This window comes from Duganella sp. Leaf126 (assembly GCF_001423125.1).
In the GTDB taxonomy this organism is placed as follows: domain Bacteria; phylum Pseudomonadota; class Gammaproteobacteria; order Burkholderiales; family Burkholderiaceae_D; genus Rugamonas.
In genome coordinates this window covers 115,344-230,686 of the sequence record NZ_LMNW01000036.1, presented here as the reverse complement: position 1 = coordinate 230,686, position 115,343 = coordinate 115,344, and the positions used below count along the sequence as shown (strand labels likewise).

General features: G+C 65.4%; 87 protein-coding genes, 2 tRNA genes and 2 pseudogenes (2 of these 91 cut by a window edge). 40 read left to right on the top strand and 51 right to left on the bottom strand.

The window, feature by feature from the left end; translation table 11 throughout:
• Together ASF61_RS22365 and ASF61_RS23070 are read left to right on the top strand one after the other, a co-directional pair.
• Window positions 1-66: the 3' end of an addiction module protein gene (locus ASF61_RS22365; RefSeq protein WP_056161066.1), read on the top strand. 165 nt of this gene lie to the left of the window's left edge; 66 of the gene's 231 nt are visible here — the last part of the coding sequence; its start codon lies beyond the left edge, outside the window; it ends in the stop codon at window positions 64-66.
• On the top strand, window positions 63-359 hold the full coding sequence (locus ASF61_RS23070; RefSeq protein ID WP_162242018.1) for a type II toxin-antitoxin system RelE/ParE family toxin: 297 nt from the start codon (window positions 63-65) through the stop codon (window positions 357-359). Before ASF61_RS22365 ends, ASF61_RS23070 begins: the two co-directional genes overlap by 4 nt.
• Window positions 360-375: 16 nt before the next feature.
• On the opposite strand, the gene mnmE is transcribed toward ASF61_RS23070, so the two are convergent.
• The 5 genes from mnmE to rpmH all read right to left on the bottom strand — a co-directional run bounded on the left by mnmE (window position 376) and on the right by rpmH (window position 4,507).
• Complete coding sequence (gene mnmE / locus ASF61_RS22360) at window positions 376-1,755, bottom strand: tRNA uridine-5-carboxymethylaminomethyl(34) synthesis GTPase MnmE (protein WP_056161064.1); 1,380 nt, start codon at window positions 1,753-1,755, stop codon at window positions 376-378.
• Between the two features lie 63 nt (window positions 1,756-1,818).
• A complete protein-coding gene (yidC, locus tag ASF61_RS22355; protein WP_056161062.1) occupies window positions 1,819-3,579 on the bottom strand; it encodes a membrane protein insertase YidC in 1,761 nt (586 codons plus the stop codon).
• Window positions 3,580-3,589: 10 nt separating this feature from the next.
• Window positions 3,590-3,853, bottom strand: a complete 264-nt coding sequence (gene yidD, locus ASF61_RS23065) for a membrane protein insertion efficiency factor YidD (RefSeq protein WP_082491888.1) — start codon at window positions 3,851-3,853, stop codon at window positions 3,590-3,592.
• A gap of 6 nt (window positions 3,854-3,859) precedes the next feature.
• Window positions 3,860-4,336 (bottom strand): ribonuclease P protein component, encoded by a 477-nt coding sequence (rnpA, locus tag ASF61_RS22350; RefSeq protein ID WP_082491900.1) that lies wholly within the window; start codon window positions 4,334-4,336, stop codon window positions 3,860-3,862.
• Window positions 4,337-4,372: 36 nt separating this feature from the next.
• Window positions 4,373-4,507: a 50S ribosomal protein L34 gene (gene rpmH / locus ASF61_RS23060; protein ID WP_040378179.1), complete on the bottom strand. Its 135-nt coding sequence runs from the start codon at window positions 4,505-4,507 to the stop codon at window positions 4,373-4,375.
• Window positions 4,508-4,906: 399 nt separating this feature from the next.
• Between rpmH and dnaA the strand changes: the two genes are divergently transcribed.
• From dnaA to gyrB, 3 genes are all read left to right on the top strand, one after another.
• Complete coding sequence (gene dnaA / locus ASF61_RS22345; protein WP_056161058.1) at window positions 4,907-6,319, top strand: chromosomal replication initiator protein DnaA; 1,413 nt, start codon at window positions 4,907-4,909, stop codon at window positions 6,317-6,319.
• Between the two features lie 112 nt (window positions 6,320-6,431).
• On the top strand, window positions 6,432-7,538 hold the full coding sequence (gene dnaN / locus ASF61_RS22340; protein ID WP_056161057.1) for a DNA polymerase III subunit beta: 1,107 nt from the start codon (window positions 6,432-6,434) through the stop codon (window positions 7,536-7,538).
• A gap of 151 nt (window positions 7,539-7,689) precedes the next feature.
• Complete coding sequence (gene gyrB, locus ASF61_RS22335) at window positions 7,690-10,194, top strand: DNA topoisomerase (ATP-hydrolyzing) subunit B (protein WP_056161054.1); 2,505 nt, start codon at window positions 7,690-7,692, stop codon at window positions 10,192-10,194.
• Between the two features lie 203 nt (window positions 10,195-10,397).
• On the opposite strand, the gene ASF61_RS22330 is transcribed toward gyrB, so the two are convergent.
• Together ASF61_RS22330 and ASF61_RS22325 are read right to left on the bottom strand one after the other, a co-directional pair.
• On the bottom strand, window positions 10,398-11,327 hold the full coding sequence (locus tag ASF61_RS22330) for a hypothetical protein (protein ID WP_056161052.1): 930 nt from the start codon (window positions 11,325-11,327) through the stop codon (window positions 10,398-10,400).
• Window positions 11,328-11,478: 151 nt separating this feature from the next.
• The gene (locus tag ASF61_RS22325) at window positions 11,479-12,039 is read right to left on the bottom strand and encodes a type 1 glutamine amidotransferase domain-containing protein (protein WP_056161050.1); all 561 of its coding nucleotides are present in this window, start codon (window positions 12,037-12,039) and stop codon (window positions 11,479-11,481) included.
• Between the two features lie 187 nt (window positions 12,040-12,226).
• Between ASF61_RS22325 and ASF61_RS22320 the strand changes: the two genes are divergently transcribed.
• Window positions 12,227-12,688: a hypothetical protein gene (locus tag ASF61_RS22320; protein WP_056161048.1), complete on the top strand. Its 462-nt coding sequence runs from the start codon at window positions 12,227-12,229 to the stop codon at window positions 12,686-12,688.
• A 78-nt stretch (window positions 12,689-12,766) separates the two neighbouring features.
• Window positions 12,767-14,392, top strand: a complete 1,626-nt coding sequence (locus tag ASF61_RS22315) for a M20/M25/M40 family metallo-hydrolase (protein ID WP_056161047.1) — start codon at window positions 12,767-12,769, stop codon at window positions 14,390-14,392.
• A 10-nt stretch (window positions 14,393-14,402) separates the two neighbouring features.
• Here the strand turns inward: ASF61_RS22315 and nudC are convergent, their stop codons facing one another.
• Window positions 14,403-15,221: an NAD(+) diphosphatase gene (nudC, locus tag ASF61_RS22310; RefSeq protein WP_082491887.1), complete on the bottom strand. Its 819-nt coding sequence runs from the start codon at window positions 15,219-15,221 to the stop codon at window positions 14,403-14,405.
• Between the two features lie 195 nt (window positions 15,222-15,416).
• Here nudC and ASF61_RS22305 point away from each other — a divergent pair, with 195 nt between their 5' ends.
• The 11 genes from ASF61_RS22305 to ASF61_RS22255 all read left to right on the top strand — a co-directional run bounded on the left by ASF61_RS22305 (window position 15,417) and on the right by ASF61_RS22255 (window position 27,158).
• Window positions 15,417-18,593: a methyltransferase domain-containing protein gene (locus tag ASF61_RS22305; protein WP_056161044.1), complete on the top strand. Its 3,177-nt coding sequence runs from the start codon at window positions 15,417-15,419 to the stop codon at window positions 18,591-18,593.
• A 181-nt stretch (window positions 18,594-18,774) separates the two neighbouring features.
• The gene (locus tag ASF61_RS22300) at window positions 18,775-19,656 is read left to right on the top strand and encodes a glycosyltransferase family A protein (RefSeq protein WP_056161042.1); all 882 of its coding nucleotides are present in this window, start codon (window positions 18,775-18,777) and stop codon (window positions 19,654-19,656) included.
• A 21-nt stretch (window positions 19,657-19,677) separates the two neighbouring features.
• On the top strand, window positions 19,678-20,097 hold the full coding sequence (locus ASF61_RS22295; RefSeq protein ID WP_056161040.1) for an FdtA/QdtA family cupin domain-containing protein: 420 nt from the start codon (window positions 19,678-19,680) through the stop codon (window positions 20,095-20,097).
• Window positions 20,098-20,110: 13 nt separating this feature from the next.
• Complete coding sequence (locus ASF61_RS22290; RefSeq protein WP_056161038.1) at window positions 20,111-21,232, top strand: DegT/DnrJ/EryC1/StrS aminotransferase family protein; 1,122 nt, start codon at window positions 20,111-20,113, stop codon at window positions 21,230-21,232.
• Window positions 21,229-21,789, top strand: a complete 561-nt coding sequence (locus tag ASF61_RS22285) for a GNAT family N-acetyltransferase (protein WP_056161036.1) — start codon at window positions 21,229-21,231, stop codon at window positions 21,787-21,789. The genes ASF61_RS22290 and ASF61_RS22285 overlap by 4 nt, the downstream gene beginning before the upstream one ends.
• Window positions 21,790-21,820: 31 nt before the next feature.
• Window positions 21,821-22,594 (top strand): glucose-1-phosphate cytidylyltransferase, encoded by a 774-nt coding sequence (gene rfbF, locus ASF61_RS22280; protein WP_056161035.1) that lies wholly within the window; start codon window positions 21,821-21,823, stop codon window positions 22,592-22,594.
• Complete coding sequence (gene rfbG, locus ASF61_RS22275) at window positions 22,591-23,694, top strand: CDP-glucose 4,6-dehydratase (protein WP_229205972.1); 1,104 nt, start codon at window positions 22,591-22,593, stop codon at window positions 23,692-23,694. The genes rfbF and rfbG overlap by 4 nt, the downstream gene beginning before the upstream one ends.
• Window positions 23,682-24,146: a hypothetical protein gene (locus ASF61_RS22270; protein WP_082491886.1), complete on the top strand. Its 465-nt coding sequence runs from the start codon at window positions 23,682-23,684 to the stop codon at window positions 24,144-24,146. Before rfbG ends, ASF61_RS22270 begins: the two co-directional genes overlap by 13 nt.
• Window positions 24,143-25,039: a sugar nucleotide-binding protein gene (locus tag ASF61_RS22265; protein ID WP_056161031.1), complete on the top strand. Its 897-nt coding sequence runs from the start codon at window positions 24,143-24,145 to the stop codon at window positions 25,037-25,039. The genes ASF61_RS22270 and ASF61_RS22265 overlap by 4 nt, the downstream gene beginning before the upstream one ends.
• Before the next feature lie 16 nt (window positions 25,040-25,055).
• Window positions 25,056-26,354 carry an NAD(P)/FAD-dependent oxidoreductase gene (locus ASF61_RS22260; RefSeq protein WP_056161029.1) on the top strand — a complete coding sequence of 433 codons (1,299 nt, stop codon included), beginning with the start codon at window positions 25,056-25,058 and terminating at the stop codon, window positions 26,352-26,354.
• A 42-nt stretch (window positions 26,355-26,396) separates the two neighbouring features.
• A complete protein-coding gene (locus ASF61_RS22255; RefSeq protein WP_056161026.1) occupies window positions 26,397-27,158 on the top strand; it encodes a hypothetical protein in 762 nt (253 codons plus the stop codon).
• A gap of 54 nt (window positions 27,159-27,212) precedes the next feature.
• Here ASF61_RS22255 and ASF61_RS22250 read toward each other — a convergent pair whose 3' ends face one another.
• From ASF61_RS22250 to ASF61_RS22215, 10 genes and pseudogenes are all read right to left on the bottom strand, one after another.
• Window positions 27,213-28,616, bottom strand: a complete 1,404-nt coding sequence (locus ASF61_RS22250) for an HlyD family type I secretion periplasmic adaptor subunit (protein WP_056161024.1) — start codon at window positions 28,614-28,616, stop codon at window positions 27,213-27,215.
• Window positions 28,589-30,739 (bottom strand): peptidase domain-containing ABC transporter, encoded by a 2,151-nt coding sequence (locus ASF61_RS22245; protein WP_056161022.1) that lies wholly within the window; start codon window positions 30,737-30,739, stop codon window positions 28,589-28,591. Before ASF61_RS22245 ends, ASF61_RS22250 begins: the two co-directional genes overlap by 28 nt.
• A 198-nt stretch (window positions 30,740-30,937) precedes the next feature.
• Window positions 30,938-32,512, bottom strand: coding sequence for a hypothetical protein (locus ASF61_RS24290; protein ID WP_229205971.1), 1,575 nt, complete (start codon window positions 32,510-32,512; stop codon window positions 30,938-30,940).
• Window positions 32,513-32,596: 84 nt separating this feature from the next.
• A pseudogene (locus tag ASF61_RS24285) lies at window positions 32,597-33,379 on the bottom strand (heme utilization protein); the annotation flags it as partial.
• Window positions 33,380-33,575: 196 nt separating this feature from the next.
• Window positions 33,576-36,653, bottom strand: a pseudogene (locus ASF61_RS22240) (beta strand repeat-containing protein); the annotation flags it as partial.
• Window positions 36,654-37,541: 888 nt separating this feature from the next.
• On the bottom strand, window positions 37,542-37,958 hold the full coding sequence (locus ASF61_RS22235) for a hypothetical protein (protein ID WP_056161020.1): 417 nt from the start codon (window positions 37,956-37,958) through the stop codon (window positions 37,542-37,544).
• A 95-nt stretch (window positions 37,959-38,053) separates the two neighbouring features.
• Window positions 38,054-41,302 carry an efflux RND transporter permease subunit gene (locus ASF61_RS22230; RefSeq protein ID WP_056161018.1) on the bottom strand — a complete coding sequence of 1,083 codons (3,249 nt, stop codon included), beginning with the start codon at window positions 41,300-41,302 and terminating at the stop codon, window positions 38,054-38,056.
• 13 nt (window positions 41,303-41,315) lie between these two features.
• Entirely contained in the window at window positions 41,316-42,599 is a 1,284-nt protein-coding gene (locus tag ASF61_RS22225; RefSeq protein WP_056161017.1) for an efflux RND transporter periplasmic adaptor subunit, read from the bottom strand.
• Entirely contained in the window at window positions 42,596-43,819 is a 1,224-nt protein-coding gene (locus ASF61_RS22220; protein WP_056161015.1) for a TolC family protein, read from the bottom strand. Before ASF61_RS22220 ends, ASF61_RS22225 begins: the two co-directional genes overlap by 4 nt.
• Window positions 43,820-43,951: 132 nt before the next feature.
• Window positions 43,952-44,317 carry a DUF2946 family protein gene (locus ASF61_RS22215; protein WP_056161013.1) on the bottom strand — a complete coding sequence of 122 codons (366 nt, stop codon included), beginning with the start codon at window positions 44,315-44,317 and terminating at the stop codon, window positions 43,952-43,954.
• Window positions 44,318-44,436: 119 nt separating this feature from the next.
• Between ASF61_RS22215 and ASF61_RS22210 the strand changes: the two genes are divergently transcribed.
• The 3 genes from ASF61_RS22210 (at window position 44,437) to ASF61_RS22200 (ending at window position 48,235) form a co-directional block, all read left to right on the top strand.
• Window positions 44,437-46,377 (top strand): phosphatase PAP2 family protein, encoded by a 1,941-nt coding sequence (locus ASF61_RS22210; RefSeq protein WP_056161011.1) that lies wholly within the window; start codon window positions 44,437-44,439, stop codon window positions 46,375-46,377.
• A 96-nt stretch (window positions 46,378-46,473) separates the two neighbouring features.
• Window positions 46,474-47,034, top strand: a complete 561-nt coding sequence (locus ASF61_RS22205) for a hypothetical protein (protein WP_056161009.1) — start codon at window positions 46,474-46,476, stop codon at window positions 47,032-47,034.
• 196 nt (window positions 47,035-47,230) lie between these two features.
• Window positions 47,231-48,235: a lipid A deacylase LpxR family protein gene (locus ASF61_RS22200; RefSeq protein ID WP_082491885.1), complete on the top strand. Its 1,005-nt coding sequence runs from the start codon at window positions 47,231-47,233 to the stop codon at window positions 48,233-48,235.
• Window positions 48,236-48,328: 93 nt separating this feature from the next.
• On the opposite strand, the gene ASF61_RS22195 is transcribed toward ASF61_RS22200, so the two are convergent.
• Both ASF61_RS22195 and ASF61_RS22190 read right to left on the bottom strand, forming a co-directional pair.
• Entirely contained in the window at window positions 48,329-48,841 is a 513-nt protein-coding gene (locus ASF61_RS22195) for a hypothetical protein (RefSeq protein ID WP_056161004.1), read from the bottom strand.
• 93 nt (window positions 48,842-48,934) lie between these two features.
• Window positions 48,935-50,197, bottom strand: coding sequence for an alginate export family protein (locus ASF61_RS22190; protein ID WP_082491884.1), 1,263 nt, complete (start codon window positions 50,195-50,197; stop codon window positions 48,935-48,937).
• An 86-nt stretch (window positions 50,198-50,283) separates the two neighbouring features.
• On the opposite strand from ASF61_RS22190, the gene ASF61_RS22185 reads away from it, so the two are divergent.
• Window positions 50,284-50,715: a hypothetical protein gene (locus ASF61_RS22185; protein WP_082491883.1), complete on the top strand. Its 432-nt coding sequence runs from the start codon at window positions 50,284-50,286 to the stop codon at window positions 50,713-50,715.
• A 164-nt stretch (window positions 50,716-50,879) separates the two neighbouring features.
• Here the strand turns inward: ASF61_RS22185 and ASF61_RS22180 are convergent, their stop codons facing one another.
• Window positions 50,880-51,737, bottom strand: a complete 858-nt coding sequence (locus tag ASF61_RS22180) for a glyoxalase (protein WP_156369694.1) — start codon at window positions 51,735-51,737, stop codon at window positions 50,880-50,882.
• Between the two features lie 201 nt (window positions 51,738-51,938).
• Between ASF61_RS22180 and ASF61_RS22175 the strand changes: the two genes are divergently transcribed.
• Window positions 51,939-52,490, top strand: a complete 552-nt coding sequence (locus ASF61_RS22175; RefSeq protein ID WP_056160999.1) for a hypothetical protein — start codon at window positions 51,939-51,941, stop codon at window positions 52,488-52,490.
• A gap of 28 nt (window positions 52,491-52,518) precedes the next feature.
• Here ASF61_RS22175 and ASF61_RS22170 read toward each other — a convergent pair whose 3' ends face one another.
• From ASF61_RS22170 to ssb, 6 genes are all read right to left on the bottom strand, one after another.
• Window positions 52,519-55,623: a glycosyl hydrolase family 28-related protein gene (locus tag ASF61_RS22170; protein WP_200919924.1), complete on the bottom strand. Its 3,105-nt coding sequence runs from the start codon at window positions 55,621-55,623 to the stop codon at window positions 52,519-52,521.
• 41 nt (window positions 55,624-55,664) lie between these two features.
• Window positions 55,665-56,480 (bottom strand): FadR/GntR family transcriptional regulator, encoded by an 816-nt coding sequence (locus ASF61_RS22165; RefSeq protein WP_082491898.1) that lies wholly within the window; start codon window positions 56,478-56,480, stop codon window positions 55,665-55,667.
• 28 nt (window positions 56,481-56,508) lie between these two features.
• Entirely contained in the window at window positions 56,509-57,855 is a 1,347-nt protein-coding gene (locus tag ASF61_RS22160; RefSeq protein ID WP_056160997.1) for a GntP family permease, read from the bottom strand.
• Window positions 57,856-58,020: 165 nt separating this feature from the next.
• A complete protein-coding gene (locus ASF61_RS22155) occupies window positions 58,021-59,706 on the bottom strand; it encodes an FAD-dependent monooxygenase (protein ID WP_056160996.1) in 1,686 nt (561 codons plus the stop codon).
• 14 nt (window positions 59,707-59,720) lie between these two features.
• Window positions 59,721-60,200: a MarR family winged helix-turn-helix transcriptional regulator gene (locus tag ASF61_RS22150; protein ID WP_056160994.1), complete on the bottom strand. Its 480-nt coding sequence runs from the start codon at window positions 60,198-60,200 to the stop codon at window positions 59,721-59,723.
• A gap of 143 nt (window positions 60,201-60,343) precedes the next feature.
• Complete coding sequence (gene ssb, locus ASF61_RS22145) at window positions 60,344-60,883, bottom strand: single-stranded DNA-binding protein (RefSeq protein WP_056160993.1); 540 nt, start codon at window positions 60,881-60,883, stop codon at window positions 60,344-60,346.
• Between the two features lie 289 nt (window positions 60,884-61,172).
• Between ssb and uvrA the strand changes: the two genes are divergently transcribed.
• Window positions 61,173-64,019, top strand: a complete 2,847-nt coding sequence (gene uvrA, locus ASF61_RS22140) for an excinuclease ABC subunit UvrA (RefSeq protein ID WP_056160991.1) — start codon at window positions 61,173-61,175, stop codon at window positions 64,017-64,019.
• A gap of 140 nt (window positions 64,020-64,159) precedes the next feature.
• Here the strand turns inward: uvrA and ASF61_RS22135 are convergent, their stop codons facing one another.
• The 3 genes from ASF61_RS22135 to ASF61_RS22125 all read right to left on the bottom strand — a co-directional run bounded on the left by ASF61_RS22135 (window position 64,160) and on the right by ASF61_RS22125 (window position 68,782).
• A complete protein-coding gene (locus tag ASF61_RS22135; RefSeq protein WP_056160988.1) occupies window positions 64,160-66,016 on the bottom strand; it encodes a DUF885 family protein in 1,857 nt (618 codons plus the stop codon).
• 174 nt (window positions 66,017-66,190) lie between these two features.
• The gene (locus tag ASF61_RS22130; RefSeq protein ID WP_229205970.1) at window positions 66,191-66,808 is read right to left on the bottom strand and encodes an HAD hydrolase-like protein; all 618 of its coding nucleotides are present in this window, start codon (window positions 66,806-66,808) and stop codon (window positions 66,191-66,193) included.
• 108 nt (window positions 66,809-66,916) lie between these two features.
• The gene (locus ASF61_RS22125; protein WP_056160983.1) at window positions 66,917-68,782 is read right to left on the bottom strand and encodes a phosphoenolpyruvate carboxykinase (GTP); all 1,866 of its coding nucleotides are present in this window, start codon (window positions 68,780-68,782) and stop codon (window positions 66,917-66,919) included.
• Window positions 68,783-69,117: 335 nt separating this feature from the next.
• Between ASF61_RS22125 and ASF61_RS22120 the strand changes: the two genes are divergently transcribed.
• Window positions 69,118-70,131: a D-2-hydroxyacid dehydrogenase family protein gene (locus ASF61_RS22120; RefSeq protein ID WP_056160981.1), complete on the top strand. Its 1,014-nt coding sequence runs from the start codon at window positions 69,118-69,120 to the stop codon at window positions 70,129-70,131.
• Between the two features lie 292 nt (window positions 70,132-70,423).
• On the opposite strand, the gene ASF61_RS22115 is transcribed toward ASF61_RS22120, so the two are convergent.
• Window positions 70,424-71,182 (bottom strand): hypothetical protein, encoded by a 759-nt coding sequence (locus tag ASF61_RS22115; protein WP_056160979.1) that lies wholly within the window; start codon window positions 71,180-71,182, stop codon window positions 70,424-70,426.
• 159 nt (window positions 71,183-71,341) lie between these two features.
• Here ASF61_RS22115 and ASF61_RS22110 point away from each other — a divergent pair, with 159 nt between their 5' ends.
• Entirely contained in the window at window positions 71,342-71,827 is a 486-nt protein-coding gene (locus tag ASF61_RS22110; protein WP_056160978.1) for an asparaginase domain-containing protein, read from the top strand.
• A gap of 104 nt (window positions 71,828-71,931) precedes the next feature.
• Here the strand turns inward: ASF61_RS22110 and ASF61_RS22105 are convergent, their stop codons facing one another.
• From ASF61_RS22105 to ASF61_RS22095, 3 genes are all read right to left on the bottom strand, one after another.
• Complete coding sequence (locus ASF61_RS22105) at window positions 71,932-72,828, bottom strand: recombination-associated protein RdgC (protein WP_056160975.1); 897 nt, start codon at window positions 72,826-72,828, stop codon at window positions 71,932-71,934.
• Window positions 72,829-72,925: 97 nt separating this feature from the next.
• A complete protein-coding gene (gene dinB / locus ASF61_RS22100) occupies window positions 72,926-74,074 on the bottom strand; it encodes a DNA polymerase IV (RefSeq protein WP_056160973.1) in 1,149 nt (382 codons plus the stop codon).
• A gap of 71 nt (window positions 74,075-74,145) precedes the next feature.
• The gene (locus ASF61_RS22095; RefSeq protein ID WP_056160972.1) at window positions 74,146-75,423 is read right to left on the bottom strand and encodes an MFS transporter; all 1,278 of its coding nucleotides are present in this window, start codon (window positions 75,421-75,423) and stop codon (window positions 74,146-74,148) included.
• Between the two features lie 153 nt (window positions 75,424-75,576).
• Here ASF61_RS22095 and ASF61_RS22090 point away from each other — a divergent pair.
• The 6 genes from ASF61_RS22090 to ASF61_RS22065 all read left to right on the top strand — a co-directional run bounded on the left by ASF61_RS22090 (window position 75,577) and on the right by ASF61_RS22065 (window position 79,379).
• Window positions 75,577-75,652 (top strand) — tRNA-Val (locus tag ASF61_RS22090).
• Between the two features lie 18 nt (window positions 75,653-75,670).
• Window positions 75,671-75,747: transfer RNA gene (locus ASF61_RS22085), tRNA-Asp, on the top strand.
• A gap of 82 nt (window positions 75,748-75,829) precedes the next feature.
• Window positions 75,830-77,020 (top strand): hypothetical protein, encoded by a 1,191-nt coding sequence (locus tag ASF61_RS22080; RefSeq protein ID WP_056160970.1) that lies wholly within the window; start codon window positions 75,830-75,832, stop codon window positions 77,018-77,020.
• Window positions 77,011-77,628 (top strand): ATP-binding cassette domain-containing protein, encoded by a 618-nt coding sequence (locus ASF61_RS22075; RefSeq protein ID WP_056160968.1) that lies wholly within the window; start codon window positions 77,011-77,013, stop codon window positions 77,626-77,628. The genes ASF61_RS22080 and ASF61_RS22075 overlap by 10 nt, the downstream gene beginning before the upstream one ends.
• Before the next feature lie 147 nt (window positions 77,629-77,775).
• Entirely contained in the window at window positions 77,776-78,255 is a 480-nt protein-coding gene (locus tag ASF61_RS22070; protein ID WP_056160966.1) for a cyclic nucleotide-binding domain-containing protein, read from the top strand.
• The gene (locus ASF61_RS22065) at window positions 78,252-79,379 is read left to right on the top strand and encodes an AI-2E family transporter (RefSeq protein ID WP_056160964.1); all 1,128 of its coding nucleotides are present in this window, start codon (window positions 78,252-78,254) and stop codon (window positions 79,377-79,379) included. The genes ASF61_RS22070 and ASF61_RS22065 overlap by 4 nt, the downstream gene beginning before the upstream one ends.
• Window positions 79,380-79,452: 73 nt before the next feature.
• Here the strand turns inward: ASF61_RS22065 and ASF61_RS22060 are convergent, their stop codons facing one another.
• The 10 genes from ASF61_RS22060 to ASF61_RS22015 all read right to left on the bottom strand — a co-directional run bounded on the left by ASF61_RS22060 (window position 79,453) and on the right by ASF61_RS22015 (window position 95,467).
• Window positions 79,453-80,508, bottom strand: coding sequence for a YhcG family protein (locus tag ASF61_RS22060; RefSeq protein WP_056160962.1), 1,056 nt, complete (start codon window positions 80,506-80,508; stop codon window positions 79,453-79,455).
• Window positions 80,509-80,647: 139 nt separating this feature from the next.
• Window positions 80,648-82,243: an alkyl hydroperoxide reductase subunit F gene (gene ahpF, locus ASF61_RS22055; RefSeq protein WP_056160961.1), complete on the bottom strand. Its 1,596-nt coding sequence runs from the start codon at window positions 82,241-82,243 to the stop codon at window positions 80,648-80,650.
• Window positions 82,244-82,343: 100 nt separating this feature from the next.
• On the bottom strand, window positions 82,344-82,907 hold the full coding sequence (gene ahpC / locus ASF61_RS22050; protein ID WP_056160958.1) for an alkyl hydroperoxide reductase subunit C: 564 nt from the start codon (window positions 82,905-82,907) through the stop codon (window positions 82,344-82,346).
• A gap of 128 nt (window positions 82,908-83,035) precedes the next feature.
• The gene (locus tag ASF61_RS22045; RefSeq protein ID WP_229205969.1) at window positions 83,036-86,185 is read right to left on the bottom strand and encodes an EAL domain-containing protein; all 3,150 of its coding nucleotides are present in this window, start codon (window positions 86,183-86,185) and stop codon (window positions 83,036-83,038) included.
• Between the two features lie 42 nt (window positions 86,186-86,227).
• On the bottom strand, window positions 86,228-87,721 hold the full coding sequence (locus ASF61_RS22040) for a hypothetical protein (protein ID WP_056160956.1): 1,494 nt from the start codon (window positions 87,719-87,721) through the stop codon (window positions 86,228-86,230).
• 180 nt (window positions 87,722-87,901) lie between these two features.
• Window positions 87,902-90,307: a YgiQ family radical SAM protein gene (locus ASF61_RS22035; RefSeq protein WP_056161121.1), complete on the bottom strand. Its 2,406-nt coding sequence runs from the start codon at window positions 90,305-90,307 to the stop codon at window positions 87,902-87,904.
• A gap of 181 nt (window positions 90,308-90,488) precedes the next feature.
• A complete protein-coding gene (locus ASF61_RS22030; protein ID WP_056160954.1) occupies window positions 90,489-90,827 on the bottom strand; it encodes a DUF4404 family protein in 339 nt (112 codons plus the stop codon).
• 14 nt (window positions 90,828-90,841) lie between these two features.
• Window positions 90,842-91,051: a VF530 family DNA-binding protein gene (locus ASF61_RS22025; protein WP_056160952.1), complete on the bottom strand. Its 210-nt coding sequence runs from the start codon at window positions 91,049-91,051 to the stop codon at window positions 90,842-90,844.
• Window positions 91,052-91,129: 78 nt separating this feature from the next.
• A complete protein-coding gene (locus ASF61_RS22020) occupies window positions 91,130-93,265 on the bottom strand; it encodes a M3 family metallopeptidase (RefSeq protein ID WP_056160950.1) in 2,136 nt (711 codons plus the stop codon).
• A 66-nt stretch (window positions 93,266-93,331) separates the two neighbouring features.
• Window positions 93,332-95,467 (bottom strand): M3 family metallopeptidase, encoded by a 2,136-nt coding sequence (locus ASF61_RS22015; protein WP_056161119.1) that lies wholly within the window; start codon window positions 95,465-95,467, stop codon window positions 93,332-93,334.
• A gap of 512 nt (window positions 95,468-95,979) precedes the next feature.
• Between ASF61_RS22015 and ASF61_RS23550 the strand changes: the two genes are divergently transcribed.
• Both ASF61_RS23550 and ASF61_RS23545 read left to right on the top strand, forming a co-directional pair.
• Window positions 95,980-96,195, top strand: coding sequence for a hypothetical protein (locus tag ASF61_RS23550; protein WP_156369690.1), 216 nt, complete (start codon window positions 95,980-95,982; stop codon window positions 96,193-96,195).
• A gap of 203 nt (window positions 96,196-96,398) precedes the next feature.
• Window positions 96,399-96,827, top strand: a complete 429-nt coding sequence (locus ASF61_RS23545) for a hypothetical protein (RefSeq protein WP_156369689.1) — start codon at window positions 96,399-96,401, stop codon at window positions 96,825-96,827.
• 531 nt (window positions 96,828-97,358) lie between these two features.
• On the opposite strand, the gene ASF61_RS22010 is transcribed toward ASF61_RS23545, so the two are convergent.
• Entirely contained in the window at window positions 97,359-97,934 is a 576-nt protein-coding gene (locus ASF61_RS22010) for a TMEM175 family protein (RefSeq protein WP_056160948.1), read from the bottom strand.
• Window positions 97,935-98,025: 91 nt separating this feature from the next.
• Window positions 98,026-99,159: a GGDEF domain-containing protein gene (locus tag ASF61_RS22005; protein ID WP_056160946.1), complete on the bottom strand. Its 1,134-nt coding sequence runs from the start codon at window positions 99,157-99,159 to the stop codon at window positions 98,026-98,028.
• Between the two features lie 179 nt (window positions 99,160-99,338).
• Here ASF61_RS22005 and ASF61_RS22000 point away from each other — a divergent pair, with 179 nt between their 5' ends.
• Window positions 99,339-99,806 (top strand): heme-degrading domain-containing protein, encoded by a 468-nt coding sequence (locus ASF61_RS22000; RefSeq protein WP_056160944.1) that lies wholly within the window; start codon window positions 99,339-99,341, stop codon window positions 99,804-99,806.
• On the opposite strand, the gene ASF61_RS21995 is transcribed toward ASF61_RS22000, so the two are convergent.
• Both ASF61_RS21995 and ASF61_RS21990 read right to left on the bottom strand, forming a co-directional pair.
• Entirely contained in the window at window positions 99,803-100,012 is a 210-nt protein-coding gene (locus tag ASF61_RS21995; protein ID WP_056160942.1) for a SlyX family protein, read from the bottom strand. The two genes, ASF61_RS22000 and ASF61_RS21995, sit on opposite strands and share 4 nt — an antisense overlap.
• Window positions 100,013-100,053: 41 nt before the next feature.
• Window positions 100,054-102,123, bottom strand: coding sequence for a UvrD-helicase domain-containing protein (locus tag ASF61_RS21990; protein WP_056160940.1), 2,070 nt, complete (start codon window positions 102,121-102,123; stop codon window positions 100,054-100,056).
• A gap of 175 nt (window positions 102,124-102,298) precedes the next feature.
• On the opposite strand from ASF61_RS21990, the gene ASF61_RS21985 reads away from it, so the two are divergent.
• Window positions 102,299-102,781, top strand: coding sequence for an SRPBCC family protein (locus ASF61_RS21985; RefSeq protein WP_056160937.1), 483 nt, complete (start codon window positions 102,299-102,301; stop codon window positions 102,779-102,781).
• Between the two features lie 18 nt (window positions 102,782-102,799).
• Here ASF61_RS21985 and ASF61_RS21980 read toward each other — a convergent pair whose 3' ends face one another.
• Window positions 102,800-104,239, bottom strand: a complete 1,440-nt coding sequence (locus ASF61_RS21980) for a dihydrolipoyl dehydrogenase (RefSeq protein ID WP_056160936.1) — start codon at window positions 104,237-104,239, stop codon at window positions 102,800-102,802.
• Between the two features lie 104 nt (window positions 104,240-104,343).
• On the opposite strand from ASF61_RS21980, the gene ASF61_RS21975 reads away from it, so the two are divergent.
• Window positions 104,344-105,243 carry an ArgP/LysG family DNA-binding transcriptional regulator gene (locus tag ASF61_RS21975; protein ID WP_056160934.1) on the top strand — a complete coding sequence of 300 codons (900 nt, stop codon included), beginning with the start codon at window positions 104,344-104,346 and terminating at the stop codon, window positions 105,241-105,243.
• Between the two features lie 33 nt (window positions 105,244-105,276).
• On the opposite strand, the gene ASF61_RS21970 is transcribed toward ASF61_RS21975, so the two are convergent.
• The gene (locus ASF61_RS21970; protein ID WP_056160932.1) at window positions 105,277-107,313 is read right to left on the bottom strand and encodes a primosomal protein N'; all 2,037 of its coding nucleotides are present in this window, start codon (window positions 107,311-107,313) and stop codon (window positions 105,277-105,279) included.
• 574 nt (window positions 107,314-107,887) lie between these two features.
• Window positions 107,888-108,970: a uroporphyrinogen decarboxylase gene (gene hemE, locus ASF61_RS21965; protein WP_056161117.1), complete on the bottom strand. Its 1,083-nt coding sequence runs from the start codon at window positions 108,968-108,970 to the stop codon at window positions 107,888-107,890.
• A 96-nt stretch (window positions 108,971-109,066) separates the two neighbouring features.
• On the opposite strand from hemE, the gene ASF61_RS21960 reads away from it, so the two are divergent.
• The 3 genes from ASF61_RS21960 to ASF61_RS21950 form a co-directional block, all read left to right on the top strand.
• Window positions 109,067-111,031 carry a S9 family peptidase gene (locus ASF61_RS21960; protein WP_056160931.1) on the top strand — a complete coding sequence of 655 codons (1,965 nt, stop codon included), beginning with the start codon at window positions 109,067-109,069 and terminating at the stop codon, window positions 111,029-111,031.
• Between the two features lie 22 nt (window positions 111,032-111,053).
• The gene (locus tag ASF61_RS21955) at window positions 111,054-115,232 is read left to right on the top strand and encodes a DEAD/DEAH box helicase (RefSeq protein ID WP_056160929.1); all 4,179 of its coding nucleotides are present in this window, start codon (window positions 111,054-111,056) and stop codon (window positions 115,230-115,232) included.
• Window positions 115,233-115,315: 83 nt separating this feature from the next.
• Window positions 115,316-115,343, top strand: the beginning of a protein-coding gene (locus ASF61_RS21950) for a CBS domain-containing protein (RefSeq protein WP_056160927.1). Its footprint extends 431 nt past the window's final position; only the first 28 of its 459 coding nucleotides appear in the window; the start codon lies at window positions 115,316-115,318; its stop codon lies beyond the right edge, outside the window.

The following is a 115,343-nucleotide window of genomic DNA, read 5'->3' as shown; positions in this document are numbered from 1 at the left end:
TCCCGAGCGGCACAGACCACATCTGCGGCCGACGTTTTCGCAAAACTGGACCGCCGCTTTCCGTGAACAGCGTACGCTTCCATGTCGAAGCGGAAGCCGAGCTCGATGAGACGGCCTCATTTTATGAAGCACTCGCTAGCGGCTTGGGCAAGTCATTCACCGCCGAGGTCAAAAAGACGGTTCGCCTTATTCAAGCCCATCCTGCGGCAGGTCAAAATATCAGCCCCAGGCTCAAGAAAAGCCTGGTGCACCGTTTTCCGTATTCACTGATCTACAGCATCGACGCACAAGCGATTTTGATTCTGGCGATAGCCCATCATCGTCGAAGACCGGGCTACTGGCATCAACGTCAAACGTAAGCAGATTTTCCAGGCACTATTTACCGATACAGAACCGCCCGAAAATCACCCCCAGCAAATCGTCCGATGAAAACGCGCCGGTGATGCTCGAGAGCTGCGCCTGCGCCAGGCGCAGTTCTTCGGCGAACAGGTCGAGCGACTGGTCGTTCTGCGCAGCGTGCTCGCCGGCGCGCGCCAGGTGGGTGCCGGCGTTTTTCAGGGCGATCAGGTGGCGCTCGCGCGCCAGGTACAGCGATTCGCCGGTCTGCTGCCAGCCGGCGATGCGCAGCAGTTCGGTGCGCAGCAGGTCGATGCCGACTTTTTCGTTGGCCGACAAATACACATGGGTGGCGTCGGGCATCGCGTCCGCGCTGGGCTTGTGGCCCGACAGGTCGATCTTGTTCCAGATGCGCAGCACCGGCACGCCGCCCGGGAAGGCGGCCACGATGTCCTCGTCGGCGCGGGTGGGACCGTGGCTGGCGTCGAGCAGGTGCAGGATCACGTCGGCCTTGCCGACCTCGCCCCAGGTGCGCTCGATGCCGATGCGCTCGACCACGTCCACCGCCTCGTCGTCGTTGCGGATGCCGGCCGTGTCGATGATGTTGAGCGGGATGCCCTCGATCTGGATGGTTTCGGTCACCTTGTCGCGCGTGGTGCCGGCGATCGGCGTGACGATGGCGACGTCGTTGCCGGCCAGCGCGTTGAGCAGCGACGACTTGCCGACATTGGGCTGGCCGACCAGCACCACGTTCAAGCCCTCACGCAGCAGCGCGCCTTGCGCGGCCTGGCGGAACACCGTTTCCAGCGCGGTGACGATGCCGGCCAGCTGGCCGCGCGCGTCCGATTTTTCGAGGAAATCGATCTCCTCTTCCGGGAAGTCCAGCGTCGCTTCCACCAGCATGCGCAGGTTGGTCACGCCGTCCACCAGTTCATTGACGGTGCGCGAGAAGGCGCCCGACAGCGATTGCGACGCCGACTTCGCTGCCGCCTCGGTCGAGGCGTCGATCAGGTCGGCCACGGCCTCGGCCTGGGCCAGGTCGAGCTTGTCGTTGAGGTAGGCCCGGCGCGTGAATTCGCCCGGTTCGGCCAGGCGCAGGCCGAGCGCGGCGCCCGCCTCGAGCACGCGCGCCAGCAGCAACTGCAGCACCACCGGCCCGCCGTGACCCTGCAGTTCCAGCACGTCTTCGCCGGTGTACGAGTGCGGGCCCGGGAACCAGATGGCGATGCCCTGGTCGATGATGGCGCCGTCGGCCTGCCTGAACGGCAGGTAGCTGGCATGGCGCGGCTGCAGGGTGGCCGCGCCGAACAGCGCGCCGATCAGCGGCTGCAGCTGCTTGCCGGAGGCGCGCACCACGCCGATGCCGCCGCGTCCCGGTGCGGTGGCGATGGCGGCGATGGGGGAAGAGTCGAGGTTCATGGTGTCAATTGTAGAGGATTGAAAAAAACCCGCGATCGACGCGGGTTTTTCGTGTTACGGGGCTCAAGCCTTGGCAGGTTCCGGGGCCGCGTATTTCTTGGCGATGACCCATTGCTGGGCGATCGACAGCACGTTGTTGACGACCCAGTACAGCACCAGGCCGGACGGGAAGACGAAGAACATCACCGAGAATACCAGCGGCATGAACAGCATGATCTTGGCCTGCATCGGATCGGCCGGGGCCGGGTTCAGCCTGGTGGTGATGAACATCGAGATCGCGTACAGCACCGGCAGGATGCCGAACGGGTCGTGTTGCGACAGGTCGGTGATCCAGCCGATCCACGGCGCGCCGCGCACTTCCACGGCAGCCTGCAGCACGTAGTACAGCGAGATGAACACCGGCATCTGGATCAGGATCGGCAGGCAGCCGCCCAGCGGGTTGATCTTCTCGGTCTTGTACAGCTCCATGGTGGCCTGGTTCATCTTGGCGGGGTCACCCTTGTAGCGCTCGCGGATGGCCTGGATCTTCGGCGTGGCCAGCTTGATCTTGGCCATGCTCTTGTAACCGGCAGCCGACAGCGGGAAGAACAGCAGCTTGATCAGGATGGTAAACACGATGATGGTCCAGCCCCAGTTGCCGATCATGGCGTGCAGGTGTTCCATGACCCAGAACATCGGCTTGGCGATGATGGCCAGCCAGCCGTAATCCTTGACCAGTTCCAGGCCCGGCGAGACCGGTTCGAGCAGCTTCGACACTTGCGGACCGGAGAACAGGCGCGCCGTGTTGCTGACCGTGGCGCCCGGCGCCAGCGTGCCGAGCGGCTGCTTGACGCCGATGCCGTACAGATTGGTATCGATCTTTTCCGTCACGATTTCGTGCATCAGCTTGTCTTGCGGAATAAAGGCCGAGACGAAGAAGTGCTGCGAAATGGCGATCCAGCCGTTGTCGGCGTGGGTCACGTGGTCTTGCACCATCGGCTTGCCGGTCTTCTGGGCTTCCTTGGCTTCTTTTTCCAGCGTGTCGAATTTCAGCTTCTCGTACTTGTTCTCGGCCGTGTACATGGTCGGGCCGGTGTAGCTGCTGCTGAAGAACGAGTCGGTGGCCGGCTTGTTGCCGTCGTGGACCAGGCGCAGGTACAGGGTCGGGTTGACAGGGGCGCTACCGGTGTTGGTGACGTCGTGTCGCACGTCGACGACGTAATCGCCGCGCTTGAACGTGAACGTCTTGGTCAGCTTGACGCCGCCCGACTCCGATTCGAGCACCAGTTGCACCTGGTTGGCGCCGTTGAGCATGCGCGCGCCGGGACGGGCAACGAACGGGCTGGTGTGGTTGGGCGCACCGGGCGCGTTGATCAGGCCGGTCTGGCCCAGGTAGGTCTTGTTGGTATTGGCATCGACGTCGAACAGCACCACGTTCTTGCCGTTGTCACCGGGCTGGCACCATTTGAACCAGCCGAAGCAGCCGTTGAACCAGCCTGGATGGCTGTTTTCCTTGTAGTTCAGCAGTTCCAGGCGGCGGATCACGCCGCCCTGGGTGTCGATGTCGGCGCGCACGACGTCGGTGGTAATGGTGATGCGCTCGCTCTTGAACGGCGCGGCGCCTTCGCCCACAGCTGCGCTGCCAGCGCCGGGGACGGCGTCAGCGGACGTGGCGGCGGTTGCAGCTGCCCCGGTGTTCTTCGCATCGGCCACCGGTGCGGTCTTGGCCGGCGGTTGCGGTGCGAACATGGACGGGTGGCCGGTCGAGACCATCCAGTTGTTCCACAGAACGACCAGAGAGACGGCGAAGACGATCCACAAAATGGTACGTTTATTGATATCCATTAGGTACTTATCAGGAGTGGTTGCAACCGCAAGCGGTCGATGAAGAAGAGGTCGGGTCGGTCGCGGGCGGCACCGGATCGAAGCCACCGTCGTTCCAGGGATGACAGCGGCACACGCGCCGGGCGGCCAGCAGGCTGCCCCGCCCGGCGCCATGGACCTGCAGCGCTTCCAACGCGTAATTCGAGCAACTCGGGTAAAAGCGGCAACGCGGTCCCAGCAGTGGACTGATGGTCAACTGGTAAGCGCGCAGCAGGAAGCGAAGCAGGCGGGTCATGGCGAGCTAAGGTGGGGGCGGCGCCGCCGAAGGCAAGCCCGCTGCCGCTGCCGGCCGGGCCGCAGGCGAGTCTGACGGCTTGCCTGCCTTGGGCCGGCCGAGGCGGGCCTGGGCCGAAAACAGGCGCGTCAGTTCCGCCCGCAGCTCGGCCTTGAGCCTGGCCGTGGTGGCCGGGCCGTCCTTGCTGTTGACCGGGCGCGACAGGCGCACCACGCAGTCGATGGCAGGCAGCCCGGTGGTACGAAACAGCTCGCGTGTGACGCGCTTGATGGTGTTGCGGGTAACGGCGCGCGGTGCAAAGCGCTTGGCCGCGACGACGCCCAGCCGCGCATGCGGCAGGTTGTTCGGACAGGTATACAGCACGAAGTGGGCGCTTTTTTGCGTAGGGCGCAAACGAAAAACGGATGAAAATTCATCCGTTTTAACGATACGCCGAACGCGCGCGAAGTCGTGTGAACCTTCGCCTGTCGAGCCGCTTGAAATACAGCTTTCCACGCGATCAGCTGACAAGCAGGTGGCTTATACAGCCAGACGCTTGCGGCCTTTGGCGCGACGTGCGTTCAGCACTTGACGGCCACCACGGGTAGCCATGCGTGCGCGGAAGCCGTGGGTGCGCTTACGGCGCACAACGGAAGGTTGGTAAGTACGTTTCATGTTGGTCTCGCTTAAAGCAGAAAAAAATGCAAAATCGGGTATGACAGCCCGTCAGTTTTTGGTGCCAATGACACTTCGCGCACCCATGCCAACGCTACGGCACAAGCTGGGTCCATCTCATCGCCCGCAATAATCCACGCTTACTCCATATTGACGTTCAAGTGAATAAACACGGAATACGGGCGGGGAACCCTGAATTATCAGCATTTTGGTCCCCCTTGTCAACAACAGCGGGCCGACTTTGGCCCCGCCGGCGACCGCGCGGACGCGAAAAAACGCGCCGCGCCTGTGGATAACTTGTGCGGACGAGAGTAGAATAGCGCGTTACGTGTGAAAAACTTCGAAGTTGCCCACACCTTTATCCGCAGAATTAAGTAGTAAGAAACGACAGTCGATTTCATGGAAAATTTCTGGCAGACCTGCTCCGCCCAGCTAGAGCTGGAGCTGACGCCGCAACAATTCAGTGCCTGGATCAAGCCGCTCATCCCCATCGATTACGAAGAGGGCAAGCTGCGCGTGGCCGCGCCGAACCGGTTCAAGCTCGACTGGGTAAAAACCCAGTTCGCCAGCCGCATCACGGCGCTGGCCAGCCAGTACTGGGAGCGCCCGATCGAAGTGCAGTTCATGCTCGATCCGCGCCTGTCCGCCCCGAAGAAGGCCGCCACCACCGTCGCGCCCGTGCCCGACCACAACGGCGGCGTGCCGACCGGCGGCTCGCGCATGGCTGTCGCACCAGCCGATCCGGTGCCGTCGGTGCCGGAGCTGCCGGCCAGCGCCCCGCCGCGCCGCGAACAGAGCCGCATCAACACCGACCTCACCTTCGACAGCTTTGTCACCGGTAAGGCCAACCAGCTGGCGCGCGCCGCCGCCATCCAGGTTGCCAACAACCCGGGCGTGTCGTACAACCCGCTGTTCTTCTACGGCGGCGTGGGCCTCGGTAAAACCCACCTGATCCACGCCATCGGCAACCAGGTGATGGCCGACCAGCCCGGTGCCAAGATCCGCTACATCCACGCAGAACAGTATGTGCGCGACGTCGTGACCGCCTACCAGCGCAAGGGTTTCGACGACTTCAAGCATTACTACCATTCGCTCGACATGCTGCTGATCGACGATATTCAATTCTTTGGCGGCAAAAGCCGCACCCAGGAAGAATTCTTCTATGCGTTCGAAGCGCTGATCGCGGCCAAGAAGCAGATCATCATCACGTCCGACACCTACCCGAAAGAAATCACGGGCATGGACGACCGCCTGATTTCGCGCTTCGACTCGGGCCTGACGGTGGCGATCGAACCGCCCGAGCTGGAAATGCGGGTGGCGATCCTGCTCAAGAAAGCCAAGCAGGAAGGCGTGACCTTCTCCGACGACGTGGCGTTCTTCGTGGCCAAGCACCTGCGCTCGAACGTGCGCGAGCTGGAAGGCGCGCTGCGCAAGATCCTCGCGTACTCGCGTTTCCACGGCAAGGACATCACGATCGACGTGGTCAAGGAAGCGCTGAAAGACTTGCTGTCGGTGCAGAACCGGCAGATTTCGGTGGAAAACATCCAGAAGACCGTGGCCGACTTCTTCAACATCAAGGTCGCGGACATGTATTCCAAGCGGCGCCCGGCCAATATCGCGCGGCCGCGCCAGATCGCCATGTACCTGGCCAAGGAACTGACGCAAAAAAGCTTGCCGGAAATTGGCGAACTGTTCGGCGGCCGCGACCACACCACCGTGCTGCACGCGGTGCGGAAAATCGCGCTCGACCGCACCAAGAATCCGGAATGCAATCACGAGTTACACGTGCTCGAGCAGACCCTGAAAGGGTAGCCGCGCAGCAGTGGCGGTGCAGCCGGTTTGCCATTATGATTCCAGCAACCGGCGCACGCCAACATTATTAAAAGTACATCTTTATAACTGAGCTTAATACTGAGGATAATCTATGCAATTGGTCAAAACCACCCGAGACACGCTACTCCGGCCACTGCAGATCGTGAGCGGTATTGTCGAGCGTCGGCACACTATGCCGATTCTGGCCAATATCCTCATCCGCAAGGACGGCGAGAGTGTTTCCTTCCTGTCCACCGATACGGAAGTACAGATCACCACCAACGCCGCCATCGGCGCCGGCGCTGAAGTGGCCGGCACCACCGTGGCCGCGCGCAAGCTGCTCGACATCCTGCGCGCCCTGCCCGAGTCGGGCGATGTCACGATGACGCTGCTGAACAAGCGCCTGACCGTGCAAAGCGGCAAGTCGCGCTTCGCCCTGCAAACGCTGGCTGCCGAAGAATTCCCGACCGTGCAGGAAGCCGACAGCTACAGCGCCAACGTCACGCTGCCGCAAAAAACCCTGAAGCACCTGTTCAACATGGTGCATTTCTCGATGGCCCAGCAGGACATCCGTTACTACCTGAACGGCCTGCTGCTGGTCCTGGACGGCAACAACGTGATCGCGGTCGCCACCGACGGTCACCGCCTGGCCTTCTGCCAGGTCGCCACCGAACAGAGCTTTGCGCGCCAGGAAGTGATCATCCCGCGCAAGACCATCATCGAACTGCAGCGCCTGCTCGAAGAAAACGACGAAACCGTCCAGCTCGACATCGCCGGCAACCAGGTCAAGCTGAACTTTGCCGACATCGAGCTGATTTCCAAGCTGGTAGAAGGCAAGTTCCCCGACTACACGCGCGTGATCCCCAAGGGCTACACCAACGAATTCACGATCGGCCGCGATGAGCTGCTGCGCTCGCTGCAGCGCGCCGCCATCATGACCAGCGATAAATTCAAGGGCGTGCGCTGCATCATCAGCCCCGGCGTGATGAAGATCAGCTCGACCAATGCCGACCAGGAAGAGGCGGTGGAAGAACTGGAAATCGACTACGGCGGCGACAGCGTGGACATCGGTTTCAACGTCACCTACCTGCTCGACGTGCTCAACAACCTGAAGTGCGACCAGATCAACGTCGCGCTCGGCGACTCGAACTCGTCGGCCCTGATCTCGATCCCCGACAATCCCGATTTCAAATACGTCGTCATGCCGATGCGTATTTAAGCTCCAGCGCAATCAAGGTCGGTGCGCGGCCAACACCCGCGCCATCACCAACGTCATTCCCGCGCAGGCGGGAATCCAGTTTCCCGGATTTCCGCCCAGCCCAGAACGACATCGTAGCCCCCAGCAACAAGTCACATAGAGAAAGCAGTCCATGTCCGCTATTCCAGAAGAGATCCCAGCACCAGTACCGGTCAAAACCGAAGAATACGGCGCCGCCTCCATCCAGATCCTCGAAGGCCTGGAAGCGGTGCGCAAGCGTCCCGGCATGTACATCGGCGATACCTCGGACGGCACCGGCCTGCACCACCTGGTGTTCGAAGTGCTGGACAACTCGATCGACGAATCGCTGGCCGGCTACTGCACCGAGATCCACGTCACGATCCACTCGGACAACTCGATCTCGATCACCGACAACGGCCGCGGCGTACCGACCGGCCTGAAAATGGACGACAAGCACGATCCGAAACGCTCGGCCGCCGAAATCGTCATGACCGAGCTGCACGCCGGCGGCAAGTTCGACCAGAACTCGTACAAGGTGTCGGGCGGCCTGCACGGCGTGGGCGTGTCGTGCGTGAACGCGCTGTCGAAAACCCTGAAACTCACCATCCGCCGCGACGGCAAGGTGCACTTCATGGAGTTTGCCCGCGGCGTGCCGGTGGACCGCGAACTGGAAATGCGCGACGGCGTGGCCGTCTCGCCGATCAAGGTCATCGGCGAAACCGACAAGCGCGGCACCGACGTCCACTTCTGGGCCGACGAAACCATTTTCGGCACCGTGGAATTCCACTACGAAATCCTGGCCAAGCGTATCCGCGAATTGTCGTTCCTGAATAACGGCGTCAACATCAAGCTGACCGACCAGCGCACCGGCAAGGAAGACATTTTCGCCTTCGAAGGCGGCACGCGCGGCTTTGTCGAATACATCAACAAGGCCAAGACCGTGCTGCACCCGACCGTGTTCCAAGCCACCGGCGAGCGCGTCTCCGACCAGGGCACGACCATCTCGGTCGATGTGTCGATGCAGTGGAACGATGCCTACAATGAACAGGTACTGTGCTTCACCAATAACATTCCGCAGCGCGACGGCGGCACCCACCTGACCGGCCTGCGCGCGGCGATGACCCGCGTCATCAACAAGTACATCGAAGAGCAGGAATTCGCCAAGAAGGCCAAGGTCGAAATTTCCGGCGACGACATGCGCGAAGGCCTGACCTGCGTGCTGTCGGTCAAGGTGCCGGAACCGAAATTCTCGTCGCAGACCAAGGACAAGCTGGTCTCGTCCGAAGTGCGCGGCCCGGTCGAGGAAATCGTCGCCAAGACGCTGGCCGACTACCTGCAGGAAAAACCGAACGACGCCAAGATCATCTGCGGCAAGATCGTGGAAGCGGCGCGCGCGCGCGAAGCGGCCCGCAAGGCGCGCGACCTGACCCGCCGCAAGGGCGTGATGGACGGCCTGGGCCTGTCGGCCAAGCTGGCCGACTGCCAGGAAAAAGACCCGGCCCTGTCCGAACTGTACATCGTCGAGGGTGACTCCGCAGGCGGCTCGGCCAAGCAAGGCCGCGACCGCAAGTTCCAGGCCATCCTGCCGCTGCGCGGCAAGGTGCTGAACGTGGAAAAGGCGCGCTTCGAAAAGATGCTGTCGTCCGAGCAGATCACCACGCTGATCGCCACGCTGGGCACCTCGATCGGCCCCGACGAATTCAACGTCGACAAGCTGCGCTACCACCGCATCATCATCATGACCGATGCGGACGTCGACGGCGCCCACATCCGCACCCTGCTGCTGACGTTGTTCTACCGCCAGATGCCGGAACTGGTCGAGCGCGGCCACATCTACATCGCCCAGCCGCCGCTGTACAAGGTCAAGGCCGGCCGCGACGAGCGCTACCTGAAGGACGACGCCGAAGAAGCCGGCTACATGATGAACGTGGCCCTCAACACGGCCGCCCTCACCCCGCGCGAAGGCGCCAACCCGATCGTCGGCGAACCGCTGGCCGAACTGGTGCGTCAGTTCAACCTGGCCAACGTCATCATGACCCGCTTGACGCGCGTGATCGACCGCGCCGCCCTGACCGCCATCATGACCGGTGTCACGCTCAACCTCGGCACCGTGGAACTGGCCGAAGCCTCGGCGCGCGCGCTGACCGCCAACATCAACGACATCGCTGTCAAGGTCACGGTGCGCTCGGACGAACTGTCCGAAAAACACCTGCTGTGGATCGAACGCATGCACCACGGTAACGTCAAAGTCAGCACCATCGACGCCGACTTCGTCGACAGCGCCGACTACCGCGTGCTGGCCGAAGCCGCCGCCACCTTCACCGGCCTGCTCGGCGAAGGCGCCTACGTGCGCCGCGGCGAAGGCGAACGCACCAAGGAAGCCGCCGTGGTGGACTTCCACCAGGCCATGAGCTGGCTGCGCGACGAAGCCGAACGCGTAGTCACCAAGCAGCGCTACAAGGGTCTGGGCGAAATGAATCCGGACCAGCTGTGGGAAACCACGATGGACCCGACCGTGCGCCGCCTGCTGAAGGTGCAGATCGAGGATGCGATTGCTGCGGACCAGATCTTCACCACGCTGATGGGCGACGATGTGGAACCGCGCCGGGCGTTTATCGAAAATAACGCGCTGCGGGCGGGGAATATTGACGTGTAATCGCGGTCACACCGTGCAGCAAAGGCGCTCTGTTGAGCGCCTTTTTTATATGGCGCGCCATCGGCAACGTTTTAACTTCATCTAGATGTTAGATGCTGTGACCAACCCCGCTGTGTGGGCATACAAGCGCTCTACCTGTCTTCAGGCAAAAAAAGCCAGCCCGATCACCAGGCTGGCCTTCTCGCTAGGCATCAACCGACGACTTACTTCGTCATCCGGTCCCAGCCCTCCTTCACCGCATCCTTGAACTTTTCCCAGCTCGATTGCGGATGCTTGGCTTCCCAGCTGCTGCGCAGTTCGGGTTCGGCGCTTTCCCATGGCTGGTCGCGGTAGCCGGGGTTGCCGGCCAGCGACTGGGCGTGGCGGTAGGCCGGGTCGTAATCCTGGAACGTGCCACCCGTGTACGCATACGTTTTTTCCCAGTGCGAGCGGAAATAGGCGGGGTCGTCGGAGCTGTCGTCGCCGCGCAGGATGTTCAGGCTGTCCTGGTTCGGGGTGGCGACGTCGCGCGGGTAGATCCGCATGCCGCTGCGTTGCACGGTCGGTTCGACCGAGATCGGCGGCGCCATGCCGTCGATCACCGGTGGCAGCGCGTCGCCGCGTTGCAGCGAGCCGGTGGTGGCCAGCTGCTCGGTGCGGGCGAAATCGACGGCTTCCTCGCGCGGGCGGATGCCGTGGTACTCGGGCACGGCAGTCTGCTGCGAGTTGAGCGTGCTCTGCTGCATGCCGGTGCCGCTGCGGCTGATCATGGCTGCTTCGGCGCCGGTCCAGCCGCTGGCACGCCACATGGTTTCGTGCTCGTCGATATCGATCGGGTTGAACGCGTCGATGATGTCGGCGGCCCGCTCGGCGGTTTCCTGGCTGGTGGTGTCGATGGTCAGCACCACGTGGCCGCGGTTGAGCGCTTCCGCGTATATGCTGCGGTCCGCATGGTCGTTGCCCAGCAGCTCGCTGAACATCGATTTGACGTTGCCCAGGATCGATTCGTCGTCGTTGATGCGATGGGTGCCGGCAACGCCGAGCGAGTCGCTGAGGCGGATGGTGTCGCGGTCATAGCCGCTCTGGATCAGTTCGTCCCTGGCGCGGCTGGCCTCGGCACTGGTTTCAAAAACAGCTGCAAGTACGTGTGTCATGATGGTCTCCGTGGGTTAGGACGCATGAGGTCGGTTGCAAGCCCAGTTTACGTGTTACGGCTTCAGTTTAGCGCTCGTTTGCCAATAAGAAAGCCCTCAACGGCTGCTGGCTTGCACAAGCTCACCCTTGCTGCAGCAAGGGCGTCTCGGCTTACGCTGCCAGCAACTGCTGCTGCAGGGCGCGGTTGAAGGCCGGAATGTCGTCCGGCTTGCGGCTGGTGACCAGGCCCTTGTCGACCACCACTTCGGCGTCTTCCCATGCCGCGCCGGCGTTGCGCAGGTCGCCTTTCAGGCTGGGCCAGCTGGTCATCTTGCGGCCATCGACCAGGCCGGCGTCGATCAGCGTCCACGGGCCGTGGCAGATGGCGGCGATCGGTTTGCCGCTGGCGCCGAAATCGCGGATGAAGCCGATCGACGGTTCGGACAGGCGCAACGCGTCCGGGTTGGCCACGCCGCCTGGCAGCACCAGCGCGTCGTAGTCGCCTGGCTGGGCATCTTTCACGTCGAGTTCCACCGTGAATTCGTGGGACGCGGTCAGGTGTTCGAAGCCCTGGACTTTGTCGCCCTTGGCCTTGGGCGACATCAGCGTCACCTGCGCGCCATGCTGCTCGAGGTAGGCGCGCGGCTGTTCGTATTCGACCTGCTCGACGCCATCGGTCATCAGGATGGCGATGCGCTTGCCGGACAAGCTGTCGTGATTGGACGTGTTCATAAATCCTCCGTGGGTGGAATAGGGTTGCTCACGATGCCATGCCGGCGTGCCTGCACGTGTGCGCGCACGAACACTGGGCGCGCCTTGGCCTGTACGGCAGCGGTTTCCATTTCCTGAGTGCATGGACGCCAGGTGATGGGCGTTATAATGGGCGCTCCCGATGGCCATCCAGGATGGAACCCCGCCCATGCGCAAGACACTCATATTGCTGATGCCGCTGCTGCTGACGGCCTGCGTCGACGATTCGGCCTCCTACTTTGTCGATGGCAAGGCCGGCAGCCATGCCTTGACCGTGCACCGCGCGCAAAAATATGTCTGGAGCAACGTCACCACCGTCGAACTGATCATGCAGCGCCTGCCCGACTGCATGCGCCGGTTCGAACTGACCGATCTGCCTGCCGACGAAGTGGAAATCGAGCTGCTGTCCGGCGGCGACAACGTCTGGACCCTGCGCTCGGGCAGCGAGGCGTGGCAGGTCGAATCGCAGACCTGTACCATGTATCCCGATGTCAAGGGTGATGGCGGCGAACTGATCGGCGTGTTCCGCGACGACGGCGGCAAGTTCGTCTTCGAGGAAGCCGTGCTGGAACCGGTGCCGGCCGCGCCGACAGCACCGGCAGCACCGGCCAACCGGGCGCCGGCGCAGTAAGACAGCCAGACAAAATTTGCACACAAGAAACGAAATCTGTCAGAATGACGGTAATCCATCTTAACAATTGTGCTTTTTATGAAACTTGTCCTGTCGGCGGCGCTGCTGGCGTCGTGCATCGCCTCCAGCCTTGCCGCCACGCCTGCACAGCCGTCGCCGGCGGCAGGCCGCGCCATCGACAGCGCCAGCTGGCTGGCCCATGTCACCACCCTGTCCTCCGACCAGTTCGAGGGCCGCGCGCCGGGCACGCCCGGCGAGAAACGGACCACCGACTACCTGCAGCAACAGTTCAGGCAGCTGGGACTGGCGCCCGGCAACCCTGACGGCAGCTATCTGCAGGCGGTGTCGTTGGCTGCCATCTCCAGCTATCCCACGCTCAGCTACACCGTGCGCGGCAAGCCTACCCAGCTCAAGTTCGGCGACGACTACGTGGCCTGGTCGGCGCGTGCGCAGAAGGAGGTCGATCTGCATGGCTCGGAGCTGGTGTTCGTCGGCTATGGCGTGCAGGCGCCGGAGCTGCACCGCGACGATTACCAGGGCATGGACCTCAAGGGCAAGACGCTGGTCATGCTGGCCGGCGAACCGCCGCCACCCGCGACCGGCCACCCGGGCGCCCATCCTTACGGGCGCTGGGCGTACAAGTTCGCGCTGGCGGCGCGGCTGGGCGCGGCCGGGGCGCTGATCATCCACGATCCGAAGACGGCCGGCGCCGCGTATGACGTGGTGCGCAACACCTGGACCAATGAAAACTTTTTCCTCGATGGCCAGGAAGCCAACCCGGACTTTCCGCTGGTGCCGGGCTGGCTGCAGCACGAACGCGCGCGCGACCTGCTCAAGGCTGCCGGCTTCGATCTCGAGCAGCTGACGCGCCAGGCCGGCAAGCGCGAATTCCACCCGGTACCGCTGGGCGCCACGCTCAATTTCACGGAAGTCAATGCCTGGCGCACGGTCGCCACCCACAACGTGGTGGCGCGCATCGAAGGTTCGGACCCGCAGCTCAAGCACGAAGTGGTGCTGTACAGCGCCCACTGGGACCATTTCGGCATCGACGAGACCCTGCCCGGCCCGCGCACGCAGCAGATCTTCCACGGCGCGCGCGACAACGCGGCCGGCGTGGCGGCGCTGCTCGAAATCGCCAAAGCCTACCAGGCGCTGCCGGTGGCGCCGAAGCGCACCATCGTGTTCCTGGCCACCACCGCCGAGGAGCGCGGCCAGCTGGGCGCCCGCCATTACGTGCACCAGCCGCTGTACCCGTTGCAGCAGACGCTGGTCAACCTCAACCTGCATGGCGTCAATGTCTGGGGCCGCACCCGCTCGGTGGAACTGCGCGGCATGGGCAAGTCCAGCGTCGATGACGTGGTGGCTGCCGTGGCGCGCCGCCAGGGCCGCACGCTGCGCCCGGAAAGCCCGCTCGATGCCGGCAATTTCTACCGCGGCGACCAGTACGAATTCGCCCGCGCCGGGGTGCCGGTGGTCGTCCTCGGCAACAGCCTCGACTACATCGGCCACCCGCCTGCCTGGGGCAGGAACCAGCTGCTCAGCTACCAGGCGCGGGTGTACCACACGGTGCACGACGTGGTGGACCCGAAATGGGACCTGCGCGGCGCGGTCCAGGACATGAACCTGCTGTTTGAAACCGGCTACCAGATCGCGCAGGGCAAGGCAGGTCCCGTGTGGCGCGAGCAGGTGGAGTTCAGGCGGTAATCGGCAGCTTCTACGCTGCAGGCCGGTGCGCCGCCACCAATCGCGCTGCCACCGACACCTGCACCGGCAACTCGGGCCATTCGTCGCCAGGGCCGAACCAGCGCGCTTCGGCGATCTCGTTGGGGTCGAGACGGATCTCGCCGTCCAGGTAATCGGCGGTGAACGCCACCATCAGCGAGTGCGGGAACGGCCATGACTGGCTGGCAAAATATTGCAGGTTGTGCACGCGCAGGCCCACTTCCTCGTACACCTCGCGGTGCACCGCTTCTTCGATCGATTCGCCGGCCTCCACGAAGCCGGCCAGCGCCGTGTAGCGCTTGAACGGCGACTTGGTGTGCAGCGCCAGCAGCACCGCGTCGCCCTTGCGGATCAGCACCATCATGGCCGGCGAAATACGCGGATACGCCAGCATGCCACACTGCGGGCAGCGCATGCAGCGCTCGCCCGTCAGCAGCGCCATCGGCGTGGCACACACGCCGCAGTAGCGGTGCGTGCGCGCCCATTCGGCCAGCTGGAACGCCCGTCCCGCCAGTCCCAGGAAGCCGTCGTCGACGATGCCGAACAATGCGCGCAGGCCGTGGTAGCCGTGCTGCGCGTCGGGCGCTACCGGCGCGTCCAGCCAGGCCAGCTGGTAATACACGCCCTCCCACCGGCCCAGCGCGTGGATGCGCTCGGGGGCAATCGACAGCGCGGCAACGACAGCAGGCGCCGGCAAGCCCAGCGTGGCGTTGTTTAGCAACAACTCTCCGCGATGAAAAACAAAGGTGCGCGGATGGTCGTCCGCTTGCGGCAGGATCAGGGGTTCGAACGTGGCGGGCGTAGACAGCATGGGGCGGGCTCGATGGTCAGGGGGCGTCCATCTTACCGCCTTTCGGATTTTCCCATCGCCATCACGCGATCAGGCACGGTTTTACATTGTTGCTCTACGGCCAAATTTTGACCATGGGCACGCCTCTAACCGGTATCATAGGGACAGATCCACGCTGCGTATTTGTTACTTTTACGTCACTCTTATTGCTCTTTCATGACCACTCCCGCTCCTGCCGCCGCCCCTGCCGTGACCGACAACCCCTCCAGCGCGCTGGACAATGTGATGGCGCTGGCCGCGCAAGGGCAGCTCGGGATCGCCGACCTGTTTGCCGCAGCGGCGGTGCTGACCGAGGGCGGCCAGCCGCAGGTGGCCATCGCCCTGTACCGCACCTGGATCGCCCACGGCGATCCCCGGCTGCTGTACGCGGCCTGTTTCAACCTGGCGGTGGCGCTGACCAACACCGGCGACGATGCCGGCGCCGAGACAGCCTTGCGCCAGGCGATGGCCAACAATCCCAATTTCGTCGAAGCGCGCCTGAACCTGGGCAGCCTGCTCGAGCGCACCGGCCGTCCCGACGAGGCGCTGGCCACCTGGCAGGCGATCCTCGATGGCGGCGTGACGCCGGACGTCACCACCACCCCGGCGCTGCATATCCAGACACTGAACAACCTCGGGCGCCTGCTGGAAATCCGCAAGCGCTATCCGGAAGCGGAAGCGATGCTGGCGCGCAGCCTGCACGTCGATCCGCAGCAGCCCAATGTGATGACGCACTGGGTGCACCTGCGCCAGAAACAATGCGCCTGGCCCGTGTACAGCGGCCTCGACCACATCTCGCAGGAGGCCATGCTGGAAGGCACGTCGGCACTGGCCATGCTCAGCGCCTCCGACGACCCGGCCCAGCAGCTGGCCGCCGCGCGCCGCTTCGTGGCCGAGAAGGTCAACGCCGCCGTCGCCCCGCTGACCGGTGACTACGGTTATGGCCATGCGCGGCTGCGCATCGGCTACCTGTCGTCGGACTTCTGCTCGCACGCGGTGTCCATCCTGACCGCCGAACTGTACGAGCTGCACGACCGCAGCAAGGTCGAGGTTTATGCCTTCAGCTGGAGCCGCGAGGACGGTTCGCCGCTGCGCGCGCGCGTGGTCAAGGCCATGGACCATTACATCCGCATCGACCACCTGAGCGACGAGCAGGCGGCGCGCACCATCCGCGCCCACGAAATCGACATCCTGGTGGACCTGCACGGACTGACGCTCGGCGCGCGGCCCAACATCCTGGCGTGGCGCCCGGCGCCGGTGCAGATGACCTACCTCGGTTTCCCCGGCAGCACCGGCCTGCCCGGCATCGACTACGTGGTGGCCGACGAATTTTTGATCACGCCCGCGATGGCCGCGCACTTCAGCGAAACCCCGCTGTACCTGCCGGACACGTTCCAGATCAACGACCGCCAGCGCCCGATCGCGCCCACGCCCACGCGCGCCAGCGTCAACCTGCCCGACGACGCCTTCGTGTTCTGCTCGTTCAACAACAACTTCAAGTTCACCGAGGAGATGTTCGCCAGCTGGATGAACATCCTGCGCCGCGTGCCCGACAGCGTGCTGTGGCTGGTGGCCGACTACCCCGAGGTGCGCGACAACCTGTGGCGCTATGCCGAGCAGGCCGGCATCGACCGCCAGCGCCTGATCTTCAACGGCCGCGCCGTACCGGCCGAATACCTGGCGCGCTACCAGCTGGCCGACCTGTTCCTCGACACCTACCCGTTCAACGCCGGCACCACCGCCAGCGACGCCCTGTGGGCCGGCCTGCCCTTGATCACGCGCACCGGCCAGACCTTCTCGTCGCGCATGGCCGGCAGCCTGCTGCGCGCGGTGGACCTGCCCGAGCTGATCACCGACAACCTGGCCGACTACGAGGACCTGGCGGTGGCGCTGGCAAACGACCGGCCCCGCGTCGCGGCGATGAAGCGCCAGCTGGCCGCCAACCGCCTGCACTGCGCGCTGTTCGACAGCCCGCGCTTCGTGCGCAACTTCGAGGCGGCGCTGCAGCGCGTGGCCAAGCCGGCCGCGCCGCGCCTGCCGGCGCCGGGGCGCGCCACCACCGTCGAGCAGATTCCGGTGGTGACCGTTTCGTACAATGCGCCCGACCTGATCGAGGCGCTGCTGCGCACGCTGCGCCAGTTCTACGCCAACCGCGTGTACATCATCGACGGCTCCAACCCCGACATCGCCGAGCAGATCCGCGCCATCGCCGCCAGTCACGACAATGTCGAATTCATCCCCTTCGGCTACAACATCCACCACGGCCCCGGCCTGACCTGGGCCATCGAGCACCTCGGCCTGTCGGGCCAGGTCCTGTTCCTCGACTCGGACGTCGAAATCGTCAACCCCGGCTTCCTCGAAGCGCTGCACGCGGAGCTCGCGCCGGACATGTACGGCGTGGGCAGCACCCAGCCGGTCAACGAGGACGGTTACGACCGCCCGGACGGCGCGATCAACTACCTGCACCCGGCCTGCATGCTGACCAATATCGACGTGGTGCGCCAGTGGCCGCTGCCGATCAAGCACGGCGCCCCGATGATCGCCACCATGCTGGCCCTGAACCACAGCGGCAATACCCGGCTGTTCAAGCACATCGATTGGGTGCGCGACGACTTCGAGGGCGGCAAGACGCCCCATTACATCAAGCACCCGTGGCAGGGCACGGTGCGCCGCACCGGCGGCTACCACTACGAACTGCCCAGCGCCACCACCGTCATCGATACCGACCTGCTGCAGTTCGTGCCGCTGGCGGCGCGCAAGCTGGTCGAGGTAGGATGCGGCGACGGCGCGTTCGCCAAGGCCTACCGCCAGCGCAACCCGATCTGCCACTACACCGGCACCGAAGCCGATCCCGCGCGCGCCAACGCTGCGCGGCCGCACTGCGATTTCGTCTTCAACGCGCCGGTCGAACATGCCGGCGCCGAATTCTGGGACCACGTGCGCGGCGCCGCGTGCTGGATCCTCGACCAGTCGCTCGAACAGATGGACGATCCCTGGCGCGTGCTGCAAAAAATTCGTTCCAGCATTGCGCCCGGCGGCACGCTGGTGGCCACGGTCAATAACTTCCAGCACTGGAGCATCCAGGCGCGCCTCAATGCGGGCGACCTGCGCTACGGTGCCGATGGCATCGCCGTGGCGCGCAAGCGCGTGTTTACCCGCGGCGCCCTGCTGGCCATGCTGCAACAGGCGGGCTTCCAGGTCAGCGGCGGCAGCGCCCGCATCGGCGACGAGCCGGCCCGAGACAAATACCTGGACGCGATCCGCCAAATGGCAGACGCTTCCGGTATCGATCCGGCGCAGGCGGTAGCCGATGCATTGCCTTGGCAATATATCGTCACGGCAGTGGCCAGCTAGTCGGCACCTGTGCCGTGCTGTACTTGCAATGCAGAATTTATTCTGTCATGATCAAAGATTGATTTCGGATTAACTTCGAAATACGTCGGAATACCAGTCGGAACCCCTACGCCATGCCTCGTCCCTGGCGCGCGCTACCGCCAGGAAGGCTGATTACCGCCGTCATCCTTACTCAGCCATCATGTCCCTGCCCAAAGTCAGCATTGTCATCCCATCGTACAAGGTCGCCCACTTCGAGGCGTGTCTGCGGACGGCAATCGGGCAGACGTACCTGAACACGGAAATCCTGGTCAGCGATAACTGTCCCGGCGAGGACATCAAGGATATCTGCGCCCGCTTTCCCGGTGTGATCTATCAGCGCAACACGGTCACGCGCGAGGACAATGTGCTCTCCGCGCTGTTCTCGGCCAAGGGCCAGTACATCAAGCCGCTATTCGACGACGACCTGCTTCATCCTTTTTGTATCGAGCGCATGGTGGCGGCGATGGAGATGTCGCCCGAGCACCAGTTGGTATTTTCCGCTTCGCAAGTCATCGATTCCGACAACCAGCGCACCGATGCGCGCCGGCCGTACCAGGCCAGCGGCAGTCTAGCGGGACGCGACCTGCAGCGCTCGATGGCCCTGGGCATGCGTAATTTCGTCGGCGAGTTTTCCAGCATCATGTTTCGCCGCGACAAATTGTGGGCGGTCGGCTACAAGGACCTGTTCCGCATCGGCCGTCACGATTTCACGCGCGGCCTGGCGGACGTGGCCGCCTACATCAACCTCGCGCGCGACGGCCTGGCGTTCTATCTCGACGAGGAACTCAGCTATTTCCGCCACGACCCCAGGCTCGCATCGAATTCCAACATCAATGCCAACCCGCATTTCGGCAATTGTTTTTCGGACTATATCGACCTGCTGGTCGTCAGCCACGAAACCGGCGCCATCAACACCGAAGAGCTGCTCGCGCTGGACGGCCAGGTCGCCGACGTCAGCGCCCGTCTGCACGACGTCTTCGCGCAGATGGCGCCGGCGCACCAGCGCTATCGCAACTATGCGGCCACTCTACAGCAAGCCTGACCTGTCATTTCGAAAGAATTTATGTCTCATATCGACCAATGCCGCATCATCGACCTGCCCAAGCACTCCGATCCGCGCGGTAACCTGTCCGTGATCGAGAGCGGCATCCACGTGCCGTTCGACCTCAAACGCGTGTATTACCTGTACGACGTGCCGGGTGGTTCCTCGCGCGCCGGCCACGGCCACATCGAACTGCAACAGCTGTTCGTCGCCATGTCGGGCAGTTTCGACGTCATCGTCGACGATGGCGAGCGCCGCAAGAAATTCTCGCTGAACCGCTCCTACTACGGCCTGTACGTGCCGGGCATGATGTGGCGCGAAGTGGAAAACTTCTCGTCCGGCGGTGTCTGCCTGGTCATGGCATCGACCCTGTACGACCCCAAAGACTACTATCACGACTACGACGAATTCGTCGCAGCTACCCGCCAACCACAGAAGTAATCAAGAAAATACCATGAGCGTTCCTTTCCTCGATCTCAAAGCAATCAATCTGGCACACGCGGCAGAACTCGAAGCTGCGTTCAAGCGCGTGCTGCATTCGGGCTGGTACGTACTGGGCAGCGAAACCGCCGCCTTCGAAAAAAACTTCGCCGCCTATTGCGATAGCAAGCACGGCATCGGCGTAGCCAATGGCCTCGACGCCATCTTCCTGATCCTCAAGGCGTACGGCATCGGCCCCGGCGATGAAGTCATCGTTCCGAGCAATACCTTCATCGCCACCTGGCTGGCAGTAAGCCATTGCGGCGCCCGTCCGGTGCCGGTGGAACCGGTGGAAGCGACCTACAACCTCGATCCGTCGCTGGTCGAAGCGGCCATCACCCCGCGCACGCGCGCCATCCTGGCCGTGCACCTGTACGGCCAGCCGGCCGACATGGCGCCGCTGCGCGAGATCGCCAGCCGCCATGGCCTGAAGCTGATCGAAGACGCCGCCCAGGCACACGGTGCACGCAACAACGGCAGCGTGGTCGGCCAGCTCGGCGACGCGGCAGCCTTCAGCTTCTATCCGGGCAAGAACCTGGGCGCCCTTGGCGACGGCGGCGCCGTCACCACCAATGACGATGCTCTGGCCGAACGCATCCGCACATTCCGCAACTACGGTTCCAAGGTCAAGTATTACAACGAAGTGCCCGGCTACAATTCGCGCCTGGACGAGCTGCAGGCAGCGCTGCTCGACGTCAAGCTGCCCCACCTGGACCAGGGTAACGCCCAGCGCCGCGCCATCGCCGCGTATTACCAGCAACACCTGGCGGGCGTGCCTGGCCTGACCCTGCCGTTCGTGCCCGAGTGGGCCGAGCCGGTCTGGCACCTGTACGTGGTACGCCACGCGCAGCGCGACCGCCTGGCGCAACTGCTGGCCGAGCGCAAGGTCGGCACCATCGTCCACTACCCGGTGGCGCCGCACCTGCAACCTGCCTACGCAGAACTCGGCTTCCGCGAAGGCGATTTCCCGCTGGCCGAAGCGATCCACCGCGAGGTACTGAGCCTGCCGGTATCGCCGACCATGACGCTCGACGACGCTGCCGAGGTGGTCGCTGCCGTGCGCGCGGCACTGACCGACATCGGGCCGGCAGTTTGAGCGGCTGCCTGACCTTTCGTAAGCCGCAGCTGGTTCGCGGCAAACAGTTGCAGTTCCGCGATGCGACGGTCGCTGATGCCGCGTTCATCCTGGGCTTGCGCACCGATGAGAAAAAGGGCCGTTATCTATCGAGCACAACGGCCGATGTCGAAGCGCAGCGCGCCTGGTTGACGCGTTACGCCAACGACGACAGCCAGGTGTATTTCATCATCTGCACGCTCGACGGTACCCCGGTGGGCACGGTGCGCCTGTATGACCTGCAAGGCGATTCGTTCTGCTGGGGGTCGTGGATCAAGAGCGATACCGCGCCGCGCGGCTTCGGCGTGGAGTCGGCGCTGATGGTCTATGACTTCGCGCTGCAGCTGGGTTTGCGACGCTCGCACTTCGACGTGCGCCAGCAAAACGTCGGCGTGATCGGGTTCCACGAACGCCTGGGCGCCGTGCGCACCGGCGAAACCGAACTCGATTACCTGTTCGAAATGAGCAACGAGGCGATCCGGGCCGCACTCAAAAAATTCCGTACCTACCTGCCGGACGGCGCTATCATCACCGCCTGACTGCGCCGTTCATTTAATTGATGAGGATGCTATGAAAGCCGTGATACTCGCAGGTGGCCTGGGCAGCAGGATCAGCGAAGAAACCAATCTCAAACCCAAACCGATGGTCGAGATCGGTGGCAAACCGATCCTCTGGCACATCATGAAGATGTATTCGCACCACGGCATCAACGAATTCGTGATCTGCTGCGGCTACAAGGGTTATGTCATCAAGGAATATTTTGCCAACTATTTCCTACACATGTCCGATGTGACGTTCGACATGCGCAACAATGAAATGCATGTGCACCAGCGCTACGCCGAACCGTGGAAGGTGACGCTGGTCGATACCGGCGAAGACTCGATGACGGGCGGGCGCCTGCGCCGCGTGCGCGACTATGTCAAGGATGAAGAGGATTTCTGCTTCACCTACGGCGACGGCGTGTCCGACGTCGACATCGCCAGGGTCATCGCCTTCCACCGGGCAGCCGGCGTGGATGCCACCCTGACTGCCACCTTCCCGCCCGGCCGCTTCGGCGCGCTCGACATCCAGGATGGCCGCGTCGGCTCGTTCAGGGAAAAACCGAAAGGTGACGGCGGCATGATCAACGGCGGCTTTTTCGTGCTCAAGCCGAAGGTGATCGACCTGATCGCCGGCGACGACACGACCTGGGAACGCGAGCCGCTCGAAGCGCTGGCCACCAGCGGCCAGCTGGCCGCCTACCAGCACGAAGGTTTCTGGCAGCCGATGGACACGCTGCGCGACAAGACGCTGCTGGAACAGCTGTGGCAATCGGGCCAGGCGCCGTGGAAGGTGTGGAAATGATGTTCGAACAAGCGTATGCCGGCAAACGCGTGCTGGTCACCGGCCACACCGGCTTCAAGGGTTCCTGGCTCACCACCTGGCTGCTCAAGCTGGGCGCCACGGTGGCCGGCTTTTCCGACTGCGTGCCCACCGAACCGTCGATGTTCGACCTGACCGGGCTGGCCGCCAATATCGAACACCACCTGGGCGACGTGCGCGACCTGGCTGCCATCACCAAGGTGATCGCCGACTTCGAGCCGGACTTCGTGTTCCACCTGGCTGCCCAGGCCATCGTCTCGACGTCGTACAGCGACCCGGTCGGCACCATCACCACCAACGTGGTGGGTACCGCCAATGTGCTCGAAGCGCTGCGCCTGCTCAATCCGCACTGCGTGGCAGTGATGATCACGTCCGACAAGTGCTACGAGAACGTCGAGTGGGTCTGGGGCTACAAGGAAACCGACCACCTGGGCGGGCGCGATATCTACAGCGGCTCCAAGGGCGCGGCCGAAGTGATCATCCACTCGTATGTGGAATCGTTCATGCGCAAGCCTGGCTGCAACGTGCGCGTGGCCACCGGCCGCGCCGGCAACGTGATCGGCGGCGGCGACTGGGCGCGCGACCGCATCGTGGTCGACTGCATGCGCGGCTGGTCCGAGGGCCGGCCCGTGGAAATCCGCAGCCCGTCTGCCACCCGGCCCTGGCAGCACGTGCTCGAGCCGCTGAGCGGCTACCTGACCCTGGGCGCAGCGCTGGCGCGCGACGCCGGCCTGCACGGCGAATCGTTCAACTTCGGTCCGCGTGCGGAACAGAACCGCACCGTGCTGGACCTGCTCAAGGACCTGAGCGCCGCCTGGAACTTCGCCGACACCGGCGACGCCTACCAGGTCACCGCCAACATCCCGTTCCACGAGGCCGGCCTGCTCAAGCTCAATTGCGACAAGGCGCTGTTCCACCTCAAGTGGGAAGCCAACCTGCAGTATGCGGAGCTGGTCGGCTTCGTCAGCGACTGGTACTACCGCTACTCCCGCGAAGCGGCCGACATGTACGCCCTCACCCAGGCCCAGATCGGCGCCTACGAGGCACGCGCGCGCGAGCGGGGTCTGGTATGGACGCGCTGAGCGGTCAGCCGGCTACCCTGCCGCAGCTGCTGCAGTTACCACTGCTGACGCCGCTGCGCCGGATCGCCCATCCGCTCGGCGACATCTACCACGCGGTGAAGGCCACCGACGACGGCTACGCCGGCTTCGGCGAAGCCTATTTCACCACCGTCCACCAGGGCGCCGTGAAAGGCTGGAAACAGCACAGCCGCATGCAGCTGAACCTGGTGGTGCCGGAGGGCGCCGTCTGCTTCTACGTGCGCGACGACAGCGGTCGCCGTTTCCGCCACGTGCTGGGCACGACCGACGGCGCCGCGTATGCGCGCCTGACCGTGCCGCCCGGTTACTGGGTGGCGTTTCGCGGCGTCGGCACGGGCCTGAACCTGGTGCTCAATGTCGCCAGCATCGCCCACGATCCGCTCGAATCGGCCAATGCGCCGCTGGAAAGCCACGCACTGTGGGGTGACGCATGAAGCTGCGGCTGACGGGCGCCGGCGGCCTGCTCGGCAGCGCCGTGATGGCAGCGGCAGCGCAGCGCGGCGACCGCTGCGACGCGCTGGCGCGGCCCGTGCTCGGACAGTTCGCAGGATCCGGAGCTGGCCAGCCGGCCATCACGGCAGCGCAGCTGGCGCCTGCGCTGGCCGGCTACGATGTGCTGGTCCATGCGGCCGCCAACACCAACGTCGAGGCCTGCGAAACCGCGCCCGACGACTGCTACCGCGACAACTTCCTGCTCACCGAGCTGCTGGCCGAAGCGGCCGCGCTGGCCGGCGTGCGCATGGTGTTCGTCTCGAGCACGGGCGTGTACGGCACCGGCAGCGATGCGCCCTACCGCGAGTACCAGGAGGCCGTGCCCACCACGCACCACCACCGCAGCAAGCTGCTCGGCGAACAGCGCGTGCTGGCGCTGGACGCGCGCAACCTGGTGGTGCGCACGGGCTGGCTGTTTGGCGGCAGCGCCGCCAACCCGAAGAATTTCGTGGCGCGCCGGATCGACGAAGCGCGCGCCGCGCTGGCGGCCGGAGGTCACCTCGCATCGAATGCGCAGCAGCGCGGGGTGCCGTGCTGGAACCACGATGTGGCGGCGCGCCTGCTCGACCTGGCGCAGGCCGGCGTATCCGGCGTGGTCAACTGCGTCAACAGCGGCAACGCCTCGCGCTGCGAGTACGTGGCGGCCGTGGTGCAGCTGGCCGGCATCGCGGTGGACGTGCAACCGTCGACTGCGGCCAGCTTCGCCCGCAAGGCGCGCGTCTCGCACAACGAGATGGCGGACAACTGGAAAATGGCCACGCTCGGCTGGCCCGACATGCCGGACTGGCGCGCCAGCCTGGCAGCCTACCTGCACGGCGACCTGGCCGGCTATTGATCACGACAAGCACAGCATGACGACTGAACACACCGCTAACAGCGCCGGCGAGGCGATCGAAGAACTCGACGTGGTGATCCTCGGAGCCGGCGTGGCCGGCCTGGGCGCCGCGCTCAAGGCGCGCGAAACGGGCCGCAGCGCCGTGATTTTCGAGGCGCGCGAGACCGCCGGCGGTTTGCTCGACAACTTCACCATCGACGGCTTCCGCTTCGACCACGCGGTGCACCTGAGCTTTGCCACCGAAGACAAGGTGCGCGCCATTTTCGACAGCACGCCCTACCTCACCCACCCGTCGGACTCGTACTGCTTCGAGGGCGACCGCTGGCTCAAGCACCCGGTGCAGAACAACCTGGCTCCGCTCGACGCGGCCGACAAGGTGGACCTGATCAAGTCCTTCCTGGCCCGTCCTGCGGCGCAGGCCGGCGACGACTACGAAAGCTGGCTGCGCCACCAGTACGGCGACGGCATCGCCGAACGCTACCCGATCCGCTACACGCAGAAATACTGGGCCACGCCGGCCAGTGCGCTGTCGACCAACTGGATCGGCCAGCGCATGCGCCGCGCGGAACTCGACGAGATCCTGTTCGGCGCCATGACCACGCACACCCCGAACACCTACTACACCAAGGAAATGCGGTATCCGAAGGCGGGCGGCTACAAGGCCTTCATCGCGCCGCTGATCGCCGACGCCGACATCCGCACCGGCCACGCGGCCACCGCGATCGATACGGCTGCACGCACGGTGCACTTTGCCAACGGCGCCCAGGTGCGCTACCGCACGCTGGTCAGCACCCTGCCGCTGCCGGTGCTGGCGCGCATCGCGCAGGACGCGCCGGCGGCCGTCAGGCAGGCGGGCGAGCAGCTCAAGGCCACCTCGATCGACCTGGTGTCGGTGGGCTTCAACAAGCCGCTGGTCAAGGACTTGTGGTTCTACATCTATGACGACGACATCCTGGCCAGCCGCGCCTACTCGCCATCGGTCAAGTCGCCCGAGAACGCTCCGGATGGCTGCAGCTCGCTGCAGTTCGAGATCTACAGCCGCGGCGAACAATCCAGCTACGACGGCGCCGCGCTCAAGCAGAACACGGTGGCGGCGCTGGAAAAGATGGGCATCGCCACCGCGCAGGACATCGTCGTGCTCGACCACCGCGTGCTGCGTTTCGGTAACGTGATCTTCGACCGCGGCATGGAACAGCATCGCCAGTGCGTGCTGGACTGGGCGCGCGGCGCCGGCATCGCCAGCTGCGGGCGCTTCGGCGAGTGGGATTATCTTTGGTCCAACCAGAGCCTGCTGAGCGGCTACAATGCCCTGTAACCGATTGCAGCATCCGATTGGCGTCTAGCCTGGAGTCCAGCCATGTCCGAGCCCCTGTTTTTCTGCATCACCCACCAGCAGCCGGAATGGCCGCTGCCCGACTTCCTCACCATGGTGGGAACCGGCGGCTATGTGCCGCCCACCGGCATCGCGCTCAGCGAGCGCTATCCGGACCTGGCGTTCCGGAACGAGCACCTCGGCGAATTTGCCGCGCTGTTCGCGCTGCGCCGGCTGCTGGCCGACCAACCGGCCGAGCGCATGGTGGGCGTGTGCCACTACCGCCGCTTTGCACTGACCGTGCCGCTGGGCGAGATGCGCGGCTTTAACAGCTATGCCCACCCCGAGCTGCTGCAGCGGGCGCTGCCCGAGCACTTCTTCGGCGATGGCCGTACCGTGATCGTGCCGTCGCTGGTGCACTTTGCCGGCAGCGTGCTGCGCCAGTACGCGGCAGTGGCCGAAGCGCGTGACCTGCTGATGTACTTCGGTGCGGCGGTGGACGCCGGCGCCGTGGACCAGAACCAGGCCGCCGACTTCCTCAGCCAGAACGCCTTCATCCCGGCCTGCACCGCGGCCTTCATTCCGGTGGGCTGGTTGCGCGACATCGTCGCCCGCGTGGAACTGGCCACCGACCACTTCATGCGCACCACCCACATCGAGCGCGCAGGCCAGCAAAAGCGCAACGCCGGCTTTTGCGCCGAGCGCTTCCACTCGCTGCTGCTGCAGCAGCATCTGGACCAGCTGGGCTGGGACAAGGCGATCACCACGCCGATGACCATGCTGGCCGACTTCGGCGCACGCGCCTGATGCAGCCGGGCCGGCCGGGCCGGCGCGGACGGCGCGGCAGGCGCGGCAGGCGCCTTACGGCTCCCTGATCGATTCGTCGAGCGCCCGCGTGAGCGGGTACAGCAGGTAGGACATCACGGTGCGCTGACCGACCACGATTTCTGCCGACACCGTCATGCCGGGCATTAGCTGCGTGCCCGGCGCCACCTTTTTCAAGGTGCCCGTGTACGGAATCCGGCTCAGGTAGTAGGCATCCATGCCGCCGCCGTTCTTGTCGGCAGTATCGCGCTTGAACGAATCCTGGCTCACGGTGCGCACCTTGCCCTCCAACATGCCGTGCTTCATGAAGGTGAACGCATCGACCTTGATGTGGGCCGGCATGCCGGTCTTGATGAAGCCGACGTCGACCGAATCGATCTGCACCTCGGCTTCGAGCGCGCTTCCCAGCGGCACCAGGGTAAACAGCTGCTCGGCCTCGCGGATCACCGAGCCCACCGAGAACTTGCCGATTTCCAGCACCACGCCGTCGGCCGGGGCCACCAGCTGCACCATCTTGAGGCGCTTGTCCGCCTTCGACAGCTGCTCGTTGATGCCGTCGCGGTCGCGCGTGGCCGACAGCAGATCTTCCATCGTCTTTTGCCGCCAGCTGCGCTCGAACGCGGCGCGCTCGGCCTGCACCGACGCCAGCTCGCTGGTCATTTCCACCGCCTTGTTGCGCTGCAGGTCCATGTCGCGCTCCACTTCCAGCCGGCGGTCGCGCGCTTCGAGCAGGTGCATCTTGGCGCCGAAGTTCTCGGCCACCAGCTGCTCCTGCATCGCTTCCACTTCGCGCAGCGATTTGACGCGCTGGGCCAGCACGGCCTGGTCATGCTTGTTGGTCTCCAGGCCGGCGCGCAGGCGCGCGATGTTCTGGTCCATTTTCGCCTTTTGCGCGTCGTAATTGGCGCGCCGTTCCAGCGACAGCTGCTGCTGCAGGCGGGCGTCGTCGCTGCCGGCCTCGGTCGATCCGGCCTTGCCACCGAGTTCCGCCTTCAGCCCGGCGGCCTGGGTGTTCAGGCTGTCGAGACGGATGCGCAGCTGGGTTTCGTCGGCCGCGCTGAAGGTGGGGTCGAGCGTGGCCAGCAACTGGCCCTTTTTGACGACCTGGCCCACGCGCACGTCGATGCTCTGGATGATCGACGTGTCGAGCGGCTGCACCACGATATTGGGCAGCGGGTTGACCAGGCGGCCGTGGGCGATCACCACCTTGTCGATCGGCGAGACGCTGGCCCAGACGATGAAGCCGACCAGGGTCAGCACCAGCAGGTGCAGGGTCAGCTGCACGAAGCGCGGCAGCGGACCGCGCTCGATGGCGTCGGCGTCGGGTAAAAAGGCGATCTCGGTCTGGTCCTTCTGCCGGCGCAGCAGGCGCGCGAATGGACGCTCTTTCGCAGGCGCCTTCACCGGAGGCGTTACAGGTGGCTGGTTTGCTGGTTCCATAAGTGCTGGTAAGTGTCGCTACGGGTAAGCAGTTCTTCATGCCGGCCGGCGTCCACCAGGGAGCCCTGCTGCATGACCATGATTTTGTCGGCGTTGACCAGCGTCGACAGGCGGTGCGAAATCATCACCACCGTGCGGCCCACGGCGATTTTCGACAGGTTGCTGATGAAGATCGCTTCCGACTCCGGGTCCAGCGCGGACGCGGCCTCGTCGAGGATCAGGATGCGCGGGCGCGCCACCAGCGTGCGGGCGATCGACAGCCGCTGCTTCTGGCCGCCGGACAGGTTGGACGCATTTTCCTCGAGCACCGTGTCATAGCCCTGCGGCAGGCGCTCGATGAATTCGTCGGCGCCGGCCGCCACGGCTGCCGCCACCAGTTCCTCGAACGGGGCGTCCGGCTTGGTCACGGCCAGGTTTTCGCGCACCGTGCCGCGGAACAGGAAATTCTCCTGCAATACCACGCCGATCTGGCGCCGCAGGTGCGACAGCTCGATCTCGCGCGCGTCGATGCCGTCGAAGCGCACGATGCCTTCCTGCAGCGGGTACAGGCCCTGGATCAACTTGGTCAGGGTGGTCTTGCCCGAGCCGGAGCGGCCGACGATGCCGACCACCGTGCCCTGCTCGATGGTGAAGCTGGCCTTGTTCAGGGCCAGGTTCTGCGCCCCCGGATAGCGGAAGATCACGTTGTCGAAACGGATTTCGCCGTTTAGCTGCGGGCGCAGGCCGGTGGCGCCGGCGCGGCCTTCGGGCGCGCGGTTCATCACCTCGCCCAGCATGCGCACCGACAGCGCGGTTTCCTGGTATTCGTTGATCAGGCCCACCAGCGAAATCAGCGGCTGCGTCACGCGGCCCGACAACATCTGGAACGCGATCAGCGCACCGACCGACAAGGTATTGTCGAACACGTCGCCGGCGCCGACCACGATCAGCGTCACCGGCAGCATCTTGCCGAGGAAATCGGTGACCGCATTGCCGGTGATCGAGATCTGGCCGACGCGGAAGTGCATATTGATCGCTTCGGCCGAGCGCTGGTCCCAGGTGCGGCGCTGCGACGGCTCGATCGCCAGCGCTTTCACCGTGCGCATGCCGTGGATGGTTTCCACCAGCATGCCCTGGCGCTGGCCTTCGGCCGTGTACAGCGCATTCAGGCGGCGCTGGAAGGTCGGCACCATGGCCAGCACCACGCCGCCGATCATGGCAGCGAACAGCAGCACGATCAGGGTCAGCTTGAACGAATAGCTGAACAAAATCGGGATGAACACCAGCAGCGAGATCACGTCGAGCGCCGTGAAGAACATGCGGCCGGTCAGGAAGCTGCGGATTTTTTCCAGCTGCTGCATGTGGCGCGTGATCACGCCGGCGCTGGTGGTCTCGAAAAAGTCGATCGGCAGCGACAGCAGGTGGGCGAACACGCGGCGCGTCAGGCGCATGTCGATCTTGTTGCTGGCGGCCAGCGTCAGCGTCTGGCGCAAGAAGCCGAACAGCGCGTCGAACACCAGCGCCATGGTGATGCCCACGGCCAGCACCTGCAAGGTGGTCACGCTCTGGTGAGTGAGCACCTTGTCGATCACCAGTTGGAAGAAGATCGGCGAGGACAGCGCCAGGATCTGCATGGCGATGGCGGCGATGAAGATGTCGCGGAAGGCCGCCTTCTGGCGCAGGATCTCGGGGATGAACCAGCGCAGGCCGAACGGCTGGTGCGGATCGGTGAACTTGTGCTCGCGCTTGACGAACACCACGTCGCCCTGCCAGCGCTGCTCGAAATCGGCACGGCCGACCATGATCACGGTGGCGTCGGCCAGCGCCGGGTTCAGTACCGCCACCTGGTCGGCAGCGCCGTCCTGGCCCGGCTTGACGCCGACGATGATGACCATGTTGCCGCCGACCAGGCGCGCCATCAGCGGGAACACCCCGCCTTGGGCCAGCAGGCGGTTCCAGGTGAGCTTGTCGGCCTTGGCTTTCAGGCCGATCTCGGCCGCCATGCGCAGCAGCAGGCCGTTGCCCGGTTCTTCCGCGCGCAGCGCGTACTCGTCGACCAGGCGTTCGGGGTTGATCTGCAGGCCATGATGCTGTGCGATGGCCGTCAGGCACTGGACCGCGGTATGGGGAAATTTATCTTGCATAAGGCCTGAAGGGAATGGGGAACCGGACGGGTGTCACCATTAGAATTTTACCCCGCGAAAGTGTTGCCCCGGGGCTTTTGTTGTTTAGAAGCACAACCGATTTTACATTGCTATTCGCCTGATCGAACTGCCCTGCAGTCCGAAAAAAAACGGCAAGACCCGCAGGTCTTGCCGCTTTCAGGGAACGACTAGCTCGGCTTACTTGGCTGCCAGGATGCCCTGGGCATGGCCGCCTTGCAGTGCCTTCAGGCGCAGCGAGTCTTCGGTGGCCGCCTGGTGGGTCGAGGCGGTCAGCTTGTTCTCGTAGTTGCCGATGGCGCTGGCCATGGCGGCAGTTGCTGCGTTCACGCCCGACGGCAGTTCCAGCTTGGCCGTGTTGGCGGTGCCGGTCGCTGCCGCGTCAAAGCTCGACATCGCGTTCGACAGGCTGCTGACCGACGACGTCAGGCTGCCGGCCGACTTGCCGCTGTCCTGGAACCAGACGTCCGCTGCCTGGTGGACGGCGCCGTCGGTGGTCTCGAAGGTCGAGACCATGCCGATCAGGTTGCCGTTGTTGACGACACTGGTTTTCTGCACATCGAGGTTCAGCTTGGCGATGTGGAGGTCGGCCAGCGACTTCAGTTCGTCGGCCTGGCTGATGCCATCGGCATTGCCGTCGACCCACACGCGCAGGTTGTTGAACTGGGTGTCCTTGGCATCGATCACGCCGTCGCCGTTGGAGTCCAGTTCCGCCAGCGCCTGGTAGCCGTTGGTGGCTTTCTGGCCGTTGGCCAGGGTCGTGCCTTCGCCGAACAGTTCGCTACCGTCGTTGATCACGCCATCGCCGTTACGGTCCAGCACCAGCAGGCCATCGCCGCCACCGACCCAACCGACGTTGGACTTGGTGCCGGTCGCCCGCAGGTCGAACTGCACGCCGGCCGACAGGTTCAGGGTGTCGATGCCGTTGCCGTTCAGGTCCAGTACCAGTGGGCTCGACAGCGGCATTGCTGCCTGCTGGGCCGGGGTGATTGCCGCTTTCAGGGCCGGCGTGGCGTACAGCGCATCGACCTGGCCCATCGTCAGCGCCTTGATCTGGTCGGTCGACAACGCGGCGAACTGGGCCGTGGTCAGCTTGACGAACTGCTGCGTGCTCAGGGCTGCCAGCGACGCCGTTTTCAGCGCCCCGATGTCGGCCGTTTCCAGCGCTGCAATGCTGCTGGTGGACAGCGCGCGCAGCTGGGTGCTGCTCAGTGCGTTGATCTGGTCGCTCGACAGGGCCACGGCCTGGGCCGTGGTCAGTCCGCTGGCCAAGGCTGCGGTGCTCAGGCTGGCCACCTGGGTGGTGGTCAGTGCGCCCAGCTGGGTCGTGGTCAGCGCAGCGAGCTGGTTGGTGCGCAGCGCGGCGACTGCGTCCGTGCGCAAGGCCACCAGGTCACGCGTCTCGAGCGCCACCAGGCTGCCGGAGGTCAGCGCGGTCACCTGGTTGGTGCTCAGGGCGGCCACCTGGTTGGTGCCCAGCGCAACGATCTGGTCGGTCGTCAGGCCGTTGGCCACTTGTGCCGTGGTCAGCGCACCGATCGATGCAGTGCTCAGGCTGCCGATCTGGTTGGTGGTCAGCGCACGCAGCTGGGTGGTGGTCAGCGCGGCGATCGCGCTCGATTTGAGCGCATTCAGGTCGGCCGTTTCCAGCGCGGCAACCGCTTCGGTACCGAGCGCCGCCACTTGCAGCGTGCCGAGCGCGCCAGCCTGGGCGGTCGTCAGCGCCACCACCTGGTTGGTGGTCAGGGCGCGCACGCCGGCGGTCGTGAATGCCGACAGCTGGGTGCTCGACAGCGCCGCCACCTGGTTGGTGGTCAGCGCGGCAATCTGCGCCGATTTCAGGGCCGCGATCCCGCCGGTGGTGATGCCAGCGAGGTCGGCCACTTCGATGGCGACGATGCCGTTGGTCGACAGTGCAGCCACTTGCGCGGTGGTCAGCGCAGCCACCTGGTTCGACGACAGCGCCACGATCTGGTTGGTGGTCAGGCCGTTGGCGATGTTGGCCGTCGAGATGGCCGACAGCGTCGCCGCGTTCAGGCTCTGTACCTGGGCCGTGGTGATGGCCGCCACTTGCGTCGAGGTCAGCGCGCCGATGGCCGCCGATTTCAGCGCTGCCAGGTCGGCCGTTTCCAGCGCCACGATGGCGTCGGTGGTCAGCGCCGCGACCTGCTGCGTGGACAGCGCATTGGCGCCGGCCGTGGTCAGGGCCACGACCTGGTTGGTGGTCAGCGCACGGATCTGGCCGGTGGTCAGCGCAGCCAGGCTGGCGGTCTTCAGTGCTGCGAAGTCGGCCGTTTCCAGCGCTGCAATGGCGCCGGTGGACAGGCCTGCCAGCTGCTGGCTGGTCAGGGCGCCGGCCTGGGTGGTGGTCAGGGCCACGATCTGGTTGGTGGTCAGCGCCGCAGCATCGGCCGTGGTCAATGCACCGATCTGGTTGGTGGACAGGGCCACCAGTTGCGCGGTGGTCAAGGCAGCGACCTGCGCCGTTTTCAGGGCAGCCACGCCGGCCGTGGTCAAACCGGCCAGGTCGGCTACTTCGATGGCGACGATGCCGTTGGTCGACAGTGCGGCGATCTGGGCCGTGGTCAGGCCGGCGATCTGGCTCGACGACAGGGCGACGATCTGGTTGGTGGTCAGGCCGTTGGCGATGTTGGCGGTGGAGATGGCTGCCAGCGCCGGCGATCTGGCTCGACGACAGGGCGACGATCTGGTTGGTGGTCAGGCCGTTGGCGATGTTGGCGGTGGAGATGGCTGCCAGCGACGCCGTGTTCAGACTCTGCACCTGGTTAGTGGTCAGCGCACCGACCTGGGCCGACGTCAGGGCGGCGTACGAGGCCGTGTCGAGGCCGCGCAGGTCGGCCGTTTCCAGGGCAACGATCTGGTCGGTGGTGAACGCTGCCACCTGCTGCGTGGTCAACGCGCCGGCGCCGGCGGTGGTCAGGGCCACGATCTGGTTGGTGGTCAGGGCACGGATCTGGCCCGTGGTCAGCGCAGCCAGGCTGGCGGTCTTCAGTGCAGCGAAGTCAGCCGTTTCCATGGCGGCAATCGCGCCGCTGGATAGGCCGGCCACCTGCTGGCTGGTCAGTGCGCCAGACTGGGTGGTGGTCAGGGCCACGATCTGGTTGGTCGTCAGCGCAGCAGCGTCAGCCGTGGTCAGCGCGGCGATCTGGTTGGTGGACAGGGCCACCAGCTGCGCGGTGGTCAGGGCAGCGACCTGCGCCGTTTTGAGGGCAGCCACGCCGGCCGTGGTCAAGCCGGCCAGGTCGGCCACTTCGATGGCGACGATGCCGTTGGTCGACAGCGCGGCCACTTGCGCGGTGGTCAGCGCGGCGATCTGGTTCGACGACAGGGCGACGATCTGGTTGGTGGTCAGGCCGTTGGCGATGTTGGCGGTGGAAATGGCAGCCAGCGACGCGGTCGTCATTGCCTGCACCTGGGCCGTGGTAATGGCAGCCACCTGGGTCGAGGTCAGCGCGCCGATGGCGGCCGATTTCAGTGCTGCCAGGTCGGCCGTTTCCAGCGCCACGATGGCGTCGGTGGTCAGCGCTGCGACTTGCTGGGTGGTCAGGGCATTGGCGGCGGCCGTGCTCAGGGCCACGATCTGGTTGGTGGTCAGGGCGCGGATCTGGCCGGTGGTCAGCGCAGCCAGGCTCGACGTTTTCAGCGCGGCAAAGTCAGCCGTTTCCAGCGCGGCGATCGCGGCGTTGGACAGGTTGGCCACCTGCTGGCTGGTCAGCGCGCCGGCCTGGGTGGTGGTCAGGGCCACGATCTGGTTGGTGGTCAGCGCGGCAGCGCCGGCCGTGGTCAATGCACCGATCTGGCTGGTGGACAGGGCGGCCAGCTGCGCGGTGGTCAAGGCGGCGACCTGCGCCGTTTTCAGGGCAGCGACGCCGGCCGTGGTCAAACCGGCCAGGTCGGCCACCTCGATGGCGACGATGCCGTTGGTCGACAGCGCGCCGATCTGGGCCGTGGTCAGGCCGGCGATCTGGCTCGACGACAGGGCGACGATCTGGTTGGTGGTCAGGCCGTTGGCGATGTTGGCGGTGGAGATGGCYGTGGTCAGGCCGGCGATCTGGCTCGACGACAGGGCGACGATCTGGTTGGTGGTCAGGCCGTTGGCGATGTTGGCGGTGGAGATGGCTGCCAGCGACGCCGTGTTCAGGCTCTGCACCTGGGCGGTGGTCAGCGCGCCAACTTGCGCCGAGGTCAGGGCGGCGTACGAGGCGGTGTCGAGGCCGCGCAGGTCGGCCGTTTCCAGCGCCACGATCTGGTCGGTGGTGAACGCGGCCACCTGCTGCGTGGTCAAGGCGCCGGCACCGGCGGTGGTCAGGGCGACGATCTGGTTGGTGGTCAGGGCGCGGATCTGGCCCGTGGTCAGGGCAGCCAGGCTCGACGTTTTCAGGGCAGCAAAGTCAGCCGTTTCCAGCGCCGCAATCGCGGCGTTGGACAGGCCGGCCACCTGCTGGCTGGTCAGTACGCCAGCCTGGGCGGTGGTCAGGGCGACGATCTGGTTGGTCGTCAGCGCAGCAGCGTTGGCACTGGTCAGCGCGACGATCTGGTTGCTGGACAGGGCCACCAGTTGTGCGGTGGTCAGGGCAGCAGCCTGCGCCGTTTTCAGGGCGGCCACGCCGGCCGTGGTCAAGCCGGCCAGGTCGGCCACTTCGATGGCGACGATGCCGTTGGTCGACAGTGCCGACACTTGGGCGGTGGTCAGCGCAGCAACCTGGTTCGAGCTCAACGCGACGATCTGGTTGGTGGTCAGGCCGTTGGCGATGTTGGCGGTGGAGATGGCAGCGAGCGACGCGGTCGTCATCGCCTGTACCTGGGCCGTGGTAATGGCGGCGACCTGCGACGAGGTCAGGCCGGCAATGGCGGCGGTTTTCAGGGCAGCCAGGTCGGCCGTTTCCAGCGCCACGATGGCGTCGGTGGTCAGTGCCGCGACTTGCTGGGTGGTCAGCGCATTGGCGCCGGCCGTGGTCAGCGCCACGACCTGGTTGGTGGTCAGGGCACGGATCTGGTTGGTGGTCATCCCGGCCAGGGTGGCCGTTTTCAGGGCGGCGAAATCGGCCGTTTCGATGGCGGCGACCGCACCGTTGGACAGGCCGGCCACCTGCTGGCTGGTCAGCGCACCGGCCTGGGTGGTGGTCAGGGCCACGATCTGGTTGGTGGTCAGCGCGGCAGCGTCAGCCGTGGTCAGCGCAACGACCTGGTTGGTGGACAGGGCTGCCAGCTGCGTCGTGGTCAGCGCGGCAACCTGTGCCGTTTTCAGGGCAGCAATGCCAGCGGTGCTCAAGCCGGCCAGGTCGGCCACTTCGATCGCGGCGATGCTGTTGGTCGACAGGGCAGCGACTTGGGCGGTGGTCAGGCCGGCGATCTGGTTCGAGCTCAGCGCGACGATCTGGTTGGTGGTCAGGCCGGTGGCAATGCTGGCCGTCGAAATGGCCGACAGCGACGCGGTGGACAGGGCCTGCACCTGGGCAGTGGTCAGGGCTGCCACCTGCGACGAGGTCAGGGCAGCGATCGACGACGATTTCATGGCGGCCAGGTCGGCCGATTCGAGGGCGACGATGGCCTCGGTATTGAGCGCGGCAACTTGTTGCGACGTCAGCGCATTGGCGCTGGCGGTGGTCAGGGCAACGATCTGGTTGGTGGTCAGCGCCTTGATCTGGGCAGTGGTCAGGGCTGCGACCGAAGCGGTCTTGAAGGCGGCGAAATCAGCGGTTTCCAGCGCAGCGATGCTGTCGGTACCGAAGGCGGCAACCTGCGCGGTCGTCAGTGCACCGGCCTGGCCGGTGGTCAGCGCAACGATCTGGTTGGACGACAGCGCACGCACTTGCGCGGTGGTCAGGCCCGTCAGGGTGCTGGTGGTCAGCGCGGCGAAATCCTCGGTCGCCATGCGCGAGATGGTGGCGGTGGAGATGGCGGCGACTTGCTGCGAACGCAGTGCTACGACCTGGTCCGTGGTCAGCGCCACGATCTGATCCGACGTCAGGTCCGTGAAGTTCGAGGTGCCCAGCGCAGCGATCTGCGTCGTGGAAATTGCCGCAACGTTTTGCGTGCTTAAACCGGTGAAATAGCCCATGTGTGTTTCTCCTAAAAGAAGGCGCTGATTCGATGTCTGTCCAAAGTGAACGACGGCCCTGTCCGTCGTCGTTGGCCTTCGTCGTGGCAATATGCCGTTTTATTAATATGTATTTACAACCAACCCAGTACTACCGTCGCAACGAGGCGCTCGTATCGTTCTTTACGTCAACAAAAATGTTAACTTTAGCAAACAATGCGAGCTTTTTTCGTTACGTAATATGCAACGACTATTTCTTGTTTAATACACCACAAGTGCCATGCGCAGGGCGCGTGCCGGAACAGGCAGACGGCGGCAACATGACAGGGCGACCGCCGCGAATGTTCCACTAAGTAAACTTGTTCCTGCGGGGAAAAATATTTGTTCGACGCGGACTCCATCCGAAGCGATCAAGCCAACCCTTTGAAATTCAACGCATTTTTTCAAACGCTGGGGAGCTGACCAGCTACCCGGGACGTCCGAAATAGTGGCGAGTATAACGCAAGGAATTGCCGCAGAGAATTTAATTGAATGCATGTCTCGTTGCCGCAACCAAATTTTTGACAACATTTAACCGCCGACAACGCCCGCAAACGGCGTGATTACTCTATCTTCACAGCATTAAACTTGATTAATGGCAAATAATCACCGGCGTTGAAACAGTCTTCCCGTGGTGTAACTTTGCAAAATGACAGCAGAGATGGTCGAGACGGTAAGCTGGTGTCAGCGCGTCGGCTGCGCCGGGGAGGATGCGGGGTGGCGCGCACGCAGGCGCCAGGCCAGGACCGCCGCCGTGGCAGCCAGCAGGGCCAGTGCCACCAGATTGAGCACGAAGACGCCGTGGCTCAGACGCGCCACCAGGCCCAGGCTCACGCCGGCCTTGACGCTGAATTGCCAGCTGCCGTCGTAAGGGAAATAACTGACCGACTGCGGCAGGTAATACAGGATGCCGCCTGCCAGACCGGAGACCATGCGCTTGAGCGAGAGCACGGCCGCCAGGAAGCCCAGCATGGCCACGCTGAACAGCACTGCCAGCGCAGCGCCGTACTGCGGCTCGCCGAGCAGGCCGAGACTGACGGCCAGCGCCAGCGCGCTATTGAGCAGCAGGACCCGCGCCAGCCATTTTTCGAATTCCTGCATCTGCTGCTCTCTTGTCGGGCGCACCCGGTGCGCGGTACGTTGTACGTCGTCGGTTGCCGATTGTACCGTGCGCCGTGGCGCGCCGCCAGGCGCGGTCAGGCAGACGGCGGACGCCGCCCGTGCAGCAGCCGGTACAACAGCGGCAGCACCAGCAAGGTCAACGCCGTCGAGGACAGGATGCCGCCGATGACCACCGTGGCCAGCGGGCGCTGGACCTCGGCGCCGGTGCCGGTGGCCAGCGCCATCGGGATGAAGCCGAGCGAAGCCACCAGCGCTGTCATCAGCACCGGCCGCAGCCGGCCCAGCGCACCCGCGCGGATCGCCTGCTCCACCGTCAGGCCGTCGTCGCGCAGCTTGCGGATGAACGACACCAGCACCAGGCCGTTGAGCACGGCCACGCCCGACAGCGCGATGAAGCCGACCGCCGCCGACATCGACAGCGGAATGCCGCGCGCCGCCAGGGCCGCGACACCGCCGGTGAGCGCGAACGGAATGCCGCTAAACACCAGCAAGCCGTCCTTGATGCTGCCGAACATGGCAAACAGCATTATCAGGACCAGCGCCAACGCCAGCGGCACCACCAGCTGCAACCGCTGCGTGGCCGACGCCAGCTGCGCGAACTGGCCGCCCCACGTGGTCCAGTAACCGGCCGGCACCTTGACCTGCGCATGCAGCGCCGCCTGCGCCTCGGCCACGAACGAACCGATATCGCGCCCGCGCACATTGGCGCTGACGACCACGCGGCGCTTGCCGTCCTCGCGGCTGACCTGGTTGGGGCCGGGCGCGATCGTGAACGTGGCCAGTTCGCCGAGCGGAATGAAGCTGACCGCCTGGTTGCCCTCCGGGCGGCTCCCCGAGATGCCCGCTGAGCTGCTCCTGGTGTTATCGCCCGGGTTGTCCGCTGCACCGGCACCGGCCGCGCCCCGGCTTGCCGGCAGCGGCACCGGCAGCCGGCGCAGCGCTTCCAGGTCCTGGCGCTGGGCGTCGGCCAGGCGCACCACGATGTCGAAGCGGCGGTCGCCCTCGAACAGCGTGCCGGCTGCGGCGCCGCCGATGGCGACGGCGACCGTGTCCTGCACGTCGGCCACGTTGAGGCCATAGCGCGCCGTCTTCTCGCGGTCGATCTGCACCGTCAGCACCGGCAAGCCGGTGGTCTGCTCCACCTTCACTTCGGCGGCGCCGGCCACGCCGGCCAGCGTGGCGGCGATCTGCGCGGCGGTGGCGTCGAGCACCTGCCTATCGTCGCCGAACAGCTTGACCGCCACATCGCTGCGCACGCCCGAGATCAATTCGTTGAAGCGCAGCTGGATCGGCTGCGAAAACTCGTAGCCGTTGCCGGGCAGGCGCGCCAGGGTCTGTTCGATATCAGCGCGCAGTTCGTCACGCGTCCTGGCCCTGCCGTTGGCAAGCTTGGGCCATTGCGCCGCCGGCTTGAGCATGATGTAGCCGTCCGAGATATTGGGCGGCATCGGATCGGACGCGATTTCCGCCGTGCCGGTGCGGGCGAACACGCGCGCGATCTCGGGATAGCGCTGCCTGAGCACCGTCTCGATCTGCTGCTGCATCGCCACCGACTGCGTGAGACTGGTGCCGGGGATGCGCAGTGCCTGGATCGCCAAGTCGCCTTCGTTCAGGCTCGGCACGAACTCGCTGCCCAGGCGCGTGGCCAGCAGCAGCGACAGCAGCACCGCGATGCCGGCAAACGCCAGCACCACCGGCGTCGCGGCCAGCGCCCGGTCCAGCAGCCGCCCGTACCAGGCGCCCAGTTGCCGCTGCTCCCGGTCCGCCACCCGGTCGCCGATGCACAGCGCCACGGCGGCAGGCACGAAGGTGATCGACAACAGCATGGCACCGGCCAGCGCCAGCACCACGGTCAGCGCCATCGGCTGGAACATGCGGCCCTCGACGCCAGTCAGCGCAAAGATCGGCAGGTACACGACCATGATGATGGCCTGGCCGTACAGCAGCGGGCGGCGTGCTTCCTGCGCGGCCGCGAACACCGCGCGATAACGCTCGGCGCGCGTCAGCGTGCGCCCGGCCTGCGCTTGCGCCTGCGCTTGCGCCTGCGCGAGGCGCCGCACGCAGTTCTCGACGATGACCACCGCGCCGTCGACGATGATGCCGAAGTCCAGCGCCCCCAGGCTGAGCAGGTTGGCGCTGACCTTGAAGCCGACCATGCCGGTAAAGGTAAACAGCATCGACAGCGGGATCACCATCGCCGTGATCACCGCAGCGCGCAGGTTGCCGAGGAAGACAAACAGCACGGCGATCACCAGCACCGCCCCTTCCAGCAGGTTTTTCTTCACGGTGGCGATGGCCTTGTCCACCAGGACGGTGCGGTCGTACACGGTGACCGCGACCACGCCGGCCGGCAGGCTGCGGTTGATCTCCACCAGCTTGCGGTCCACCGCCTGCGCCACGGTGCGGCTGTTCTGGCCGGTCAGCATGAACGCCGTGCCGAGCACCACCTCGCGGCCGTTCTCGGTGGCGGCGCCGGTGCGCAGTGCGTGCCCGATCAGCACCTCGGCCACGTCGCGCACCCGCACCGGCACCGACACGCTTCCACCGCCGGCGCTGGTCACGAGGATGTTGCCGATATCGTCGCGCGTCTGCACCTGGCCCGGCGCGCGCACCAGCAGCTGCTCGCCGCGCTTTTCGATGTAGCCGGCGCTGGCATTGCCGTTGTTGCGGGTCAGCGCCGCCACCACGTCCTGCAAGGTCAGGCCGTAGGAGGCCAGGCGCTGCGGATCGGGCGCCACCTGGTACTGGCGCACATGGCCGCCGATGGCATTGATCTCGGCCACGCCCGGCACGTTGCGCAGCTGCGGCTTGATGATCCAGTCCTGGATCTCGCGCAGGTCGGTCGGGGTGTACGGTGTACCGTCGGCCTTGCGGGCGCCCGGCGTCGCTTCCACCGTCCACAGGTAGATTTCGCCGAGACCGGTCGATACCGGCCCCATGGCCGGCGTCACGCCGGCCGGCAGCTGGTCGCGTGCCTGCTGCAGGCGTTCATTGACCAGCTGGCGGGCAAAGAAGATATCGGTGCCGTCCTCGAAGACCACGGTGATCTGCGACAGGCCGTAGCGCGACAGCGAGCGGGTTTGCACGAGGTGCGGCAGGCCGGCCATCACCGTCTCGAGCGGGTAGGTCACGCGCTGCTCGGTTTCCAGCGGCGAGTAGCCGGGCGCCGCCGTGTTGATCTGCACCTGGACATTGGTGATGTCGGGCACGGCGTCGATCGGCAGGTGCCGATAATGGTAGATGCCCAGCGCCGCCATGGCGGCGACCAGCAGCATCACCAGCGCGCGCTGGCCGATGGCAAATTGAATCAGTCGTTCGAACATGGGCTCTCCGCGGTCAATGGGCGTGTTCGGCGCTGTCTTTGCCCAGCTCCGCCTTGAGCACGAAGCTGCCGGCAGCGGCATACCGGGCGCCGGGCGCGAGGCCGGCCAGCACTTCGGTCATCCTGCCGTCGCTGCGCCCCGGTTGCACGCGCTGCGCCCGGAAGCCGCCGGCCACCTCGACGAACACCACCGGGTGCTCGTCCACCATCTGCACCGCGTCTGCCGCCACGGCGACAGGAATGGGAACAGCAGCGGAGGCAGCAGCGGCAGGGCCGGACCGCACGTCGACCGTGACGAACAGGCCCGGGCGCCAGGCGCGGTCCGGGTTGGCCAGCGCCACCCGCGCGCGCGCGGTGCGGGTCTGTTCGCCCAGCAGCTCGCCCACGTAGATGATGGTGCCCTGCGCCTGCGCAGCAAACGCGGTAGCCTTGACGGTGACGGTCTCGCCGACCCGCATCAGGTGCAGGTCGCGTGGCGGCACGGCGACGTCGGCCCACACGGTGGACAGGTCGGACAGCGTGAACACGATCGCATCCTCCTTGACCGCTTCGCCTTGCGTCAGGTGCTTGTCCATCACCACGCCGGAAAACGGCGCGCGCAGTTCCAGGCGGTTGAGATGTTTTGCGTCCACCGCCCCGGCACCGATGGCGCCGAGCTTCTGGCGCGCATTCTGCACGGCGATCTCGGCTTCGCTCACGGCTTGCTGCGCCTGCAGATAATCCTGCTCGGCCGAGATCCTGTCCTGCCACAGACGCTGCTCGCGCGCGAGCGTGGTCGTGGCCAGCGCCAGGCGGCGCTGCGCCGACAGCAGTTCGCTGCGCTGGTCGGACAGGCTGCTGCTGGCGATCACGGCCAGCAGCTGGCCCTGCTGCACGCGCTGGCCCAGATCGGCGTGCACGGCCGTCACCACGCCGGCCAGCTTCGGCACCACGTGGGCGGTGCGGTCCTCGTTGAAGCGGATCTCGCCCGGCAGCGACGTCACCACGTTGACCGGCGCCGGCGCCGCAGTGGCCAGCACGATGCCGGCAGCCTTGATCTGCGCGGCGTCGAGCGCGATCGTGGCAGGTCCGGCGCCGGCATGGGCGCTCGCTTGCGCCGATGCCGATACCGGTGACGGTGGCGTTGTTCGTGCCGGGTCGGCCCCGGGTGGCGCTACGGCTGCTGCCGCAGCAGGCGCGGCGTCGCGGTCATGCGCGCCATGCGCCTCGTCTGCCGGTTCGGGCAGCACGATCCACGCGGCCAGGAGCAGTCCGACGACCGCCATGGCGGCCATGATGCGGCTGTGTTGCGGCTTCATTGTTCTGCTCCCAGGATGCGGACGATGGCGGCATGGGCGCGGTGCGCCTGCGCCAGCACGTTCAGGTATTGCGAGCGGGCCTCGAGCAGCGTGCGCTGGGCGTCGAGCACGTCGAGGAAGCCGAACTTGCCGTGTTCGAAACCGGTGGTGGCAGCGACATAGGCACTGTGCGCGCCGGGCACGATGTCGGTGCGCAGCGCCAGCGCCTGGTCGCGGGCCAGGTCGAATTCCTCGCGCGCCTGCGCCAGTTCGGCGTCGAGCCGCAGCGCGGTGGCCGACAGCGCGTCGCGCGCCTGGTCCACGCGGCGCGCGGTCTCGAGCACATTGCCCTGGTTGCGGTCGAACAGCGGCAGCGGCGCCGACAAGCCCACGATCAGCTGCGAGCGGCCCAGTTCCGCCGAGCGCTTGCTGCCCACGCTCAGCGTGATGTCGGGTAGGCGGCGCGACAGCGCCACCTGCGCCAGCGCCTGGCGGCTGGCCAGTTCCGCGCGCGCCTGCGCCATGGCCGGCGCCTGCGCCAGCCGGTGGTGCAGCAGGGCCGGCGCCGGCAGCGACGGCAACTGGTCGATATCGCCGTCGGCCCGTTCGAATTGCGGCGCCGGGTTGCCCCACAGGGCCGACAGCGTTTTGCGGGCCACCGCCAGCGTGCTGCGCGCGCGCAGCAGCTCCAGGGCGACCGAGGCGGCAGCGACCCTGGCACGGGTCTCTTCCACCGGCGAGACCTTGCCGGCGACGACGCGGCGGCCGGTGGCCTGGGCCGCGCGCTGCGCCAGGTCCGTTGCCTGCTGCGCCAGGCGCAGCTGCTCCTGCGCGGCCAGCACGGCAAACCAGGCGTCGATGACGCTGGCGCGCAGGTCGGCCTGGCGCGCGCTCAGGGCAGCAGCCGCGCTGTCGCGTGCGCGGCCGGCAGCAGCGAGACGGGCGCCGCGTTTGCCGCCCAGTTCGAGCGGCTGGTGCCATACCAGCGTGGTTTCGCGCACGTCGTCGGCGCGCTTGCGGTCCACCCGCTCCACTTCCAGCACGGGATTGGGCAGCAGGCCGGCCTGCTGCACGGCGCCGTCGGTGGCGCCCAGCTCGTGGCGCGCGGCCGACAGCTCGGCATTGGCGCCGGCGGCCAGCGCCAGCGCGGTCTGCAAGGTGAGCGGCGCAGCCGGCTCGGAAGCGGCCGGCGCGCACGCCGGCCAGGCCGCGACACAGAGCGGCAAGACATACTTGATCATCGAATTCTCCAGACAGGGGGATATTCGACGAGACGGCGGCGTCAGGGCATCAGGCGAGCGTCTCGTCGCTGAACCACCCGCTCGGCAGGGAAAGGCGCTGCAGGCGCACCGCCGCTGCTGCCGAAACAGGTGCTAGGCGACGCGCAGCCAGTTGGGCCGGGGCGGCCCTTCGGCGACGGGAGACAGGTACAGGCGGGACGGCGGCCGCGCGTAGGCGACGGTGATCGGTGGCACGGCCAGACCATGCTGGTCGAGCACCGAGGCCTGCACCGCGTGGTGGCAGACTTCGCAGTCGCTGTGGGCCTTGGTCTTGCCGGGCTGGTGGTCCTTGCCACCGTCATCGTCGCCGGCCAGCGCCTGGTGCTGGTGGCCGTGGTGGCCGAAGTGGGAAGCACGAGGCTCGCTGCTTTGCTCATGCCCGCAATACACGGCCGCCATCGACCAGGCGGACTGGATCGGCAAGATGGCAAGCAGCAGGATGAGCAGGAGTTTTTTCACCGGTCCATTGTAGCAAACGGCGGCCGACGAGAAATTTTTTCACGCAGACCACCGCTTGTAACAGGCGCGTCATATCAGACCATTACTCTATCGCATCTTTCATTATCACCGGACCCGCCATGCACGTTTCGCCACGCCCGCTCATCCTCGCCCTCAGCATCGCCGTCGCGCTCAGCGCCTGCGGTGGCACCTACCATGAAGGCCCGCTGGTCATGCCGGCGGCGCCGGCCGACCAGGGTGCGGCCGACACGGCGCCCGTGCCGACGGTCACCGCGTTTGTCGATACCATTGCCACCAACCAGCGCGGCGACGCCCGCTACGCCACGCTCGATACCAACGCCGGCGTGCGCGTGCTGGCCGGCATGCTCGACATCTGGACCCCGCTGACCCAGATCGTCGATGCAGGCCAGACCGCGCCGGCCGTGGGCAACTTCCCGGCGGTCGTTGCCTCCGCCTGGACCGGCCTGCCCAACGATGGCAGCAACGGCGGCACCGTGCGCAACGCCACCGTCCACAACTACAATATCGACTACGTGGTCAAAGCCACTGCCGGCCGTACCGCCGACCAGGCCACGCTGGCCTACCTCGACGACCGCCGCGGCAAGGGCTACAGCGTCAGCGATTCGATGGGCCCGCTGACCGCCGCCTGGCGCGCGGCCACCCAGCAGACCACCACGATCACCGGCGTGCCGGCCGACGCCACCACCGTGCTGTACAACGACGGCGGCAACAACAACGGCGTCGGTGGCAGCGCCAACGCCAACTTCGGCACCGTGGTCGATTTCGTCAACATGGTGGGCACCAACGGTTCCACCGAACCGGCCAAGCGCTTCTACAAGTATGCGCGTCCGTACCGCTGGAGTGCGTCGGTGCAAGTGCTGCCGGCGCTGCTGCCGGCCCGCTCGGGCACGCCGACCACCGACGGCGGCTTTACCAGCGGCCACTCGGCCGAAGCGATGCGCAATGCGCTGGCGATGGCCTACGTGGTGCCGGAACGGTTCCAGGAAATCCTCAGCCGGGGCCTGGAACTGGGCGAATCGCGCATCCTGGCCGGCATGCACTCGCCGCTGGACGTACTGAGCGGTCGCATCCACGGCGAAGCCGTGGTCGCCGGCAACCTCGTCGATCCGGCCAACCAGACCCTGAAAGCCAATGCCTACGCCCAGGCCCACACCACGCTGATGGCGGCCACGTCCACCAACGCCAGCACCTACCCGGCGTTTGCGCAATCGGGCACCACGGCCACCGACCGCTTTGCCGACTACGCCACCAACAAGGCCAACTACATCCGCCGCAGCACCTACGGCATGCCGCAAATTGCCAGCACCACGGCAGCGGCAGTGGTGCCGAAAGGCGCCGAGGTGCTGATCGAAACCCGCTTGCCCTACCTGAGCGCCGACCAGCGCCGCGTGGTGCTGAAGACCACCGCGCTCGCTTCCGGCTACCCGGTGATGGACGACCCTGAAGGCTGGGGCCGTTTGAATCTGTTCGCGGCAGCCGACGGCTACGGCGCGTTCAAGGGCAATGTCGTGGTCAACATGGATGCCTCGAAAGGCGGCTTCAATGCGGCCGACCGCTGGCGCAACGACATCGGCGGTACGGGCAAGCTGGTCAAGCAAGGCACGGGAACGCTCAAGCTGGGCGGCAACAACAGCTGGACCGGCGGCACCGAGCTGACGGCCGGCACGCTCGAAGCGAATTCGTCCGCAGCATTCGGCGCCGGCGACGTCTACGTGAGCGGCGGCACGCTGGCAGTCAATGCCGCCAGCCCGGTCAAGGTGGGCGGCAAGTACACCCAGCTGGCCGGCGCCACCGCGCTGGAAATCAACACCGTGTCGGCCAGCCAGGCCGGCATGACCGTGACCGGTGACGCCACCATCGGCGGCGGCGTCTTGAGCGTGAAATTCCCCGGCAGCTACAAGCCGAAAGCGGGCGACACCATCACCGTGCTCACCGCTGGCCGCCTGCAAGGCACGTTTGCCACCATCACGGTGGCCGGCTTTGCCAAGGTCACGCCGACCTACAGCGGCACCACCCTGACGCTGACGGTCGCCAACTAACGATCGCCGACGCAGGAACGCCATACCGGCGGTTTTGGGTATGATGGGGGCGTGTTGCATTCCTTGCAGCACGCCCTTTTTCTATCGGAAGCCCTGATGAACAAAGACGACCTGACCGCGCATCCGCAAGGCGACTTCTTCACCACCCAGGCCGAGCGCCTGCAGGCCGACCTGCACAATTTCACGCGCCAGGTCGCCAGCTGCGACAAGCTGATCCGCATGGCAAATATCAGCCTGAACCAGATAGACGGCCGCATCGCCGAAGCGGCCAGGGTGGAAGCCCGCGCTGCCGCCATCGTCGAGACCAGCGCGCGCGAGGCGTCGCGCCTGGCCACCGAGGCCGCAACCGCCGCCGTGGCCGCCTCGGTGGCGCAACTGGCAGCCGTGACCGGCCAGGCCGAACAGGTCTGCCGCGATCTCGGCCGCGCCCACGGCCGCGCCGCCCTGTGGAACGCCGGCTACATTGCCTGCGCACTGGCGGCCTGCCTGCTGACCGGCTACCTCACCTACCGCATCGGCAAAGCGGCGGCCATCACGCCCGACATCGAACGCGCGGTGCACACGGCGCAGCAGCACGAGACGCTGCTGGCCAAGGCCACCGACAAGGAAAAGAAGCAGATTGCCGACATCCTCGCGCGCAAGCCGAAGACGAAATAGCCGTCACGATCATGACGGCCCTCCTGCACCGCCCGGTGAGCACAACTCTGCCGAATGGGTGAACGGCGTCCCTCCAGGGTGTTCCGTCGCACACTTAATTGTCGAGTTCGCTTGACCCGCATCAAGGCTGTCTCCAGACTGCGTGGTATGGAGCCGGCATTGCGCCGTCCATCCCCTTCCCTCTCTTGCACACACGATGACACCGACTCGACTTGCCGCGCGCCTCACCCTTGCCCTGCTCCCGCTGAGCGCCCTTTCCCTGAGCGGCACGGCCGCCGCCGAGGACCGGCATCTAACGGTGATGTTCCAGAACGATATCTTCGCCGGCGCCGACGGCGGCGGCTACACCAACGGCCTGATGGTCGCCTACGTGCGCAGCGCGGCGCCCGGCGCAGCGGCGCTGGCGCCGGACGGCCTGCTGTCGTCGGTCGCACCGCTGCTGGCCGTCGGGCCGGCCGCGCTGACGTCGGTGTCGCTGAACCAGATCATGGTCACGCCGGAAGACATCAGCCGCAAGAACCCGGACCCGATGGATGCGCCCTACCTGGGCGCGCTGTGGGTGCGCGCTGCCCAGGTATCGGTGCAGGGCGATGTGGCGGACATGTTCAGCCTCAATCTCGGCATGATCGGCCCGGCCTCGGGCGCGCGCCAGGCCCAGACCTTTATCCATCGCATCACCGGATCGACCAGGCCCGAGGGCTGGGACAGCCAGGTCTCGAACCGGCTGCTGTACGGCATCGAGCGCTACCGCGCCTTGCGCCTGGCCAGCGGCGACGGCGAGAGTGTGGCGCCGTCGCTGGACGCCATCGTGCTCGGCGGCGTCGAGGCCAGCAACCTGCTGTCGTCGGTGGGCGGCAGCGCGATCCTGCGCTATGGCACGTCGCTCAAGCGCAGCTACGCGTCGTCGCTGCGCCAGCTGGCGCGCGGCGCCGACCCCTTGATGTTCGGTCGCGGCTGGATGGTGTACCTGGCCGTGCATGGCGACCATTTCTTCTCGCATGCCGGCATCAGCAACGACCTGCCGCCAGCCGGCACCCGCGCCGAGCTGCGCGAATCGCAGTTGCTGGGCCAGGCCGGCATCGCTTACGGCTGGGGCGATTCGTCGCTGGCGTTCTCGCTGCAAAATACCAGTGCGCTGACCACCGGCACCGGCCGCCGCAAGACCTACGGCTCGCTGACCTATACCACTGCGCTGCGCTGAGCATGACGTCCGGCAGCCCATCGCGCTAAGGGTCTGCCCGATGGGCCGCAGGATGGGATGCCGGATCGGGCTGCCGCGCCGCTGCAGGGCAGCTCACTCGCCCTGGATCTTCTCATCCTCGCTCTTGGCCTCCTCCATCGCATCGGGTTCGAGCTCCTCGGCCGAACGGTTCAGGTGCACGAACAGTCCCCACGCTGCCAGCAGGATGCCCACGCTGCCCACCAGCGCGGCGGCATAGACCAGGTCGGCCAGGTCGTCATGGACGGCGTGGAAGGTCGCGACCAGCCCCTCGATACCGAGCGCCACCACCACCACCACGAAAAAGCGCGACAGGAAGCGCCGCACGCGGGTCGGCGCGCTGATGTCGGCATCGCGCACGACTTCTTCCTCGATGATGGTTTCGGCGATCTGCAAGGCCACCACGGCAGCGGCCAGGATGCCGATCGCCTCGATCACGTCCTGCGCCGAGGTCAGGCCGACATCGCCGGTGGTCATCGCATCCCAGCCGATCTGGGCGCCGATCACGATCAGGCAGATGGCGCCGGCAGCGAACAGCAGCGCGGTCACGGCGTGCACCACGCCAAAGGCAAGCATTATTTTTTTCATCGGGTGTCCTGGAGAGAGAAATACGGGTAGCGTCCCCGGCGATTCTAAATTGATTCCAGGCCACACTATGTTCGGTGCAGAACATAATCGCGCTCACCAGCCGAACTTCAGTTCCATGCCCAGGTAATCGGCATCGCGGCCGCCCGCCCGGCGCAGGCTGTCGCCAGCGTGGAAGTGCACCGCTTCCAGTGCGGCGGTCAGCGTCGGCGTCACCGCCCAGTCGGTGCGCAGCTGGGCGTAGGCGCCGGTCCAGCGCGACCCCTGCCCTGCCGTGCGCGGCACGGCCGCCATGCTTTGCACGTACACCGCGTCGCCCGTGGTCTGACGCCATTGCAACCCCAGCGCCGCAGTTACGCTGAGCGTCCTGGCCGGCTTGAGCTTGAGCGAGGGCTTCAGGTGGACCAGGTTGCTGTAGCCGGTCAGTCCCGCCAGCGAAAAATAATAGCCGTTGGCGAACAGCGGATTGAAGGTACCGAGCTTGCCGTCGCCAGCGTGCCTGTCGCCCGAGGCCATGTCGAACTGCAGCCCTGCGCGCGGCGTCCAGGCCGTATCGGCAAAGGTGTAGCCGGCAACCGAACCAAGCGCCCAGGCCGACACCTGGCGCGCGCCGACCTGGCCGCGCTGCAGCATGCCTTCCACGTCCCAGTCGACGGCGCCGGTGGCGCCGCTGTAGCGCAGATCGTAGACATCGCGCCGTTCGTTGCCGGCAGCGTCCAGAAAGCGCGCATCGTCACGGCGGTAGCGCGAATAGTAGCCCGACAGGTCGCCCGGTCCCACGCCCTGGCGCTCGAGGCGCAGGCCGTTCAGCGTCAGGCGGCCGTTGGAATGGTCGTCGAACGATTTGTCGCTGCGGTATTGCACCGGCTGCGTGACGTAGCCGATCACGCGCCACGGCCCATGCTCCCAGTTGGCCCACACGCCGTCGAACGACTGGCGCACATTGGGGCCGTCGCGGGCGGCGATGAAGCGCTGCAGGTCGAACGCCATCTGCTGCCGGCCCGCGCGCAGCTTGACGGCGCCGTCGGCCGTGGGCACGACCGCTGCCACGAACAGCTGCTCGACATCGAGCCGGTCGCGGTCGGGCGCTGCAATGGTCTTCTTGTCGAACGCACGCGCATCGACCAGCTGGCCGAACACCTGGACATAAGGCCCCAGGCGCAGGTCGGCGTGAACATTGGCGCGCTGGATCAGGTAACCGTCGGACGGCGCCGCGCCAGCGCCGAACGCCGGCGCATTCAGGTGCTCGTAGCGCTCGCGCAGCCCCGCGCCCAGCGACAGGTAGGAGCCGGCATCACCGAACGGCAGGTATTTGAAACCGTCGAGCGGCTGGCGCGGCAGGCAGCCAGCGGCCAGCACACTCCAGTTCTCGGCCCAGCGGTTGAAATTGATGACCGGGCGCCGGGCGTCGCAACTGGCCGGCGTGGTGGCGGCTGGCTTGGCCGGTGCCGGTGCCGGTGCCGGTGCAGACAGAGTCGTCGCTGCCGGTGGCGTTGTCGTTGCAGTGGTTGTTGTCGCTGGCGTTGTCGTTGTCGTTGCTGTTGCTGTTGCTGTTGCTGTTGCTGTTGCTGTTGCTGTTGCTGTTGCCGTTGTCGTTGTCGTTGCCGTTGTCGTTGTCGTTGCCGTTGTCGTTGCCGTTGTCGTTGCCGCTGGCGTTGCCGTTTTCGTTGCCGCTGCCGGTGGCGATATCGTTCCAGGTGCCGTTGTCGTTGGAGCTGCCTGCGGCGTTGCCGTTGCCGGTGCCCGTGGCGATGCTGGTACCGGTCCCGGTGCCATTGTCGTTGCCGGTGTCGTTCCAGGTGCCGCTGCCATTGCTGCCGGTGCCGTCAGCGTCGGCATCGGCATCGGCGTCAGCGTCGCCGCCGATGCTGGCATGACGTCCGGCGTTGCAGTGAGTGCCATCGTTGCGCTTGCCGGGGCGGCCGCCAGGACTTGGGCGGCGCCGACCAGCAAGGCCAGCGCGCCGGCCGCGCGCCGGTCGCGCGTTAGCCGAGCGCGGCCCGACCGAGCGCGGCCCGACCGATCGCGGCCCGACCGGACGTCAGCGACTGGCGGCATCGTGGATCTCGCTGATGTAACCGCCGGGGAACTGCAGCATCGCCGTCATATTGCCGGCGCTGGTCTTGCGCGGCGCCACCAGCACGCTGGCGCCGCTGGCGGCCGCCTTTTTCAGTGTCTCGGCCATGTTGTCGACATGGTAGCCGGTGGTTTCGTGGCCATACGGGAAGGTCAGCTTGCCGTCGGTGACGAATACCATCATCTTGCCGAACTTCGATGCCAGCTGCACGCGGCGGATGGTGTCGCCGGCGCGGCCGATTTCGGCGCCGTCGATCTGGCGGTCGGAGACGATGTGCGCGTGGGCGAAGGTCTTGAACTGGCCGATGAATTTGTCGGCCGCAACCCTGGACACGTAGACGCGGTTGTCCGGCACCGAGTGCAGCGGCGCATACGACGGCGCCTTGGTATGCCAGTACAGCTGCATGTTGACGCCGCCGGCCCACTGGATCAGCACATCCTTGCCGATCGGGTCGTCGAACGGCTCCACCACCACGTCGGCGCCCGCTTCCACCGCCGCATCGCGCGCGGTCTGGATGTCGGTGACCAGGTAGCCGGTGCGCTCGGTGCCGAAGCCGTAGGGGGTCGGCGTCTGGAACGCGAACACCGACAACATGCCGACCGGCGTCTGCACGTACTGCGACGCCGTCTTGCTCGGCGTCGGCGTGACGGTGAACACGGCGCGCGGCGAAGCCTTGCCGCCGAAGGTGCCGACAAAGCTGTTGACGAATGCATCGAGATCGGCGTTGGCGACATACACGTGGGTGGTGTCGTACTGCGGCGCGACCGCGACATCGGGCGCGGCCAGCGCCGGTGCGCTGAGGGCAAAGGCAAGGGACAGCATGGCGGACGCGAGGCGGTTGCCAATGCGGTTACCAACGTGGTGACGTAAGCTAGCAGCGGTCATGGATCACTCCTGGAGGTGGAAAGTCGTCGATCCACTATACCGGGCCGCGCTGCGCCTTCCACCTGCCATCGGTTCAGGTCATCCCTCCTTAATTGGGCCGTTGTAGAATCGGAGCGGTCCCACAGCCAAAAGGCCAGCATGAACCGTTACGACACCCCCAGCACACTGCACATCGCCCGCAAGCTGCTGTCGCTGCTCGGTAAAATCGAGGTCACCGACGATGACGACAACGTCTTGTACGAAGCTTCTGCGCAGTGGAGCTGGTTCATCCGTCCATGGAGCATCACGCAAAATGGCCGTCAGGTAGCGACGGTCAGGCGAAAATGCCTGTCGTTTGCCCCCACCTGGTACGTGCAAACCAGCGACGAAAATTTCGCGCTGCGCGCCAGGCTGTGGAGCTGGCGCCGGCAGGTAATGGTGGTCGGCGGCCGCTTCGACGGCGCCGTCCTGCGCGGCGGCTTGTGGGACAGGGGGTTCGAGCTGTCGTGGCAGGACCGGCTCATCGCCCGGGCCCAGGCCAGGATCATGACCCTGCGCACGCGCCACAGCATCGCGCTGCTCGATCCATCGCCGCAGGCAGCGTTGTTGACGGTGATCCTGATGACGACCCTGGTCGAGCAGAAGAGCGATGAGCGCAAGCTGGGCGCGGCGGCCGATTCGTCGCCGCACGGTTTTACCAGCGCGCCCTGACGCGAAGACAGGGCCGGGTCGTTGCTGACTATGGCCGCGCCGAGTACAGCGTGTGGTGCGTGAGGATGAACAGGGTGCGCCCGTCGGCGCCGCCGAACAGCAGTTGCAGCGGCCGCTCGGGGACGTCGATCCGTCCCTGCGCGCGGCCTGCCGCGTCGTAGACGAACACCTGGCCGTTGGCGACGTACACGCGCCCGTCGGGTCCCGCCGCCACGCTCTCGCCGCCGCGCGGCGCAAAGCGCTGCAAGTCGGTCAGGGCGCCGCCGGTGCCGAGCAGGCCGGAATAGGTGACGTTTTCCGAACCGTTGGCCAGGTAGACGCGCGTGCCCGGTTTGCCCATGACCCAGCCATAGGTGTCGAGCGCGTGCGAGAAGCGCCAGCCCAGGTGGTCGGCCGGTCCCTGCTGCCACACGCGGTACGCGGGCAGCGCCACGCTGCCGTCGGGCGACACATATTCGCGCGCCTGCGGTGTGCCCACTACGCGCGCAAACATCTCGGCCAGCGTGGTGAAGCGGTCGCGCGCGGGGTCGTACTGGTCGCGGAATTCGCCGTTGACCCAGAAGGTGCCCGGCAGCGCCACGCGCCCGGCCGGCAGCGCGCGCACCGGCGTGGCGGCGATCAGCCGCACCGACTCGGGCACGCCGGGCTTGATGCTGTACACGGTGGCCTCGGCGCCTTGCGACGACAGCACCAGCAGGTCGCCCGCGCCATCGACCGCCAGGTTGACCGGGTCGAACGGCGCATCGGCAACGATGGCCAGCCCGTCGCGCGCGGTCCAGCGGTGGATCCGCTGGGCCTGGCGGTCGATGAAATACAAGGTACCTGCTGCATCGACCGCACCGCCGCCAAGCGTCTGGAAGTCGCCCGCGAGGCGTGTGACCGGTACCAGCGACGACGCAGCGGCCGGCAGTGCGGTGTTGCCGGCGCTGGCAACACCGCCCACATCGCCGATATCGAGCACTGCGAATTCGCGCTCGCGCACTTCGGTGCCGCGCGTGACATCCTGGATCGCATGCGAGAACGGGTATTTGCTGGCGCGGACATGGACGCCGCAGCCACCGGTGTCGCAGGTGGCAAAGCCGCTTTCCGCGTTGACGTGGACGTTGCGGAAGCGGATGGCGGTGGCGTTGTATAACTTGATGGCGGCAGGCGCCGGCTGGACCGAGCGCGCCACGCGGTAGCCGTGGAAGTTGGCAAACAGCAGGTCGCGCGAATCGCGGATCTCGATTGCCACGGCATCGCCGCTCTCGCCCGACTCCTCCTCCGTCTGTGGCGCCAGGAATTCCCAGTTGCGCACCCGGTCGAGCACGATCTCGGCGCGCAGGTGGTGTTCGGCCGACATCTGGTACACGAAGCCGGGCGTGGCGGTGTTCGATACGTACAGCCCGGCCTGCGCATAGGTGTTCGGCGTCCACAGGCCGTTGAAGGTGCCGCCGCCGCCATCGGTCACCCACAGGCTGGCGTACTGGCCATCCCAGCGCCGCCGGGGGTCGGGATCGGCCGTGTGGTTGGTGTTGTACGGATTGAAGCGGCTGCCGTCGGCCAGCGTGGTGCCGTGTCCGCCCATGAACTTGACGTCGTCGACCAGCGAGCGTTCGCCGGCGCGCCACAGCAGCGCGGTGGCGCGCGGATTGCTGCCGCCGGTGGCCAGCCCGAGCCCGGAAACGATGGCGTCGCCGCCGCGCGCGCTTTCGATCAGCGCCCTGGCCGGGCCGATGCCGCGATAGGCGGGCGTGTCCTCGGCCAGCACGATCTGGGTCAGGCCCGGGTGCAGCCCGATCAGCACGGTGTCGGGGCGCAGCCTGAGCGTGTCGGTGACGCGGTAAAACCCGGCCGGGAAATACAGCACGCGGTGGCTGTCGATCGCGCGCTGCAGCGCGGCCGTGTCGTCACTGACATGGTTGCCGCGAACGCCGAGCGTGCGCACGTCGGTCCACGTCGAGGTGGCCGGCAAGGCGCGCAGCGCGACCGCGCGCCGGGCCGGCAGCTCCGCCAGGGCGGTGGCGTCGAAGCGGGTAGCGTAGTTGCCGGGCTGACCGGCGTCGGCCAGCGTCAGGCCGTACGTAAAGGCCTTGACGCGGTAGCGCGGCGCCGGCGCGGCGACGGTCTTGCCGCTGTCGCGGAAACGCGCGAACACGGGCGTGTCGCTGGCGAGGGCATTGTCGAAGCCGATCTGCGTGTAGACATTGCCCTCGTTGCTGATGACGACGGCGGCCCCGGTGACGTTCTCGAAGCGCACGTCCTTGCCCCACAACCAGTCGCCGTAACCGCGATCGATCTCGATGCCGACCGGGGTGTTGCGCATGACCGTGTTGACCAGGGTGAGCCCGGCCTCGTGTTCGCGGATGGCCGCGTCGCGCTGGCCGTCGAACACCGAGTCGAGCAGCGTGTATTGCCAGGCGGCCGAGGTCTTCTCGGTCAGGATGCCGTAACGCCCGCCGTAAAAGCGCAGGTCGAAGCCGAGATTGCCGACCTGGTAGATGCCGGCCAGCGCCGAACCGAGGTGGAAGTCGATGTGCGCGAGGTAGACGTTCTGCGCGGTGTGGAAGCGCACTGCGGTCGCTGCCGGGTTGCCGTCGCCGATCTCGAAATCGACATTGGCCAGCGCCGAATAAAAGGTGCCGGAATTGGCGTCGGCGATCTTGGGATCGAACGGCACGCTGGTCGGCGGCGGCACCGGCACCCGCGTCGCATCGACGCCCGCCACCGGCGCCGCGCCACCGAGGTTGATCGGCACTACCGCGCCGGGCCGGTTACCGGTAAACATCACCATGTTGCCGACGCCCTGCTGGAAGCCGGGCGTGTTGGCCGCCAGCCGCAGCACCGGGCGCGTGCGACCGACGCCGAACACGCGCACGCCGGGCCAGATGAAGACGGTGCGCGTAATCCGATACCGGCCGGCGGGCACGAACACGATGCCGCCGCCGGCCTGCTCCGCTGCCGCATCGATGGCTGCCTGCAGCGCAGCCGTATCGTCAGCCACGCCATCGCCGCGCGCATGCACGGTGACGGCGCGCGGGTCGCGCGGCGCTTCCACATAAGCGGAAACCGAGGCTGGCTGCGCAGCCAGCGCCGCACCGGCCGGCAGGACAACAGCCAGTACCAACATCCAACCCATCATCTGCTTCATCATCGCGTTCAGCCTTTGCTCGGTTTTATTGTTTCAGTGTGCGGTCAGGGCATCAGGCGCTTGCGTCCCTGGGACAGGTGCCAGCGCATGGCCAGCGCCGCGCCGTCCGCATCCTGGGCGCGGATCGCCTCCACGATCAGGTCGTGCTCGTCCATCATCACCTTGATCACCTCGGGCGGACGCGCGCGCGAGATGTCGACGCCGGCGTGCATGATGCGCATCACCTGCTCCTGCAGCTGGTCGAGCACCTGGGCGAAGGCCGCGTTGGCGGTGGCCTCGGCGATCAGGCGGTGCAGCTGCCAGTCTTCGGCGTGCGCGGGGGCGTTCGACAGCAGCGCCGCGCGCAGCGCCTCCAGCGCCTGTTCGATGGCTTCGAGCTGCTGGGGCGAGCGGCGCTGCGCAGCCAGGCGCGCCGCTTCCGCTTCCAGCACGAAGCGCACCTCGAAGGTGCCCAGCGTGGTGGCCAGCGCATCCATCGGCATGTGCGAGCCGAGCCGCGCCGATGGCCGGCGCTTGACGTAGGAGCCGGCGCCGAGCCGGGTCTGCGTGATGCCGTCCGACGCCAGCCGTGCCAGCGCCTCGCGCACGATGGTGCGCGACATGCCGAAGCTGGCCGCCAGCGCCGTTTCGGACGGCAGCCGCGCACCGATCGCCAGCGGCGCGTCGGCGATCAGCTGCACGATGCCGGCGTACGCGCGGTCGGCCAGCCGGCCCGGCGCCGGTGCGGCGTGGTCTGCTGCGGGCTTGTCTGCTGCCAAGCTGTCTGCTGCCGGGCGGTCTGCTGCGGCGTTATCTGCTGCTGGCTTGTCTGCTGCCGGGCGATCTGCTGCTGGCTTGTGCGCCGCGGTGTCGTCCGCCATGGCCTTTGCTTGTGTGCCGGCCATGGCGTCAGATCACGTGGCTGAGCGCGAGCACCAGCGCCAGGCCGACCACGGAGATCGTGGTTTCCAGCAGCGACCAGGTGCGGAAGGTGTCGGCCGTGCTGGTGCCGACATAGCTCTTGACCAGCCAGAAGCCGGGATCGTTGACGTGGCTGAAGAAGACCGAGCCGGCGCCGATCGCCAGCACCACCAGCTCCGGCGACACGCCGGAACCGGCCACCACGCCCGGCATGATGCCCACGGCCGTGATCGTCGCGACGGTGGCCGAACCTGCCGCCAGGCGGATCGCCACCGCCACCAGCCAGCCCAGCAGCAGCGGCGAGATCGAATACATCAGCACGGTGCGCGCGAGCAGGTCGGACAGGCCGGCCGTCACCAGTACCTGCTTGAGCGCGCCGCCGGCGCCGATCGCCAGCAGGATGGCGCCGGCCGCGCCCATGGTCTCGTGCCACACCGCTTCCTGGATTGCCATCTCGCGCAGCCGTTTGCCGAACAACAGCGGCAGCGCCAGCAGATTGGTCAGCAGCAAGGCGACCACCGGATTGCTGGCCGCCACCAGCCAGGCCGTACCCTTCATGCCCGGGATCATCTGCCCCAGTTCGCCGGTGGCGATCATCAGCACCGGCAGCAGCACGATCAGCAGCGACGGCAGCCGTGGCGGCGGCGCGATGACCAGCCCATTGGTGGCGACCGCAGGCGGCGCCAGGCGCACGCCGCGCGTGGTCACCGTGGCCAGCACGGGGCCGGCGATGATGGCCGTGGGGATGGCGATCAGCAAACCGTAAAACATGGTCAATCCGAGATTGGCGCCCAGCGCCTCGACCGCCAGCAGCGGCCCCGGATGGGGCGGCACCAGCGCATGGACCACGCCCAGCCCGGCCAGCGCCGGCATGATCAGGCGCAGCTTGGAGGCGTCGCGGTCGGCGCCGCTCCTGGCCGCCATTTCCTCGGCCGCCGCCACCACGATCGGCAGCAGCAGCACCATGCCGGTTTCGAAAAACAGCGGCAAGCCGACCACGATGGCGATGCCGAGCGTGGCCCACGGCGCGGCGCGCACGCCGGTCAGCTGCAGCGCCCCCCTGGCCAGCGACGCGGCCGCGCCCGACAGGTGCAGCATCGCGCCCAGCGACAGGCCCAGCGCCACCACCAGGCCGGTGCCGCCGATGATGTCGCCCACGCCTTTCTGCACGGCCTTGGCCACGTCGGACAAGGGCAGGCCGGCCAGCAGCCCGACCGTGAACGCCCCGCACAGCAGGCCGATGAACGGATGGAGCCGCCCCTTCACGATCATCAGCACGGCCAGCAAGATGCCGGTCAGCGCCGCGATCACCAGTTGCAGGTCGTGGCCGATCATGGCGCCAGCACCCGCGCGTGCCAGCGGTCGTCGTAGGCGATACGTGTCATCGTCATGGTCTCCTGTTTTTTCTGTCTCTTGTTGGACAGATTTCAGTATGAGCCTATTATTAACGATTGATCAAGCATTTTTTTTTGCTAAACCTAAAAACCTGTCAGACAGGTTTCATGCCGAACGTGCGCCGAACACGCGGGTGCAGTAGGCGCGCAGCAGGTCGGGCCGGTCGAGCGGACCGCGAAACGCGATGTGGCCATCCGGGCGCACCAGCACCAGCGCCGGCGTGTCTTCCACGCCGTAGGCGGCGTGGGCGACGCCGTCGAGATCGGACAGCGCCGACCTGTCGGCGGGCGGCGGCGCGGCCGCCCCCAGCACCAGCCGCCCGCGCACCCACTCCCACGGCGCCACCGCTGCCAGTGCCGCCTGCAGCGCCGGCATGGCGTCCTGGTGGCGGCCGTCGAAGGCCAGCAACGCCCAGCCCCAGGTGTAGCCGTCGGGGTTGTACAGGTGGGCGAACAAGGTGGTGGCCGCGCCGTCCGCAGCGATCACGGCGGCATCGGGCGCGCGCTCGCCCGCGTGCGGCGCGTGCCGGTGCAGCAGTGCGCGCAGGCCGCCCAGATGGTCGTCGTTGAGGGGACTGTCGGGATAGCCCACCGAGAGCTGCTGCAGGTCGTCGGTGCCCTGGATCAGCTCACCGATATTGGGCACAAAGCTGGCCGCGATGCCCATCGCCGCATCCTTCAACGGTCCGCGATAGACGCTGTTGCGAAAGCCCCGCTCCTGCTGCCCGTCGAGGCGGCGGTGTTCGATGCCGCGCTCGGCGTCGTACGAGTCCAGCACCACCGGTGCGGCCTGGCCGTTGAGCACCATGGCCAGCCGCCAGGCCACGCCGACCGCATCGTGCAAGCCCGCATTCATGCCCTGCCCGCCCGCCGGCAGGGTCAGGTGGCCGGCATCGCCCACCAGCAGCACGCGGCCCTTGGCATAGGCGCTGCTGACGCCGTGCTGGAAGCGGCTGTGGGTGAGCCAAATCGGATCGCTCAGGGTCAGCGTCTCGTCTTGCGTGACCTCGCGCGCGATCGCCTGCATTTCTTCCAGCGTCGGATCGCGGTCGGGCAGGCCGCTGTCGTCGGACAGGAAGAACAGCCGGTGGTAGCCTTCCCACACCGGCAGCACGCCGCAGAAACCGCGCGGATAATAGAAGAACCACAGGTGATTGCACTCGGTCGAGCGGCGCCAGCGCAGCCTGGCATCGACCTGCCGGTTCATGCAGTGCGGGAGTTTTTCAGGCGTGAAGTCGAGCCCCAGGTGCGCGCGCACGAAGCCGTCGCTGCCGTCGGCGCCGATCAGGTAGCGGCAGCGCAGCTGCCGGGGCTGGCCTTCGGCGCCGTCCTCGTCCACGTCGACACAGGTGACGGTCACACCGTGCTCGTCCTGCTCGAAGCCGGTCACCTTGACGCCGCGCTCGACGCGACCGCCACGCGCGGCGATCTGCGCCGACAGCACGTTCTCGATCACGTCCTGGCCGCTGTAGAGCACCTCGGGATAAGGGCTGGCGACATCGGCGATGGCGATCGGATCGACGGTCTTGCCGTTGATGAGCGTATTGACCTCGGTGATGCGGTACGCCTGCTCGGCCAGTGCATCGCGGATGCCGATGCTGGCCAGCAGTTCCTGCGGCCGCGCCCACAGGTTGTTGGCACGCGAATGCGGCTTGGGTTCGCGCCGCTGTTCGAACAGGCGGAAAGCGACGCCGTGATGGGCCAGCGCGCAGGCGGTCGTCAGTCCGACCGGACCGCCGCCGATGATCAAAACGTCGATGTCGAATTCGTCGTGCAAGGGTACGGCAGTCATACAGTCTCCTTAGGCTACAGTGTGGATGCGCCCCCGGTATCCGCGGGCGCGTTCAATCCCTGATCGAGTACCGCGCGCAGTTCGTCCAGTACCGCGATGGCCGCAGCGACCCGTTCGGCGCCGATGCGGTCGAGCGCCACCTGGTCCACCGCCACCACCGCGCGCTCGGCCGCCGCCAGCGCCGCCCGCCCCGCCGCCGTCAGCACCACCAGTCTGGCGCGCTGGTGGTGCGGATTGGTTTCCAGCGTGACGAAACCACGCTCGGCCAGCAGCTCGACCACCCGCTGCACGGCCTGGCGCGTGAGCCCCATGTTGCGGGCGATATGGGACACCGGCAGCGCTACCGGCGCATACCCGAGCGCCCCGAGCACCTGCCACCACGCAGTGGTCAACCCGAGCGGGCGCACCAGCGCATTGCCGGTATCGACCAGGGCGCCGTTGGTGGCAAAGATGCGGATCACGAGGTCGCGTATCAGATGTTGTTGATTAGTCATGCAATATTCTCCCAATTTGACAGCATGTTGTCAATTGTGCGCAGGGTAGTAGGGCATCCAAAATCCACGACCAAGCGAGCACGCAACAAAAAACCCGCTCTTCTTGCGAAGAACGGGTCTATGGATACTGCGCCGCCTGCGGATCAGAACGGAATATCGTCATCCATATCCGAGAAATTCGGCGCCGGCTTCGGTGCCGGGCGCGGGGCCGGAGGTGCCATGGCCGGGCGTTGCTGTGGTGGTGCCTGGCGCTGTGGCGGGGCGTCGTAGTTGCCGCCGCCGTTGCCGCCGCCGTAACCGCCGCCACCACCACCGTAGCCGCCGCCGTCATCCATGCCGCCGGCGCCCTGGCGGCCGCCCAGCATTTGCATGTTTTCCGCGACGATGTCGGTCGCGTATTTTTCGACGCCGTCCTTGTCCGTGTATTTGCGGGTCTGCAGGCGGCCTTCGACGTAGATCGACGAGCCCTTCTTCATGTACTGGCCGACGATTTCGGCCAGCTTGCCGAAGAACGAGATGCGGTGCCACTCGGTGGTTTCTTTCTGCTCACCGGTGTTGCGGTCTTTCGACTTGTATGAGGTCGCCACGGCAATGTTGGCGATTGCATCACCGCTAGGCATGTAGCGGATCTCCGGATCGCGACCCAGATTGCCGACGATGATGACTTTGTTGACTGATGCCATGAATAAAACTCCTGAGTAACAACGGCCGCGCGGGCAGGCTGTGTGTAGAAAACCAAACAGCGATTATAGACGAACGGGCCGCCCGGTCACCATCCGCACTTCCAATTTACACAAGCGTCCCCATGTACCACGTTCTGCGCAGATAGGTCTTGAATCAGCGCAAGAGAATACTGGTATTATATACAGTACACAGCACAGTACCAAGCCGCGCGCGCGTGATCCAGCGCAAGGACGGCGCATCTTTTTAAACCCCGCTATAGTGACGGGTTGATATCTAAGGGCTTACTTCATGGAACAGATCCGCATTCGCGGCGCACGTACGCACAACCTCAAAAACATCAATCTCGACCTGCCGCGCAACCAGCTGGTCGTGATCACCGGGCTGTCCGGTTCCGGCAAATCGTCGCTGGCCTTCGACACCCTGTATGCCGAGGGCCAGCGCCGCTACGTGGAATCGCTGTCGGCGTATGCGCGCCAGTTCCTGCAGCTGATGGAAAAGCCCGACGTGGACCTGATCGAAGGCCTGTCGCCGGCCATCTCGATCGAGCAGAAAGCCACCTCGCACAACCCGCGCTCGACGGTCGGCACCGTCACCGAAATCCACGATTACCTGCGCCTGCTGTATGCGCGCGTGGGCACGCCCTACTGCATCAACCACCCGGACCAGGCGCTGGCCGCGCAGACCGTCTCGCAGATGGTCGATGCAGTGCTGGCCATGCCCGAAGGGACCAAGCTGATGGTACTGGCGCCGGTGGTGGCCAACCGCAAGGGCGAGCACTCGGACCTGTTCGAGCAGATGCAGGCGCAGGGCTTCGTGCGCTTCCGCGTGCAGAGCGGCACCCACGATGCCAGGATCTATGAAGTCGATGAACTGCCCAAGCTGAAGAAAACCGAGAAGCACACGATCGACGTGGTGATCGACCGCGTCAAGGTCAACCCCGAGATCAAGCAGCGCCTGGCCGAGAGCTTCGAGACCGCGCTGCGCCTGGCCGACGGCCGCGCCGTGGCGCTCGAGATGGATACCGATGCGGAGCACGTGTTCTCCAACAAGTTTGCCTGCAACCTGTGCGGCTATTCGCTGCAGGAGCTCGAGCCGCGCCTGTTCTCGTTCAATAACCCGATGGGCGCCTGCCCCGAGTGCGATGGCCTCGGCCACATCGAGTTCTTCGACCCGAAACGCATCGTCGCCTTCCCCAACCTGTCGCTGGCCTCGGGCGCCGTCAAGGGCTGGGACCGCCGCAACCAGTTCTATTACCAGATGCTCTCCAGCCTGGCCGACCACTATGGCTTCGACCTCGACCTGCCGTTCGAGCAGCTGTCGAAATCGGCGCAGGACGCGGTGCTGAACGGCTCCGGCAAGACTGCCATCCCGTTCAGCTACGTCAATGAACGGGGACGCACCGTGGTCAAGGAGCATACCTTCGAGGGCGTGGTCAACAACCTGGCGCGCCGCTACCGCGAAACCGATTCGATGGCGGTCAAGGAAGAACTGGCCAAGTTCATCAACGAGAAAAAATGCCCGTCCTGCGAAGGCGCGCGCCTGCGCATCGAGGCGCGCCACGTGAAGGTCGGCACCGGCAAGCAGGAAAAGGCGATCTACGAGATCGCCGAGAAACCGCTGCGCGATTCGCTGTCGTTCTTCGAGCAGCTAAAGCTCAAGGGCGCCAAAAGGGACATCGCCGACCGCGTGGTCAAGGAGATTGTCTCGCGCCTGCAGTTCCTCAACAACGTGGGCCTCGACTACCTGTCGCTCGACCGCAGCGCCGACACGCTGTCCGGCGGCGAGGCGCAGCGTATCCGCCTGGCGTCGCAGATCGGCTCCGGCCTGACCGGCGTGATGTATGTGCTCGACGAGCCGTCGATCGGCCTGCACCAGCGCGACAACGACCGCCTGATCGACACCCTGCGCCACCTGCGCGACATCGGCAACAGCGTGCTGGTGGTCGAGCACGACGAGGATGCGATCCGCACGGCCGACTACATCGTCGACATGGGCCCGGGCGCCGGTGTGCACGGCGGCGACGTGATCGCAGCCGGCACGCTCAAGGACATCTTGAAGAACAAGAAATCGCTGACCGCCCAGTACCTGAACGGCAGCCGCAAGATCGACGTGCCGGCCCAGCGCCACCAGGCCGATCCCGATCGCCAGCTGGTGATCACTGGCGCCACCGGCAACAACCTGAAAAAGGTCAGCCTCAAGCTGCCGGTGGGCCTGATGACCTGCGTGACCGGCGTCTCCGGTTCCGGCAAATCGACGCTGATCAACGACACGCTGTTCCCGGCCCTGTCGCGTCACCTGTACGGCTCGCAGACCGAGCCGGCGCCGCACGATGCGATCGCCGGTCTCGAACACTTCGACAAGGTGATCTCGGTGGACCAGGCGCCGATCGGCCGCACGCCGCGCTCCAACCCGGCCACCTATACCGGGCTGTTTACGCCGATCCGCGACCTGTTTGCCACCGTGCCGACCGCCAAGGAGCGCGGCTACAGCGCCGGGCGCTTCTCGTTCAACGTCAAGGGCGGGCGCTGCGAAGCATGCCAGGGCGACGGCGTGATCAAGGTCGAGATGCACTTCCTGCCGGACGTGTACGTGCCGTGCGACGTCTGCCACGGCAAGCGCTATAACCGCGAGACGCTCGAAGTCCAGTACAAGGGCAAGAACATCACCGAGATCCTCGACATGACGGTCGAAGACGCGCACGAGTTCTTCAAGCCGGTGCCGGTCATCGCACGCAAGCTCCATACGCTGCTCGACGTCGGTCTCGGCTACATCAAGCTTGGACAGAGCGCCACCACCCTGTCCGGCGGCGAGGCGCAGCGCGTCAAGCTGTCGCTGGAACTGTCCAAGCGCGACACGGGCCGCACGCTGTACATCCTGGACGAGCCGACCACCGGCCTGCACTTCCACGACATCGACCTGCTGCTCAAGGTGATCCACCGCCTGCGCGACCAGGGCAATACGCTGGTCATCATCGAGCACAATCTCGACGTGATCAAGACGGCCGACTGGATTGTCGATCTGGGACCGGAAGGCGGCGCCGGCGGCGGCAAGATCATCGCCACCGGCACGCCGGAACAGGTGGCCGTCAATCCGGACAGCGTGACCGGCAAGTACCTGGTGCCGTTGCTGAAATAACGCCGGTCGCTGTTCTGCATTCTGTCATTCCCGCGCAGGCGGGAATCCAGTGTTGATGCTCCGCGCCGAGCGTGCAGATTGGATCCCCGCCTGCGCGGGGATGACGGATTTGCGGCTAGCTGCTCACAGCTAAATATGCATCACTGCACCATCACCCTCTTCTCCCGCGCCACCCAGTCCTTGATATGCGTCTCCAGCACATCGAGCGGCAGTGCGCCGGCGCCGAGCACCTGGTCGTGGAAGCGGCGGATATCGAAGCGATCGCCCAGCTCCCTGCGGGCATCATCGCGCAGGGCGAGGATTTTCAGCTGGCCGATCTTGTAGCCGAGCGCCTGGCCCGGCCACACGATGTAGCGGTCGGTTTCGCTCTGCACATCGACTTCCTCGATGGCCGAGTGGGCATGGAAGAAGTCCACCACCTGCTGGCGCGTCCAGCGCTTGTCATGCAGGCCCGTATCGACCACCAGCCGGATCGCGCGCAGCATCTCGTCCTGCAAGTGGCCATAGTAGCTGTAAGGGTCCTTGTAAAAACCGAGTTCCTCGCCCAGCCGCTCCGCGTACAGCGCCCAGCCTTCCACGTAAGCAGTGTAGTTGCCCTGCTGGCGGAAGTCCGGCAAGCCGGCGATTTCCTGGGCGATGCTGATCTGCATGTGGTGACCGGGCACGCCTTCGTGCAGCGCCGTGGTCTCGATGCCGATCACGGAACGGTCCTGGTAGTCGCCGGTGTTGACCATCACCCGGCCCGGCCGCTTGCCGTCCGGCGAGCCGGGCAGGTAGGCCGCTGCCGACGCGCCCTTTTCGCGGAAGCGTTCCACTTCGGTGATCTCCACTTTGGCCTTGGGCAGTACGCCAAACTGCTGCGGCAGCTGCGCGGTCATCTGGTCCGTATATTTCCGGTACAGGTCGATGATGTTCTGGCGCGAGGTCGGGCGCAGCGCCCGGTTGTCCTTGAGCGCCCGGTTGAACGCGGCCAGGTCGCTGTAGCCGAGTTTTTGCGCCGTGGTCAGCATCTGCGCTTCGATGCGCGCCACTTCGGCCAGGCCAAGCTGGTGGATAGCGTCCGGCGTCATGTCGGTGGTCGTCGCATTCTTCACCTTGAAGGCATAGCGCGCGGCGCCGTCCGGCAGCGACCACATGCCCACGTCCTGGCGGCCGTGCGGCAGGTATTGGGTTTTGGTGTAGACCGCCAGCTTTTTATACGCAGGTGCCACATCCTTCGTGATGGCCGCCAGCGCCTCGCGCGTCAGACGCGCCTTGTCGGCAGCCGAAAACGTCTTGGGGAATTTTTTCAGTGGCTGCGCAAACGGCGAGTCGGCCGCCTTCAGTGCCGCCATGTCCTCGCACTGCTTGACGATTTTCGGGATCAAGAACTTCGGCGGCATCAGGCCGTCCGCCACGCCCCTGGCCATCTGCACCCGGTTTTCCTCGAACAGCCGCGGCACCGCGTGCAGGCGCTTGATGTAGTCGTCGTAATCCTTGACGGTCTCGAAGTTCCAGGCGGAGACGATCATCGGCAGGTCGATGTGGATGCCCGAGTTTTGCGCCAGCGGCATTTCCCAGTCCTTGAAGCGGGCGCCATCGACGGTCTGGCGCAACTGGCGCACCATCAGCTCCTTGTTCAGCTGTTCCTGAGCGGGAAAGCCGGCGGTGTCGATCGCCTCGAAGCGCTGCAGGAAGTCGGCGCTGGCCTCGATGTCGGCCTCGATGCCGGCTTGCGAAAAGTCGGACAGCTTGTCGTTGTAGCGTTTATCGCCGAGCATCGACGCCCATTCCGGGCTGCTGCGCATCGTGTCGTCCCACTGCGCCTTGATCAGGGCAGCGAGGGCGGCGCGGCGCGCCGCGAGATCGCCTGCCGCACGCTGCGCATCGCGGTTCGCTGGCGGGGTGGAGGCATGGGCATCGGCATCGGTCGGTGCCACCTGGGCATGGGCCACGCCCAGCATCAGGGAAAACAGCAGGGCGCTGGCGGCGCCGATTCGGGTCGTTGCAGTGGTCATGGTGGCCTGGACGGTTTGGGGTAGGGATTGCACTGTAAGCGATCGCATCGCCGCGGCGCCAGGCTTTGTGACAGGCTGCACGAATGCGGCCCTGGACTGCAGGGCGCCGGTGTAAAGGGACCGCGAAAAACCACCACGAGCGGCGGGTCGCACAGCAGGTTTTACGAGCCTCCCTTAACCGAGCCAGTCCGCGACCTGGTGGAACACGTAGCGCGGCTGCTGCGCCACCAGGGCGTCGAGCTGGTTGAAACCCCAGGCCACGGCGCCGAAATCGACGCCCGCCTCCGCTGCCACGCGGGCGTCGCGCAGTTCGTCGCCGATCAGCACCGCATCGGCTTGCGCAATGCCGGTGGCAGCGAGCACCTTGCGTATCTTGGGCAGCTTGCCAAACAGGCCCGCGCCGCACTCCACCTGGCTAAATAGCGCCAGCAGCTGCGGGCCGAGGATGCGCTGCACGTTGGCGCGCGAGTTGGAGGTGACGATGGTCAGCACCGCACCGCGCGCGTGCAGGGCGCGCAGCGCGGCATCGACGCCGTCGAACAGCCGTATCGCATGCGCTTCGTCGCCGATGCGTGCGCGCATGAAACGGGCGATGGCCGGGGTTTTCCACAGCGGGATGTCGTGCAGCGCCATGATCTGGCGCGCGTCGAGGCCGCGCAGGCGCTGGGCGTTGGCGCGGTCGAGCGGTGTGAACCGGTATCTGGCCGCGGCCTCGTCGAACACGCGCACGAAGCAGGGAAAGGTATCGGCCAGCGTGCCGTCGAAGTCGAAAATGATGAGCTTGCGGTTCACGGGGGATCGCTGCCTGGAAGTGTCGGTTGCGCCAATCGGCGGGCCCAGCATACACGAAAAAAAAGCGGTGCATGTTTCCATGCACCGCCTTCGATACGCACCGGACGCTTACTTGGCCAGGCGCTGTTCCAGTTCGGCTTTGACTGCCGTCAGTTCCGGCGGCAGGTGGTAAGCGAGCTTGGTGAACAGTTCTTCGTGCAGTTTCAGTTCTTCGCGCCAGGCATCCTTGTCGATCGAGGTGATGGTCTCGAACTCTTCCGGCGTGAACGGGATGCCGTCCCAGTGGATGTCGCCGTAGCGCGGAGTGGTGCCGAAGATGTTTTCGACGCCGCCGGCCTTGCCTTCGATACGCTCGAGCATCCATTTCAGCACGCGCATATTGTCGCCGAAGCCAGGCCAGACGAAGTGGCCCTGTTCGTCGGTGCGGAACCAGTTGACGCAATAGATCTTCGGCAGGGTGGCGCCGTCGATCTTGCCCAGTTTTTCACCGAGGTTGAGCCAGTGCTGGAAGTAGTCGCTCATGTTATAGCCCATGAACGGCAGCATGGCGAACGGATCGCGGCGCACCACGCCCATCTGGCCGGCAGCAGCAGCAGTGGTTTCCGACCCCATGGTGGCAGCCATGTACACGCCTTCGACCCAGTTGCGCGCTTCGGTTACCAGCGGCACGGTGGTCGAACGGCGACCGCCGAAGATGAAGGCCGAGATCGGGACACCGGCCGGATCGTCCCAGGCCGCGTCGATCACGGGGTTCTGGGTGGCAGCCACGGTGAAACGGGCGTTCGGGTGGGCGGCCTTGGTGCCGGAGGCCGGGGTCCAGTCCTTGCCCTGCCAGTCGAGCAGGTGCTCGGGCGCCTGCTTGGTCAGGCCCTCCCACCAGACGTCGCCGTCGTCGGTCAGCGCGACGTTGGTGAAGATGGTGTTTTCACGCATCGACGCCATGCAGTTGAAGTTGGTTTTCTCGTTGGTGCCGGGCGCCACGCCGAAGTAGCCGGCTTCCGGGTTGATCGCGTACAGGCGGCCGTCGGCGCCGGGCTTGATCCAGGCGATGTCGTCGCCGATGGTGGTCACTTTCCAGCCGTCGAAGGTACCGGGCGGGATCAGCATGGCGAAGTTGGTCTTGCCGCAAGCGGACGGGAAGGCGGCGGCAACGTAGTGCTTCTTGCCTTCTGGCGATTCCACGCCCAGGATCAGCATGTGTTCGGCCAGCCAGCCCATGCCGTCCTTGGCCTGGTCCTGGTGGCCCATGGTGGAAGCGATGCGCAGCGCGAAGCATTTTTTGCCCAGCAGCGCATTGCCGCCGTAGCCCGAACCGTAGGACCAGATTTCGCGGGTTTCCGGGTAGTGGACGATGTACTTGGTGGCGTTGCACGGCCAGGCCACGTCTTTTTCGCCGGCCTTGAGCGGTGCGCCCACGGTGTGCACGCACGGCACGAATTCACCGTCAGCGCCGAGCACGTCGTACACGGCCTTGCCCATGCGGGTCATCACGCGCATGTTGACGGCCACGTAAGGCGAGTCGGACAGCTCCACGCCGATGTGCGCAATCGGCGAACCCAGCGGGCCCATCGAGAACGGCACCACGTACATGGTGCGGCCGACCATGGCACCGTCGAACAGCGGGTTCAGCGTGGCGCGCATTTCGTCGGGCGCCATCCAGTTGTTGGTGGGACCGGCCTGTTCGCGGGTGGCCGAGCAGATGTAGGTGCGGTCTTCCACGCGCGCGACGTCGGTCGGATCGGACAGGGCCAGGTAGGAATTCGGACGCTTGGCTTCGTTGAGTTTTTTCATGGTGCCGGCGGCAACCATTTCCGCGCACAGGCGGTCGTACTCTTCCTGCGAACCATCGCACCAGTAGATGCGGTCCGGTTTGGTCAGTGCGGCGACTTCCGTCACCCAATTGATCAGTTTCTGATGCTTGATGTAAGCTGGGACGTTCAGCGTTGCAACGCCACCCATGATGGGTTGATTCATACTACCTCCAATGCCAATTAAAATTCTGTCGGCAGGATCGTCGTCGATAAGCTTAGAGGAAAGCTTGCAATAGATGCAGCGCTCGGAATGCTCATCCGGGATGAGTCGGCGCCTTGCCTATTTACGGCGGTCTTGTCGTGGAACCCCGTCCTGTGAACCGGGCTAAGACAGCCAAATCGATGTTTAGCTGTTCATTTTTTGAGCGATTGTACACCGCTGGTCCGACGTTTCAACAGAAATGTAGGAGAAATTGTTGAGTAAAGTAGTAAGCTATTCGGGATTTTGCAGGGTTCGTTATTCCGCTACGAATTTCAATCTAAGATCGGTTATCTCACATGAAAATCGCCATACTTGACGACTACCAGAACGCCAGTACCGGAATAAAAAGTTATGAAATATTGAACGGTCACGACGTGAAAGTATTCAATAACACAACAAAAGGGCTGGGCCAGCTGGCGATCCGGCTCGCGCCCTTCGAGGCGCTGGTGCTGATCCGCGAGCGCACGGCCCTGAACCGCGCCTTGCTGTCCAAGCTGCCCAACCTGAAGCTGATTTCGCAGACCGGCAAGCTGGCCGGCCATGTCGATATCGCGGCTGCGACTGAGCTCGGGATTGCGATTGCCGAGGGCGTCGGCTCACCGGTCGCGCCGGCCGAGCTGACCTGGGCCCTGATCATGGCTGCCGCCCGCAAGATCGTCCCCTATGCCAACAACCTGCGCGACGGCCTGTGGCAAACCGCGTCGGTCAACCCGCAATTGAATGGCCTGGGCTTCGTGCTCCGGGGGCGCACGCTCGGCATCTGGGGTTACGGCAAGATCGGCCAGCTGGTGGCCGGCTATGGCCGCGCCTTCGGCATGCAGGTGGTGGTGTGGGGCAGCGAGAGCAGCCGCAACAAGGCGGTAGCCGACGGCTATGGCGCGGCAACCTCGCGCGAGGAATTTTTTGCCCAGGCTGACGTGCTGAGCCTGCACCTGCGGCTGAACGACGCCACGCGCGGCATCGTCACCGCCGACGACCTGGCGCGCATGCAGCCGGGCGCCCTGTTCGTCAATACCAGCCGTGCCGAGCTGGTGAGCACCGGTGCGCTGGAGCAGGCGCTGGCGCAGGGCCGGCCCGGCTATGCGGCGCTCGACGTGTTCACCTCGGAACCATTGGCGCCCGACGACGCGCTGCTGCGCATCCCGACCGTGCTGGCCACCCCGCATCTCGGCTACGTGGAGCAGGACAGCTACGAGCTGTACTTCCGCCACGCGTTCCAGAACATCGTCGACTTCGAGGCAGGCAAGTTTGACGCGATCCACAACCCCGACTTCCAGCGCAACGCGCGAGGCAGCAAGCGCCCGGCATAAGCTTCAGCGCAAAGCGCAGCGGCGAACAGGACGACTGTACGGCGAGGCGCTGCAACGCAGCTATGAAAGCGTTAACGTGCGCAGCCAGAGCGTCCGGCATAAGCTTCAGAGCAAGGCGCAGCGCCGAAGACAGTACGGCTGTACGGCGAGGCGCTGCAACGCAGCTATGAAAGCGTTAACGTGCGCAGCCAGAGCGCCCGGCATAAGCTTCAGAGCAAGGCGCAGCGACGAAGACAGTACGACTGTACGGCGAGGCGCTGCAACGCAGCTATGGAGGTTATGGCGGGCACTCTCAGTCGGTTTTTTCAGGCAGGCCGGTCAGGTTAATGCGCGGCGCCGGCATCACATGCACCTTGCTCCACAAGCCAGCCCAGCCGGGTGGCCAGGTGAGGTCAGGGCCGCTGTATGGCGGCAGCGTGGCGCGCACCGGGATCACGGGCACCGGCGGCATGTCGGTCAGCGCAGATCCGTCGGGGCGCTGCATGTCCAGGCTGTACATATAGCCGGGCAGCAGCGCGTCGCAGACGCCGGCGAACCAGGCGGTGTGGTCCTCGTCGCGCCCCAGCGCCTGCGCCAGTCCTTGCGGATCGAATTTTGCCAGCGCGTGGATCAGCTCTTCGGTGCTGGCGCCCGGGTTGTCGCCCCAGCCCATTACCGGGTTGCTGTTGTAGTCGGCGCCGGACCCGTACCAGCCTTCGCGCCACGATCGCTGCATCCAGTCGCGCTTGCCGGTGAACAGGTGCCAGCGCCAGTGCAGGCCGGACGGCTTGGGCCATGCATACAGGTACAGTTTTTGATAACCGGCCTGGTGCAGTGCGCGCACCACGGCCATCAGCCGCGCATGCGGCATGCGGTCGGGCGGCGCGCGGCGGAACAGGATCGCTTCGCCATCGGCATACTGGACCGCGTCGGTGGACAGATTGAGGTCGAGCGTGCGCCCTTCGCTGCCGAAGCGCGCAGAGATCCAGCCGGTCAGCAGGTTGACGGCCGTGATCACGCCATAGCCACGATGGCGGTGAAAAATAACAGTTCCAGGCGCTAGCGCTTTCATCATCCACTCAACGGTTTCGGGCGCAAGACGGCCCGGCAAACAGACAATATAGGCATGCTACGCGCATATTTCCAGTGCGAAGACGACTGTTTGTCGATTATTTTGCGGCAGCCGTTTGGGTTATGATGCAGATCATTTTTTACGGGACCCGGCTACATCATGACCTTGCGCATCCTCGCCACCGGCGGCACTTTCGACAAACACTACAACGAACTCAACGGTACCTTGGGCTTTGCGGACAGCCATGTACCGGCCCTGCTCGAGCGCTGCCGGCTGACAGTGGACGTGGCGCTGGAACAATTGCCGCTGATGGATTCGCTGGACATGGTCGATGCCGACCGCGAGCGCATTCTCGCTGCGTGCCGCGATGCCAGCGAAAAAGCCATCGTCATCATCCACGGCACCGACACCATGCCGCAGACGGCTGCCGTGCTGGGGCCGGCCAACCTGGGCCAGACCATTGTGCTGACCGGCGCCATGATTCCGTATGCGATTGCCAATTCCGACGCGATGTTCAACCTCGGTTTTGCCTGCGGCGTGGCGCAGACCCTGGCGCCCGGTGTGTACGTGGCGATGAACGGCAAGATTTTTGCCTGGGATAATGTGCAGAAAAACAAGGCGGCTGGGGTGTTCCAGCCGCTGTAGGTTTGATTGGATCCCCGCCTGCGCGGCGGTCCGCCGGTACGCGATGACGGTTCAGGGACCAGCGGCTGAACGTCCATCATCGCGCAGTGGCGGGGTCCAATGCATCAGGCTTTCGCTTCGCCGCCCAGCGCTTCCACCACGTCGGCCATCATCTTGGCCAGCTCGCCCGTCATCAGCATGAAGTCGCCATCAAAACGCTCTTCGTCGTTGCGGGTGCTCGATTCCTTTTCGGCCAGCACGTCGAGCGCCTTGACGCTCTTGATCGCCAGCGATTCGGTCAGCACGAACGAGATCTTGCTGTCCCAGGTCAGCGCCAGGCGCGTGCACTGCTTGCCCGCTTCGATGTGGCGGCGCACTTCGGCCGGTTCCAGCGTGTGGCGCACATAGCGCACGGCCGCCTTGCTCTCGCCGGTGGCGCGCAGTTCGGTATCCATGTCGACCGTGAAGCCGGCCGGCGCTTCGTCGGTCTGCAGCCATTCGGTCATCACGCCCACCGGCGAGCGCTGCACGCGCAGGCTTTCCAGCGGCAGCTTGTCGACTGCCTTGAGCAGCAGCTTGATCACTTCGTCGGCCTTGGCCGGGCTGGCCGCATCGACCACCAGCCAGCCGTTGACCGGGTCGATCCAGGTCCAGACATTGCCACGGATCGAGAACGCGCGCGGCAGCAGTTCGTCGGCCACGCGCTCCTTCAGTTCCTTCATTGCCTTCTTGCCGGGCGCAAAACCTTGTGCTTCTTCCATCTCGGCCGCGCGGGCCTTGGCCACCTGGTTGATCACGCTCGATGGCAGCAGCTTTTTCTCGGTGCCGAGCACGATCAGCATCTGCTTGTTGACCACGTGGACCAGGCCGCCGTTAGGACGCGGCTTGTCCCAGCCCTGGCGCAACAGTTCGTTGCTGCTGGCAGGCACGAACGCGTGCGGTGCAAGCGCGGCTTCCAGTTGTTCGGGGGTGTAGGCCCAAGGGGCCGGCAGACGATAAATCTGTAGATTCTTGAACCACATGAGTGTTGCCTTGTCCTGAATTGAATGTTCCAAAGGAGCGCCATTTTACACGGTGATGGCAGCGACTAACCGTTTACAAAACGGGTACAGCGGGCGGCTAGGCGAACAGGTCGCCCTGTACCGGCGGCGGCCGATGGGCAGCCTCGCCCGGCACTTCGAGCGTGCTGGCACGCACCCCGAGCAGGCGCAGCTTGCGTTGCAGCGGCACCCGTTTCAGGCACTCGCGGGCGGCCTGCAGGATGGCTGCCGCATCGGCCACCGGCTCGGGCACGGTGACGTTGCGGCTGACGATCTGGAAATCGTCGTAGCGCAGCTTGATGCTGATGGTGCGGCTCACATACCCCTTGCGTTTCAGGTCTTCGGCCAGCCGGTCGCACAGCGTGGTCAGGATGCCCGACAGCGTGTCGCGGTCCTGGCGCGCGTGCAGGTCGCGCTCGAACGTGGTTTCACGGCTCATCGATTTGGCGCGGGCGCGGTTGGCCACCACGCGCTGGTCGATGCCGTGCGCGGCCTGCGTGAGCCACGCTGCGTAATGCGCACCGAAGTAATCCTGCAGCATCCCTTGATCGGCACGCGCGAGCTGGCCGATGGTCTCGATGCCGAGCGACGCCAGCTTGGCCGTGGCCTTGGGGCCGATGCCGTTCACCTTGCGCACATGGAGCGGCCAGATCCGCTCCGGTATATCGTCGAAGCCGAGGATGGTGATGCCATTGGGCTTGTTCAGGTCCGAGCAGATCTTCGACAGCAGCTTGTTGGGCGTGATGCCGATCGAGCAGGTCAGGCCGGTGGCGTCGAACACGGCCTGGCGGATGCGCGCGGCCAGCTCGGCGGTCTCGCCCTCGACCTCGGTGAGGTCGATGAAAATCTCGTCGATGCCACGGTCTTCGATCTGCGGCGCAATCGTCGCCACGGCCTGCTTGAACAGCCGCGAGTAGTGGCGATAATCGTCGAAATTGGCCGGCAGCAGGATCGCGTCCGGCGCCAGCTTGGCCGCCTTCATCATGCCCATCGCCGAGCCGACGCCAAACGCGCGCGCCTCGTAGGTGGCGGTGGTGATCACGCCGCGACCGACATAATGGCGCAGGCGGGCAAACTGGTAACTGCCGTCGGCTTGCAGCACAGGCGTCGCGTTGCGTCCCCCGATCACCACCGGCTGGCCGCGCAATTGCGGATAGCGCAACAACTCGACGGACGCGAAAAACGCATCCATGTCGAGGTGGGCAATACGACGGGCGGTATCAACCATGCGGCGGCTAGATTCACTGGCACTATTACTGTAAATACATACAGTATCTACGGAAACTGGATCGGTTGCAACTACCGCGCTGCGGCCGCACGCGGCACGCCCGTCACCACCAGCACCGCCCCGGCCACCAGGCTCGCTGCCAGCAGGTAGATGCCGCTGGCCGTGTTGCCGGTTGCATCCTTGATGGCGCCGACCAGATAGGGGCTGACGAAGCCGGCCAGGTTGCCCAGCGAGTTGATCATGGCGATGCCGGCCGCTGCCGCCGCGCCGCCGAGCATGGCCGTGGGCAGGCTCCAGAAAATCGGGAAGGTGGACAGGATACCGGCCGTGGCCACGCTCAAGGCCGCCAGCGCGATTGCCGTGTCGTTGCTGCAGGCAGTGGCCACCACCAGGCCCAGCGCACCGGCCAGGCCGGCGCCGGCCGCGTGCCAGCGGCGCTCGCCGCTGCGGTCCGAGTGGCGGGCGGCGGCCACCATCACCACGGCCGCCACGCCATACGGAATCGCCGTGAGCAGGCCGATGTGCAACACGTCGGTCACGCCGCTGTTCCTGATCAGCTGCGGCAGCCAGAAGCTCACGCCATACAAGCCCATCACGAACAGGAAGTACACCAGCGCCAGCAGCCACACGGTGCCGCTGGCAAACACCTGCACCAGCGGCAAGTGTTGCTGGCCCACGCGGTCGCGGGCGATGGCGTCTTCCAGCACACGCTTGTCGGCGTCGCTGAGCCAGCTGGCGTCGCGGATGCCGTCGTCGAGGTAGAACAGGGTCCAGAGCCCGAGCAGCACCGACGGGATGCCTTCGAGCAGGAACAGCCACTGCCAGCCGGACCAGCCGTGCGCACCGTCGAAGGCCTGCAGGATCCAGCCCGACAGCGGACCGCCGACCACGCCGGCCACCGCCACCCCGCTCATGAAGACCGCCACCATGCGCGCGCGCCGCTGCGCCGGATACCAGTAGGTCAGGTACAGGATGATGCCCGGGAAAAAGCCCGCCTCGGCGGCGCCCAGCAGGAAGCGCAGCACGTAGAAGCTGGTGACGCTGGTGGTAAACATCATGGCCGACGAGATCAGGCCCCAGCTGATCATGATGCGCGCGATCCACAGGCGGGCACCGGCGCGCGTCATCAACAGGTTGGACGGCACCTCGAACAGGAAATAGCCGATGAAGAACATACCGGCGCCCACGCCGTACACGGTGTCGGAAAAGCGCAGGTCGGCCAGCATCTGCAACCTGGCAAAGCCCACGTTGACGCGGTCGAGATAGGCCGCGACAAAGCACAGGAACAGCAACGGCATCAGGCGCCAGCTGACGCGGCGGTACAGGGCATCGTGGGAAGGGTCGTGCATGCGGAAGTTCCTGGAAGAGAGACGGCGACGCCATGATAGGGCCTGCGCCGGAGAATTTTCTAAATAATTTATAAAACCCCTTGCGGACTTGGTAAACGCCCCTGTAGAATACGGCCTCGTTCAGCAGTTGCAACAAAGACTGCAAGGTTTTCTGGGTGCTTAGCTCAGTTGGTAGAGCGGCGCCCTTACAAGGCGTAGGTCGGGAGTTCGAGCCTCTCAGCACCCACCAAGAAAGCCTGAAAACGTAGGAGTGGTAGTTCAGTTGGTTAGAATACCGGCCTGTCACGCCGGGGGTCGCGGGTTCGAGTCCCGTCCACTCCGCCAACATTCCTTAAGGGCCCGAAGCGTCATGCGCTTCGGGCCCTTATTCATTTCTGCATCAGTTTCGGGCAATATATTGCAACCGATGAAGACGCCCCCCTATTCCTATCTCTCCTTCCGCCGCCAGGTGGCGCGCAAGGCGCTGGGGCAGTTTATCGCCAGCCTGGTCAATTCACTCGAAGTGGTGCTGCTGGCCTTCGGTCCCGTCATGCTGGGCCTGGTCGCCTGCATCGCCCTGCCCGGCCTGCTGGCAGCAACGCTGCCGTGGTACCAGGCCGTCGGCCTGTTGCTGGTGCAAGCGCTGCTGGTGACCGCCCCGGTATGGCTGCTGCGCCAGCGCCTGCACCCGCTGGACGTGGCGCGCTGGAGCCGGGCCTTGCCCATTTCGGCGCGCCAGCAGTGGCTGGCGGAAGCCGCAGTGGCCGGCCTGATCGCGGGCCCGCTGGCGCTGGCGCATGCGGTGTCGTGCGCGCTCTGGTTCTACCAGTGGCCGGACTGGCTGCAGCCGGTGGCGCCGCAGGCGCTCGCTTGCGCAGCGCTGTCGCTGCTGCTGGGATGGGCGCTGGCGACGGTGCTGCTGATGCGGCGCGCGAGGCCGGGGCCGCCGCGTGCCGCAGCCGGTTCGCCCGCTACGACGACCCACTATGACGCGCCGCAGCGGGTGCGCCTGGCCGGCTTGCACTTCTGGCGCCAGCTGTTCTGGCTGCCATGCTGGCGCGGCGACAGCGCGGTCGGCATCCGCCAGACCTGGCTGTTCTTCGGCGCCCTGCTCAGCATGGTGCTGTGGCTGTCGCGGCCCGCGCTGGTGGCCTGGATGCCGCCGGCCGTCTGGGGCGCGGGCACGTCCATGCTGTTGATGCTGCTGACCGACCGTGGCGACAAGGCCGTGACCGAACAGATCGCGCTGCTGCGTCCGGCGGTGGCCAGCTGGCCGCTGGCGCTGGAGCGCCTGTTTACGGGCGCAATCGCCGCAACCCTGCTGCCGGGCGCAGTGCTGATGGCCTGCTTCGCAGCGCTGGCGCTCGGTCACGCGACCGGTGTCGGCGCGGGCGCGGGCGCGGGCGCTGGTGCTGCGGATGCCTTGCGTGCTGCGGGCACCGGTGCCGCCGGCGCCGCCGGCTTGAGCCATACTGTGGCGCTGGTCTGGCTGGCCTGCGCCGGCGTGGCGCAACTGGCCATCGTCGGGCTGCGCACGCTGACCGCGCGCGGCCGCGTGGTACTGGTCATGGGCGCCGTGTTGATCCTCACTGCGATTGGAAGCGAATTATGGAACTGACACCCGTGCTGGCCATCTCCGGGCTGACCTTCAACCACCCGGGCCGCGCGCTGTTTCGCGGCTTCGACCTGCAACTGGGTACCGGCGTCACCTGGCTGCGCGGCGAAAATGGCGCCGGCAAGACCACCTTGCTGAAACTGGCCGGTGGCGCCATGACGCCGCACGGCGGCAGCATCCGTCTCGATGACGTGGACATCGCCGCGCAGCCGCTGGCCTACCGCCTGCAGGCCTTCTATTGCGGCGGCGACTTGCCGCAACTGCCGTGGCTCACCATGCGTGAACTGTTCGACCTGCACCTGTCGCTATACCCGGCCACCGACGCCGCGCTGCTCGATGCCCAGGTGCAGGCGCTGCACCTGGGCGGCGCGCTCGAACAGCCATTGACCACGCTGTCGCTGGGCCAGCACAAGAAGGTGCAACTGGCGCTGGCCCTGGCGCTGCCGGTGCGCCTGCTGCTGATCGACGAACCGTTCAACGGCCTCGATGCCGACGCCATGGCCTACCTGCGCGGCCAGCTGGCGGCACCGGCGCGGCTGGCGCGCCAGTGCATCGTGCTGACCAGCCACCTGGAACCGGCGCTGCCGCTGGCGCGCACGGTGATGCTGTGAGACTGTCACGATCGCCGCTGAGCTGGCCGTAGCGCGCCGGACCATGCGCCTGAAATATTTTGCGCCGGGCCCGGCCAGAATGACCGGGCAGGCGGCAAACCGGCGACAATAGCGCTTGCCTTCAGTCTTGCTAGCGGAGTTGTCCCGATGTTCGGTTTTCTCAAGTCCCCCACCCTGTCGCCCCGGCTGTTGCAGCTCAAGGCCTCGGCGCTGTTCGACACGCTCACGCCGCTCGAGCTGCAATCGATCGATGGGCTGATCCACGAGCGCCGCTACCTGGCCGACGAAATCATCTTCGACGAGGGCGAGGAAGGCCAGGCGCTGTACCTGGTGATCTCGGGCCGGGTCTTGATCAGCCGCCTGCACCACGGCGGACGCGAACTGGTGGCCGAGCTGGAACCGGGCGACTTCTTCGGCGACCTCGCGCTGCTCGACAACGCCCCGCGCAACGCGCAGACGCGCGCCATCGACAACTGCGAACTGGCCGTCTTCTTCCGCGGTGACTTCCTGGGCCTGATGGAGACCGATGCCGTGATCGGTTACAAGATCGCGCTGGCGCTGGCGCGCCACCTGGGCGGACGGCTGCGCGAGTGGATGGTGGGCGCCTCGCGCACCGAGGTGCTATGAGCGTGCTGGCCACCCATCAGCGCGCCGGTCCTGTCGTCTGGATCGGCATCGTCGCGGCCACCTGCATGCTGCTGTTCCTGCTGCAGCAAATGCTATTCCTGGCGATCCCCTTCCTGCTCGGTATCGTGCTGTACTACATCCTGCTGCCGCCGATGCGCAAGCTGCTGCGCATGGGTTTTGGCCACAGCACGGCCGCGCTGCTGGTGGGCCTGCTGTTTGCGCTGATCGTCGGGCTGGTCGTGTTCCTGATCATGTTGTGGCGCTCGGCGCCGTCCGAGTCGTGGCAGCACACCTTGTCCATGTATCTGGCCGGCGGCATCGAATTCGTGCGCCACACCACCCAGGCGCTCGAACAGCAGTTCCCGCTGCTCAAGCAGGTCAAGTTCGCCCGCAACATCAACAACCGCCTGACCTCATTTACCGGTGGCTTCGTGCAGAAGCACCTGACCGACATCCTGGTCTCGACGGCGGCCTGGCTGCCGTCGCTGCTGCTGGCGCCGTTTTTGACGTTCTTCTTCCTGCGCGACGGTACGCGCTTCAAGAAGTTTCTGGCGCGGGCCGTGCCGAACGCCTTTTTCGAGCGCACCCTGTTCCTGCTGCACGAGGTGCACCAGACTGCGTACCGCTACTTCCAGGGCCTGCTCAAGCTCACCATCCTCGATACCGCCGTGCTGGCACTGGGGCTGTGGGCGATCGGTGTGTCGTCGCCGCTGCTGCTCGGCTTCGTGGCGGCGGTGCTGGCCTGGGTACCGTACGTCGGTTCGATCGTCGGCTGCATGCTGGTGGTCACGGTGGCCTCCACCGATGCGCCGAACAACCCGATGGTGGCCTACCTGGCGATCGGCGTCTTCATCTTCGTGCGCCTGCTCGACGACTTCGTGTTCATGCCGCTCACGCTGGGCCGCAGCCTGCACATCCACCCGCTGATCACGGTGCTGATGATCTTCATCGGCGGCTCGGTGGCCGGCGTGGCCGGCCTGATGCTGGTGCTGCCGCTGCTGGGCGTGGTGATGGTCATCGGCGAAACCCTGGGCCGCCTGATCACCGACCCGCGCCTGCGCGCGCGCCACCGCAACGCGATACACTTGCGGACCAGGCAGGCCAGCATCGATCTGGTGCAGTGAAGATGAAACCTCGCAGGTTTTCAAGGCTGGGACCTGTTGACCACGTGACATGCGCGCCACTGGACTTGGCGTATCAGCCATCGGCTTCCCGTGCATTGGATTGCTCCACCTGCAGTTGCGCCCGTTCTGCTGCCTGTTGTAACCTGGCTGCCAGCATTGCACGGGGCGGCAAGGTCGTCAGATACTCGGCAACGTGAATGCCAGACTTGTCCAATTCCAGCAATTCGATTTGCTCTGATTTTTTACCTGTACAGAGAATGATGCCCAAAGGCGAATCTTCAGTGGGTTCCCGTTCGAACTTGTCCAACCATCGCAAGTAAAGCTCCATCTGCCCCTTGTAGGCTGCTTTAAACTCGCCAACCTTGAGTTCCACCGCAACCAAGCGGCGCAGTTTGCGATTGTAGAACAGCAGATCGAGGTGGAAATCGTCATCATCGATCTGGATACGCTTTTGTCGCGCGACAAATGTAAACCCGACACCTAATTCCAGTAAAAACAATTCCATTTCACGAATGATTGCACTCTCCAGATCGCTTTCATGCCAAGTATCTTTCAACCCCAGAAAATCGAGGATGTAGGGATCGCGCAGCATCAACGTGGGCGACATCCGCTTTTTGTGATGCATGGCAGCAAGCTCTTCTGTAATCAGTGCATCGGGCTTTCGGGACAATGCAGTGCGTTCGTACAGCATGGAATCAATCCTACCCGCTAAGGATCTCACGCTCCAACGCTCGATACTGGCCATCTGCGTGTAGTAGTCACGCCGCATCGGCTCTTTAATAGCCAATAACATGACGAAATGAGACCAACTCAATTGTCGCGACAGTGTCGCGACAATTGCTTCATCCGGATAAGTGATCGCGAACTTGACCATTCTTCGTAGATTCTTCTCGCCAAATCCCCGACCATGTCGAAGCGTCAGCTGCTCAGCAAGAGAAGATAAAACTTCTTCGCCATATTCAGCTCGCCTGCCGGCCAACAGCTCAGCGTGTATCCGCCGGCCAATACGCCAGAACAGCAATGTCAGCTCCGCATTAACAGCAACGGCAGAGCGTTGACGCGAAATCTCGATCAGCGCTTGTATATCGCCCAGCAAAACCGTGGAACTCGGGGATATAGAACCGCCCATGGCTGCCTCCGTCGTAGAAACGGTTTAGACCGCACCTCATATGGAAAGTTCTGCGCTCTTTCATCTTCAGTGTAACGAAGCCATGAAAAAAACCCCGGCACAGACCACTGTGCCGGGGTTTTTTTTAAGCAGAAAACGCTTATGCCGTCATCGCATGCTTCTCGGCCGACTCTTCCACCACTTCCATGTCCGAGCGGATCAGGTGATCGAAGGCCGACAGGGCGGCTTTGGCGCCTTCGCCGGTGGCGATGATGATCTGCTTGTACGGCACCGTGGTGACGTCGCCGGCCGCGAACACGCCGGGGACCGAGGTCTGGCCGCGGGCGTCCACTTCGATCTCGCCGTGGCGCGACAGGGCCACCGTGCCCTTGAGCCATTCGGTGTTCGGCACCAGGCCGATCTGCACGAACACGCCTTCCAGGTCGATCTTCTTGGCGGCGCCGGACACGCGATCGTTGTACGACAGGCCGTTGACGATCTTGCCGTCGCCGTGCACTTCGGTGGTTTGCGCCGAGACGATTACCGTCACGTTGGGCAGGCTGCGCAGCTTGCGCTGCAGGACTGCGTCGGCGCGCAGCTCGGCGCCGTATTCGATCAGCGTGACGTGCTTGACCAGGCCGGCCAGGTCGATCGCCGCTTCCACGCCCGAGTTGCCGCCGCCGATCACGGCCACGCGCTTGCCCTTGAACAGCGGACCGTCGCAGTGCGGGCAGTAGGCCACGCCCTTGTTGCGGTACTCTTTTTCGCCGGGGACGTTGATTTCCCTCCAGCGCGCGCCGGTCGCCAGGATCACGGTTTTGGCTTTCAGCACCGCACCGCTGGCCGTCTGCACTTCCACCAGCTTGGCGCCCGGCACCAGCTTGGCGGCGCGCTGGGTGTTCATGATGTCGACGTCATAGGCCTTGACGTGCTGCTCGAGCGCCATGGCAAATTTCGGGCCGTCGGTTTCCTGCACCGAAATGAAATTCTCGATGGCCATGGTGTCGAGCGTCTGGCCGCCGAAGCGCTCGGCCAGCACGCCGGTGTTGATGCCCTTGCGGGCAGCGTAGACCGCCGCAGCCGCGCCGGCAGGACCGCCGCCGACGATCAGCACGTCGAACACGTCTTTCTTACTCAGCTCAGCTGCCTGGCGCACGCCGGCATTGGTATCGAGCTTGGCGAGGATTTCCTCGACCGTGGTGCGGCCCTGGCCGAAGTGCTGGCCGTTCAGGAACATCATCGGCACGGCCATGATCTGGCGCTCTTCCACTTCTTTCGGGAACAGGCCACCATCGATGGTGGTGACCTTGATGCGCGGGTTGATGACCGACATGGCGTTCAGTGCCTGCACCACGTCCGGGCAGTTATGGCAGGTCAGCGACATGAAGGTTTCGAATTCGTAATCGCCGTCGAGATTGCGGATCTGCTCGATGGTGGCGGCATCGAACTTGATGGTGTGGCCGCCCACATGCAGCAGCGCCAGTACCAGCGAGGTGAACTCGTGGCCCATCGGAATCGCGGCAAAGCGCACGCCGACATCGGCGCCGGCGCGGTTGATGCTGAAGGAAGGCGTGCGCACGCCGGCTTCGGCGCGCTCGACCAGCGTGATCTTGTCGCTCAACAGGACGATTTCCTGGAGCAGTTCTTTCATCTCGCCGGCTTTGGCGCTGTCATCAAGCGAGGCGACCAGCTCAAGCGGATACACCACTTTTTCCAGGTAGGATTTCAGTTGGGTTTTGAGGGTAGCGTCTAACATGATTCTGTTCTTCCTTTACAAATATTTAGGCGTATGCCGGGCCGGACGCCCGGGCCGGCATCGCGGTAACTACTTGTTTGCTGCGGTGTGATCCAAAAACTTAGATCTTGCCAACCAGGTCCAGCGACGGGGTCAGCGTAGCGGCGCCTTCGGTCCACTTGGCTGGGCATACCTGGCCTGGGTGCTCGGCAACGTACTTGGCGGCTTTCACTTTGCGCAGCAGCTCGGTGGCGTCGCGGCCGATGCCGTTGTCGTGCACTTCCATCACCTTGATCTGGCCTTCCGGATTGATGACGAAGGTGCCGCGCAGTGCCAGGCCTTCTTCTTCGATCATCACTTCGAAGTTACGCGACAGCTTGCCGGTCGGGTCGCCGATCAGCGGGTAGTTCACTTTCTTGATGGCGTCCGAGGTGTCGTGCCATGCCTTGTGAGCGAAGTGGGTGTCGGTCGATACGCCGTACACGTCCACGCCCAGCTTGGCGAATTCAGGTTGTTGCTCGGCCAGATCTTCCAGTTCGGTTGGGCACACGAAGGTGAAGTCGGCTGGGTAGAACATCAGCACGGCCCACTTGCCCTTCAGGGATTCGTCGCTGACTTCGATGAATTTACCGTCAACATAAGCGGTGGCATTGAATGGCTTGATTTGGGTATTGATCAGGGACATAGTCGTTTCCTCGTTGGGTTGTGAATCATTGAGACGCCAGTGTATCGCCTTTTACCCTATTTGCAAAATTGATTGTTCCAATAGTTTCGATTTGTTTTGCCTATGATGGCGCGCGCCGGCGATAGCCGTTACGCGATCTGCGCCCGCAGCAAGGCGTCAAAGTCGGTGGCCGGCATCGGTTTGGCGAACAGGTAGCCCTGGCCGTAGTCGCAGCCGGCGCGCGCCAGCAGCTCGCGCTGCGCGGGCGTCTCGACGCCTTCGGCAATCACTTTGAGGCCCAGCTTGTGGGCCATGACGATGATCGCCTCGGACAGCGCCATGTCGCTCGAGGCAGGCGCCAGGTTGCGGGTGAACGAGCGGTCGATCTTCAGGTAATCGATGTCGAATTTCTTCAGGTACGACAGCGACGAGTAGCCGGTGCCGAAGTCGTCGAGCGCCACCTGGATGCCGGCGTCGCGCAGTTGCAGCAGCTTGTCGCTGACGGTGCTGCTGGCGTCGAGCAGCAAGCCTTCGGTGATTTCCACCACCAGCGCCTGGCCCGGCACATCGAGCTGGCGCAGGTGGTGCAGCCAGCCGGCATAGCCGGCGCCGTCGCCACTGTCGTGCTGGAATTCCAGCGGCGACTGGTTGATGCTGATCTGGAACGCCGGATCGACGGTGGCGCGCCAGCGCTGGGCCCAGCCGGCCGCCTCCTCGAACACCCACTGGCCGATATCGCGGATCAGGCCACTCGCCTCGGCCAGCGGGATGAATTCGGCCGGCCCGACCATGCCGCGCTGCGGGTGCTGCCAGCGCACCAGTGCCTCGGCCTTCCGGATGCGCCCGGTCGCCAGGTCGACGATGGGCTGGAAGTACAGCGCCAGCTGTCCGCCCTTGATGGCGCCGCGCAGGTCGTTGGTCAGGCGCATGCGCTTGAGCGCGGCCACCTGCAGGGCCGGCGTGAAGTAGGCGTAGCGGTTGCGGCCGGCGTTCTTGGCTGCATACATGGCCTGGTCGGCGTGCTTGAGCAGGTCGTCGATGTCGAGCGCATCGTCCGGGTACAGCGTGATGCCGATGCTGGCCGAGACGAAAGCCTGCTCCTGGCCCAGCGCGAACGGCGCCCGCAGGCTGTCGATGATGTGCTGGGCAATATGGGCCACGCGGTCGGTGCCATCGAGTTCGGTGAGCACGACCGTGAATTCGTCGCCGCCCAGGCGCGCCACCGTGTCGGTCTTGCGCACGCAGGCGCCGATGCGGCGCGCGGCGTCCACCAGCAGGATATCGCCCTGCTGGTGACCGAGCGTATCGTTGACTTCCTTGAAGTGGTCGAGGTCGATGAACAGCAGCGCCAGCCGCGAGCGCTCGCGCTGGCTGCGCAGCACTTCGGTTTTCAGGCGGTCGAGCAGCATGCGCCGGTTGGGCAGCTGCGTGAGCGGGTCGAAGTTGGCCTGCTGCCAGATCAGCTCCTCGCGCTGCTTGTCGGCGGTCACGTCCTCGATCATGCACAGGTGGTGCAGGTGACCGCCGGCATCGGCGATCGTGTCGGCGGCGGTATCGATGGCGGTGATCGACATGTCGATCCAGGCCAGCGCGCCATCGGGCCGGAATACCCGGATCGTCGCCTTGAACGCGGCGATCCGTCCGGCGCTCAGCTGCGCCATCTGCGCCTTGCACTGGGCCACATCGTCGGCATGGGTCAGGTCGAGCCACTTCTGGCTGCGCAACGCGTCCAGCGGCCGGCCCAGGATGTCACTGTAGCGGGCATTCACGTCGCGATATGCATAGGTGACCGAATCGACCAGCGCCATGCCCAGCGGCGAGGCTTCGAACATGGTGCGGAAGCGCTGCTCGCCCTGGCGGATCGCCGCATCGGCGCGGCGCCGCTCGCGCGACAGCAAAATGACATGCACCGCGCCCGCCAGCACCAGCAGCATCACCGCCGCACCGAGCATGCGGTAGAGCCACACGGACTTCCTGCGGTTGTCCGGGTCGTACAGGAAGCCGTCGAAGCGGACACCGGGCGGCAGCATGCCCAGGCTGGCATACACATCGGCGATATGGCGCCAGCGCTGGGGATTCATGTAACCGATCTCGACCAACGTCGGCTGCACCAGCGCCATCATCTGGCGCGCTTCGTACAGCAGGTGCTCGCGGTCGTTGCGGCGCGAATATTTGTTGAGGATCAGGTCCACCGTTTCTTCCTGGTGGCTCATCGCCCATTGCCAGCCGCGCAGGCTGGCGGCGCGGAAAGCGCGCACCCGGGCCGGGTTGGCGGCCACTTCGCGCTCGCTGGTAAACAGGTTGTCGCCGTAGAAATCGATGCCGGCCGAGCGCGGCGTGTAGAGGTCGTAGGCGAAGCCGGCGCGGTCGAAGAGGTCGGGCTCGTTGGTGAGATAAACCCCCATTGCCGCCACCTTGCCGTCGATCAGGTCACGCGGATCGTAGCTGGGCGCCACCCGCTCGTAGCTGCCGGCCGGCACGCCCTGCTTGACCAGGAAGGCCAGCAGTTCATCGGCGTTGCCCATGCCGCTGGCCAACGTGCCCAGCATCAGGCGCTTGCCGCGCAGCCGGCGCAGGTCCTGCGGCTGGCCCGGCAGTTGCGGCATGGCCAGCGCATAGGGCGAATGCTGGAAGATCACGCCCAGCGCCACCACAGGCCGGCCCGAGAGCCGCGCCAGCAACAGGCTGCTGCCGCCGACGCCGAAGTCGGCCTTGCCGGACAACACGTCGCGCTCGGCCTGGCGGCTCTCGGTCGCTTCCAGAATACGCACGTCGAGCCCGGCATCGCGGTAGTAACCCTGCTCGAGCGCCGCGTAGTAGCCGGCAAATTGAAATTGATGGGTGTGCTTGAGCTGGAGCGTGACGCGCTCCAGCGCTGCCGCCGGCGCGGCGCCGCAGACCAGCGCCAGCCAGACCGGCGCGACCAACCGGCGCCAGGCGGCGCGCGTCAGACGGCCCGACGGGTGGAAGCGGCTGCCCACGGCATCGGGCAGGCAGCGGCACGACAGTTGGCGGCGACAGGCGCCGCCCGACGGACGACCCGCAAGGCCAAGACGGCTGCACAGGACGTCGTTCAGACAGCGGTTGGCCACCAGGTGGCGACAGGCGCCGCCAGACGGACGACCCGGAGGGCTGCAGCGGCTATGCATGGCATCGTGCTGGCAGCTGCCCAGACAACCATGCGCGCAGCGGCGCCCCGCCTGGCCGACGCCGGGGCGCGCTAGAAGGTCCCAGCGGTCCAGGCGCTCCAGGCTGCAGCGCCACCAGCGGCTCAGCAAGCGGTTCAGCAAGCGTAACAAGCGGACATCAGCGGATGCGGTCCATGGCCATGCCGGCGCGCGCTAGTAGGCAATCGACACCGGCGCCGTGGCGCTGGCGGTGCTGCCGTTGCCGAGCTGGCCGTCGGCGTTCAGGCCCCAGGTCCACAGGCTCAGGGTGTTGCCGTTGGTTTGCAGGGCGGCGCTGTGGTTGGCGCCGGCCGCCACCGCTTTCCAGGTATTCAGGCTGCCCACTTGCAGCGGCAGCAGGCTGCCGGCCACGGTCTGGCCCAGCTGCCCGTCCGCGCCACGGCCCCAGGCCCACAGCGTGCCGTCGTTGCGCACGCCGATCGAGTGGCTGAGGCCGCCGGCCACCTGGGTCCAGCGCGCGCCGGTGCCGATCTGGACCGGCGACGATTGCGCGCTGGTGCTGTTGTTGCCGATCTGGCCGCTCTCGCCGGCGCCCCAGGCGAACAGCACACCGTCGTCGTTGCGGATCGCCAGCGAGTGGTTGCTGCCGGCAGCGACGGCCGACCAGTTGGCGGTGCCGACCTGGGTCGGCACGCCCACCCTGGTGCCGGTGATGCCGTTGCCGAGCTGGCCGTAGGTGTTGTCGCCCCAGGTCCACAGGCTCTGGTCGCTGCGCCGGATGGCCAGGGTATGGGCGTCGCCGGCTGCTACTGCCAGCCAGCTGTCGGTGCCGAGGCGGGTGGGCACCAGCAGGTCGACGGTCTTGCCGTCGCCGAGCTGGCTCGCATAGTTATTGCCCCAAACCCACAGCGACACCACCGCCGGCCCCGAGCTGGCCGTGGACGTGCGCAGCGCCACCACGTGCGACTTGCCGGCCGCCACATAGGTCCAGTCCTTGGCCGTGCCGACCTGGGTCGGCACCATGCGCGGCACCTGGTCGCCCTGGCCCAGCTGGCCGAACAGGTTATAACCCCACGACCACAAGGTACCGTCGGTGCGGATCGCCACTGCAAAGCTGTCGCCCATGGCGACCTGTTTCCAGACGCCGGTGCTGCCTGCCACGATGACCGGCGTGTTGCGGTTGGAATTGCTGCCGTCGCCGAGCTGGCCTTGCAGGTTGCGGCCCCAGCTGTAGAGATTGCCGTCGGTCTTGAGGGCAATGGTCTGGTTGCCGCCGGCCGCCACCTGGGTCCACGGCGCGATCGACGTCACGTCAATGGACGCGGAGACGGCTGCCGTGGTGGTGGACGCAGCCTGGGTGGCGATGATGGAATCGGTGCCGATGGCCTTGCCGCTGGCAATGCCGGCGCTGGTCACTTGCACCACCGACGCGCCGCCCGACTTGGTGCTCCAGGTCAGACCGGTCAGCGGCTTGGTGGTGCCGTCGCTGTAGGTGCCGGTGGCAGTCAGGGTCAGCGTGGCGCCATTGACGATCAGTGTTGTCGATGGCGCGGTGATGGCGATGCTGCGCAGGGTGACTGCAGCCGGCGTGGTGCTGCCGCCCCCACCGCTGTCGCCGCCTCCACCGCCACCGCAGGCCGACAACAGCACAGCAAACAGGGCGAACAGCGGCGCCAGCCACCGTGCAGGGGAAGTGAAGTTTTTCATGTGAGTCCTGGGAAAGGTTTGCACCAGTGTAGCGCGTGGCAGCGGGTCGGGATCAAGCGAGCACGGGGCTTTTCATCGCGCATTTACGCGAATGGCGCAATTACGCAACACCTGGCACGGCCATAAAAAAAGCAGGCACCGGTGACGGTGCCTGCTGATGATGTCCTTCGATGTGGCTAGTTACTTGCGGCCGCGCGGCGGTGCAGCGTTGTGCGCCGTACCGCGCGCCGGCTTGCCGCCCTTGGCCGGCGGCGGCGCTGCCTTCTTGACCTTGATGGTGTCGAGAATCGACGCGCGCACCTTGGTTTCCACGGTCTGGCGCGCGGTCAGCGAACCGGTCAGCGCATTGGCGCGCTGGCCCGGCGGCTGGGGCGCACCGCCAGCCGCGATGCCGGACTTGGCGCCAGCGCGACCACGCCCTCCCTTGACCGTGCCGGGAATCGGCAGCGCCGAGGCCGGGCCACGGCGGCCGTCGGTGCTGGGCTTGCTGTCGGCTTCTCCCGCCGACCAGGCCGGAATCAAATGCTTCTCGCCATTGCCGATCAGGTCGGCGCGGCCGAGCGCCACCAGCGCCTCGCGCAGGATCGGCCAGTTTTCCGGGTCCTGGTAACGCAGGAACGCCTTATGGGTGCGGCGGATCTTGCCGCTGCGCGCCGTTTCCACCACTTCCGAATCTTCCGTGACCTTGCGCAGCGGGTTCTTGCGCGAGTGGTACATGGTGGTGGCCATCGCCATCGGCGTCGGCATGAAGGTTTGTACCTGGTCGAGCTTGAAGTTGTTTTTCTTCAGCCACAGCGCCAGGTTCAGCATGTCCAGGTCGGTCGTGCCCGGGTGGGCGGCGATGAAGTACGGGATCAGGTACTGCTTCTTGCCCGCTTCGAGCGAGAAGCGTTCGAACATTTCCTTGAACTCGTCGTAGGCGCCGATGCCCGGCTTCATCATCTTCGACAGCGTGTTTTCTTCCGTGTGCTCAGGCGCGATCTTGAGCAGGCCGCCGACGTGGTGGGTGACCAGTTCCTTGACGTACTCGGGCGAGCGCACGGCGATGTCGTAGCGCAGGCCCGAGCTGATCAGGATTTTTTTCACGCCCGGAATCGCGCGCGCCTTGCGGTACAGCGAGATCAGCTTGCTGTGGTCGGTGCCGAGGTTGACGCAGATCGACGGATACACGCACGACAGGCGGCGGCAGGTTTCCTCGATCTTCGGATCCTTGCAGGCCAGCCGGTACATATTCGCGGTGGGGCCGCCGAGGTCGGAAATGGTGCCGGTAAAACCCTTGGTCTTGTCGCGGATGTGCTCGATCTCGCGCAGGATCGACGGCTCCGAGCGGCTCTGGATGATGCGGCCCTCGTGCTCGGTGATCGAGCAGAACGTGCAGCCGCCGAAGCAGCCGCGCATGATGTTGACCGAAAAACGGATCATTTCCCAGGCCGGGATGCGGGCCTTGCCGTAGAACGGGTGCGGCGCGCGCGCATAGTTCATGTCGTACACGCCATCCATCTCGTCCATGCGCAGCGGCAGCGGCGGCGGATTGATCCACACGTCACGCTCGCCATGGGCCTGCACCAGCGCGCGCGCGTTGCCGGGATTCGATTCCAGGTGGAACACCCGAGAGGCGTGCGCGTACATCACCGGATCGGCGCTGACGGTCTCGAACGACGGCAGCCGCACCACGGTCTTGGTGTGTTTTTCCTTTTCCATGGCCAGGCGGTCTTCGCGGCTCATGAAACGCATCGGTTTGACGATGCCGGCGGCGGGTGCCGCAGGTGCAGCAGCAGCAACAGCCGGTGCCGGCGCGGTTGGCGCCACCGGCTGCGGTTCGACCATCGCTTCGTTCACTTCGGCGCCAGCGGCCTTCGGTGCGTTATCGGTCGCGCACGACGCCGTGTTCTGCGTCACCATCATGTACGGGTCGATCGGCGGATCGATCTTGCCCGGCGTATCCATGCGGGTGCTGTTGTGCACGCCCCACTCGTCGCTCGGCAGCCAGCCGCCCGGCACCAGGAAGGCGGTGCCGCGCAGGTCGCGGATGGTCTTGATGTCTTCACCGGCAGCCATGCGGTGGGTCAGGTCCACCAGCGCGCGCTCGGCATTGCCGAAGATCAGCAGGTCAGCCTTGGAGTCGAGCAGCACCGAGCGGCGCACCTTGTCGGACCAGTAATCGTAGTGGGCGATGCGGCGCAGCGAGGCTTCGATCGAACCGATCACCACCGGCGTGCCCGGATACGCCTCGCGCGAGCGCTGGGCATACACGGTGACCGCGCGGTCAGGGCGCTTGTTCGGTTCGCCATTGGCGGTGTAAGCGTCGTCGGAGCGGATCTTGCGGTCGGCCGTGTAGCGGTTGACCATCGAATCCATATTGCCGGCAGTCACGCCGAAGTACAGGCGCGGCTTGCCGAGCGCGCGGAAGGCGTCGGCCGAATGCCAGTCGGGCTGTGAAATGATGCCGACGCGGAAGCCTTGCGCTTCCAGCAGGCGACCGACCAGGGCCATGCCGAAGCTCGGATGGTCGATGTAGGCGTCGCCGGTGATCAGGATCACGTCGCACTCGTCCCAGCCGAGCGCGTCCATCTCCGCGCGGGACATCGGCAGGAAAGGCGCAGCAGCAGCGCGCGCAGACCGCTTGGGGACGGTCGCAAATAAATTGGTAGGGGAGATCATATCGGACAGCATTGTACCGGAAATGCTCCGCCCCCGCTCACCCGGCGCAAGAAAAAATCTTTACGTTTCAATCACTTGTAACAAAACCGCACTGGCTGGGCAGGGTTTAGATCCCCATGTTCGAGAGGATGCGTCCCAGTTCGCGCAGGGCCGGTTCCAGCGTCGGATGCTGGGCCGCGAACTTGGCCGAGATTTCCTGCGTGCGTTCGGCCAGACCATAGGTGGTGCTTTCCTCGACTTCGGGCACCGGGTTGATTGCCGCTGGCACCGTGGCCACGCCAGCGACGGCCGGCGCGGCCGCGGCCATGCCCTGGCGGCGCGCCAGCAGCGACTGGATGTCGCCATCGAGGCGCAACAGCAGGCTTTTCAGTTCCTCGTCGACCGGGCCGGCCACGGCCAGCTTGCCTTGCAGGTCTTGCAGCGATGCTTTGAGATGGTTGTCCATGATAATCCTCTTAGTCAATCGGCAAACTTGGTGGATTGGTACAGCGCTTCCACCTGTGCTCTTGCCCACGGCGTGCGGCGCAGGAATTTCAGGCTGGATTTGATGCTGGGATCGCTGATAAAGCAATTGATGTCGATCTTGCGACCCAGCTGGTCCCAGCCATAGTGCGCCTGCAGACGGGTCAGCATCGCTTCCAGCGTCACGCCGTGTAAATCGTTACGCATAATTATTCCAAAAAAACTTGGGGCCGGGATGATTCTGACAGAAATCGCCCTCGGCCCCGGTACGGTCGATAACGCTGATTACTTCTCGGTCAGCCCACGACGCTCGAGCAACGGCTCGACTTGCGGATCATGTCCGCGGAAGGCGCGGAACATCTGCATCGCGTCCATGGTGCCGCCCTTGGACAGCAGCATCTTGCGGAAGTAGTCGCCGTTCTTGCGCAGCATGCCGCCGTTTTCGTTGAACCACAGTACCGTTTCCGCATCGAGGCGCTCGGCCCACAGGTAGCCGTAGTAACCGGCCGAATAGCCGCCCGCGAACACGTGCGAGAAGTACGTGGTGCGGTAGCGCGGCGGCACCGGCGCGTAATCGACGCCGGCCGCCTTGAGCGAAGCCGCTTCGAAACCCAGCACGTCGGTCGGGATCTGCGCCACGCCCAGCTGGTGCCATTTCTGGTCCAGCATGGCAGCGGCCAGGTACTCGGTGGTGCGGAAGCCTTCGTTGAATTTCTTCGAGGCGAGCACCTTGTCGAGCAGTTCCTGCGGCATCGGCGCGCCGGTCTGGTAATGCTTGGCGTAGTTGGCCAGCACCTTGGGCTCGGTCGACCACATCTCGTTGACCTGGGACGGGAATTCGACGAAGTCGCGCGGCACGCTGGTGCCCGAGAAGCGCGGGTATTTCACGTTCGAGAACATGCCGTGCAGCGCATGGCCGAACTCGTGGAACAGCGTGCGCGTTTCGTCGTAGGTGAGCAGGGTCGGCTCGCCGTCGGCCGGCTTCGGGATATTGAGGTGGTTGGCCACCACCGGGTGGGTCCCGAGCAGCGACGACTGCGACACATAGGCATTCATCCAGGCGCCGCCGCGCTTGTTGCCGCGCGCATAAAAGTCGGCGATGAAGATGGCCAGCTGCTTGCCGTCGGCGTCGAACACGTCGAAGGTGCGCACGTCCGGGTGATACACCGGCAAGTCCTTGCGCTCCTTGAAGGTCAGGCCATACACCTGGTTGGCCGCGAAGAACACGCCGTTGACCAGCACGCTGTTGAGTTCGAAGTACGGTTTGAGCTGGTTCTGGTCGAAATTGAAGCGCGCGGCGCGTACCTTGTCGCTGTAGAAGGCCCAGTCATGCGCGGCCAACTGGAAGCCCCCCTTCTCTTGATCGATCACCTGCTGGATTTCGGCGCCTTCCTTCCTGGCGTTGGCCACGGCCGGGCGGGCGAACGCGGACAGCAGTTCGTTGACCGCTGCCGGCGTGCGCGCGGTCTGGTCTTCCAGCGCGTAGGCGGCAAAGCTCGGGTAGCCGAGCAGCGCGGCTTTTTCGGCGCGCAGCTTGGTCAGCTCCAGCACCACGGCCCTGTTGTCGTACTTGCCGCCATGGCTACCGCGCGCCAGCGACGCAGCCATCAGGCGCTCGCGCACGCTGCGGTCGGTCAGCACGGCCAGGTTGGCCTGACCGGTGGTGTTGACCACCGGAATGGCGAACTTGCCTTCCAGGCCGCGCGCGGCAGCGACCTTGGCGGCAGCGTCGATGGCCTGGTCGCTCATGCCGGCCAGCTCGGCGCGCCGGTCGAGGATCAGCGCCGAGGCATTCGCTTCTTCCAGCACGTTTTGCGCGAACGTGGTTTGCAGCTTGGCCAGCTGGGCGTTCATGGCTTTGAGCTTGTCCTTGTCGGCAGCCGAGAGCCGGGCGCCGGCGCGCACGAAATCGGTGTGGTAGCGCTCGAGCAGGTACTTGGATTCGGCATCGAGGCCGAGCGTGTCGCGGCGGTCGTACAGCGACTTGATGCGCGCATACAGCTTGGGATTGAGGCGGATGGCGTCGCCGTGCGCGGCAAACTTGGGCGAGAGCTCGCGCTCGAGCGCCTTGAAGGTATCGTTGGTGTTGGCGCCGGACAGGTTGCCGAACACGCTGGAGACGCGCGCCAGCAGGCGGCCCGATTTCTCCATCGCCACGATGGTGTTGTCGAACGTGGCCGGCGCCTTGTTGTCGGCGATTTTTTCGATCTCGGCTGCCTGCTGGCGCATGCCTTCGGCAAACGCCGGCGCGTAGTCGGCGTCCTGGATCTTGTCGAACTGGGGATAGCCGTATTGCAAGGGGCTGACCTTGGCGAACGGATTGCTCGCCGCAAGCATCGATGCCGGTTCTGCGGTAGCAGCATGGGCAACGCTGCAGATGGCAGCGATGCTGGCGGCGATGATCAGGTTACTACGAATCATGGTGTCCCTTCGAGAGAATTGGATACCGCCCCCGTTGCCGGGGGCGGAGGATCGGGCACAGCGGCATTACTTGCCGGTCAGGCCACGGCGCTCCAGCAGCGGCTCGATGATCGGATCGCGGCCGCGGAAGTTGCGGAACAGGTTCATGGCGTCGTCGGTACCGCCGCGCGAGAGCAGCTTGCTGCGGAACCAGTCGCCGTTTTCGCGCTTCAGGCCGCCCTTCTCCTTGAACCACTCGACGGTGTCGGCATCGAGCTTTTCCGACCACAGGTAGGCGTAATAACCGGCCGAATAACCGCCCGAGAAGCTATGCGAGAAATACGTGGTGCGGTAGCGCGGCGGCACCGGCGCGAAGTCCACGCCCATGTCCTGCAGCGACTTCGCTTCGAAGGCCAGCACGTCGGTCGGGATTTGCGCCGGCGTCAGCTGGTGCCAGCGCTGGTCCAGCAGCGACGCCGACAGGTACTCGGTGGTCTTGAAGCCCTGGTTGAATTTCTTCGAAGCGATCACCTTGTCCAGCAATTCCTTGGGCATCGGCGCGCCGGTCTTGTAGTGCTTGGCGTAGTTGGCCAGCACTTCGGGCCAGATCGCCCACATCTCGTTGACCTGCGACGGATACTCGACGAAGTCGCGCGGCACGTTGGTGCCCGAGAAGCGCGGATACTTGACGTTGGAGAACATGCCGTGCAGGGCATGGCCGAATTCGTGGAAGGCGGTGGTCACCTCATCGTAGGTCAGCAGGGTCGGCTCGCCCGCTGGCGGCTTCGGAATATTGAGGTGGTTGGCCACCACCGACCTGGTGCCCAGCAGCGACGATTGCGAGATGTACTCGTTCATCCAGGCGCCGCCCTGCTTGTTGCCGCGCGCGTACATATCGGCCAGGAAGATGGCCAGCTGCTTGCCATCGGCATCGAACACGTCGAACACGCGCACGTCCGGGTTGTACACCGGCAGGTCCTTGCGTTCCTTGAAGGTGATGCCGTAGAGCTTGGTTGCAGCGAAGAACACGCCGTTGATCAAGACGTTATTCAGTTCGAAATAAGGCTTGAGCTGGTTCTCGTCAAACGCGAAGCGCTGGGCGCGCACCTTGTCGGTGTAATAGGCCCAGTCGGCCGCGCCGATCTTGAAATTCTGCTTGTCCGCATCGACCACCGCCTGCAGGTCGGCCGCCTCCTTTTTGGCGTTGTTGACGGCGGGCGCGGCCAGCTCGGTGAGCAGCTTGTTGACAGCGGCCGTGTCGTGCGCAGTCTGGTCTTCCAGCGAGTAGGCGGCAAAGTTTTCGTAGCCGAGCAGGGTGGCCTTTTCAGCGCGCGCCTTGGCGATCTGCAGCACCAGCTGGCGGTTGTCGAACTGGCTGCCGTGGCTGCCGCGCTCGAGCGAGACGGCCATCAGCTTTTCGCGCACCTTGCGCTTGGTCAGCACGGCCAGCGGCGGCTGGCCGGTGGTGTTGACCAGCGCGATGACGAACTTGCCGTCCTTGCCCTGGGCCTTGGCAGCGGCAGCGGCCGCATCGATCTCGGCCGCGCTCATGCCGTCCAGTTCTTCACGGGTATCGACCACCAGCGCCGAAGCGTTGAGTTCCTTGAGCACGTTCTGAGTGAACGACGTCTGCAGCGTGGCCAGCTTGCCGTTGAGGTCACGCAGCTTGTCCTTGTCGGCAGCGGACAGTTTGGCGCCGGCGCGCACGAAGTCGGTGTGGTAACGCTCGAGCAAGTGCTTCGATTCGGCATCGAGCTTCAGGCTGTCGCGCTTGTCGTACAGCGCTTTCACGCGCGCATACAGTTTTGGGTTGAGGTAGATGGCGTCGCTGTGGGCGGCCAGCTTGGGCGACATCTCGCTGTCGATCGCGTCGAGCTTGTCGTTGGTGTTGGCGCCTTGCAGGTTGCTGAACGTGGTTTGCACGCGGGTCAGCAGCGCGCCCGATTTTTCCATCGCCACGATGGTGTTGTCGAACGTGGCTGGCGCCTTGTTGTCGGCAATCGCGTTGATTTCCTTCATGTGGATCTTCATGCCCTCGGCAAAGGCAGGCAGGAAGTGCTCATCCTTGATCTTGTCGAACGCCGGATACTGGAACGGCAGGGTGCTGGCAGTGGCCAGCGGATTGCCTGCCAGTGGCGCGGCAGCAGGCGCGGCTGCCAGGACGGGTTGCGCGAAGGCGATGCCAAGCGCGGCGGCAACAAGCAGCAGGTGGGGACGGGCCATGTCGATCTCTTTCATTAAACGCCAAGGGAAACGCTGCCGCAGCGGGAACGGAGCCCCTGCGTAGCGCACAAGCATTCGATCATAGCAGGGCGACAAGGTTGACGTCACGGGCAAAAATTGCTGCAGTGCAGTTGATCGGAACACGCAGCGGTTTCCCGAATAAAGATTCGTTCACGGAAACAATCTTCGAACAACACCGACGCAGGAACGCAACAGCAGCGTGAAAAAGTCGGTGCCGGTAGGGCTCCCAGGCGATGTGCTTCGTTGTGCAGCAGCAGCTGCTGCGACGGCACAGGAACGAACGGCGTTCTGTCAGCGCGTGCGCACCGGGATGCTTGATGACGAAGCGCAGCGCTCGGCAAATAATCGTCGCTCCAGATCGCTGTGCCTAGCACGAAACCGCGCCTGTTCGCTGCTGCCAAGGTTGAGGCACCTCATCGGTGCTGTCTTGACTGCGCCGCCGTTGAAAACCACCATGATGCAACTTGTGCTGATGGGTGGGGGGACCAGTGATGCGTCAGTTAGAAGAAGATATACCAGCTGCGGACGCGCTTGACCGCGACCGCCACGATGGCACGCGCTTGTTGGACAAGGTCGTGATCGTTGCGATGGCAGCCGTGGCCGCCGTCGCCGTGTACGCGGCGTGCAGTGCGCCTGCGCCGCCGCCGGCTACCGCGCTGACGTTCTCGCGCGAATGCCTGGACCCGCATTGCCTGTCCGAACAGTGAACCACCCACACTTGTCAGGTAACACAAAACATGAAAACTGTAACAAGTTAGTGAAAACTGCGTGTCACGTTTGCTGAAAAACTTTCTCTGATGCCCGACGTTGCGACGAAGGCAACGGCTGTCGTACACTGGCCGAATTTCCGCTATCGGCCACCAGCAGACATTGCCAGTCCAGAAAACGCCAAAATTATGAGAGAAAATTGATGAGCATAGTACTTGACGACGTGGTATCGACCGCCAAACATGCTGTAACCACGTTTCATGAACGGTCAAATAATGGTCTGGATTTTTCGGAGGACAGCCTTTCGATCGTTGAAGAAATGCTGGCAGAAGCATCCGACTACGTAGGCGAAATGCCGCAGTCGCAGGTTTCGGGACTTGTTCAACTGCTCGGTTGCTACATCCTCGAAGTGGCCCGCGCAGCATATGGTGGAGAGTACGCCTGGATTGATGACACGCGAGGTCCTGTGCTTGTTGTGGGCGAACCGGTGACACATATCGCCATCTCCACCTGGGCCAAAGTACGCGGTCGTTTGAGCGGCGACCCAGCCGACAATATTCCGTTTTTTTACCAGGGTTTCGCCGAAATGGCGCGCAAGCGGCCACCTGGACAAAGAACACTGTTTGTGTGATCTGAGCTATTTGAAAGCCCGATATGGCCCGGAAGCAGCCTGTCGATAGGCCCCGCCAGCCCGCAGAAATTTTTCAGTATTCGAGGCACATCAGCCGAAAATTTTCACTTTCTGTGTCACTTCACTATGCCCGGTGTGACAGAGATAGTGAAAAAAGCCTTTGCAATCAGTAACCGATTTTTCACTTAGTGCCACACCCGACAACACTATCGAAATTATCGAACACCTCAGGAGAAATCATGATGGCAACCGCCATCGCCCGGCCAGGTCAAGCCTGCCCCAAGCAGCCACGCCCTGATCGTGATCGATCACCAGTCGCAAATGGCGTTTGCCACCAAGTCGATCGACATGGTGCAACGGCCTAACAACGTGGCGCTGGTGGCCTAGGCTGCCAGGCAATTCAAGGTACCCTACGACGGCACCGTCAAGACCGCAATCGCCAACGGCGGCGGCCTGGGGCTGATTTACGCCAAACCATGTTCAACGCTTCCGAAGGCCAATGATCGGGCTGGTGGAGCGCCGGGCTGCTGGTCAGGCGCGCAGCTGCGCCTCGATGCGGCGGTCCGGCAGGAACCAGACCATGGCGCAGATGATGTACAGCAGGTAGGCCGCACAGACGTGCAGATAGGCCAGCGGAATGGCCAGCAGGTACAGCAGCACCGACACTGCTCCCTTGTATTCCTTGCCGACCGCGTTGGCAAGGACGTGGTCCTTGGGATTGCAGGCAATCAGGCATTTTTCCAGCACATAATAGGCCACCGCCGCGAAAAACAGCACCACGCCATACAGCGCGACCGGCAGCGGCGCCATCACGTTCTCGCCCACCCAGGTCGTGGTGAACGGAATCAGCGACAGCCAGAACAGCAAGTGCAGGTTGGCCCACAACACCTTGCCGTTGACACGTGCCGAGGCGTTGAGCATGTGGTGGTGGTTGTTCCAGTAGATGCCCACGTACACGAAGCTGAGCACATAGCCGAGCAGCACCGGCGTCAGCGCCTCGAGCGCGGCCAGGCTGGCGCCGTGCGGCACCTTCAGTTCGAGCACCATGATGGTAATGATGATGGCGATCACGCCATCGCTGAACGCTTCCAGCCGGTTCTTGCCCATGTCTCTGCCTCGCACCACGATGCGGCAATTGTAGCGCCGGACGCGGTGGCGGCCCCTCTGCGGAAAGGCAGAGGGGCCGGTGCGGCAGGCGTTACGCCGCAGCGTGGCCGTCGCCGGTCAGGGTCATGCCGCGCCCGCGCTGCTTGGCGCAGTACATGGCGCTGTCGGCGCGCTGCAGCATGGCTTCGATGGTGTCGTCGTCGGCAAGGCGCAGGGCGATGCCGGCGCTGTACGACAGGTCGAAGCCGAGCTTTTGCGGTGCATGCAGCCGCAGCCATTCGCGCAGGCGCTGGTCGTACGCCTGCACCGACGCGATGTCGGCGCCGTTGAGCAGCACGCAGAATTCCTCGCCGCCGTAGCGGCAGCACAGGTCGCCCACGCGGCTCACTGCGCACAGCGCCTTGGCGAATTTTTGCAGCGCCAGGTCGCCCACGGCATGGCCGCGGGTGTCGTTGATCTGCTTGAAGTAATCGAGATCGACCATCAGCACGCCGATCGGCTGCCGCTGGCGCACGCTCTTGGCCAGCTCGACGCCGGCCAGCGCCAGCCAGGCGCGGCGGTTAAGGGCGCCGGTCAGGCCGTCGACGGTGGCCAGGCGTTCGAGTTCGCGCGCCGCCTCGTCGCGGTGGGCCAGCAGCAGCGCTGCCAACGACAGCGTCACCGTGACGTGGGACACCAGCGAGAACACCATGTTGACCGGGTGCGGCGTCATGAAGGTGGGGAACTGCCCGGTGTAGAACGCCCCGAGCACGCCGCGCCAGCCGGTGATGACCATCTGCGCCAGCAGCGAAATGACCAGCAGCCAGCGCCAGCGGCCCACGCGCACCTGGGTGCGGCGGCACAGCGACGCCACCACCATGGCGATCTGCAGCGCCAGCAGGCCGTTCGACCAACCCACCCGGAACGGGTAGCTGCCATAGCCGATGCAATAGCCCAGCGTCATCACGACCGCCACGCCCAACGACGCGCCGATGCTGGCCTTGCGGCCGCACCACAGGTCGAAGGCGGCGGCGTTGCACACCATGCCGCCGGCAATGGCGCCCATCGACAGCGTGGACAAGGTCCGGTCGAGCAGGCTGTCGGGGATCACCGCGCAGGCGACCAGCAGCAGGATCCAGCCCACCGTGTGCAGCACGATGCCGGCCTGGGCATAGCGCGCCGCCCGGTTGACCTGCCCCATGAAATACGGCAGCGCCACCGCCATGATCGTCAAATTGAGTGTCATGGCAACCAGCAATGAGGAGACGTCTATATGCATCGAGTCGGGGGCGAAGGTCAGGCTGGCTGCGGGATTCGGCGTGCAGTATAGCGTACAACAAGCGGGCCCGAGTGTGCTGGCGTGGACAATTACAACGTTTCACCCTATGCTCGAACATTAAAATTTTGTGACATGAGGCAACATCAATGGAGAATTTCGCCGAGCAGCTGGAAACCCTGACGCGCCAGGAACAGGAGCTGCAATTTACCGCCTTTACCAGCGATACCGCGCTGGCGCTGGGCCTGAAAATCGTCGACCTGGTGCGCCAGCGCGGCAAGGCCGTCACCGTCAACGTCACGGTCAACGGCAAGGTGCTGTTCCACCACGCGATGCAGGGCGCGTCAGCCGACCAGGCCGACTGGATCCGGCGCAAGAACAACGTGGTGCAGCGGTTCGGGCGCTCGTCGTTCTTCGTCGGCATCGACCACAAGCACCGTGGCGTGGTGTTCGACGAGATTAAGTACCTGCCGCCGCAAGACTACGCCGCCCACGGCGGCGCCTTCCCGCTGCTCATCAAGAACGTCGGCCTGATCGGCACCGTCACCATCTCCGGCCTGCGCCAGGCCGACGACCATGCCATCGCGGTCGAGGCCCTGCGCGCGGTACTGGCCTAGTAGTGCGGCGGCGGCTCGTGGGGCAGCTGGCTGCCGCCGGTCTGGGGCTGGGTGCGGATATGCTGGACCAGGGCCGCGCATAGCTGTTCGAGCTTGTCGATTTGCTGCTGTTGCTCGTAGATGCGCTGGCCCAGCGATTCCACCAGGTGTTCCTGGTGGGCGATCTTGATTTCGAGGTCGATGAAGCGGTCTTCGGTGGTGCTCACGGCGTCACTCCTGGCTGGGAAGCGGGCATTCTACCGCGGTCTTACGGTTGCGGCGTGGGCCGCGGCGTGGCCAGCAGCTCCTTCATGCGCGCCAGGCGTTCCCGCGGCGTGATCACTTCGGACTCCTGCGGCGGCGCCGTGCCGGCGTCGAGCGCCATTTCCTTGATGAAGCGCGACGGGTCGCAATGGACCTGTTCGCCGGCGCGCTTGCGCTTCTTGCACCAGGTGATCTGCAGCGTGCGCTGGGCGCGCGTGATGCCCACGTACATCAGGCGCCGCTCTTCCTGCACCCGCGCGGCGATCGTTTCGGCCGGCGCGTCCGGGTCGCCCTTGTGCGGCAGGATGCCCTCCTCCACGCCGACCAGGAACACGTGCGGGTATTCGAGTCCCTTCGAGGCGTGCAGGGTGGACATGCGCACCGCGTCCGGGTCTTCGTCCTGGCCCTCGAGCATCGACATCAGCGCCACCATCTGCGTCAGCTCGAGCACGTTCTTTTCCTCGCCGTCGCGGTCCTTGCCGCCGCGGCCCCGTTCCTTGAGCCAGTTGACGAATTCCATCACGTTCTGCCACTTCGACTGCGCGGCGCGCTCATCGAACATGTCGTACAGGAAGGACTCGTAGTTGATCGCCTCGAGCAGGTCGTCGAGCACCTGGGCGGCGTTGTCGCCGCTGCCGCTCGGGCCCGGGCGGCTGGCGCGCGATTCGAGGTGGTTGATGAAATTGCAGAAGTCGCGCAGCGGCCGCAACTGCTTGTCGGCCAGCAGGCCCTCGATGCCGCCCTTGAACACGGCTTCGAACAGCGAACACTGCCATTGACCCGAGAACGTGCCCAGCGTCTCCAGCGTGCTCTGCCCAACACCCCGGCGCGGCGTGGTCACGGCGCGGATGAAGGCCGGGTCGTCGTCGGTGTTGGCCAAGAGGCGCAGGTAGCTGATGATGTCCTTGATCTCGGCCTTGTCGAAAAAGCTCTGGCCGCCCGAGATCGTGTACGGAATGCGCTCCTTGCGCAGCGCCTGCTCGATCACGCGCGCCTGGTGGTTGCCGCGGTACAGGATCGCGTAGTCCGACCATTTGTTTTTGCGCTGGAAATGGTCGGCCGAAATCATCATCGCCACCTGGTCCGCTTCCTGGTCGTCGTTGGCCATGCCCAGCACGTTGATCGGCTCGCCCATGCCGTGCTCGGACCACAGCGACTTGTCGAACAGCTTGGGGTTGTTGCCGATGACCGCGTTGGCCGCCTGCAGGATGCGCGTGGTCGAGCGGTAATTCTGCTCGAGCTTGATCACCTCGAGGTCGGGGAAATCGGTCTGCAGCGTTTTCAGGTTTTCCACCGAGGCGCCGCGCCAGGCGTAAATGGCCTGGTCATCGTCGCCCACGGCGGTAAACATCGGTTTCTTGTTGATGCCGGTCACCAGCAGCTTGACCAGCTCGTACTGGCAGGTATTGGTGTCCTGGTACTCGTCCATCAGCAGGTAGCGCAGGCGGCGCTGCCACTTGTCGCGGATCGGCTCGTTATTCCGGAACAGTTCCACCGGCAGCCGGATCAGGTCGTCGAAATCGACGGCCTGGTAGGCCGACAGCGTGGCCACGTAGCTGGCGTAGATGCGCGCCGACTGCGCCTCGTCCTCGTCCTTGGCGTGCTGCAGCGCCACCGCCGGATCGACCAGGCCGTTCTTCCACAGCGAGATGTCGGTCTGGATGCGGCGCACGATCTGCTTGTCGGTGGTGATCGCCAGGTCCTGCACCAGCGAGCCGCAGTCGTCGCTGTCCATGATCGAAAAGCGGTCCTTCAAGCCCACGCCATGCGCCTCCTGGCGCAGGATTTTCACGCCCAGCGAATGGAAGGTCGACACCGTCAGCTGCTTGGCCTGCTTGGGCTGCTTGAGCAGCTTGGCGATCCGCTCCTGCATCTCGAGCGCGGCCTTGTTGGTGAAGGTCAGCGCAGCGATGGTGCGCGGGTCGTAGCCGCGGTCCTCGATCAAATGGGCGATTTTCTGGGTGATCACCCGCGTCTTGCCCGAGCCGGCGCCGGCCAGCACCAGGCACGGGCCGTCCAGATAGGCAACGGCCGCGCTTTGCGGGGCGTTGAGACCGAATGAGGGTTTGGACATGGATGCGGGCGGGAAGAAAACGGAAAGCCGCCTATTGTAGCAGCGCTGGCAGCGCCGGGTTCGGCGCAGCGGCCGGTGCTGCCGGCCGCACGGTTGAAATCGCCGATTACGTTACCATCTGGGAAACGAGGCGCACGGACGCCGTGCCACTACCAGTCATTTACAAAGATGAATCATGAAATTTGAACACCTTATCGAAATCAACGACCCGCTCAACCCGCTGCTTGACGCCTTGACGGTCGAACAACTGTGGAGCGGCCTGGTGCTGCGCGCCGAATCGCCCAAGCTGTTCCAGCCGCAGCTCGACGACGCCGTCATCGACGAACGCAGCGAACTCGGTTTCCGCCGCCGCCTGCGCTACGGCCAGCTGGTGGTCGAGGACCGCGTGCGGCTCGAGCCGCTGCAGCGCGTGGTGTATGACGTGCCGGCGCAAGGCGAGATCAGCGCGTCCACGCTCACCATGAGCATCGAGCAGCCGACGCCGCAAACGCTGTACGTGCGCTTTCGCTACGACGACGGCCACGACGTCGAAACCGATGCCGCCAATGCCATGTACGACGAGTTCAAGCGCTCGGCCTACAAGGAAGCCGACATCGACACCGTCGCCATGATCCGCGAACTGGCGACCCAGGGCCGGCTCGGCGCCACGCTCAACTAACCAAGACCTGGCAAGCGCTCAGGGCGCCGGCGTGCAGTCGACGCACGGATCGTCGTGCTTCGATTCGTCGGCCAGCGCGTGGGCCAGCTGGCGCAGCGCCGTGCGCACGCCCTCTTCCACCACCGGATGGTAGAACGGCATGTCGAGCATGGCCGATACGCTCAGTCCGGCCTGCGCGGCCCAGGCCAGCAAATGCCCGATGTGCTCGGCACGGGGGCCGATCATCTCGGCGCCCAGGAAGCGGCCGCTGCGATATTCCGCGTACACGCGCAACAAGCCCTTGTTTTGCAACATCACCCGGCTGCGGCCCTGGTCCTCGAACGATACCTGGCCGATGGCGAAGCGCCCCGGGTGCGAGGCGCCCAGTTCCTTGTAGCTGGCGCCGGCCATGGCGATCTGCGGATCGGTAAAGGCCACGCTCAGTGGCGTGCGGCGCAGGCCGGGCCGCACGTCCGGGTAGCGCGCGGCATTGTCGCCGGCGATGCGTCCCTGGTCGGCCGCTTCGGGCAGCAGCGGGCGCTCGTCGTCGGCGTCGCCGCCGATGAAGATGGCGCTGTCGCCGCATTGCATCGTGTACTTGTTAAACTCCGGCACGCCGTGGTGGTCGCGCACCAGGCCCGTATGCTCGAGTCCGAGCTGGTCGAGGTTGGGCTGGCGGCCGACCGCCGACAGCAGGTAATCGAACTGCTCGACGCGGCGCTCACCATCCTTGTGTTCGCTGGTGAGCGTGATTTGCTGGCCGTGCTGCACCACCTCGACCACCTTGGTATCGAAGCGCAGATCCAGCTCGTCCTTGAGCACCTTGCGCGCCACGTCCAGCACTGCGGCGTCGCCCAGTTGCGCGACGTTGCCGCCGCGCCCGAAGATCGTCACCCGCACGCCGAGCCGGTGCAGCGCCTGGCCCAGTTCCAGGCCGATCACGCCGGCGCCGGCAATGGCGATCGACTGCGGTAGATCGTCCCAGTAAAACACGTCGTCGCTGGTGATCACGCGGTCGCCGGCGCGCCAGGCCTCGGGCACGATGGGGCGGGAACCGGTCGCGATCACCACGCGCTCGGTCTCGACGATCGTGTGGTCGCCGACCTGCAGCTGGGTCGGGCTGAGAAAACGGGCATACCCCTGTAACTTGTCCTCGGCCGGGTAGCCGTCCACGGCCTCGGTGACGAAACCGACGAACCGGTCGCGTTCGCGCCGGACGCGAGCCATCACGGCGCGCCCGTCGATGGTGAGCCCGTCCGCCTGCACGCCGAACGGCGGCGCCTCGCGGACCGCGTGGGCCGCATCGGCAGCGGAAATGAGCAGCTTGCTGGGCATGCAGCCCACCCGGGCGCAGGTGGTGCCGAACACATTGCCCTCGATGAGCAGGGTTTTCTTGCCGCCGCTGACGGCGGCGCGGTAGGCGGTCATGCCGGCGGTGCCGCCGCCGATCACTGCTACTTCTGTCTTGATAGTTTTCATGGGCTCGTTTAGCTGGGGCGGTTCCGGTTGAAACGCAAAATATTTGCTTTGCAGCAAAATGGATTAGTATCGCTTATCGTTTTAAAATTGTATAAGGCCCGCTTATGGACCAACTCGATTACCGCGCGCTGGCCGTGCTCGACGCCGTCGTCAGCCAGGGCAGCTTCGAAAAAGCTGCGCTGGCGCTGGGCATCAGCCAGTCGGCCGTGTCGCAGCGCATTAAGGCGCTGGAAGACGCGGCCGGCCGGCTGCTGGTTGTGCGCGGCCAGCCGGCCGTGGCCACCGGCCTCGGACAACGGCTGGTGTCGCACCACCGCCATGTCAAGTTGATGGAAGCGGCGCTCGATATCGATCTCGGCAACAAGAGTAGCATGCCCGAGCTGGCACTGGCGGCCGACGCGGTCAGCCTGGCCACCTGGCTGCCGCTCGCCTTGCAGCCTTTGCTGTCGCCGCCGCGCTGCCAGCTCCACTTTCAGCAGGCAGACCGTGCCAGGGCCCTGCATCTGGTGCGGGAGGGTAGCGTATTTGGCGCGGTGGCAGCGGCCGGCGCCGACGACCAGCCGTCCGGCAGCGCTGGTCCCAGCGTCACGCCGCTCGGTGTGATGCGCTACGTGTGCGTGGCCACGCCGGCGTTTGCCGGCCACTGGTTCGGCGACGGTTTTGCTGCCGACGCAGCGCTGCTGGCGCCGGCCATGACGCTGGACGCCGACATGACGGCCGGCTTCCTGCGCGACGTGCTCGATCTGAAGGGGCCCTACCCGCACCACACCATGCCGCCGTCGGCCGCCAGCCTCGAATGCATCTACGGCAGCCTGGCCTACGGCCTGATGCCGCTGCCGCAGGTGGCGCGCGCACTGGCCGAAGACCGGCTGGTGGACCTGGCGCCGGGCCGCCACGTGGACGTGGCGCTGAACTGGCACGCCTGGAAGCTCGACACGCCATTTACCCGCATCCTCAGCGAGCAGCTGGTGGCCACGGCGCGGCGGGTGCTGCTGCAACCCTAGCGCGATGCGGCCACCATGGCGGGCGCGGCTTTCCTAGATATCGAGCGGATCGACTTCGAGCGACCACTTGACCCGGCTGGTCTTCATCGCGCGCAGCAGCGCCATCCACTCCTTCAGAAATGCCTGCAGCTGCGGGCGTGACGGCGATTCGATCAGCAGCTGGGCGCGGTCGACATTGTGCACGCGCGTCATCGTCATCGGGATCGGGTCGTTGATGGTGATGTTGGGGTGGGCCAGGCAATCGCGGGCGATGGTCAGAAATTCCAGCGCCGTGGCCAGTTCGCGCGCTTCGGCGCGCAGCAGGGCCTGGAACAGGTACGGCGGCAGCGCTGCCTGCTCGCGCTCTTCCAGCAGCGCGGTGGCGAAGTGATCATAGTCGTGGTTGACCACCGCGCCATACAGCGGGTGCTGCGGGTAGCGGGTCTGGATCAGCACTTCGCTGGCGCTGCCGCCCTCGGTGCGCCCGGCCCGGCCGGCGCGGCCCGCCACCTGCATCAGCTGCGCGAACAGCCGTTCGCTGGCGCGGTAGTCCTGCGAGAACAGCGCGGTATCGGGATTGAGGATGCCGACCAGCGTCAGTTTCTTGAAGTCGTGGCCCTTGGCCACCATCTGCGTGCCGATCAGGATATCGACCTCGCCCCGGTGCACGGTGTCGAACGCTTGCTGCGCGCTGCCCTTCCTGCGGGTGGAGTCGGCGTCGATGCGCAGCACCCGCGCCTGCGGGAACAGCGCCTGCAAACCTTCCTCCACGCGCTGGGTGCCGCGCCCCAGCGGTTGCAGGTCGACGTTGCCGCAGGTGGGGCAGTGGCGCGGAATGCGCAGTTCGAGGCTGCAATGGTGGCAGCGCAGCCGGTGCTCGGGGCGGTGCAGCACCATGAACGACGTGCAGCGCGTGCATTCGCTGATCCAGCCGCAGGCCTCGCAGCAGATCACTGGCGCATAGCCGCGCCGGTTCAGGAACAGGAGCGACTGTTCGCCGCGCGCCATGCGCAGCCGCAGCGCATCCACCAGCTGCGCCGTCAAGCCGTCCTGCGGCTTGTCGCGCTCCATGTCGAGCAGTTTTACCTGCGGAAGCACGGCATTCTTGACGGCCCGCTCGCGCAGTTCGAGCTTGCGGTAGCGGCCCGACTGCGCGTGGTGCCAGCTCTCGAGCGACGGCGTGGCCGAACCGAGCACGATCGGAATCTGCAGCTGCCAGGCGCGCCACACGGCCAGGTCGCGCGCCGAATAGCGCAAGCCTTCCTGCTGCTTGTACGAGGGGTCGTGCTCCTCGTCGATGACGATCAGCTTGAGCTGCGGCAGCGAGGCGAGGATCGCCAGCCGGGTACCCAGCACGATGCGCGCCCGGCCCTGGTGGGCGGCCAGCCAGTGCAGCATGCGCTCGCCCTCGGACAGGCTGCTGTGCAGCGTGGCCAGCATCACGCCGGGGAAGCGCGCGCGGATATTGCCCTCGAGCTGGGGCGTCAGGTTGATCTCGGGGACCAGGATCAGGATCTGGCCATCGGGTTCGCGCCTCAGCACCTGGTCGCACGCCTGCAGATAGACTTCGGTCTTGCCGCTGCCGGTCACGCCGTACAGCAGCGTGGGGGTGAATCCGGCGGCGCTGCCGATGGCGTCGGCCGCCTGCTGCTGGCTCGGGTTGAGCGGCGGCGGATTGGCTGCGGTGGCGTCGTGCGGCGCCTCGTTCCTGGCCAGCTTCTTGATGGCGCGGTCGAGCGCCACCGTGGTGCCGACGCGCAGGTTCTTGGGCAGGCCGGGCAGCGCCACCTCGCCCAGCGGCCGCTGGTAGTAGTCGGCTGCAAACGCGGCCAGCGCCAGCCATTGCGCCGACAGCGGCGCCAGCTGGCTGCGCACGGCCAGCGCATCCTTGAGCTTGGCCTCGGGCACCTCGGTCTGCTCGGCCACTTCCACGATCAGCCCGGTCACCTCGCGCGCGCCGAACTGCACCAGCGCCAGTTGCCCGACCTGCGGCCGCGCGTCCCGCTCGCACGGCCAGCGATAATCGAACACGGCGTTGAGCGGGGTATCGAGCGCGATACGCAAAATACAATGCGGAAACAGAGCGGTCATGTGGCCAGACGTTATTAGTTTTGTGTGGATAACTTTGTGGACAAAGGAATCTTAACCCATAGAAAGTGGTGACATCCGTGATGCTATCGTCTCGAAACCGCACCAAAGTAAAAGATTTTTTTATTTAAAATCAGTCACTTAAAAAATAGCTTCCAGAGAGGCTGTCGCAGTGATTTTTCAATCGCATCTGTGCATAAGTGAAGTAATTACCACGGATACCGGACCGGAAACAGGCCGGCGCCCGCACATTCTTCCCCCCTTTACGCTAAGTCCCGGTTTACTAAGAACTTTTATTTTTTATCCACAGTTTATGTGGATAACTTTGTGGAGAATGGCAAAACAAGGTGGCCGGCGACTGTGAGCAACATGGTAGCAATGGTCAATCATCCCATTGATGAAACAAATTTTATCTATATAAATCAATCACTTGCAATCATCAATCGAAGCTGGCAAACCGCCGTGCCTGTTATTTTTGCAGCGGTAAAAATTGTGCATAAGTTGGTTTTCTTGCTGGAATGCACAAAGAAAAAGGGCACGTCCCGGGGCAGAGACGTGCCCTTGCTACGCAACAGCGCTAGCTGGCGCGTTGCGCCCGGCTGTAGCTGTGCACCGCTGCCACCATTGCCGACACGCTCTCGGGCGGCGTGAATTGTGAAATGCCGTGGCCGAGATTGAACACGTGGCCGTGGCCAGCCTGCGGCTTGCCGTAGGCGTCGAGCACCTTGTGCACTTCGGTGACGATCTGTTCCGGGTTGGCGAACAGGATGGCCGGGTCCAGGTTGCCCTGCAGCGCCACCTTGTGGCCGACTGCGGCGCGGGCGCGGGTCAGGTTGGCGGTCCAGTCCAGGCCGACCGCGTCGGCGCCGGTGTCGGCGATCTGCTCGATCCAGTGGCCGCCGCCCTTGGTGAACACGATGGCCGGAATCCGCACGCCATCCTTTTCGCGCTGCAGCAGCGCCACCACCTGGCGCATGTAGTCGAGCGAGAAGGTCTGGTAGGCGCCGTCGGCCAGCGCGCCGCCCCACGAGTCGAAGATCATCACGGCCTGGGCGCCGGCGTCGATCTGGGCGTTCAGGTAGGCCGCCACCGCGCGCGCATTGGTCGACAGGATATGATGCATCAGGTCCGGGCGGCTGTAGAGCATCTTTTTGATGGTGTGGAATTCGCGCGACCCCTGGCCTTCGACCATGTAGCACGCCAGCGTCCACGGGCTGCCGGAAAAGCCGATCAGCGGCACCCGGCCGTTCAACGCGGTGCGGATTTGCGTGACCGCCTTGAACACGTAATCGAGCGTGCCCAGCTCGGGGGCGCGCAGCGCCAGTACCTCGGCCTCGGTCTTCAGCGGCCGCTCGAACTTCGGGCCCTCGCCTTCCACGAAGTACAGGCCCAGGCCCATGGCGTCGGGCACGGTCAGAATGTCCGAGAACAGGATCGCTGCGTCGAGCGGGTAGCGGTCGAGCGGCTGCAGCGTCACTTCGGTGGCGTAGTCGGGATTGGTGGCCAGGCCCATGAACGAGCCGGCCTTCTGGCGCGTGGCGCGGTATTCCGGCAGGTAGCGCCCCGCCTGGCGCATCAGCCACACCGGGGTGTAATCCGTCGGCTGGCGCAGCAGCGCGCGCAGGAAGGTGTCGTTCTGGAGCGGGGCGAATTGTGGCATGGAGGTCATCAAATGGCGGCGAAAGGATTATTATCGCACTCCGGGTGCGCTTTCGCTGGAAGCTTGCCTCTTTGCTCACTTTATTCTGGAGACGCCATGCCTGCCCCGACCACCATCGCCCCCTACGGTACCTGGCCGTCGCCGATCACTGCTGCCCGCGTGGCGGCCGGCGCCACGCCGATGTCCAGCCTGCAGGTTGGTGGGGCAGACGGCAACGACATCTTCTGGCTGGCCGGCCGCGCGGCCGAAGCGGGCCGCAACACGCTGCTGCGCCACCACGGCGCGGAAAACCAGGAACTGACGCCGGCGCCGTTCAATGTGCGGACCCGCGTGCACGAATACGGCGGCGGCGCCTACCTGGTGGCCGGCGACACCGTGTATTTTTCGCATTTCGCCAACAACCGCCTGTACCGTCTGGCCATCGATGACGACGCTGCCGCGCCGGTCGCGCTGTCGCAGGGCGGCGCGCACCGCTTTGCCGACTTCGTGCTCGACCGCGCCCGCCAGCGCCTGATCGGCGTGCGCGAACTGCACGGCGAGGATGACGGGTCCGGCCACACCCAGCCGGTCAACACCGTCACTGCGGTCGGTTTCGACGGCGCCGAAACGGTGCTGGTGGCAGGCGCCGACTTTTATTCGTCGCCGCGCCTGGCGCCGGACGGCCGCACGCTGGCCTGGCTGTCGTGGGACCACCCGCGCATGCCGTGGCAGGGCACCACGCTGTGGCGCGCGGCCGTGCAGGACGACGGTACGCTGGCCACGCCGGTGCAGGTGGCCGGCGGCGACCACGAATCGATCTGCCAGCCCGAGTGGTCGCCCGACGGCGTGCTGCACTTCGTCTCGGACCGCAGCGGCTGGTGGAATTTGTACCGCCAGCGCACCGACGACCATCACATCGAGGCGCTGTGCCCGATGGAGGCCGAATTCGCCGGCCCGCACTGGACCTTCGGTAACAGCCTGTACGGCTTCCGCTCGGCCGGCGAAATCATCTGCACCTATATCGACAAGGGCGTGAGCCGCCTGGCGCGCCTGCTGCCGGCCAGCGGAAAGCTCGAAGCGATCGCCAACCCGTACGAGGAAATCCGCGAGCTGCGGGTGGCGCCCGGCTACGTGGCCATGCTGGCCGGCAGTCCGACCATCGCGCTGGAACTGGCGCGCATCGATTTTACCGAAGAAGGCGTGGAAATCCTGGCGCAGTCGATCGACGATTTACCGGCCGAAGCCGACCTGTCGGTGCCGCTGAACCTGGAATTTGCCAGCAACGGCCGCACCGCCTACGCCTTTTTCTACCCGCCGCGCAACGCCCAGGTGGCCGCGCCCGACGGTGAAAAGCCGCCGGTGATCGTGATCAGCCATGGCGGTCCGACCGGCATGACCGTCAGCACCCTGAAGCTGGCCACGCAGTTCTGGACCAGCCGCGGCTTCGGCGTGCTCGATGTGAACTACGGCGGCAGCACCGGCTTCGGCCGCGCCTACCGCGACCTGCTGCGCGGCCAGTGGGGCATCGTCGACGTCGAAGACTGCGTGGCCGGCGCCCGCGCGCTGGTCGCGCGCGGCCTGGCCGACCCGGAGCGCCTGATCATCCGCGGCGGCAGCGCCGGCGGCCTGACCACCTTGTGCGCGCTGACGTTCCACGACGTGTTCCAGCTCGGCGCCAGCTATTACGGCGTGTCGGACCTGAAAGGACTGGACCAGGATTCGCACAAGTTCGAATCGCACTACAATGCCTACCTGATCGCGCCCCAGCCGCAGGCCGAGGCGCTGTACCAGGCCAGGTCGCCGATCCACCACACGGACCGGCTTACGCGCCCGATGATCTTTTTCCAGGGCCTCGACGACAAGGTGGTGCCGCCGCAACAGTCGGAAACGATGGTGGCGGCGCTGCGCGCACGCGGCGTGCCGGTGGCGTATGTGCCGCTCGAGGGCGAAGGCCATGGCTTCCGCAAGGGCGAGAACATCGTGCGCACGCTGGAAGCGGAACTGTATTTTTACCAGCGCATGTTCGGCCTGCACGATGGCGCCGCGCCGGCGCCGGTCCACATCGACAATGTCCCCGACTGATACCTTACCCGACTGATACCGCATGACCGACACCCCCCTGCAGCACGAATTCGATGCCCTGGCGTTCAACGAAAAAATGGTCCTGGCGCTGCTGGCGCTGATCGGCGAACCGGTGGGACGCACGGCCATCCTCGACCTGCTCAAGCACGCCCGCATCGACAACGCCGAGGGGGCGCCGTTCACGGTGCTCACGCTCGACGACGCCCTGCAAAAACTCGACCGCCTGGCGTTCACCAGCGTGGTCACGGGGCGCGGTCATGTCTGCAATCCCAGGCTGCGCTGGCCGGCCATGCGCGCGGCCATCGGCACCCATGCGCTCGACGACCTGTGCGCGGCGTACGCGGAACTGGTGCCGCTGCGCCAGACCTGGGGCGGCTACGAGCCGCGCAGCTACCGCGCCGGCATGGCGCTGCTGCGCATGGGCCTGTTGCGCGGCCAGGCGCCGCAACAGGTCACACCGCTGCTGGCGTTTTGCCTGAACAGCTATGAAGCGGCGCAACTGCACCCGCTGGTGGAGATCTTCGGCCGGCCGTTCGAGCCGGGCATGCTGGCGCGCGTGCATCCGCTGCTGCAGGACGAGGTGCTGGCCACGCTGCTGCACCACGCCCAGTACGAACCGCAGAGCGCCCCGGCCATCCGCGAATTCTGCACCCAGCACCTGCAGCGCCGGCAGGCGGCCGGGGACGACATCACGGCAGCGCTGCGCCTGACGCTGGCCGAAGACGCCATCCTCGGCGGCAGCCTGGCCGACGCCCAGCGCTACCTGGAGCGCACCAGCGGTCCGCACAGCCAGTTCCTGGCCAGCACCCTGGTGCTGCTGCAGGGCGCCGGCAGCGCGGCGCTGGCCGGCTACGAGGCGGCGCTCAAGGCGCTGCGCCGCGAAACGGGCAAGCGCAAGCAGCTGTTTGCCGGCTTCGGCAGCTATCTGTACCTGGCCGCGCTGCTGCGCAGTCCCGACCCCAAACACCAGAAAAACGCGCAAGCCTACCTCGAGATCGCGGTACGCCTGCCACAAAACCGCGGTTCCGCGATCCACCAGCAGCTCGACCTGCTGCGCCAGGTGCGCGCGGGCACCTTGAGCGCGGACGCCATCGGCAGCCTGGCCTGGGACCCCGACCTGCAGACGCAGCTGTTCCAGTGCCTGCTGTATTACTGGCTGTCGGCGCCGCCGCTCGGCGAGCGCAAGCAGCCCTTGCACGAGCTCTACGCGCAGGCGCAGGCCGCCGGCTTCCACTTCATCGCCGCGCAGGCAGCCACCTTGCTGGGCCATCTGGGCAACGTGGGCATGGCCGAGCGCGGCGCCGCCCTGCACGCGCAGCTGGCGTTGCCCGACCTGGGCGCCTGGTTCGAACGCCAGGAGGGCTGGCAGCGCCAGCTGGCGGCCCTGATCAACCTGCAGCAGCCCGAGGGCGCGGCGGCAGGCGCGGTCAAGGCGTCGCGCCTGGTCTGGCTGCTCGACTACCAGCCGCGCTGGGGCGTGACGGAAGTGACGCCGGTCGAGCAGAAGCGCGACGCGCGCGGCGTCTGGAGCAAGGGCCGCGCGGCCAGCCTGAAACGGCTGCGCTTCGAGACCGACAGCTTCGATTTCCTCACGCCGCAGGACGTGCGCGCCACCGAATCGATCACCGTCGCCCACCGCGGCTACACGTCCAGCGGCATGGCCTATGAAGTCCATCCGCAGCGGGCCGTGGCGGCCCTGGTCGGCCACCCGCTGCTGTACTGGGCCGAGGCGCCCGACACGCGGGTCGAACTGCTGGCCGGCGAACCGGAGCTGCTGATCCGCAAAAGCGCGGGCAACCTCGAAATCCGCCTGCACCCGCCGATACCGGACGACAGCGCCACCGTGATCGTGACCAGGGAGACGCCCACGCGGCTGCGGGTGGTCACCATCGCGGACGAGCATCGCCGCATCGGCGCCATCGTCGGCGACGCCCTCAACGTACCGGTCCACGCCGAAGAGCAGGTGCTGCACGCGATCCGCTCGATCTCGTCGCTGGTGACAGTGCAGTCCGATATCGGCGGCGCTGCGCCCGACATGGTGCAGGTGGCGGCCGACACGCGCCTGCACGTGCACCTGCTGCCCTACCAGCACGGCCTCAAGATGCAGATCCTGGTGCGCCCCCTGGCGCAGGGCGCCTATTACGCGCCCGGCGACGGCGCCGACAGCGTGATCGCCGACGTCGGCGGCCAGCCGGTGCAGGCGCACCGCCAGCTGGCCGACGAGCGCGCGGCCGAACGGACGCTGGTCGCCGATTGCCCGGTGCTCGCATCGAGCGAGCAGGAACACGGCGAATGGCTGCTGGGCCAGCCGGCGCTGTGCCTGCAGCTGCTGACCGAGCTGCAGGCGTTCCAGGACGCGCACGCCGATGCGCTGGTGATCGCCTGGCCCGAAGGCGAGAAGTTCCGCGTCACGGCCAAGGTGGAAACCAAGCAGGTGCGCCTGGCCATCAAGAGCAACAAGGACTGGTTTGCCGCCAGCGGCCAGGTGCAGATCGACGAAGACAAGGTGATGGACCTGCGTACCCTGCTCGAGCTGGTACAGAAAAGTAAGAGCCGCTTTGTCGAATTGGGCGAAAACCGCTTCCTGGCGCTGGCCGACGAGCTGCACCGGCGCCTGCGCGAAGTCACGGCCTACGGCGAGCTGACCGAAGACGGCGTGCGCCTGCACCCGCTGGCGTCGTTCGCGCTCGAGGAACTGGCCGACGATGTGGGCGGCGTCAAGGCCGACAAGCTGTGGAAGGCGCACCTGGAGCGGATGGCCGAGCAGACCGCGTTCGAGCCGGTGCTGCCCACCACCTTGCAGGCCGAGCTGCGCGACTACCAGCTCGAAGGCTACCAGTGGCTGGCGCGCCTGGCCCACTGGGGCGTGGGCGCCTGCCTGGCCGACGACATGGGCCTCGGCAAAACGCTGCAGGCGCTGGCGCTGATCCTGTCGCGCGCGCCCGACGGTCCGACGCTGGTGATCGCGCCCACCTCGGTGTGCCTGAACTGGGTCAGCGAGGCGGCGCGGTTTGCACCGACGCTCAAGGTCAAGATGTTCGGCACCGGCGACCGTGCCGATACGCTGGCCAGTCTGCAGCCTTACGACCTGGTGGTGGCCAGCTACGGCCTGCTGCAACTGGAAGCGGCGCTGTTTGCCGGCGTCCAGTGGCGCACCATCGTGCTCGACGAGGCGCAGGCGATCAAGAACGGCGCCACCAAGCGCTCGCAGGCGGTGATGGCGCTCAACGGCGACTTCCGCATGGCGTGCACCGGCACGCCGCTGGAAAACCACCTCGGCGAATTGTGGAACCTGTTCCGCTTCATCAATCCGGGCCTGCTGGGCAGCATCGAGCAGTTCAACCTGCGCTTTGCCGCGCCGATCGAAAAGCCGCAGGACCACCGCGCCGAAGTCGGTGCCCGCAAGCGCCTGCGCCGACTGATCCAGCCGTTCATGCTGCGCCGGACCAAGTCGCAGGTGCTGACCGAGCTGCCGCCGCGCACCGAGATCACGCTCGAAGTGGACCTGTCGCCGCAAGAGACGGCGCTGTACGAATCGCTGCGCCGCACGGCGCTCGAAACGCTGGCCGCCGTGGAAGGCCCGGCGGAAAAGAAATCGATCCAGATCCTGGCCGAGATCATGAAACTGCGCCGCGCCTGCTGCAACCCGAACCTGGTGTCGCCGGAGCTGGGCATCCCCAGCAGCAAGCTGGCCGCGTTCGCGCACCTGCTTGCCGGCCTGCTGGAGAACCGCCACAAGGTGCTGGTGTTCAGCCAGTTCGTCGATCACCTGGCGCTGATCCGCGCCCACCTCGACGCCCACAATATCGGCTACCAGTACCTTGATGGCGCCACGCCGATGAACGAACGCAAGAAGCGGGTCGATGCGTTCCAGGCCGGCATGGGCGACGTCTTCCTGATCAGCCTGAAAGCGGGCGGGGTCGGCATCAACCTGACCGCTGCCGACTACGTGATCCACATGGACCCGTGGTGGAATCCGGCGGTGGAAGACCAGGCCTCGGACCGTGCCCACCGCATGGGCCAGCAGCGCCCCGTCACCATCTACCGGCTGGTGGCGCGCCACACGATCGAGGAAGGCATCGTCGACCTGCACCAGCACAAGCGCGACCTGGCCGACAGCCTGCTCGAAGGCAGCGACGTGTCGGGCCGCATGTCGGCCGGCGAGATGCTGAGCATGCTGCAGGAGGGGCTGCAGCACTAAGGCGGTACGGTCGAGAACTTCCTGCGATGGGTCTCGTCAAAGGGGGAACGGCGCCGCCGGCGCCGCTCACCAGGGAGAGAGATATGAGCACGATTGCAGAAGTCATGAGCC

Excerpts from the sequence above, each read along its gene's own strand:
- mnmE (WP_056161064.1), bottom strand. The coding sequence starts at position 1,755 with ATGAACCTCGACTCTTCCCCCATCGCCGCCATCGCCACCGCACCGGGA.
- yidC (WP_056161062.1), bottom strand. The coding sequence starts at position 3,579 with ATGGATATCAATAAACGTACCATTTTGTGGATCGTCTTCGCCGTCTCT.
- yidD (WP_082491888.1), bottom strand. The coding sequence starts at position 3,853 with ATGACCCGCCTGCTTCGCTTCCTGCTGCGCGCTTACCAGTTGACCATC.
- rpmH (WP_040378179.1), bottom strand. The coding sequence starts at position 4,507 with ATGAAACGTACTTACCAACCTTCCGTTGTGCGCCGTAAGCGCACCCAC.
- dnaA (WP_056161058.1), top strand. The coding sequence starts at position 4,907 with ATGGAAAATTTCTGGCAGACCTGCTCCGCCCAGCTAGAGCTGGAGCTG.
- dnaN (WP_056161057.1), top strand. The coding sequence starts at position 6,432 with ATGCAATTGGTCAAAACCACCCGAGACACGCTACTCCGGCCACTGCAG.
- gyrB (WP_056161054.1), top strand. The coding sequence starts at position 7,690 with ATGTCCGCTATTCCAGAAGAGATCCCAGCACCAGTACCGGTCAAAACC.
- ASF61_RS22330 (WP_056161052.1), bottom strand. The coding sequence starts at position 11,327 with ATGACACACGTACTTGCAGCTGTTTTTGAAACCAGTGCCGAGGCCAGC.
- ASF61_RS22325 (WP_056161050.1), bottom strand. The coding sequence starts at position 12,039 with ATGAACACGTCCAATCACGACAGCTTGTCCGGCAAGCGCATCGCCATC.
- ASF61_RS22320 (WP_056161048.1), top strand. The coding sequence starts at position 12,227 with ATGCGCAAGACACTCATATTGCTGATGCCGCTGCTGCTGACGGCCTGC.
- ASF61_RS22315 (WP_056161047.1), top strand. The coding sequence starts at position 12,767 with ATGAAACTTGTCCTGTCGGCGGCGCTGCTGGCGTCGTGCATCGCCTCC.
- nudC (WP_082491887.1), bottom strand. The coding sequence starts at position 15,221 with ATGCTGTCTACGCCCGCCACGTTCGAACCCCTGATCCTGCCGCAAGCG.
- ASF61_RS22305 (WP_056161044.1), top strand. The coding sequence starts at position 15,417 with ATGACCACTCCCGCTCCTGCCGCCGCCCCTGCCGTGACCGACAACCCC.
- ASF61_RS22300 (WP_056161042.1), top strand. The coding sequence starts at position 18,775 with ATGTCCCTGCCCAAAGTCAGCATTGTCATCCCATCGTACAAGGTCGCC.
- ASF61_RS22295 (WP_056161040.1), top strand. The coding sequence starts at position 19,678 with ATGTCTCATATCGACCAATGCCGCATCATCGACCTGCCCAAGCACTCC.
- ASF61_RS22290 (WP_056161038.1), top strand. The coding sequence starts at position 20,111 with ATGAGCGTTCCTTTCCTCGATCTCAAAGCAATCAATCTGGCACACGCG.
- rfbF (WP_056161035.1), top strand. The coding sequence starts at position 21,821 with ATGAAAGCCGTGATACTCGCAGGTGGCCTGGGCAGCAGGATCAGCGAA.
- rfbG (WP_229205972.1), top strand. The coding sequence starts at position 22,591 with ATGATGTTCGAACAAGCGTATGCCGGCAAACGCGTGCTGGTCACCGGC.
- ASF61_RS22270 (WP_082491886.1), top strand. The coding sequence starts at position 23,682 with ATGGACGCGCTGAGCGGTCAGCCGGCTACCCTGCCGCAGCTGCTGCAG.
- ASF61_RS22265 (WP_056161031.1), top strand. The coding sequence starts at position 24,143 with ATGAAGCTGCGGCTGACGGGCGCCGGCGGCCTGCTCGGCAGCGCCGTG.
- ASF61_RS22260 (WP_056161029.1), top strand. The coding sequence starts at position 25,056 with ATGACGACTGAACACACCGCTAACAGCGCCGGCGAGGCGATCGAAGAA.
- ASF61_RS22255 (WP_056161026.1), top strand. The coding sequence starts at position 26,397 with ATGTCCGAGCCCCTGTTTTTCTGCATCACCCACCAGCAGCCGGAATGG.
- ASF61_RS22250 (WP_056161024.1), bottom strand. The coding sequence starts at position 28,616 with ATGGAACCAGCAAACCAGCCACCTGTAACGCCTCCGGTGAAGGCGCCT.
- ASF61_RS22245 (WP_056161022.1), bottom strand. The coding sequence starts at position 30,739 with ATGCAAGATAAATTTCCCCATACCGCGGTCCAGTGCCTGACGGCCATC.
- ASF61_RS22235 (WP_056161020.1), bottom strand. The coding sequence starts at position 37,958 with ATGCAGGAATTCGAAAAATGGCTGGCGCGGGTCCTGCTGCTCAATAGC.
- ASF61_RS22230 (WP_056161018.1), bottom strand. The coding sequence starts at position 41,302 with ATGTTCGAACGACTGATTCAATTTGCCATCGGCCAGCGCGCGCTGGTG.
- ASF61_RS22225 (WP_056161017.1), bottom strand. The coding sequence starts at position 42,599 with ATGAAGCCGCAACACAGCCGCATCATGGCCGCCATGGCGGTCGTCGGA.
- ASF61_RS22220 (WP_056161015.1), bottom strand. The coding sequence starts at position 43,819 with ATGATCAAGTATGTCTTGCCGCTCTGTGTCGCGGCCTGGCCGGCGTGC.
- ASF61_RS22210 (WP_056161011.1), top strand. The coding sequence starts at position 44,437 with ATGCACGTTTCGCCACGCCCGCTCATCCTCGCCCTCAGCATCGCCGTC.
- ASF61_RS22205 (WP_056161009.1), top strand. The coding sequence starts at position 46,474 with ATGAACAAAGACGACCTGACCGCGCATCCGCAAGGCGACTTCTTCACC.
- ASF61_RS22200 (WP_082491885.1), top strand. The coding sequence starts at position 47,231 with ATGACACCGACTCGACTTGCCGCGCGCCTCACCCTTGCCCTGCTCCCG.
- ASF61_RS22195 (WP_056161004.1), bottom strand. The coding sequence starts at position 48,841 with ATGAAAAAAATAATGCTTGCCTTTGGCGTGGTGCACGCCGTGACCGCG.
- ASF61_RS22180 (WP_156369694.1), bottom strand. The coding sequence starts at position 51,737 with ATGCTGTCCCTTGCCTTTGCCCTCAGCGCACCGGCGCTGGCCGCGCCC.
- ASF61_RS22175 (WP_056160999.1), top strand. The coding sequence starts at position 51,939 with ATGAACCGTTACGACACCCCCAGCACACTGCACATCGCCCGCAAGCTG.
- ASF61_RS22170 (WP_200919924.1), bottom strand. The coding sequence starts at position 55,623 with ATGATGAAGCAGATGATGGGTTGGATGTTGGTACTGGCTGTTGTCCTG.
- ASF61_RS22165 (WP_082491898.1), bottom strand. The coding sequence starts at position 56,480 with ATGGCGGACGACACCGCGGCGCACAAGCCAGCAGCAGATCGCCCGGCA.
- ASF61_RS22160 (WP_056160997.1), bottom strand. The coding sequence starts at position 57,855 with ATGATCGGCCACGACCTGCAACTGGTGATCGCGGCGCTGACCGGCATC.
- ASF61_RS22155 (WP_056160996.1), bottom strand. The coding sequence starts at position 59,706 with ATGACTGCCGTACCCTTGCACGACGAATTCGACATCGACGTTTTGATC.
- ASF61_RS22150 (WP_056160994.1), bottom strand. The coding sequence starts at position 60,200 with ATGACTAATCAACAACATCTGATACGCGACCTCGTGATCCGCATCTTT.
- ssb (WP_056160993.1), bottom strand. The coding sequence starts at position 60,883 with ATGGCATCAGTCAACAAAGTCATCATCGTCGGCAATCTGGGTCGCGAT.
- uvrA (WP_056160991.1), top strand. The coding sequence starts at position 61,173 with ATGGAACAGATCCGCATTCGCGGCGCACGTACGCACAACCTCAAAAAC.
- ASF61_RS22135 (WP_056160988.1), bottom strand. The coding sequence starts at position 66,016 with ATGACCACTGCAACGACCCGAATCGGCGCCGCCAGCGCCCTGCTGTTT.
- ASF61_RS22125 (WP_056160983.1), bottom strand. The coding sequence starts at position 68,782 with ATGAATCAACCCATCATGGGTGGCGTTGCAACGCTGAACGTCCCAGCT.
- ASF61_RS22120 (WP_056160981.1), top strand. The coding sequence starts at position 69,118 with ATGAAAATCGCCATACTTGACGACTACCAGAACGCCAGTACCGGAATA.
- ASF61_RS22115 (WP_056160979.1), bottom strand. The coding sequence starts at position 71,182 with ATGAAAGCGCTAGCGCCTGGAACTGTTATTTTTCACCGCCATCGTGGC.
- ASF61_RS22110 (WP_056160978.1), top strand. The coding sequence starts at position 71,342 with ATGACCTTGCGCATCCTCGCCACCGGCGGCACTTTCGACAAACACTAC.
- ASF61_RS22105 (WP_056160975.1), bottom strand. The coding sequence starts at position 72,828 with ATGTGGTTCAAGAATCTACAGATTTATCGTCTGCCGGCCCCTTGGGCC.
- dinB (WP_056160973.1), bottom strand. The coding sequence starts at position 74,074 with ATGGTTGATACCGCCCGTCGTATTGCCCACCTCGACATGGATGCGTTT.
- ASF61_RS22095 (WP_056160972.1), bottom strand. The coding sequence starts at position 75,423 with ATGCACGACCCTTCCCACGATGCCCTGTACCGCCGCGTCAGCTGGCGC.
- ASF61_RS22080 (WP_056160970.1), top strand. The coding sequence starts at position 75,830 with ATGAAGACGCCCCCCTATTCCTATCTCTCCTTCCGCCGCCAGGTGGCG.
- ASF61_RS22075 (WP_056160968.1), top strand. The coding sequence starts at position 77,011 with ATGGAACTGACACCCGTGCTGGCCATCTCCGGGCTGACCTTCAACCAC.
- ASF61_RS22070 (WP_056160966.1), top strand. The coding sequence starts at position 77,776 with ATGTTCGGTTTTCTCAAGTCCCCCACCCTGTCGCCCCGGCTGTTGCAG.
- ASF61_RS22065 (WP_056160964.1), top strand. The coding sequence starts at position 78,252 with ATGAGCGTGCTGGCCACCCATCAGCGCGCCGGTCCTGTCGTCTGGATC.
- ASF61_RS22060 (WP_056160962.1), bottom strand. The coding sequence starts at position 80,508 with ATGGGCGGTTCTATATCCCCGAGTTCCACGGTTTTGCTGGGCGATATA.
- ahpF (WP_056160961.1), bottom strand. The coding sequence starts at position 82,243 with ATGTTAGACGCTACCCTCAAAACCCAACTGAAATCCTACCTGGAAAAA.
- ahpC (WP_056160958.1), bottom strand. The coding sequence starts at position 82,907 with ATGTCCCTGATCAATACCCAAATCAAGCCATTCAATGCCACCGCTTAT.
- ASF61_RS22040 (WP_056160956.1), bottom strand. The coding sequence starts at position 87,721 with ATGAAAAACTTCACTTCCCCTGCACGGTGGCTGGCGCCGCTGTTCGCC.
- ASF61_RS22035 (WP_056161121.1), bottom strand. The coding sequence starts at position 90,307 with ATGTCCCGCGCGGAGATGGACGCGCTCGGCTGGGACGAGTGCGACGTG.
- ASF61_RS22030 (WP_056160954.1), bottom strand. The coding sequence starts at position 90,827 with ATGGACAACCATCTCAAAGCATCGCTGCAAGACCTGCAAGGCAAGCTG.
- ASF61_RS22025 (WP_056160952.1), bottom strand. The coding sequence starts at position 91,051 with ATGCGTAACGATTTACACGGCGTGACGCTGGAAGCGATGCTGACCCGT.
- ASF61_RS22020 (WP_056160950.1), bottom strand. The coding sequence starts at position 93,265 with ATGATTCGTAGTAACCTGATCATCGCCGCCAGCATCGCTGCCATCTGC.
- ASF61_RS22015 (WP_056161119.1), bottom strand. The coding sequence starts at position 95,467 with ATGGCCCGTCCCCACCTGCTGCTTGTTGCCGCCGCGCTTGGCATCGCC.
- ASF61_RS23550 (WP_156369690.1), top strand. The coding sequence starts at position 95,980 with ATGCGTCAGTTAGAAGAAGATATACCAGCTGCGGACGCGCTTGACCGC.
- ASF61_RS23545 (WP_156369689.1), top strand. The coding sequence starts at position 96,399 with ATGAGCATAGTACTTGACGACGTGGTATCGACCGCCAAACATGCTGTA.
- ASF61_RS22010 (WP_056160948.1), bottom strand. The coding sequence starts at position 97,934 with ATGGGCAAGAACCGGCTGGAAGCGTTCAGCGATGGCGTGATCGCCATC.
- ASF61_RS22005 (WP_056160946.1), bottom strand. The coding sequence starts at position 99,159 with ATGACACTCAATTTGACGATCATGGCGGTGGCGCTGCCGTATTTCATG.
- ASF61_RS22000 (WP_056160944.1), top strand. The coding sequence starts at position 99,339 with ATGGAGAATTTCGCCGAGCAGCTGGAAACCCTGACGCGCCAGGAACAG.
- ASF61_RS21990 (WP_056160940.1), bottom strand. The coding sequence starts at position 102,123 with ATGTCCAAACCCTCATTCGGTCTCAACGCCCCGCAAAGCGCGGCCGTT.
- ASF61_RS21985 (WP_056160937.1), top strand. The coding sequence starts at position 102,299 with ATGAAATTTGAACACCTTATCGAAATCAACGACCCGCTCAACCCGCTG.
- ASF61_RS21980 (WP_056160936.1), bottom strand. The coding sequence starts at position 104,239 with ATGAAAACTATCAAGACAGAAGTAGCAGTGATCGGCGGCGGCACCGCC.
- ASF61_RS21975 (WP_056160934.1), top strand. The coding sequence starts at position 104,344 with ATGGACCAACTCGATTACCGCGCGCTGGCCGTGCTCGACGCCGTCGTC.
- ASF61_RS21970 (WP_056160932.1), bottom strand. The coding sequence starts at position 107,313 with ATGACCGCTCTGTTTCCGCATTGTATTTTGCGTATCGCGCTCGATACC.
- hemE (WP_056161117.1), bottom strand. The coding sequence starts at position 108,970 with ATGCCACAATTCGCCCCGCTCCAGAACGACACCTTCCTGCGCGCGCTG.
- ASF61_RS21960 (WP_056160931.1), top strand. The coding sequence starts at position 109,067 with ATGCCTGCCCCGACCACCATCGCCCCCTACGGTACCTGGCCGTCGCCG.
- ASF61_RS21955 (WP_056160929.1), top strand. The coding sequence starts at position 111,054 with ATGACCGACACCCCCCTGCAGCACGAATTCGATGCCCTGGCGTTCAAC.